We start from the raw sequence: 98121 nt of genomic DNA, 5'->3' as shown, positions 1-98121 counted from the left end.
TCTAGACCTATTTCTGTGAATCGAGCTAGTTTGACGAGAATAGATCTAGTTTCTAGATCTATTTCCGCTGGCGGAGCGCCCATGAGCTCAGTTCGCGGGTTACGCGCATGCGATAGGTCTAGTTTCTAGACCTATTCCGCTAAATCTAGCTAGTTTGACGAGAATAGATCTAGTTTCTAGATCTATTTCCGCTAGCGGAGCACCTTTCTGCCCAATTCTCGGGGGCATGCAATAAAAAAAAGCTGTCTCAAAAGGTTAGATAACCTTTTGAGACAGCCCCTCCGCTATTTACTGCAACGCTTCTTCGCTATCCGCCCAAGAATGCAGAGGCCGCCAATTCAGCACATCCTGCGCCAAATGGTTGCTGACCGCTGCAGCGCGGCCTTCGAAGACCGTGCGGCGATCCGTAACCTCCGGGTAAAAATGATTCAGCAACCGCTCCGTCTCCCAATCGCTCAGCGTATCGCTGCTCGTAATGTTGAGGCAGATTGCCCCGCGATCCTCAACCTGAAGCGACGCGATGCATGCGCTGACGGCATCCCTTATATCGATATAGCTCCACAAAATATGCTTAAAAACCTCCGGCTTATGAACAGCGAGATGCTTATAATCCTCAGGCTTCGTAATCATCGAGAAGCGGAGTGAAATAACCTGCATGCCGTTTCTTCGATCGAACATCGCTGCCGTCAGCTCGTTAACGATTTTCGATAGGCCGTAGCACTCCTGCGGCTGCTGCGGATGATCCTCGTCAAGCGGCAAATAGTCCGGCGCGAACGGAGTAGGCGCCCATGCGAAGCCATAGGACGATTCGCTCGAGCCCATCACGACCTTCCGAATGCCGAGAATGGAGGCCGCTTCCAAAATATGATAGCCCGCTGCTGTATTGTTAGCGAAAATATAAGGATAGGTATGCCCAAGCGGAGCAGGAATAGCCGCCAAATGGACGATCGCATCCGCACCGTGAAGCGCAGACACGACCTGCCCGAAATCGTTCAAATCCACTTTAATTTGTTTGCAGCGAAGCTCACTGGATCTCTGAGCATCTAAGGAAACGACTTCATAGCCTTGCTTCTGAAGCTCCTTAACAAGCTGCGACCCCAGCTTGCCGCTCCCGCCGGTGACAGCGATCGTTTTCATGATGAGTTGCACCTCCGATATTTCATTTTTTATGGACGCACAAGCGTTCCGTCCGCTTTGCGGTCCAGATGATAAGGATTATGATAGGCAGACCGATTCCAATCCTCGCCAACGAGCAATTGCGCCTTCAATTCATCAAGCTCGATTCCGAGGCCTGGCTTATTCGAGGGGTAAAGATAGCCGCCTTTTCTAACGATATGTCCCTCAAAAGCATCCAGCTCCTCCGCCCGAAAATGATTGATCTCCTGGATGCCAAAATTCCAAATCGCCATATCCAAATGCACGGCTGCCGCCTGATTGACCGGATCATTCTCCCCGCCCTCCTGCCAGGCGGTCCGTACGCCAAAGGCTTCGCATAACGCCGCGATTTTGCGGCATGCGCTTATGCCGCCAGCCTTGGATACGCGAACGCGAATGAAATCGATCAGCCGCTCCTTCACGAGCTCCGTCCACTCCTGCGGATTGACGAACAGCTCGCCGACCGCTTGAGGCGTCGCGCTCTGCTGGCGCAGCTGGCGGTACCAGCCGATCTGCTCGGGTGCCAGCGCATCCTCAAGAAAAAACAAACCGTATGGCTCCACTCGCTTAGCGAGCTGTATTGCGTTAATCGGCGAGAGATGCTCATGCACATCATGCGTGAACTGGATGCCCATGCCAAACGCTACCCGCAGCTGCTCGAACATGCTCGGAATCGCATTCAAGTACGCCTGCTCGTCAAACACGGGACCCTTCGTCCATGCTCGCTCGGGCAGATTAGCTTTGTCGCCGTTAATGAAGCCGCCCCCGCCATATCCGCCCATTTGGACGCGAATGACCGTATAGCCTTCTTCCATGTACCGCTGCACGTCCTCCTTCAATTCCTCGATATCCGATCCGCCCGCATGTCCGTAGCAAGGGACAGCCGCCCGGCTTGCCCCGCCCAGCAATTGATAGATCGGCAAGCCCGCTTCCTTGCCTTTAATATCCCATAATGCCATATCGATGCCGCCAATCGCGGTATGCAAAATCGCTCCATTCCTCCAGTAGCCGCTCATATACATCGTCTGCCAAAGATCCTCTATATTCGCGGCATCCTTGCCGATCAGCAGCGGCGCGAGCAATTGCTCAATCACCTGCACGACGGCCTCCGGATTATAGATATCCGAGGCGGAGCCGATACCATATAAACCGTCTTGGTCTGTCTGAACCTTCACGATCGTCCATGTGCCGTTTTTTCGCGTGCGAATGCAGCTAATCCCCGTAATTTTCGCCATGCTCTCACCATCCCTTTTTTTGATCAAGTTTAGTGTAAGCTAGTCGCAGCCTGTTCCAAATGAGGCATCTTTAAACTTTCTGTCCTATTATTGGCCTATTTCTCGTTAATGCCGCAGCATGCGGAAGTTCGCATCGGAAAATAGCAAAAAGGCCTCTGCTGCATGCTGCAAGAGAAGCCGTGCCCTATGCCGTCGTTCGATACGGATATCCGGAATTATCGCATATTTAGAAATCCTGTATTCTCAATCACCGCATCCACTTGAAGCTCCAGCTTAAGTTCGGGATAATATTGCGTCCGCCAATTTTTCAGCTTTGCTCTTGGTATTTTATTTCGGAAATATTGGCCCGTTCCCAAAATATCCGCTCCACTCGCCTTAAGCTTCGCAAACATCTGTTCGAACCGCTGCGTCAGCATGCCTTCAAGCTCCTGCTTGATCGTCTCGCTTGTAGGATTTCCATTCGTCTCCAAAATAACGACCTTTAATTTGATTTTGCTTTTCAAAATCGGCTTATCGTTACTCATCAAGCTTTTATTCGTCATCGAATTGCTGACGATTAGCACGCTAGCATGGCTGCTGACTTCAATTTTCCCTTGCGTGCTTTCGCCACTGAAGGCGTTGAACAATAACGTATCATCCGAGCTGATTTGCGCGACCATTTTCCCATTTTTGATTACCGCTGAGCCCACATGCTGAACGACAGTGCTTGTCCCTGACCGAATAATCGGAACCGCTACATCACGTGTGTAGGAATGAATGCTTCGGTATACCTCCCACACCCGAGTTAGCGCAATTTGTGGATTCCAACCTGCATTTTTCTCGAAAAAATCATAGAGCGCTGTCCCTTCAGGCTCCATTTTTTTCTTCGCAATGGCAAAAAATTGAGCCATGTCTTCATCGCATATCGCGATAAGCGACTTGGAAGATACGTCCCGCCCTCTCATAAAATCTGCTATGATGTCATCCATGCCCTCCTGCGCGTATTTCTTATCCACCAGAATCACCTTCACGTGAAGCAAATCCACATGATCCTCCAGATTCGCACTGATTTTATCCACGGCATGATTAATCGTTTTCCCTGATCCGGATACAATTTTAATTTTTGTCGTATTCCTGCTTGGTTCAGGAATTTGCAGATAGATGTAGTATTCGTTATTTTTTTTCGTTATGCCCATTACAACCGGCAAAACCCGGTGGTTGATATCTCGATTATCCCAGCATCCGCTTAGGGAGAGAGCGAGGCTGATGGCGATTAGCGATTTAAACACTCTCATCTTTATACATCCTTCTGGAACGAAGCCCTATAAATAAAATGGAGAAAGGAATCGCAAATAATACAAAAAATCGGAAAATCGTATTCCACATCACAACCGCCTGGATGACCTCCCAATTAGAAATCAGCAAGCAGCAACCATAAATGATTCCAGCTACTGCAATGACAAAATAATTTAGTTTTACTTTCGGCACGGCACGGTTTAAAATTCGGCTGGCTTCCCATAGCAGCAACGAAATAAACAACATCGTGAATGTAATGAGGCTCAGCAGCAAAAATATCGTCACCCTGTCAAACATCAACCAATTAATATGGATGGTACTGACAAGCATAACGAAAGGAAATTTAAAGGTAGAGGCGGTAGCCTGTCCGAAAGTTAGAAGGGGCAAATAGACAGACAGAAAGAAAATCGGAACGAGTGCCGCCAAAGTAACCATCATTTTTTTGCGGCTAAAGGAAAAAAACGGCTGTACGAAGCCAAGAAATAGAAAGTTTCCGGCAAATGCTGAAAAGCTGTTAAGATAAGCCGGCTTTGTCATAAACGAAAAATTGTTAGGAAATAACGGAAACAAGTAACGAAAGTCTACATTCTGAAACGATATGATAGTCGTGAACAGGATTAACGGAAGAAATAAAAGGGCAAGCAGAAGCCCCGTTCGAAAAATGGCATTCACCCCATTTAGGGTGATATAAGTCGAGATGACAAGAAGGAGACCCATAATCGCCCAAGCTGGCGTATTTGCCAAGAAAACGAGGGTAATGATTTCGGCAAAAGCGCGTACCGTGATGATGTTAACCAAGATCAAAAAAAGCACTAGCGGCAATAAAAAAAGGATGGCTGCCCACTTGCCGACACCCAAGTAAATACTGATAATATCCTGTTTTGGGAAATAGCTCAGACCCTTCATATACGCCCATACGACAATCATATTAATGGCGACCCCTAATGCAATCGCAACCCAATGTCCCTCTGTTGTGCTTGCAATAATATCAACGGGGTAGAAAAAAAACATAAATCCCAGTTGAGTCAAACCGTACATGAATACGACATGATAAGATTTATCCATTTTCCAATTCACCCTTTTTCATACTAAAATTCAAATATGAAATGCCAAACGTAGTGAGACTGGCGAGGTACGTGCTTAGTAAGACCAACCCGCCCAGCAATCCGAGAACCCCGTAGATGGCGCTCAAAATGACAATGACATATTTAAACAGACGGATCGAAAGCGAATTTTGAAAGCCTACCACGGTAGAATTCGCTATCGTTGTAGCCGCAAGCACGATAATGAGCAGATTGCTTACCAATCTAGCCGTCACCACTGCCTGTCCCAAAATAATGCCTCCTACCATCGTGATCGTTGGACCAATACTCTTCGGAAGCCTTGTGCTGGCCTCAATAATCAATTCCAATACGACCAGCATTAATATAATTTCAACGATCGCCGGATATGGCACGCCTTCGCGGCTCTGAGCAATATTAAGTGCAAGCTCTATTCGTAACACCTCAGGGTTCACCGCTACGAGAGCGACATATATACCCGGTGCAAGCAGCGTTATCAATACGCCGATCACTCGCAAAAGGCGGATGACTATCGTTAATGGAATCGGAAAATTCCGATCGTTTTCAAGCGAAAACATATCCCAAAGCAGATTTGGGAGCACAAGCGCAAACGGCAGCCGGTCAATAAATAACACGACTCTTCCCTTTTTTAATGCGCTTGCTACCTCTTGCGGCAATTCGGTCGTATTGAATCTAGGGATGGCGGACCATGAGGAAAAACCCAACGTTTTCGCCATGTTTTGCATATTATTGATTTCTCTATGCAGGTTCTTCTCGATTTCGCTCGTAACATTGTTCACCAGCTCAGGGTCAACGTTCAGGTTATCGTAAATAAGTGAAATCTTTTTATGCTGATCGTTGCCCGCCAAATAAGATTTCACCCGAACGTGCTTGGACATCATCTGCTTTCTGACCATTCCGATGTTCGTATCGATATCCTCGATGAACGAGCTTATCGGTCCTTGGAGCACGTTCTCATTCGTAGGAGATTCGATTGAACGGTTCAGTACGACCGGAAACGGTTCTACAATGACGCATCTTTGTTCACTTTCGAAATAGATGATGAATTTGCCACCGACGAATAAGGCATAGGCTTCGTTTGCATCCATTTCTTTTATGTCGCCGAGCAATGACATCATATCCGCTACGGATTGGGGCGCAGGATCAGCGTTGTCCATATTTTTTCGAAGCGCTATTTTTGTGCTCACCAAATCAATTAGCGAAGTGAAACCCATCATAACGACGGGCACCCCGCAAATTTCATCCGGTTGTATGAGGAAATCGTCATTTCCGCCAAGCTTCTCCTTCACTTCCTGTAAAAAAGAATCCATATGCCGCTTCTCCTTATGTACAATTATTCCATCTTACGATTGTCCCCTCCTCATAGCTTTATATACAACAAAAGGAGTGTCCTCTTCATAAGGACACTCCTTTTTTGCTTATCCAATGCTTGTGTATGGATTGAATAACAGTCGGCATTATTTCTTTTACTAAACGCCACTATGGCCTGCCATTCGCACATGATCCCCCAATCACACGCTACAGTGTAGTTTCTGCAACGTTTCTGCAACGTAATCCCCGGTTTGGTTGCCGTTCCATTGCTACGTTGCAGTTTATGCAATAGAATCCCATACTTCCACCCCATTTACCACTTTTAAGGCTGTTTCTGCTGCAATTCTGCATGGTAGCTTCACCGTATGGTTGTCATGTCAGGTTTCTGCTGCAGTTTCTACACTGTAGCTAATTTCTCTTGAGGGAGTTGGGTTATAAAAAAGCGCAATCCACCAACCGCACGCAGACTTCCACTCCACGCACAAGCAAAAACAGCATCAGCCTTAAGCGTTTTCCATCAGGCGGTGCCGTTTAGCTTTTGGCTAACCGGTCTACGACAAACTGCCCGAATTTTTCAACCGAGTCAAAGATACGCTCCGGCTGGATCCGGTAATGCTTATCCTGTACGACCGACATCCACTGCGCCGCGAATGTGCTTACGCCGGCCTCTTGTCCTGCCTGCATATCGTCATTGCTGTCGCCGACAAAAATAGTGTGCTCCCGAGACCAGCCAAGCGTACTCAAAATTTGTTCAATCCCTTCCGCAGAAGGCTTGCGCTTCTCGACATCGTCGCCGGTCACGATTTTATCGAAATCTATCTCCCAGCCCAGTTTGTCCAAAGAAATATGTAACGTTTTCCGTGATTTCCCTGTAAATAGCGCTAGTCCAAAGCCCTCTAGCTTCAGTGTGCGAAGCAGCTCTGCAATCGCAGCGTTTCGCTCCACCAGCTCCTCGTGATGCTGCTCATAATCGGCGAGAAACTCGCTAATAGCCGTTTCAACCTGTTCACGATTCGCCAAATGCCGATCAATAATCTGCAGCTCCGTCGGCCCCGCCATCCCATAAATATCCTCAATCGACACCTTCCGGTTGTCATGTCTTTGGAACACGCCAGCACAAGCCTGGTACATGACCGGCCAAGTATCGGCAAGCGTCCCGTCAAAGTCAAAAATAATGTGCTTAATCTCCTGCATAAGAATAGCTCCTCTCCCAATGCTTATCTCTTCTCATTATAAGCCAAAAAGGCGTTCCATTCACTTTAATCAACAGCAACAGCGATTTATTGATGGCTGGTCGGATGATTAACGGTTAACGGTATTTCATTATTGAACAGCCGAGCAATATCTCCGGCAAGCCGCAAATAAAAATCGGAGGAAACGGCGACGCCGTCGGCATCCAAGGTGAGGAAATATTGATTGTTTGGAATCATCGAGCTATTTTCGGCCGCTTTGGCAATTGCCGTCGCCTCGTCATACTCGTCAAACATCGCGATGTAGCCCGTATTTACGCCGATGCTCTTCAAATTGTACGCCTGTCGCCACATAAAATCGCCATGAAGCCGCGGAATTTCGTTAACAGGGCCGTTTTTCATGTTTTTCCAAGCAAAGCCCGGCCAGATAACCGGCTGATAGACGATGCCATTTTGCTGGGTAAATGAATAATCAGGCTCCCATTGATTGGTCTTGTAATGGTCGGCCCCCGAAAGCTGGCTGAACCGTCCAACGAACCATGGAGACAGCATATCAAGCGATTTGTATACATCCAGGAAGCCCGGCTTCGAATCGTTATCACCATTCCGCCAGTGGGTAGGCACTCCGCCGATGACGTAATAGCCTTGGTTTTTGAACCAAGCAATTAAGTCCGCGGATTCTGCTGCCGTTCCCGGCCGGTCGGTAAAGCCGATTCCCCAAATGCAAATGACAAGCTTGCCGTCCTGCTTGGCGTAAGCTGCCGAGGAGGTCAAATTCATCGTGCCAACGACATTGTTCGTAAAATCATTTTTGACCGCATTGACCCATTGGCTCGGATCCAGTCCCGTAATATCGTACATGACATAAAATTTACGGTTGTATGCTTCAGCGGCATTTTTCACCTTAACGGCTACACTGTCGCGGTTTTGATTCCAGCTATTCGGAGCATAGTTTGCATCCGCCCCAAACCTTTGTAGCGCCGCGCCGCTGATGTTGTATGTCTGCATCCATTCGAAATGCTTGTTGACCGTTTCCTGATCATAGGAGGAGAAAAGCTTCGCTGGCTGGCCATTGCCCAAATTGCCCAGATTCGTCTGGTAAAGCTTCGAATACTCCCGCAAATCCGGATACATCTCGAAATTCACATTCGAATTCGGCGTAAGGTTGTCGTTGTTTTTTGACCAATGCGTCCAATTGTTAAGCGGTGAGCCGTCGCCGCCTGCGGTGAACCAGCCTTGATAACCGGCAAATATTTTGCCGACTACATCGCCGCCAAGCGAAGCGGCAGAGAACTTATACCACTGCACATTAAATAGATTTCCGGCTCCGCCAGTAAATTTCAAATACAGATTATGCACCCCGCTTATCGTTGATATGGCACAGCTTTTCGTAGTCCAAGATTGCCAGCCGCCCGTGCTCGTTACTGCGCATGTACCGGCTAACGTGCCGCTCGCGCTGCCAAGCCTTATTTCGATATTGCCGCCGCTCGTTTGACTCGCAACGCGCAGCGCGACCGAGGAAGCGCCGCTTCCGAAATTCACGTTATTGAAAGCGATATAATCTCCGTTATCCACGAAAGCAACATTTTGCCCGCCTTCGCTTGATGCTTCCAGCTGAGTGCCGAATTGGCTCGTAAAGCTTGAAGCAGCGGTTTGTACGAAAGCCGAAAAGGCGCTTGGCGCCGCTGTAGGCTGCGGCGTCGGTGCTACAGTTGGTGTAGGCGATGGTATCGTTGACGGTCCATATACCTCCAGCTCAGATAACTGACCGCCGCTAGCGCCCGTATTTGCTGTGATGCCGATTTTAATGTAACGCGTGCTCGTGCTGGCAAAATGTATCGTGACCGCATTTGTGCCCTCGCTAAAAGCGTAGGCTGCTGATGCAGCGAGCGTAGTATAGGATGCGTCATCGCTGCTTTTCTCTACGGACAGGATTTGCGAACGAGCGCCCCATGTCGCCGGAAGCTTAAGTACAACTTGATCGACTGTCTGGCTGCTGCCGAGATCCACTCTGACCCAGCTCGGATAGCTGTTTGCCGCCCCCTCCCAATAGGTGCTTTGATTGCCATCGGTTACGTTTGAAGCGTTGTAGCTCTGCTTGTGACTGCTTTCTGTTACGCTCTTGTTTAACGCGAGATTCGTGGCTGCGGAAACTTTGGGTGAAGAAAATGATAGCTGCGTAGAGATAAGCACAAAAACAAGAAAAGCGATTAAGTAAGCTTGTTTCCTTCCTTTTACCATCATAGCTGCCTCCTCATTTAATCGGATGATAGAGAAAATTAGGCATGTCATTTCATTGGTCCATCCTACCACCTCCCTCTTTCTTGTTTGTTTGCAAAAAAAAGAGCCTGGTCCCGGGGGACCAGGCTCGCGGTTTAAGGCTGCTGGTTATCGATGCGATACAGGAGAACTGCCGCTTCCGCACGCGTCAGGCTGCCCTGCGGCTTCAGCTTGCCGCTGTCGCCTTGGAGGAGCTTTGCTTCTACTAGTGCAATCAAGCTATTGCGCGCATAAGCCGAAATTTGTCCATGATCGGCAAAGCCTTCAAGCGCTGCATCAGTTCCCGCTTTAAGCTCTGCTTTCACCAAACGAAGTGCGCGATCAATCAATACGGCTGCTTCTTCTCTTGTAATCGTCGATTCCGGGAGGAACTGATTACTGCCCGCTCCGGTTGCAATGCCAAGCGCTTTGGCGATGCCGACAGACTCGTAATAATAGCTGCCTACAAGTACATCGCTAAAGTTTCCGTCTAATGAAGCATGCAATCCAAGACTCTCAACGAGAAGCTTCAGAAAATCAGCACGCTTAATTGAGGCGCCCGGACGGAACGCAGCATCCGAAGTACCGCGAATGACACCTTTGGCGGCCAATACTTCAATCGCCTGTTTCGCCCAAGGAACGCTGTTCAAATCGCCGAATGATTTTTGCACATGCGCTACCGCATATTGACTGAAATGTGTCGTCCGGAACACCATTTGGCTGCTTGCTTCATTAAATTTACCGTTCGTGACAGGAACCACTTGCCCATTCGCGTCGATATACCAGACCGTTAACCGTTCAATATCTGCGGCTTCTCCTGCTGCCGGCGTATACGGAAGCGCTACAGTTACCTGCGACCCGTTATTTTGCCATGAAACGATGCGTCCTTCCGATTGAACGTACAAATCTACTGCCGGTCGATTGCCGATCTGCTCCTTCAATTGTTCGCTCCAGCCGCTTCTGTCTGCCGGGCTAATGTGGAAGATAATCGTCGAGCCCAAGCTCTTCAAATCAGGAGCGAGCATATCGCTTGAAAGCGTAATCGTCCCGACAGGCGTAACAAGCTCTATCGTTTTATCCACATTCGCCTGTGTTACATAGCTAGTTGGGAGCTCAACCGCATAGCCGTTCGATCCGTTTGCTGCGGTTAGCTTGATCGAAGCTTTCTTCACGCCGTCTTGATCTGCTTTCGCTTGATCGAACGCCTTATCCAACAGCTCCTTATTGATTGAAGCCTTCGCTATTTTCGTAGCGGCATCAAGCACCGGAGCGCTGTCCAGTTGGACGGAGCCATCCGCTCTGAGCGTAACGCTCGGCGTGTTGGAGTTTCCTGAATTCGAATTTCCAGGATTCGGATTCGGGTCTGGATCTGGCCCCGGATTCGGCTGCTCAGTAAGCTTAGCCAATCTTGCCGCTAGGCCCGTTTTCACCGAACCGGCAGGCAGCAGGCTTACGAAATTCGCTGCTGCGTCGATCCGCGTCACATCTTTATGCCGTTCCGCCTCGGTAACTGCAGTCTCAGCCGACTGCTTAAGCAGATCAGCATAATCGGTGCTTAGCAAATGCAAATCTCCAAATTGAGTCGCATCCTTGCTTGTACCGACGCCCTGGTTATACTCGATAAAGCCGGAGCGACCCGCTCCATCGTTCTCGTTCACAAGCAGCGTGAGTCCGATAACATCCGCTGGATTAAACGCGAGATGGCTTCCATGCAGCTCGGAGAATGGAATGGCAAGCTCATATTTCGTTTGCTTTGTGTCCTCGTCGCGGGTAATATTTGCAGTTACATGGCTTAGCGCTCCTGCAGCGACACCAGTCGGCGCTCGCCACCTCCATTTGGACACCGATCCTTGGCTGTTCAAAGCAAAGCCAAGCTCATTGACGTTCTCGCTGGCCGAGCCGTCTTTTCTCGATAAATCGATGCCGAGCTGTAGGCTGTCGCCCTGCCAAATGTCGCCGTTCGTCCAAGTCTGGTGATGCGTATTATCTTGTACATTTACGGTTACATACAGCTGCTCATCATCCCATTGCACATTTGAAATCGCGCTTAGATCGCTCGGACCGCCCCAGCTCCCGCCAACGCTGGAATAATGGCCTTCGCTCGCTATTTCAATAAACGGCTTCATCCCGGATTCCGAATCGATGCGCGCAGCGAATGATTGCGCAAGCTTAACCGAGGTCATGTACGTATAACCGTTTTCTAACGTCACTTTGTACTTAAGTGCATCGCTTGCAAGGAACGGGAGCTGGATATCCAAGCTTTCGCCCAGTCCGATATTCTCAAAGCGAATCGGAGCAAGAAGGTTTTTATAGGCTTCAGGCTCCATGACTTCCATTTTCCCGTTTATCGGGTCCGATTCCGTTACATTCGTCAGCGTCAGCTTCATCTGCGTATCCGACGGCTCGCCCTCCTCGAAGCTGCCTTTGGCAAGCTCAAGTGAAACAGGCACCAAATTGGTTCCCGAAACCTTCGTTACTGCCTCGTTCGTGAGCTGCATGCCGCCATTGAATAGATTGTTAGTTACGATCAGCTTTTCAATATCCGGTCCTGCATAAATATGATTCGTACGCGGCTGCTGGAAGTAGGAATTGTACAGCGTAATGTTGCCGCCTACCGCATTGATGCCGCGCTCGCCTACTTTGGTGAAGTTGCCTTGTTGAATGCGCACGTCGCCTCCGAAAATATCAAAGGAGCGTGTCGTATCTCCCCACATCGAAGTATTAAAAAACGTTGCTTTCGATGCAAACTGCTCGCTTACGAGCACATACACCTTATCCGAGGAGCTCATTGACACCAGCTCAGTATTAATGAACGATAAGCCGGCAGGGCCTGCGCTGTCGAGCACTGCTCCCTTTTTGCTGCCATCTGTGCCATGTCCGATAATGACCGCTTCAGGCCCCTTGCCGTTTTGCTCCTCAAAATGGATGCCGTATTTGGAGCCGTAAACGAACGTATTGAAGATCGTCTCGTTTTTCACGTCGCCGATGCGGAACGCATCCAGGTTTTCCTTCTGATAGGTCCACACCTTATCAAAGTCCTCGCCTGTAGCCGGGTGATTCGGGTAATTATTTCTGCCGTAGTAATGCGGATTGAACTGCACGTTCCGCATAAAGCCGCCGTCCGCGCCGCCGCCGAGGAAGATCCCTTCCATGAGCGGTGAGCCCGCCACGTAATCGATGTAATGTCCGCTCGTGTTATGCGTTCCGAAGTCAACGCCCTTATATGGATTGATCAGTGTCGTATCGATCAAATAAACGCCGCTTCCCTTGCCTTGAACCGTCCATGCATAAGGCTTCACGACATTCCAGCTCTGTTCGTCGTAATATACCGACAAGCCTCTAATGCCGGCATCCGCCTCAAGCGAAATGAACGGTGTGCCGTCCGGGTCATTCTCGCCGTAGTTCGTAAAAATGACCGTACCGTTGCCGATCGTATGATGCGGAACATCCCATGAGCCGCGCAGCTCGACGCCGCTTGGTATCGTAAGCGCCTGCTCCACAAGATAAGCGCCGGCTGGCAAATATACGGTGCCTCCTCCTGCTGCTGCCGCATCGTTTAGCGCTTGCTGAATAATGGCGGAAGCCTCTACCTGTCCGTTGTTATCTGCCGAATAAGGCGCTTCTGCTACATTAAACAACTGACTGGTCGCTGGCTTAGGCAGTGTCACCATGTCCACATCCGTTACGACAGGAAGCTGCTCCAGCGCGTATCTGGCATCCTGATGCACGTTCAGCTCCGCCGAGCTGCTTTGATCATCGATCTGAAGCACGCCTTGATAGCCGGAATTGATGGCATTTACGCTTGCAGCGTTATTTTCGAGCAAAATATGATGATCTTCCTTGGCAAAGGTCGATTGTCCCAAAATAATCGAGCCGCTGCTCGCAGCGATCGCATAACCGCCGGCCTGCTCGTTCCAGTTATCGAAGCTGCTGTTCTCGAAGGAGAGCACGCCGCTTCCTTCATTGACCACGGCATGATGCGGATTGCCGCCAATCGCTACTTTATTAAATTGCACAATCGAACGGAAGCCCTGCGTTGCATAGACCGCTTTTGGCTCCGCGCCTACATCCGCCTTAAAGCTGCTGTCGGAAATCAGTAAGCCAAAATCATTGACGCCTTCGATCTTCAGCGCCACGTTGCAATTTTCAATGATCATTTTATAAAGCTGGGCATTGGCCGTTTCAAGGCTGCCCGTTCTTGTCGTAATCCGCATTCCCGTCTTAAAGCCGGAAATATGAATATCCGACATGTACTCCCAGTCCGAGCGGCCCATCACGATTCCCTCGGCATGCGTCGTCATGTAATCGAATAAAGCCGATTGCTGTGGCGCGCCGGCTAGACCGGAGCCAGCCCAATACGCCGGCGACAAATGGATTTGCTCCAATCTGCCGATGTCAGTCGTGAAATCAAGGAAGATGCCTGTTTTCAATACCGTTCCATAAAGATTGTCTACATAGTGGAGCTCGTTCCACACAGGACCAATCTTAATTCCGTTATAAACGTTGACTAGCGTTACATTCTTTATCGTCGCACTATCTCCTGAGAGCTGCTCCAGAGTCCAAGGATATGCGACCGGCGAGCTTAACGATTGCTCTGGATACCAGATGGACAGATTCGTCACGCCGCTCACAGGCGCCATCTGAATAAAGCTTGCTTCATTCTCATCGCCCTTGCCGGCATAAACCGCAAGAATCGTCCCTTTTGTCTCGCCGTTCACCGTCTCGGGATTTGCCCAGTCGCCTCGCAGCGTCACGCCTGTCGGTATGATGAGATGGCTCGTTAGCTTGTAGGTACCGACTGGCGCGAAGACGACTCCGCCGCCATTGTTGCCCGCCGCAGCAAGCGCATCTTGGAACGCCTGCGTATCGTCAGCTATGCCGTCGCCCACAGCGCCAAAATCCGTGACGCTCATATCCGCAATGACAACATCGGTCGTAGGATAAACGGTATCGTACACTTTTGTCTCCGAGGATACGATGCGCTGCGGCAGCTTTTTCACTGTAACCGAAGCGACATGAAGCTCAGGATTAGTGCCTAATGCTCCCGGACCAGTCACATGCAGCCTGAAGTCGCCATTGTTGTTCCGATTGGCAAATTTCGCGTCGCCGAGCTTGAACGTATGCGTCTTCCATGTATTTGTATTTCTATAGCTAAACTCAGGAGCATCCTTGAACTCCGCGGACCGGGCATCATATTGAAGCTTCATGCTGCCGCTGCCGCTATCGAAATATTCAACAGTGACATAGACATCCTGATCTGCGTTATCGAACAAATAATCATCGTCTACATCGAAATAAAAGTACAAAATATTAGCGCCATGATCGGTGCTGCTAATGGACTGGTTCGTTTTCCAATAGCTTTTGCCGGCGACTGTTCCGGTTTGCAAATGGACGGCACTTCCATCCCCTGGCTTCGCCGTTATTCCGCTCGGCACAGGCGTCTCGCCGAGCGCGATGCTAACCTGCTCATTTCCCACCACTTTTGGCGTCTTCTTGACCGTCACCTTAGCCAGCTTCAAATCCGCGTTTGCCTCCGCACTCGCGCCATTGCCCTCAATGCCTAACCGAAAATCGGCGCCATTTGTGCTGTTTCCGAATTTGGCATCGCTCAGCAAATACGTATACGACTTCCATTGCTGCGAATGGCCATATTCGAATAATGGGGCATCCTTGAAGGCAGCGGTGGCGGCATCATACTGCAGCACGAGCTTTCCGCTTCCCTCGTCAAAATAATCGACCGTCACTTCAACGTTATAATCGGTATTATTATTTAAATAGCTGTCATCCACGTTCATATAAAAATAATAAGTTCCGCTTGCTTTGTCCGTCTGCCAGTAAGTGCTGCCAGCGACTGTACCGGTATGGAGCCCATCCGGATTGTCTCCTGCTCTCGCGGTTATGCCATTTGCAATCGGCTCGGCTCCAAGTGTAATGTCCACACTCTCTGAAGCCGCCGCCGCATAGGCAGGCGTCAAGCCAAATGCCGAAATAAATAGAAGCAGGACGAGCATTTGCGCTGTTCTTATCCTTGCCTTCAACCACATTCTGTTCGTGATCACAATCATACCTCCAGTACTTTTTTAGTTGCTATTTTTAGGCTGAAAATAAGCCCGCTTACCGAGTTTAGGAAATGTATTCGCTTTCATTGCATTTAAAAAGAGAAGCCTCCCTTATTTAAACATCAGGTCGGCTTCTCAAGTGGTGTGTGTATTATTTTTTGGCTGCAAGGAATTCATCGATTTGTCTTTGCGTTTCAGCGATGATGACATCAAGGCCGTTTTTCTTTTGAGTGGCGATATAGTCCGCTACCGCTTTCTCCACATCTTTTACGACGCCAAACTCAATCGGTCTATTCAGCTCATCGCTTGCGGTATCGCGTTTAGCAATTTCGTTTTTCATGTTGTCCTCCGCGATGAACAAGCCGTCAATCGGAGAGTTTACATTGTTAGGCTTGCTTGCGAATTCAGCTTCCTTCAACCAGAAGTCTTTTCCGTATGTCATCGTCGGACGCATGAATTGCGGCTTCCAGAATGCCCATTGGCCGCCCCACTCCATGTAGTTGCTCGTCGTCGTTTCCATGCCTTCCGGATATTCGGCCGTTTCCCCGTTCAATACATAGGTTTTCCCTTCGATTCCGTATTGCACAAGGTCATACAGCGTTTTGTCGGTTTCCATCATGTCGAGGAAACGAAGGACGCGCTCCGGGTTTTTGGAGTTGCGGTTGATCGCAACGACGTTGGCAAGAGCGGTACGGTTAACGAAACGCTTATCCGGGTAAAGCTCGGCAGATTCCATCTTAAACGAAGGATCGGAGAAGCCTGGGTTTGCGCTTACCCATTCATGCGACGTTACAGTAAACAGCTTTTTGCCGTTTCTCCACTCAGCCGCTTCATCCGATTTATCGATCATGGCGTCTCTGTTGATGAGATTATCGTCATACCAGACCTTTGCGAGCTTTGCCGCTTCGAGATAGAAAGGCTGCTGCTCCACCGCTTGTACCGTAATTTTATCGTCGCTCAAATAGAAGCCGAGACCGTGGAAGTTAAGGTCTACCCACTCATCGCGAATCATAATAAGCGAAACGGGCGGCGTACGGGAAATTCTTTCGTTTGGATACGCTTTTTTGAGCTCGCGCAGCAATCTGTCGACATCCTCAATCGTCTTGATGGAGCCCGCAGGGATATCAAGGCCAGCTTTCTCAACAAGGTCGGAGCGCCAGCCGGTAAACTTGCGTTCGTTCATTTTCATCGTCCAAGGAAGCCCTACAATGTTGCCGTTCACCGTTGCAGCTGCAAGCGTTCCCTGCTCTTCGTATTTCTTGTGCAGATTCGGCGCGTACTCCGGCAGCAAATCGTTCAGCGCCATATAGGAGCCCTTCGCGGCCATTTGCTTGTACGACAGCCAATCGCCGTCGAAGTTCATATCCCAGTTATCGCCGGAAGCGGCCATAACGAGCATTTTTTCTTTAAAATCGCCAAACGGAATAAAGTTGATATCGAACTTCACGTTAAGCCCTTTAGCCTTCACGTATTCGCTGACCTTGGACCAAACCTCGTCCGTAGCCGCCTTCTTATCCCCGCCAAAATAAAACTTGAGCGTGACCTCGTCCTCCTGCTTCTCCCCGGGCGCATTGGAAGGCGCATTTGTCGTCCCATTGCTTGGGGCATTTCCGTTGTTTGAGCTGCAAGCTGCCAAAATAACGCTATACAGCATAATGGCGGCAATAAGCAGCGGCAGTTTTGTTTTTCTTTTTTTCATCTGAACCTCTCCCCTTAGCATGTGATTTATATACTACACGGCTGAAGCCGACATAGTCATCCTTTTACGGCGCCAACCATCAAACCTTTTACGAAAAATCGTTGAACGAATGGGTACAAGAAAATGATTGGGCCGATCGTAACGACGGTCAGCGCCATCTTGATCGATTCCGAAGGAATCTGCGCCGATATGCGCTGCATGGCTGACGCGTTGCTGGAGCTCTTCAAAAATTCCACATTGGATATGAGCGTTCGCAGCAGCAGCTGGAGCGGTTGAAGCTCCTGTTTATCGACGAACATGAGGCCAAGAAACCAGTCATTCCAGTAGCTTAACGCTACGAACAAACCTACCGTGGCAAGCACGGGCAACGAAAGCGGCGCAATGAGGCGGTAAAAGATTTTGAAATCGCCTGCGCCGTCCATTTTCGCCGATTCATTCATGTCCTCGGGTATGGATAACATAAAGTTTCGGATGAGGAACATATTGAAGGCATTAGCCAGCATCGGTAAAATAAGCGCCCAAAGTGTGTCCTTTAGGTCCAAATATCTGACGCAAATGATGTACCAAGGCACGAGTCCGCCATTGAACAGCATCGTAATAATAACGTAGACAGACAAAATATTCCGGTATTTAAACGACCGTCTCGCCATGACGTATGCGCCCATGCTTGTTACGAACAGGGAAAGGACCGTACCTGCGATTGTAACGAACAGGCTGACGCCATAAGCATCAATGATGCGGTTGGAGCCGAGAAACAGGATGCGATAGGAGTCAAAGGTAATGCTTTTGGGCCATAGCGTGTATCCATAATCCATAATGTCCTTCTCCGAGCTCAGCGAGCCCGAAATAACCATAATGAACGGAAACAGGCAGGACAAGCTGAACAGGGAGATGGCTACAATGATGATAAACTGTGAGATCGAGAACTTTTTTGCAAGCATATGAATGATCCTCCCTTGATGTAAAATGACATGATTAGAAAATCGCCGAATCCTTGTCTATTTTGCGAGCTGCATAATTGCTGCCGATAATGAGCACGAATGCAATGATCGATTGCAGGAAGCCCGCGGCGGACGCCATGCCGATATCCCCCGATTTGCGCAGGCTGCGATAAACGAACGTATCGATAACGTCTGTCGTCGGAAACAAAAGTGAAGCATCTCCAACCATCGCGTAGAACATCCCAAAATCCGCATTCATAATTCTTCCTACCGCCAGCAGCGTTAAAATGATGATCGTTGGCCTCAGCATCGGTATGCTGATGAACCGGATTTGCTGCCACCTTGTGGCGCCGTCGATCGAAGCCGCTTCGTAATACGAATTATCAATAGACGTGAGAGCCGCCAAATAAATGATCGTTCCATAGCCCGTAACCTTCCAGCGTACCGCGATGGTTAATATAAGCGGCCATAAGCCTGCCTCGCTATAAAAATCGATCGGCTGCATGCCAAATGACTCTAGTACTCGATTGATCGCACCGCTCTCAAAATTCATCAGATTGTATGCGAATACGCCAACGACAATCCATGAGATAAAGAAAGGCAAAAACGTAAGCGACTGCGTAACCCTCTTAAAATATTTGTTCCTAATCTCATTAAGTAGCAAGGCAAAGCCAACCTCGAACAAAAGCCCTACTATAATGAACAGCGCATTCAGCAGGATCGTGTTTCGAATAGCCCGGTATGCGGTGGAGGACGAGAACAAATACTCGAAGTTGTTCAGCAGCGGGTCCATCCAATCGCTCCCAAAGATACCTTTGGCGAAGTCAAAGTCCTTGAAGGCAATGACTAACCCTGCGAGCGGCAAGTAGTTAAAGAGAAAAAGGAGCGTCGCTACGGGCAGGAACATGAGCAGCAACGTGCGATTTCTAAGCAATTCCCGAATGACTCCATTTGATTTCATATCGATTTCCCTTCCCCATGTGTGATACTTTTATTCTAAAGGAGCCTATCTGGGCTTACTATGAGCCATTCTTATACTTTGTGGTTTAGGTTTATCCTCCTCGATGCTGGCTTGTCCTTGCAGGGGAATAAGAGGCTGGCTCGCAGGTCAACTAGCCTGTGCGCAGCCCCTGCGATAGAGCGGTGCCTCGATTTGCATGTGGTGGCGCGGAATGCGCTGGGCAATAAGTCTAGTTTCTAGACTTATTTCTGTGAATGAGGCTGGTTTGGGGAGAATAGATCTAGTTTCTAGATCTATTTTTTTGGAAGTGGGTGCTGCGATCGCTATATTGAGGGGCTAGAGCCGCAATAAGTCTAGTTTCTAGACTTATTTCTGCATATGAGGCTGGTTTGGGGAGAATAGATCTAGTTTCTAGCTCTATTTTCTGGAAATGGGTGCTGCGATCGCTATATTGAGGGGCTAGAGCCGCAATAAGTCTAGTTTCTAGACTTATTTCTGCGTATGTGGCTGGTTTGGGGAGAATAGATCTAGTTTCTAGATCTATTCCTAATAGCATAATGACCAGAACAAATCGTTGGTTAGTGGAGGTGGGCGGTACTTTCAATGTTCTAAGCATAATTCGGTTTGCAGCATGCTCCTCCTAAAAGGAACGAATGATAGCCGTTACCTCTTGCTGCAAAATAATAGGCCGTCATCAAGGTCGATCAACCTTGCTAGACAGCCTATCCGACTTATAAGATTATCGCTTCCATTTCTTCCGCAATTCCATCGTCTTTTTGTTCCATGCTTCCGTCTCCGGAATAATCCGGTTGATGTCATCACCTTGGAAGACGATATCATTGATGACGTTGATCCAATTATATTCTGAGAAGCCGGGGATTGTAGCGCCTGGCAGCACGAGTCCGTTATCCTTGGTCATCTTGACCGCCTCTATGTTTTTCCCCTGCCACAAGGGAACCTGATCGATATATTCCGTCAGCTCCGGCTCAATGACGGAAGCGTTGGCGCCCTTCTCGATCTTCCACTTTTGCGCCTCCGTCTCGAATTGGAAGCTAATCCATTTGTAAGCCTCCTCCTTATGCTTCGAGCCGCTTAGCAGCGCGAGCGGCCCATAAATATGGAAGGAGAATTGGTTGACCTTGCCTCTAGGAAAAGGAAGGATATCCCATTCAAACTTCGCTTCCTTCTGCAGCCTCGGAAGCAGCCAGTCCCCGCCGATTTCAAATGCGGTTTTGCCGTTGATGAACTGTCTTACCACATCGCCTTGCTCTGCAGCTTTATCCCAAGACAGCATGGAGCCGTCCTTCGTGACGAACTCCGACAGCCATCGCACGTCCTCCATCACAGCTGGCGTACTTAACAGGCTTTGCGTCAATCGCTCATTTAAATAAGCTAGATTCGGAGCATGTCCATCAGCTGCCGCTTTCATCGGGAGCAGGCGCATTACGAAGTCGCTGCTCGTAGTCAGGCCGTATTCCCCTGCCGCAGGGTCCGTCACACGCCTTGCGATTTCACGAAAATCATCGAAGCTCCAATTATTCGGCGGCATATCTACGCCATGCTTGGCAAGCAAATCCTTGTTTACGACTATCCACATCGGTACGTCAACGAACGGCACCGCAAGCCTGCGGCCATTATAAGCCATCGTATCGAAGTATCCGTCAGGCAGCACCTTTTCTTGAAAGGATGCATCGGCATTCATATACGGCTTCAAATTTTCGAGCAAGCCGCTTTGCTCGAAGCGGAGCAGGTCACCGACGACCCACGTCAGGTCGGCGGGCGTTCCGGCTGCTTCAAGCTCTATTATTTTGGCCATAATGCCGTCATCACCGCCTACAATTGGGATAGGCTCAATCGTAATCCAAGGATATCTCGCATTAAATTTGTCATAAAGCTCTTGGTAGGTTTCATCAGCCCATGTGAGCAGCTTCAGCGTGACGGGAGCTTTGGGCGGCTCCAGCCCTTTGTTCGCTTTGCGAATTTCCTTTGCCGCATCTCCGCCACCCATGCCATTAAACGAGCAAGCAGTAAAAACGAGCATAAACATCAGGAGTATACTTATAACAAATGTGTTTGTACGTTTGTTTTTCAAGGTTATGCCTCCTTAGATACTCACGCTTCACCCATTCCCGATCGAATCCATATCCTGGCCTTCCTTCAGAATAGGATGCCTTAACGTAATCTTCGTGCCGATAGCTGGCCCTGTTGCAATATGAAGCTTGTATGCGTCGCCAAAATAAAGCTTAAGCCTATCGTTCACATTGCGAAGCCCTACTCCTCTGCGCGTATGGGAGAACTGGACGCTTGGCTCCTCCTCCTTCTCCAGCTGCTCCAGAACCGAAGCCGGAATGCCTTTGCCATTATCCGCGATATCGATTACGAGATCGTCGCCTTCTCTTCTTGCCGTTATCATGATTTTGCCTTTCTCGAAGTTGTCCCGCACGCTGTGCTGGATCGCGTTTTCCACAAGCGGCTGCAGCAGAAGCCGTAAAAACGGCAAATCCATCGTCGCTTCCTCGCATGCATACAAGATGCGGACAACCTTCCCCATCCTCGCTTGTTCAATTAACACATAAGCTTTGACCTGCTCGATCTCGCGGCGCAGCGTCGTAATCTCTTTGCCTTGATTCAAACTGAGCCTCAGCAGGTTGCCTAGTGCCGACACCATCTCGCTAATATCGCTGCGGCCATGATTTTCCGCCTTCCACCTGATCGACTCCAACGTATTGTATAAAAAATGCGGATTTATCTGATGGCTAAGCACTTGAAACTCGAGCGCCTTTTTGTTCCTCTCCGAGCGTGCCGCTTCCTTAATCAACCCTTCTATTCGCTGAACCAGGCTGCCGACTCCTCTATAAAGCCATCCAACCTCATCCTTTCGTGACGACCAAGGCAGCAAATAATGCAGGTTGTCCGCTTCCAGTCTTCTCATGATTCGAACCAGATGAGCGATGGGCTGCGTGTAATAAGCGGTAATATAAAAGACGACGCTAATACAGCAAACAAGATATACGATCAGAAAGATAACGAGCATGCGGTTAATCTCATCAATCGTCCCCGTCAGCTCGTGAAGGGGAGTCAGGCTTACGATTGTCCATGGATGGTTAGCCATCCTTATATAGGTAGCCAAATAGGTTTCCCCTTCAATCGCAATCGATTTGGAGCCTTCATCGCCGGTGTTCATATATGAGATGAATGATGCTGACGGAAACGGCTTCCCGGTCCATTCATTAACCGAGGAATCGTAATGTACGATCCCTTTCTCATTTATAAGCAGCAGCTTCTGATCCTTTAGTTGGTCGGATGGCGAGAAATAGCGCTTCAAATAATCCTCAGACAGATCCGTAGCGATGATTCCTCTCAGTTTTTGGTCGTACAGTCCCGAAAAACGTTTGACATAAGAGAGCAGCGGCTTTGCATATTTGCCTTGCTGCGGCATGGTCAAATACCAGGTCGGGCTAACCGTAGCCTTAGAGCGCTGGAACCAATACTGATCGCCTATGCGCACCGATTCATCAATCGTCCTCATGTATGAAGGGTAATCCGTCGGTACAATCGGATAAACCTTAACCCGGAAAGCATCAATGGCTGGAGTCGCATGATAAAGCACCGTCAGCAGATTGACTGTAAACGCTTCTTCTTCGGCTTGATCCCGTGGTTCTTTTTCAAGCAAATCCTGAAGCGCTTTATTGCCGATCACTTCATTCACCTGTTCGTTTAATTTATTGAGATAAATTTCGAAGTTTTTTCTCGCCTGGAGAAGATAGCTCATGGACATCGTCGTATTCGTATTGGAAATGCCCTCAATCGATTTGATATGCGCGTAATACGCAAACAGCAGAAACGGAACGATTATGATCATAAAAAAAATGAGAATCATCCGATTGCGGAAGGATGAGGCCAACCGAAAGGAGACTTTATTCATCTGCATGTACCTTCCTTCCACTATGCTGCCTCCTGTTCGAAGGTAGACTTGTCCTCGATTTTATACGCATTACCGTTCATGCTGCAAGATGCAATTTCCTCTCTCTTAGGAGCATCTTTATGCCTGCTCGCTCTTTCGCCCCAAAGCGATAATAATTCCCCTTAAAGTTTGTGATTCCCTCATTGTGACCGAGCCGCGGATTCATTAGACTATACCCGTAATACCTAACCTTTCAAGGAAAAGAGGAACAAGAATGACTGCATCGAAAAGGGTGGTACATGTCATTTCCCACACCCATTGGGATAGAGAATGGTACATGCCTTACGAGGCCCATCATGTGAAGCTTATTGAAACGATGGACACGCTGCTGGATACGTTCGAGGCCGATCCTGATTTCCGCAGCTTTTATTTGGATGGGCAAACGATTATTTTGGACGATTATTTGCAGGTATACCCGGAGAAGCGCGATCAAATCCAAAAGCTTTGCGATGAGGGCAAGCTGTCTCTAGGCCCTTGGTATATTTTGCAGGACGAATTTCTGACGAGCAGCGAGGCTAACGTTAGAAACTTGCAAATCGGGCATCGGGATGCGGCAAAATTTGGACCGATCTCGAAGCTTGGCTATTTTCCCGATTCATTTGGCAATATGGGCCAAGCCGCGCAGCTTCTGAGACAAGCGGGCATTGACACCGCCGTCTTCGGAAGGGGGGTCAAGGCAACCGGCTTTAACAACCGGGTAGAGGATTCCTCCGGCCTTGAATCACCCTTCTCCGAGCTGATCTGGCAGGCGCCGGACGGCTCAAGCGTTCTCGGCATCCTCTTCGCCAACTGGTACAACAACGGCATGGAAATTCCCGTTGATCCGCAGAAAGCGAAGCCTTACTGGGAGCATCGGCTGGCGCGAGCGATGCATTATGCCTCAACCTCTCAGCTTCTGCTCATGAACGGCTGCGATCATCAGCCCATTCAGACGAATCTCTCCGAAGCGCTTCGCGTTGCCAGGGAGCTCTTCCCGGATTTCGAGTTCGTCCACTCTAGCTTTGACGACTATATCAAGGCCGTTCAGTCAGAGCAGCCACCAAGCTTAAGCCTGACGCGCGGCGAGCTTCGCGGCCAGCAGACGGATGGCTGGTATTCCTTAGTCAATACCGCTTCCGCACGCGTCTATATCAAGCAGCTGAATCAGCGGAATCAGACGCTGCTGGAGAAAGTAGCTGAGCCGATCTCTGCCATCGCGCATCAGCTAGGCAAGCCTTACCCTCACGGGCTTTTTCAATATGCTTGGAAAACGTTAATGCAAAACCATCCGCATGACAGCATTTGCGGCTGCAGCGTCGACGAGGTCTATCATGAGATGCAAACACGGTTTGCCAAAAGCATGGAGGTTGGCAAAGCGCTAACGAACGAAAGCGCCAAATTCATAAGCACAAAAATGAATACGAGCCATTTTGCAGCATTTGGCGAGTCAGCAGCGCCTTTTGTTGTCTTTAATACTAGCGGCTACGAGGGGTCTTCTGTCCTAACCGTTGAAATTGAATGGTCTCACCGCTTCTTCGATCAAAGCGAAAATCCGGTTGCGGTAGCCGAGCTCGTTAAGGAGCGAACGCATGCCGACGGATATTTGGTTAACGCGGACGGAGATAGAATCGCTTTCACCGTTCAAGATTTGGGCGTGCGCTTCGGCTATGAATTGCCAAACGATAAATTCCGGCAGCCCTATATGGCACGTGCGCTCAGCATAACCTTCGAGACGGGAACGCTGCCTTCCATGGGCTATAGCTCCTTCGCATGGATTCCGAGCAAAAATGAAAGCAAGCCCGCAAACGATACACGCGAGTCCCTATTGGCTGGCAAGGCGACGCTCGAAAATCGCCATCTCAGACTGACGGTAGAGGAAGACGGAAGCTATGTTGTTTATGACAAGCATAGCAGGCAGCTTTTTCTTGACCTCGGCCATTACGAGAACGTCGGCGATATCGGCAACGAATATATTTTCAAGCAGCCAGCCGGCGACCTGCCGATTACGACAAAGGGGAGCAAAGCCGAAATTCGGGTTGTTGAGGATACGCCCTACCGGGCAGCTATCGAAATCGTACATTGTCTATCTATACCAGCACGGGCGGACGACCTGCTCGCGGAAGAAGTCCGGACGATGGTCGAGTTCCGGCAGCGGAAGGCCGGCAGATCCGATTTGCTTGCTCCGCTGGTCATCGTGACCCGCGTCAGCCTTGAGCGAGAAGGCAAAGGCGTGCATGTTCATGCGCGTATTGAAAATCAGTCCATGGATCACAGGCTTCGCGTATTGCTCCCATCGGATATTCTTGCAACGACACATTTTGCCGACTCGATCTTTGAGGTTGCCGAGCGCCAAAACGTACCGTCCAAGGAATGGGAAAATCCGAGCAACTGCCAGCATATGCAAGCCTTTATCGACGTTCACGCCGATCAAAGAGGCTTAACCGTTGCAGGCAAAGGCTTAAATGAGTACGAGGTGCTCCAAGACGGAAGAAACACGATCGCGTTAACGCTGCTTCGCGCAGTCGGCGAGCTTGGCGACTGGGGCGTATTCCATACGCCGGACGCGCAGTGCCTTGGCGCTAATGAAGCCGAATGGATGATCATCCCTTATGGCGACGAAGCGGACCGCTTTCATGCTTACCGAGAAGCGTACCGGTTCCCCATTCCGCTGACTGCGATCGGTACGGGCTTGCATGATGGCGAGCTCGCAGCTGCCCATGATTTTCTCAAGTGGAACGGCGATCAGCTTGCCTTCTCCAGCTTGAAGATCAACGAGGCAAGAGGCGACAGCATGGCCCGGTGGTACAATATGGCTGGATCAGAAACGAGATTGGCTGTTCAGCCAAATGCAGCTTCCCACGCCTATGTTAGCACCATTATGGAAGACGCAGGCTCCGAGCTGATCAACGATACGGTTCAAGTAGAAGGCTATAAAATTGTAACCATTGGCTTACCCGCAGCATCGGAATAAGCGTTTCATATTACAGGCTTCAACGTTTGACGCAAAAGAGGCAGCTTCATAAGGTCATGCCATTTCCCCTTAGAGTCTGCCTCTTGCTGTCAACTTGAACGCCGCTGCTCCTATTTGTATGCTCCCGCAAGGATTATTCGTCCGCGATGCCTCTTTGCCGCCTATATTCCTTTGGCGTGCAGCCCACTTGTTTTTTGAATAGCTTGGAGAAATGAACCGGGTCCTTATAACCAACCTGATATGAAATTTGGTACACCTTGTACTGAATGTCTCCCAGCATTTCCTTCGCCTTCTCAATGCGTATTTCCGTCAAATATTCCAAAAAGGTTTTCCGCTTCTCTTTCTTGAACAGCTTGCTCAGCCACACGGGCGTCACATGAACGGCCATCGCGACGCTTTGCAGCGTCAGGCTCTCGGCATAATCGCGGTGCAATATTTTCTCCGCCTCACATACAATTTGGCTTGGCGTTGCGGATAGCTTGCGAAAGTCGGAAGCTATCGCTTGCAGAAATATTTCCGTCTGCACACGCAGCGACTGCAGCGTATCGTATTGCTCCAGCTGCTCCCATACCGCTATCGGATTGCTGCCCCAATTTTTATTCGGGATGCCGGCTGCAGCCGCTCTTCGAAATACTTCAAACAGCCATTCGAATATTTTCTGCTGGATATCCCGCAATTGACTCAGCCGCCAAGCTTGAACCATCTCCACAAATCGATCCATCGCCGCCGTTATCTCATCATCTGATCCATACTTAACGAGGTCCAGCACCTCCTCGGGCTCGCCAAGCGACAGGTCTCCACCATCGCCTTCATAATAAAGCCCCTGCTCCGTAAATAATCGATTGCCGCCATAAACCGCCTTCTGCTCCAATACATTTATCGCTTCCGCATACATGTCATGGAGATGCTCAAACGTGCAAGGTGTCGTTCGCATGCCTGCGCTCGCCTTCACCTTCACGAAATCATTGATTCGCTGCAAGCATAGCTGTGCCATGCCCCGGCTAAGCTCCGCATGCTCTGGGCGCGAGCAGCTTAATAGGACGACCCAGCGGTTGCTGCTGTCTGTGCAAAGCGCGAAGGGGTACGGGTATTCCTCCTCCAGTGTTTGATTTACGACATTTCCGATTCCAAACAGCACCAGCTCCTTCTCCTTGGCGTGGCGATTCTCAATTGCTTTCAGATCATCAGCCTCAACGACTACAAGCGTCAATTGCTGGCTCGCGATCCATTCCAAATGGAGCGTCTGCAGGCGATGGCGTCTCCTCGCTTCTCGGTAGGGACCGTATTCCTGCTCCACCATCTCTCTGAGCAGCTCCTCGCGCATTTTCGGTATCGCGAACTTCACCTGATTAATCAGCTGCTGTTCATTATGCAGATCCATTCTTTTCTTATGGATATGGTCCATCGTTTTGCCAACGATTTGGTCCAGCTCCTCCAAATTGATCGGCTTGAGAATATAGTCCAGTACACCGATTTGCATCGCCTGCTTGACCAGCTCAAAATCATCATAGCCGCTGACAACAATCGCCTCCGGCTTATAATCCTCCACAGCACGCAAGGAACGGAGAAATTCAAGACCGGACATCCGGTTCATTTTAATATCGGTAACGATTAGATCTGGCCGTTTATCCAGCGCGAGCATCAAGGCTGTATCCCCATCATCGGCGACCAGCACTTCCTCGATGCCAAAAGCTTCCCAAGGAAAGCGGTTACGCAAACCTTCGCGGATTTCGAATTCATCGTCCACAATTAGCGCACGCAGCATCCTCTCACCTTACCCCTCTTGCATTTTCATTAACCTTGCTCATCTAGCTGTTGCTTACCTCCATACTACCTGACTGTATTTTGGATTGCACGGGGGTAAAAGCAAACTTTATGGGGTTGTTTTAAATAAATGGGCATAAAAGAAAACCACCCTGCGATGGTTAGTCGGAGGGTGGTTAAGAAATCAAACATGGAATAGATCTGAAACGCAGTAAAATCCAGCAGGCAATGCATATCCGCTATTCATTCAGCAATACATCAATAACCTTCTTCGCTTCTAATGCAGATACGGATTCCTTATCTTGCCATGCGTATGTTATTAGTGCTTTCCATAACGCCCAGCCTCTTGCCCTGCTTTCCGTTTCGGTGTCAAGGCCCGTAGATTGAAGAAACGCTCCCCTGCTCTTGTCATCAAAAAATGTCCATGCCATGGTTAATTCGGCTGCAGGATCGCCAACAGCCATTATGCCAAAGTCTATAACGGCTGATAACTTGCCGTTCTTTACAAGAAGATTTCCTGGAGCAATGTCACCATGAATCCAAACAGGCTTTTTTGTCCATTCCGATGCTATTGCTTGATGCCATATTTTTAGACACTTTTCTGTATCTGCTAAACCACCCAGCGTTTCAAGGGCTGATAAAGTCTGATCGTTGTACACTGTCAGAGGGCAACCTCTAAAATAGTTATGCTCACCACCTGCAGGACCGTCCTTTGCGTCGATACTTTGAAGCTCCTTCATAAACATAGAAAGCTCAACGGCAAATTCATTCATATCTGAGATATTGTCATGCCTTAAGGTTTCTCCCTCAATCCAGCTATTAACGGACCAGAAAAACGGGTAGTCTTCGTCCGGCTTTCCTTTTGCTAAAGGAACAGGAATAGGCAGCGAAAGATGAGGTTTGAGCTTTGGCAGCCAGTAAGCTTCTTTCTCAGCCTGCGGAGCGTGACCTTCGTCTCTTGGCAGCCTCACGCTCATCTCATCGCCTAAATGAAAGGTAAAGTTGTCATAACCGCCTTTTTCAACAGGCTTGACCGGTAAGTCTGCCCATTGAGGAAATTGCTTTTTAATTAATCTACGTACTAAATCGGCATTTATTATATACATTTATTTTCCTCGCTTTTGAAATTGATGGGAACCGTTCAGCTATAAAGCAGGCTTACCTCTATTTATTTCCTTGATCATCCATTGGGCAAATGAAACAAACTCCAGTTCTCCCGCCTTCTCATCGTTCGTTTGTCCATTGCACATCTGCCGCAAGCGTTCAAAAAGGTCGTGAATTGTTGTTTGAATATTTACAATGGTCTTTTCTTCGTAAGCTTCAGCCTCGCGCTTTAGCAGCTTCGATACGACATTATTCCGCAAATCGCCGCTCAGCTCTCTTTTGACGACAACAAGAAGGTCGACGTCACTCGTCTCCGGGTTGAAGCAGTGCATGGCTAATGATCCATGTAAGTATACGCCTACCAAATGATCATCTAGCTGCTTCGCAAACAAAGCAACAACCCGCTCCAAAAATGCTTTAATATTCATTCGCGATCACCTACCACTCCGTTCCACAAAATCTTCTCTAACCTGAATTCTTCAATTATGCAGCCTATTTGCATTCAGAATGAATTTAAAGCAATATCAATAAACATTAAGTCTATTTCTTTTTAAGATATGAAAAGATCAAGATCCAAAGAATGCAGCCAAGTAGAATTTGGACGCCTTACAAATTGCAGTTTTACCTATTCAATATGGGGGAAAAGGCAGCCTGTCTTGGCTGCCTTTTCCAGACAAATATAACTGTGTAAACTACTCCTTGCCAGACTGGGGTTTATTCCAAGCCTCTTCATTCAGTTCGTTGTTAATGCCCACACCGGCCAATGAACCCAACGAAGCGGCTATAATCGCTTGATGAAGCTGCGATGCTGCATCACCGGCACTATAGATGCCCGGAACGTTCGTTTTCCCGAAATGATCGACGATGACAGTCCCCGTTTCTGTGATCTCGCAGCCTATTTGTTGCGGCAGGTCTGATCCGGTAACTAGCTTTGGCCTGAAAAATAGGCCATTGCATGAGATCTTTGTACTGTCCTCCAGAACGACATCCTGCACCATGCCCTCGTTAGATTCTATCGAAAAGATCGGTGAGTCAAATATAGAAACGTTATGCTGATTCAGTTCCTCACGCTGTGCGTCCGTCAATTCATCAGGTCCATTGGTACAGATTGTTAAATGATTCGTCCATCCAGAAATCATTTTGGCCATGTGCAGTGCATCTGCTCCCTTGACTATTAGGACAAGCGGCTGCTCTCTTAATTCCCAGCCATCACAATACGGGCAAATAAAGGCGCTTTTACCATATACATCTGCCAGTCCCTTAATATCCAACGGAAGGTCCTTCATTCCTATTGCAAAAAGCACCTTCTTGCTTCGATAGCTCTTTCCTTGTGAAGTCGTAATTTGAAAATCACCATCGGTTCCCGTAATCGATACGGCAGTATCCTCCTCAAAATAAACGGATGGATATGAACTAATTTCTTCCTTCGCAATTCGCCTAAATTCACTTGGACTTATATGATCTCTAGTAAGAAAGCCGTGAGTATGGCGAGTAACCCCATTTCGTGGACGCCCTTCATCAATAACTACCACATTTTTTCTTGCCCTGCCTAACACTAGAGCAGCATTTAAGCCTGCTGGCCCTCCTCCGATAATAGCACAATCGTGAGTCATCTTCATTCTCCCTTTCACATTTCAATTTATATTAGAGATATAATAGACTCATTATATCTTTAATAACTCTAAAAAAAGGACGGATCATTACTCCGTCTTGAATAATACTGCCAAATCCGCTATTTTTTTGTCTTCCAAAAACTGCTCCATCTGACGTTCAGCATCTATAACAACCTGCTGAATAAGACATTCGCTTCCGTGATTCAGGCTGCATTCGAACAAGGAAGCAGTCCCTTCGATCGCACGAATGACATCAAGAAAGGAGACATCTTCCTGCGTCCGTTTAAGACGGTATCCACCATTTGCGCCTGGCGAGGATTGAATCAATCCGGCCTTGACAAGCTTGGTCATCATCTTGGACAGATAGGTCTGCGAAACGCCAAGCTTCTCAGCAAGCAATTGTATGCCAACAGGCTTATCAGGCGCCGCCGTTACCAGATAGAGCATCGCATGAAGCGCATAATCGGTCGCCTGGGAATATTTCATTCAGCACCTCCATTAACGACTTTATGAATCCATAATAACTGCAATCGATCTTAAAGGCAAGTTTTTTTGGCATCACCATATCATTATCCTTGACCCTTGCTCACAAACCTAACTTCCGTCCGCCTGCTCAGCAGCTCAGTGATCCCCCTAGCGATGATTTGAACTCCTTCCTCTATGAGAGCCTCTTCCACCTGAGAAATACTGAGACGTATCACGTTATCCTTGGAAAATTCGGGGATATACATGCGCTCTGCATGGTCTACCCATACACGTTGCTGCTTCAGATAATCAGCCAGCTGCTTAGCCTTAAGCGGCAAAGGCAATTCAATAGTGGAATAGAACCCGGATAACGAACCCGAGTAGGTGACAGCTGCAGGCAGCCACGTTTTGTAAGCTTGCTGTAATAAGACGGCCTTCTTGCTATAAAGCTGCCTCATACGATCGATATGCGCTTTGAACATTCCACTCTGGAGGTATATCTCAAGCGCTCCTTGCGTAAGCATCGGCGTATGCACGTCCGCAGCAAACTTGGCTCGTAGAAAAGCTTCCCGCAACTCGTCAGGGAGCACCGCTAGACCGAGTCGGAGGCCGGGAAGCATAACTTTCGAGAAGCTTTTCACATAGATCACTCTACCAGAAGGATCGTAAACAAACATCGGATCGGCCTTTGCGTTTGAGTCGAGGTCGCCCATATAGTCGTCTTCCAAGATGTACACATCATATTGCTGCGCCAGTTCGACGATCCTTCTCCTCTCCTCATTCGTATGGCTGTAACCGGTCGGGTTGTGAAATCGGGAGACCATGTAGAACAGCTTGATGTCATGATGCTTGAACAGCTCTTCCAATTGCTTTAGGTCAATACCCTTTTTCCCTACTTCAATTCCATATGCCTCCCTTCCATGTTGTCGAATGGATTCAATAAACCCGGCATGTGTGGGTTGTTCGAGACATATATTACGCTTGCCATTGGGAAAAGGCAGAGATACAAGCAAATGCAGAGCTTGCTGCGAGCCGGATACCACATAGATTCGGTCGGGTACGGTGAACACCTGTAACCCTTGCAAATGCCTGGCCAGCTGGACTCGCAACGAATATAGTCCTTGAACATCCGAATACGTGAACATCTCTTCTTTGTATCGTTCAATGGCCTGATTGATACAGTGCTGAAAGTCGCGATAGGGCATAGCCTGTCGATCAGGTCCGGCTGAGAGAAAATCAATGTCCACCTGCGTTTCCTCTAATTTTTCCCGTCCTCGGTATCCCTCAATGACATAATAACCGCTTTGCGGCACGGAATAGATGATATGCCTCTTCTCTAATTCGACATAAGCCTTAATCACCGTGTTCTTGCTGCAAGCGAAGTCTTGGGATAAATTTCGGATTGAAGGCAGTTTGTTCCCCGGCTTCAATAAGCCTCGCTCAATGCGCTGCATCATCTCATCCACAATCTCTTCATATAGCATCCTAGTTACCCCCTTTCACTCCGAACTGTAAGGGTACAGTTCATGAATAACACCATTTTGAAATCATACAAATACCCGTATACTCAACAGGACGAAGCCCATTTCGTCGGAGTCTATTTGGACCATTATGCTGATGTTGGAGGAGGAATACAAGATGAAAAAAGTCGCAGTTATCGTTTTGCTGTTTTTTGCCCTGCTTCTAACAAGTGCAGACCCCCTTAGCAGTATCGTGAGCTCGGCTGACGCTAATTCCAGTGACAAAGCACTTCATGTAGAGGAACTATTCCATGGTGTTTCTGGCACTACCGTAATCAAAAACCTGAAGACGAATAAGATCTACACCTACAACCTTAAGAGGAGCAATCAACGCTTCACGCCTGAGTCCTCTTTCAAAGTAGCGAATGCATTAATTGGCTTAGAAGAGCATGCCCTTGAGGATGAGTACGAAGTAAAACGCTGGGATGGGGTCGTCCGGGAGTTTGACGTCTGGAATCGGGATCATACGCTAGGTTCTGCCATGAGGCATTCCGCCATCTGGTATTACCAAGCGCTAGCTCGGGATATCGGTCTCGTACGGATGCAGGCCAACCTGAGTCGGATCCAATATGGCAATCAAGACATTAGCGGCGGGATTGATAAGTTCTGGTTGAACAGCAGCTTAACCATCTCCGCACAAGAGCAAGCCCAATTCATGGAGAAGCTTGTAGAAGAATCTCTACCGTTCCAAGAGCAAACTATGAAAACAGTCAAACGACTTATGATCGATAACGAACAGGACGACTACACGATTCATGGAAAAACGGGTACGAGGTTGTCCGATCTAGGACTCGGCTGGTATGTGGGTTATGTGGAAACCGATAAGGTTGCATGGGTATTTGCCACGAACGTGGACGGCAGCGGCACCGCCGCCAAAACCATTACACTCGAATGTCTGGAGCAATTAAACATTTTATGAGTTCTTTCTTTCAAGTCATATATACTCGATTACAGAAATGGATGGAAGAATCCAGGCATGAGCGCGAACAAAAAAACAAAAAAAAAGGAATCCAGAGTACTAACATCTGGATTCCGCTTTCATTACATTTTCAATCCTTGTCTTCTGTTCTACTCTTATGATTGAGGCGGCCATACGATTGTCCCGCGGCGGTCGATAAATCCACTCACATAGTAGGGGGATTCTGAACTGGGCAAATAAACCTCCGCCAGATCACCGGAGAAGGAATTGGCCCATTCGAACTGTGACTTGATAACGAAGGTGCCAGACTTATTGATATATCCATAGGTTTGCCCTCTGCTTGCAGGAGCCAAACCGCCCGAGAACGTTCCTCCAGCCGTAAGATTTTGAATGGTCTTCTCGCCCTTCTTGTTGATGTAGAAAGATACCCCATTGCGTTCGACGAATGCCAGACCTTCCGAGAAAGGCTGCGCCATAGTTAACTCAGGAGGCAGAATGTATTTACCCGTCTTGTCGATGTATCCGTATTTGCCGTTCAGCATCACAGCGGCCGCTCCATCGGAGAATAGATACACATAGTCGAATCCGGGAGAGATGACGAACTTGCCGGAAGGATCGATAAATCCGTATTTTCCACCTACTGTCAGGCTGGCAGCCGCCAACCCTTCGGAGAAATCGGAAGTTTTGCTGAAACGATACGGTATGACCAGCTCGCCCTTCGTATTGATATAACCGGAAGCTTTCCCCTGATTGACTCGCGCCAAGCCTTCGGAAAAATTATAAGCTGTGTTGTAGATCGGCTGAATGACAACCTTCCCTTTACTGTCGATATATCCGAACCTTGTCACGGTGGTGCTGTCGGCTGCCTGAACTTTTGCCATATACAACGCTAACCCATCATACAGAACCCCACAGTTCCTCTGCGTACACACGAGCTGCTGTTCTCCCATGAAGCTGAAGTAAATCTGCTTCTTGACAACGCGGTCTTCCTCTTGGACCGAGCCTCTAGGCTGGAAAGAATATCCGAGGCTATCGTAGATCGGCTCGATCACCATCTCGCCTTTGCTGTTAATGAATCCGTATTTGCCCTTGTCCTCGATAGGATACAGATTAACATTCTCCATCACCTCTACAGCCGCCTCTGCGGCTAACGCTACCTTCACCTGGCCTTGCCCCAACCTGGCAAGTACGAACACCATTACCGCCAATCCGGCGATTGCAGCGATCTTTTTAAGCAACAAGCTCACGCTCCCTCACTAGTTGTATCCATTATTTAGTATAGACGACAGCTCAACCTGTTTTGTTGTGAGACCTTTATACTTGATCTACATCGAATGTTTCAAAGAAAAAAACAGAGTAAGGCAGGAACAAAAAAAGCCCTTCCCATTAGCAGAACTAATGAGTAAGGGCTTCGCGTCAAAACAATCGTAATATCGGCTCGTAAACGCCATGCAGCAGGAGATAAAAGGCGGCTCCAAGCGCTGACCCAATATACGCTCCGTTCAAACGAATACGCTGCAGATCGGTCTCGACCTTGCTCTCAATGAAGTACACCAGCTTCTGCTCCGTAAAGCTATCCAGCGTCTTGCGCACGATGACACCGATAATCGCATGCTCCGTATCGATCATTTTATGAACGAATTTTTGGGCATATTGCTCCAGCCAGCTCTTCGTTTCCTCACTCGCCTTAAACCAGTCCCAATAAGATTTAATAAACTGATTAATCAAATCCTTTATGTCGGTATGATTAACGGAATGCTTCTCTAACACAACAAGCTGCATGCCCTGACCCTTCATCAACAGCTGTCTCACATTGCCAAGCAAGGCTTCAATCGAAGGCAGAAAAGAAATTTTCTCGATGACCTCGTCTCTCCACTCGTTGACAGCAGCAGAAACGTCCTCGCGATTTTGCAAATGGTCAGCCAGCTGATACACCATGTCTTCAATCAAAACGCGAAGCTCATGCTGCGGATTTCGCAAGTCATCGATTAATCGCTGCAAATCGTCATATAACACATTAGTCGCATCGTCGAGGTTAAGCGCATTGGTTGATTCCGCGATTTCGACAGCCATTTTTTTGAGCCACTTGGAAAAAATGCTTCCTTGGTTAACGAATTTCTCCTTCTCCTTGCCAAGCAGCTCCCGGATAACGAGCTTTGTCTGCTCATCGGCAGCCTTCACAGCCGCAAACTCAACGACATAATTGAGCCAGCTTTGAAAATTGCCCTGATCCATCACCCACTTCAGCGCCTTGCCTGCATAAGGTGACATATTAACGTTGCTTAAGCTTTTGCGAGCTTTCTCATCCAAAACGACGGATAGCCCTTTAAGATCCAGCTTAGCCAGAAGCCCCGACACGAGCCGCCAGCCCTGCTCCGCGAGCATGCCGCCTGGACGGCGGTCTACCCATGCAATCGCGATCTCAACAAGAGAGATCTGGCTCACTTTATCCTTTAGCAAATCTTTGCTGAGCAATTGCTGCTCGACCATATTCGCGACGCCTTCAATCAGCTTATCGCGATTTCTCGGAATTATTGCCGTATGCGGAATCCACTTCCAACCAAATGGATGGCGAAATAGAACCGTTACCGCAAACAAATCGGCCAATGCTCCGACAAGACCTGCTTCAGTCGTGTAAAGCAGCATTCGGGTCCACCAATTGTCCGGAAACACATACAAGCAGCAAGCAGCAAGGACGAATAAGACGGCTAACAAAATTAAGCTGCGATTTGCTTTTTTTCTCATTGCCATTATGCTTGCCCTCCGATCCAAAAGGTTGCTAGATGCAGCACTACGCCAATAAGCGCTCCAACTCCCATGCCGTTAATCCGAATGTATTGCAAATCGCGTCCCGCTTTCTCTTTTACCAGCTCGATAAGCTCCTCTTCAGAGAAGCTGTTCAGCTTGTCGGTCACCATCCTGCCGATGTACGAATGCTTCTGCTCCATCCACTTGAGCACGGTTGTCTTGACGTATTGATCAATGCGGGTGAGCAGCTCCTTGTTGCCCTCCAACGTCTTAATGCCTTCATGCAGCTTCTCCTTAATCCATGGATAACGCGCAAGCTGCCCCTCCGCATTCGCTGCTGCGGCACTGCGAATGGACTCCAGTCCTCGCTGTATGTAAACATCAAGCTTGATCGCTTCCTTCACAGATGAGAGAAGGGCCGCCTTGCCCGCTTCAATTCGGCTGCGCAGCTGCTCATCTGTACGAAGCCTAGCAACAAATTGGGCTATAAAAGCTTTAAGCTTCTGGCGCTGCGGGTGGTCCTCGGAATGGAATTTCTCCAGAAACGACACCAGCCACTGCTGCAGCTTGCCGCTAATATTCGCCGATTCCAAGCCTGCTGAAACATCAATCAGCTTCCTGCGGAATTGATCCCCTTCATAAGAGCGAATCGCAGAATCTACGATTTGGCTGACGACGGCTTCAAAAGGCGCCGACTTCACGATTTTTATAAGCTCTGGAATAATAAATTCGATTATACGGTCATCGTATCCATTTCGAATCGTCCAATCGCCGGCATCAGCCGCGATATCCGCTACTGGAATCGAATCGGCATGCTCGAACAAGAAGGTTTGCACCATTTTGGCCAGCTCCTGCAAATCAATCGTCGTAATGACATCGTCTGCCACCTGCTGCAAAATATCGTTGATGCCCTCTTCGCCGCCATGCTGCTTCAAATAAGTGACCAGTACATCCGCGATGTTGTACTCGTCCAGCCTCTCCTTAATGTTCGGAATGGTCAGCAATTCATTTTGCACCATCTTCACAAGCTCGCCAATTAACCGTTCCCGGTTGCGAGAAATGATGTTGGTGCCCATCCATGACGGCCACTTGATCCTCAAAGGATTGCCGAACAAGGCGCTTACCGCAAAGGAATCAGCGAGTCCGCCGATCGTTGCAGCGCTAAAGAGAGAGAATAAAAGTCCCCCCATAAACGTATCGTGAAAGGGAAAAGCAGCAAATATTCCGATAGCGGAGAAGAGCAGCGCTAAATCCGCTTTTTTCTTAATGCTGAATTTGTTCATAAACAAGCTCCATTCCTGATGATCGTTACGTGAGTAATTATCCCATATCTATGTGGTATGAAACAATGGAGCTTTCAAAACAACGAATTCGACCTCTGTACGCCATCATCTTTTGTGCTTCTAGACACTTGCCATATGCCTAAAAAAACAAAAGCGCCGCCTGCGACATGCGTCCATGAGAACGGCTCGTGCAGCACTGCATAAGAGAGCAGCAGCGTGCTTACGGGAATGCAGCTCGTATAAACGGCTGCCGTTGCAGCGGACACCTTGGAGACGCCGCGAAACCATAAAATATAAGCAATTGCTGTTACGAAAATGCCATAGTATAGCAGAAGCCCGATGTCCTCTAAGCTTAGCTGGCCAAAATCATAGGTTAATGCCTCGGCAAAGGAAAAAGGCAAAAACATCAAAAACGAAAATAAAGTCACGTAAGTCGTGCCGAGCAAGGAGGATACGTTGCTTGTTGTCATTTTGCGCAGGATGGTAAGCATCGCTTCCCCGCTTACGGCGCCTAATAGGAGTAAAAGTCCAATGTATAACCCTTGCGGCTGTATCTCGGAGGATGGCAGCAGCCAGCCGGGCACCTGCATGCTCAATATGCCTAGCAGCGAGCACAAGATGCCTATTTTGAGACGTATCGTTAACAGCTCCTTCAAGAATATAACCGAAAGAAATGCTACGATTGCCGGAGTTAAGCTGGTCACGATGCCGGCTTCCGCAGCATGCGCTGTTCGCAAGCCATACAGCATAAGCACGCGGAACATGAACATGCCAAGAAACGCTTGCAATAAGAGAACAAATAAATCCTTTCTCCCCACTAGAATCGGACCGCCGCTTTTTAGCAATAAGATAGGAATCAACAGCAGCAAGGCAACCGAGAGGCTTATCGTCTGAGACAGAAAGACGGGCATCTGCATCGTTGTTATTTTGCCGACCACAACGGAGCTTCCGACGAGAATAGATGCAATGGCAAGCTCGAAATAAGCAAATATACGAGAATGATTCAAATTCAACAACCCCTCTTCTTTTGGTTCCTATATACTGTAGCAAAGGGGAATTGGTTTGTTGTAGTGCCATTACACAGCCTATTTGAGAGTACCGCTTTATGAGGAGGACTGGACCATTTGTGGTTTTCTATTGATAAGCACGCTAGTGTGCCCATGTTTCGTCAAGTGTTCGATGCCCTTCAAGGTGCTGTTCTTGCCGGTCAGCTGCATGCTGGCAGCAAGCTTCCCTCTACTCGGGAGCTGGCAGAGCAGCTTAATGTCTCGCGCAATGTGATCCTGGAGGCTTACGAGCTGCTGCTGGCCGAGGGGTATATTACAGGCCGCTCGGGTTCGGGCACTTTTGTAGCGGAGGGCGCTTGCCTTGCTGGCTACACGTCGGCAGCGCCTGATGGAGAACCTCCTGCTGCGCCCGCAGCGTTGAAATCATCGGAGCTGGCTGGCATTTCGTTTCGCACCGGTTTACCGGCTCTGGATCTATTCCCGATGAAGCAATGGGGCTCCATTTTGCAAAGCGTGTGCATGAATTCCTCTAGCTCTGAGCTTGCCTATGGCGATCCTTCTGGAAATTACGAGCTGCGAAGCTTGTTGGCCAAGCATTTGAGGAGAATAAGAGGGGTGATCAGCAAGCCGGAGCATATCGTCATTACGAGCGGAGCCGTGCAAGCGCTGCAGCTGATCGTTAGGCTGCTGCTCCAATCAGGGGATACTGTTTTTGCGGAGGAACCTTCCAATGAGGATTTAAAAAACATTTTGACCTCCACCGGCGCGAAGCTGCATGAAATACCGGTTGATGATTGGGGTCTTCAATCGCAAAAGCTGCCGGTAGGCATGTCTCCAACATGTATTTATGCGACCCCTTCCCATCAATTTCCGCTAGGGGGCATTTTACCGATTCAAAGGCGGATTGAATTAGTGGAGTACGCCCGCCGCTGCGGCAGCTACATTCTTGAAGACGACTATGACAGCGAATTCCGATATGACGGAGCGCCCCTCCATTCGTTGCAAAGCCTATGCCCGGAGCAGGTCATCTACATCGGTACGTTCAGCAAAATCATGTTTCCCTCGCTGCGGATCGGCTATATGATCGTTCCCGAGTCGTTAGTAGAGCCGTGCAGACAGCTTAAGAAGCTGTCTGATTACCAAACGCCGAGCATCGAGCAGCTTGCCTTGATCCGTTTTATGACGAAGGGATACTTAAACGCCCATATTTTAAAAATGAAAAAGCTATACAAAAAGAGGCGCGAGCATCTGGTTGTCGCCTTGAACGATCAGCTCAGCGTCGAATTTCGGGTTATGGGCAAAGCGGCAGGCTTGCATCTTGTAGTGGAGTTTGTTTACCCGCTGCCGGACGATTTTGGCAATCGACTAAAGGAAGAAGAGGTATATGCAGTTATATTGCCTTACAACAGGCTGCTGCTCGGCTATGGCCACTTGGATGAACAACAGATCGATGAGGGGGTTCGCAGAATTGGGAGAGCATTAAGGGGTTAAGCCAAAACCAGCCCATCCAACTTGGTTGGTGACGGCTGGTTTCTGCTTGGTGAAATTTGATCGGTTAGTTCACGAGCTATGGATGGCAGCGACCGTCTCTAGCACATATTCGGCTCCCGCCTCTGCCATCCAAGTAAGGAGTCCTTGTTCGCTGCTCATGTTCTGCACTTCACTGCCGTTATTTGTGACTACTATCGGACAGCTCGTTTGTACGGAGCAGAGATGAGCAGCACTCGCGCGAATCCGAGCCTCTATCAGCTTCCCAGCCGACCAGCGCATATCCACCTCAAAGCCGCCTCTTGCGCGCAAGCCCGTTACTTCGCCATCTGCCCATGCCGCAGGCAATGCCGGCAGCAAGTGGATGCTTCCTGCATGACATTGAAGCAGCATTTCCGTTATGCCTGCCGTCCCGCCGAAATTGCCGTCGATTTGGAAAGGGGGATGATTGTCGAACAGGTTCGGAAGCGTTGAGTGGCCTAGCAGCGCTTGCACATTTTCATAAGCTTTCTCGCCGTCCTCCAGCCTTGCCCAGAAGTTGATGATCCAAGCCCGGCTCCAGCCGGTATGGCCGCCGCCGCTTGCCAGCCTGCGATCAAGCGTTACTCTGGCAGCAGCCGCCCATTCCGGCGTACCTCTAACCGTAAAGCGCCTGCCTGGATGTAGGGCGAACAAATGGGAGATATGGCGATGTCCCGGCTCCGCTTCCTCGTAATCGTCCATCCACTCCTGAATTTGCCCGTATTTGCCGATAGCAGGCTCCGGCAAGCGTGCTCGCATTTGCTCCCAATGCTGCTGCTCCGATGGCTCGATGCCAAGAACTTTCGCTGCTTCGGCGCATGCCGTGAACAATTCATATAAAATTTGGCTGTCCATGGAAGCTCCGATGCAAAGCGTCCCCGATTCTCCGCTTGGAAGCATATACGTATTTTCCGGTGATACGGATGGATTGGCAACGAGCAAGCCTTCCTCCGTCTCTCTTAAGAAATCGACGAAAAATTGCGCCGACTCCTTCAAGGTCGGATAGATCCGTTCAAGAAACGCTGCATCAAGCCCGTATTCATAATGCTCCCATAAGTGCAAGCAAAGCCATGCAGCCCCCATCGTCCAATAGGAAGCCGGCAAATAGATGTCCTGCGGAGCCGTATCGCCCCAAATGTCGGTATTATGGTGGGCAACGAAGCCTCCGCAATCGTACATCGCTTGGGCCGTTACTCTGCCAGGCTCGCGCATCCTCTCCAGCAGATCGAACAACGGCTCATGGCATTCTGCCAGATTGCCCGCCTCAGCCGGCCAATAATTCATTTGCGTATTAATATTGATCGTATATTTACTGTCCCAAGGCGGCAGCATTTGCTCGTTCCAAATACCTTGCAAATTGGCAGGCAGCGAGCCTGGCCGGCTGCTCGAGATGAGCAGGTAACGGCCATACTGATAGTATAGCGCCGTCAATCCCGCATCCGGCCGGCCCGATTGAACCCGCTTAAGACGCTCATCGGTTGGCATAGAGGCAGCGCTTGTAGCGCCATCATCGGATAGGCGAAGCTTCACCCGCTCCGATAATGCGGTAAAATCCTGAATATGGCGAGCCTTGAGCGTCTCATAACCAGCTGCCGCTGCATTGACAATTGTACCCACCACATAGGACTCCGGATCGTCATGCCGGAACGACGTAGCAGCTGTTAGCAGCAGCGTTACGCTATCTGCTCCCTCTACTACGAGATGCTCGCCGATAATCGACAACGAGCCGCCTGCCGCTACAGCGCGCAATGCCATCCGGAAATCCGAGCCGCCTGAACCCCCGCATACGCCGCACATGACAATCGTGCTTCCGTCAGCCTTCACTAATTCGTCGTAATAACGATTTCGCCCACGCAGCAGGCGGGCTGTGAAGCTGATGCTGCCCGGCTTATCCGCAGTCAAATGTGTCACAAGCGCCTCATCGGGAAAGCTCGCAAACGTTTCACGACGATAGGACGTCTCTCCTTGACTAAAAGCGACCGTTGCAATGCCGCTGTACAAATCCAGCTCTCTCGTATATGCCTTCACATCGCCCTCGTTCGCATAGCGAAAGTTCAGCTGCAAATCGCCAAGCGGCATATAATGGCGCTGCGTTTCTGGAACGCCGGAGAGAGCCATCGCCGACAAGGAATGTGCTTCGCGCAGACGCCCTTCCTTTAGAAGGCTGCGAATGTTATCGAGTTGAAGCAGCGCATCTGGATTGTTGCGGTCACGCGGCCCGCCATACCATACGCTATCTTCATTCAGCGCCATTCTCTCGCGGTGCGTGTCTCCAAATACCATGCCGCCCAGCTTTCCGTTGCCAACCGGCAGCGCCTCCTCCCATACTGTGGCCGCCTGCTTGTACCATAATCGATTTTCCGTTTGCTGAGTCATCTTTTATTCTCCTTTTTATAGCCGAATCTATTATTTGCTGAAGCAATCCATTACTATATTAATAATCCTTCTTTAAAAAACAGCGGATGGCGGTGCTTAGCAGGTGATCAGAACAAGCGAACAACAAGCGTTATCCGATTTGCTGCAATCGCTGCAGCTGCAGTTGCTCATCGCGCATAAAACGCAGGTACAGCTTCATTGGGGAGAAAATAACTCCTTTCCTGCGTACAACAAGCTGTATTTCATTTGCGAGGGTGAGGGCTGGATTCGAATCGGCGATGTTGATTATTATCCGAAGCCCGGTCAACTTTTTCTGACGCCCGCACATGCGAAAGTATCCTTTTCAACCTTAAATGATCGTCCTTACTTAAAATATTGGTGCCATTTCAGCATTCTGGCGGGCCCCCTCGACCTGTTTCAGTGGATTGGCGTCCCTCTTTGCATCAACATCGAAGACATAGACAACATGACTCATTTGTTTCAAGAGCTGATCGCTTGGCACGAGCAGACGACTATTGTTGCCAGGCTCCGCGAGAAAGCGGTGCTGCTTGAAATCGTTAGCCGCTTCCTTGAGTCGGTTCCGCTTCGAGTGCTTCAGCACCGAACAGAGGAAATGAACCGTTTGCGAGTCATTGCGCAATATGTGGACAGCCGCCTTCACACGAGCATCAGCGTCGATCAAATGGCGGAAGCCGTCCATCTCCATCCCAACTATTTTAGCTCCTATTTCAAAAAGCATTTTGGCGTTCCGCCGCTTAAATACGTCAGCCGCAAACGAACCGATCGCGCCAAGCAGCTTTTAACGACGACTTCGCTAAGCATTAAAGAAATCGCCGATCAAACCGGCTTCAAGGAAACGAATCATTTCACGAAATTTTTCCGTAAGGAGGCGAGCCTATCCCCAACTGAATATCGTGCTGCCTATAATCATCAGCATCCGCTAACCTCATTATAAAAGCGCCTTCATAAACAAACGATGGAAGAATCTAAGATAGAAGGGTAAAAAACTAAGGAGTGTCCCATTAGAGGATAGTCTAGCTGCGCTGCTGCCGCGGAAATAGATCAAGCCCACCTTTACACGCCGCTCCTGCGAAAATAGATCTAGAAAATAGATCTATTTCCGCCAAACCAGCTAACTTCGCAGGAATACGTCTAAAAAGTAGACTTATTCCAGCTCGCAGCCCGCCACTTGCCCTTCTACGCGCTACACCTGCGATAATAGATCTAGAAAATAGATCTATTCTCGCCAAACTAGCTAATATCGCCGGAATACGTCTAGAAAGTAGACTTATTCCAGCTCATAGCCCGCCAATTGCCCTTCTACGCGCCGCTCCTGAGAAAATAGATCTAGAAAATAGATCTATTCCCGCCAAACTAGCTAATGTCGCAGGAATACGTCTAGAAAGTAGACTTATTCCAGCTCGCAGCCCGCGCCATGACCACAACAAAAAAATAGGACGGAGCAGATAACATCCTGCTCCGTCCTATTCTATAAATCCTATTTATTAAACGAAGAAATCATCGTCCAATCTTCATCCGTCAGCTGGTTGATCTGCCACAGGGCAACCCCGCGCAGCCCCAGCTCCTTCGCCAAACGCATTTTGGCTTGAATGCTCTGCGCGTTCTCGTACCACATCAGGTGCGAGCCTCTTGTATCCGTAAAAGTCACCTTATTCAAAAAATAAGGCAGCTGCATGACTGATGTTGTCCCCGGTTCCGCAATTCGGCTTTCGACTGCGGCAATGGCTGGCGACCGGAAAAACTCTACTTTGCCATCCGCGCCAGTAGTCCATTGGTTTGCCTGCTTCGATATGCCAAGCAGCAGCTTGTCCGCCGGAATATACTTAAGCGCATCCCGCGCAGCGTCGCCTACCAGCGTAAGCGGAGCAGACGGCAGTCCGCTTTCTTCATGCGTAAATTCATAAGCCATCAGGACGACCCGGTCGGCAAGCTCGCCGATCTGCTTGTAATCATAGCCCGCGTAATAATAGGATGGCGGCACGACAACCGTCAGCTCAGCTTCACCAAGCTCCGCCTTGATCGCGCGTAGCAGCTCATTGAGCGGCTCTTTATAGGATGCCGGCACAAGGCCCTCAAAGTCAATCGCTACACGCTCAAATCCGTACGAAGCATTGGCGACGGCCTCCCCGACAGAAACAGCGAATGCTTGGCGAGCTTCAGCATCCATCACAAAATCGCCAAGCTTTTGAAATGTTGTATTTGCAAAAATCATTAGCGTTTTTGTGGATTGGCTGTTCTCTGCCGCAGTTATGGCCTGCTGCCAATCGGCCGGCGGCGTCAGGGCTACCGATGCCTTGCCAGCTCCTTGATAGTCCAGCTTCGCCCAATCGAAGATGATTTCATCCGCGGAAGCGAAACGCTCATGCTTCTTGTAAGGTCCAGAGGCCGCATAAAATGCGGATATGTCAAGCTCGCGGCCGTCATTTCGGAAGCCGATCATCCGATCGATAATCGACGCTGCCTCGCGGCGAGTTAACGACTTTTTCGGAAGGAACAAGCCTTTATCGTCGCCTTTCATAATAGCGTCGGAGTATGTTCTCAGCACATAAGGAGCGAGCTTTTGATCAATTTTCTCCACATCGCCAAAGGCAGCTTGCTCGCGTGCCGGAAGCCAGTCCACTTCGAGCCACTGCTTTTTCTCCTCCGCGGTTTTGCCCTGCAGCAAAGCGAAGGCGGTTAATGCCGCAACTTCCTCACGCTTGATGCTTTGGCTTGGATTAAATTTGCCGTCTTTGACAAGCAAATCCAGCCATCCTGCGTCATAAGCAAGCTTAATGGATCCGTACGACCAGCGATCCTTCGCCACGTCCGAGAGTGCAGACGTCTTCTCTTTCTCGATTACTGGATTAACCGATTCTACCAGCAGCTTAACGAATGCCTCTCTTGTAAGCTCCGCACTTGGCCGGTAAGTACCGTCCTCATAGCCGGATACGACGCCAAGAGCGACTAAACGGTAAATGGATTCTGCTGCCCAATCCTTCTCCGGCACATCGCGATATAGTTTCAATTGCGCATCATAAGCAAACGCCTGCAACGACGTTCCGATCATGAACAGCATAAGGATTCCAATAAGCATCGTCGTTTTTCCCCTAAACTTCAATACATCCCTCTCCCTTTTAGAGTAAAGCTATTACTCTATCAATTTTGTCGATAGAATCATATACCATTTCCCATCAAAAGTCCAATTAGACCAGCTTATGGAACCTATCGAAAAAAGCCACACGCTCGGAACGCTATCGCTCCAATCGAATGGCTTTTCAGATCATTTCTCACAATTTCATTTGCAAGCGGATCAAATTCGTCAAATGACTTCCCGCTCATCGTTGGACGGCAGGGAAGGATGCGGAGCATGCGGCTCCAGCTGGTACCAGAATGCCGTTGAAGCAATATCGCTTTGCTGCGGCAAATACCTTCCTCCCGAACGCCAGCCGAGATCCTGAATCGTCACTTTCAAGTCGCTATGGAACCGGATCGGGTCCATAATATGCCAGCGGTACATCCCGAACCGCTGCTGGCTGCGATACAAGCCATCCGGCTTAATAAGCTGGTGCATGCCCAGATACGCGGTCGAATAAGTGGCGTATTTCCCATGCGGCTGCTCCCAGTTCCAAGCCCCGCCAAAATAATCCTCCGTGCCTGTTCCGCATATCGTAGGAAACTCCTTGTCCCCGTCCATGAAAAACTTGATTTCGCCCTCGCCCCACCAGCCAGTATTGTTAACCTGCCAAGCCAAATAAGTTCCCACATAATGTCCTTTTCCGGTTACGCCATCCAGTATCGTATGTACTTCGCCGTACGGCACGGGATTGGATCTTCGCCACTGGGCATGGAAATATGCCATGTCGTCAGGCACATCTGTTAACGTGTAATCGACCTGGTAATAGAGCACGGCCTTATCGGTCGCTTTGTTCTCGACGGTTATTTTGGCGTGCTTCCGAAACGGCATCAGCCAGTAGCTGTTCATCCCGCCTGCCGGATTAACGGCTACTGGCTGAGAATTCACATCGCTTCGCTCCTGCCAGCCGTTGCAGAAGAAGTCTCCGATCGGAACCTCTACCGAAGGCAGCTCCTCATCGTCCCAATACATACGGAGAATCATGTTTCTCCAATTCGTTGGAGCGCATGTCAGCCATATATGTTGTATCGCACCCGGACCGTCTATATCCGCCATTGTATACGTTGCTCCTGCCGCGATTTCCACCGAAGGAGACACCTTCCAGCCAATCCCTAGATCGCGCGCGCAATTCGCGCCGGTACCTTCCGTTGCCATCCCGCCCTTGCCTTTTTCACCGTTAACATTTTCTGCGCTTATCGAGCGAGTCTGTGCGTCAGAAATTCTAGCCAAGCTGCCTATTCCCATATCTAGCCCGTTGAATCGACTCATAACCGAATGCTCCCTTCCTTATAAAAACAGCAATACAAGCGATGATATGCGTCATCGTTTGATGATTGTACAGCGCTATCATATAATAAAAGATGTTATTTGCTATCCAAGCTCTTTAGTTCTTGTTTCCGTTTACATTGCTTATGTTATCACAGTTTTTTTAGAACTTCTTTATTTCAGCTTGTTATTATTTGTCCAATCCTGCTAATTTGACGGGATAGAATGGAAACGTTCTCCAAATCAAAAAAAGCATTCATGACCAAGCTATTTACGACCATCGCCGAGAAGGTCGGCTACGGCAGCGTCCTCGCGTTCAGCAAAGCCTTCAAGCAAATCGAAGCGATGTCGCCGCGCAAATTCATTCTAACCTTCACGGGCCTAAACGACCTCTAATATCCGTACATCAAAAACAAACAAAAAAGCCCCCCGTTAAGCTGCCATTGAGCTGTTTTTCGTAACATCGACACCGTCAAAAAGTGACTTTCTTACGGGTCACAGCTCGCCACACGCAGCAAAACGCGGGCTTCTTTTACTCCAATCGATTAATCGCTTCGGCTGCTTCGAGCAGCATGACACCGCTAAGCTGGACGCTTAGCTGAACAGGCAGCACGGGAGGGCTCTCCCACGACGGGCCGCATAAGCCGCTTTCCTTCTCCAGTCCATGCTCCAACAAAATTGCAGCATTTGCCCGGATAACCTCCCGCACATCGTTCATTTCCGGCGCAGTCCGCAGCAGCTCGACCAAATACCTTACCAAAATTCCTTTGAAGAGCCCCGTATCGTCGATGCCCTCATCTGGCAAAACAAGATTTTCCGGCCTGCATAATCTCGCGATGCATGCTTGCGATGTTCGTCTCGCCTCATCCAGAAACTGCTGATTTCCGGTACAGCGATACAGCTCAACGCCTGCGCCGATGTATACCCCTTGGCAGTAGGTAAATGCCCAGTCATAATCGATCTGCATATCGCCTAATCGGTTCATGCCATCCCATACGAAGCCGGTTTCAGGATCAACCAGATTTTCTTTGTTCCATTTATATATTTTCAAAGCCCATTCCAAATCCGCTTCGTCTCCAAAGCATTGATACAGCCTTGCGGCGAGTATGGCAGCAGGCGCATTGGCCGGCGTATTTTTATAATCCAATTGCCCTTTGTTCCATCCCATTCCGCCGCCCAAATTGTCGCTCCAAGCCGTCTGAATATCCGCCCACAACGCTAGGGCACTGTGCTTGTACGCTTCATTTCCAACGGCTTGGTAGGCTCTAAGCAAAGCCAAAGCGAGCCATTCCATATCATCATAATAATGGTGCAAAAACGTTCCGCCGTTGCTCCTTCGTATCCCATCGTAAATCGCATCAATTCGATCCCGATACCGGCTGTCGCCCGTGCGGGTCAGCCCGTCTACAAATACGTCGATCACATGTGCCTGCCACCAGTAATAATAGTTTTCGCCAGGCCGGTTTGCCTCCTGCGGATACCATTGATTCATAATGGAAGCAGTCTCGTTCCAGTAATTCCCAATCAGAGCATCCTGTGCAAAATCAGTCCAATTCCTATCGCTCATCCGCGCCGCTCCGCCATTCTCTCCAGCAGCATCACGCCGCTTAGCTGCACGCTTAGCGTAACGAGCTCGCCTGGCTTTTCTGTCCAATTTTGATTAAACAATGCTTTATCGTCCGCTTTGCCGCTTTGCCAAAGCTGTTCCGCATTCGCCTGCAGCAGCTGCCAAGCGCGGTTATTGCCGCCAGCTTCCTTCGCCAGCTCCGCCGCATAACGAATGAGAATGCCTTTGAACAAACCGCCGTCCCCCGTCTCCTCATCCGGCAATATGCCCGTTACAGGATCTGTCAGCTCCGAGATCGCTGCCTCGAAGGAACGCTCAGCATCGTCCAAATACGCCTGCTCGCCGCTCACTCGAAATAGCTCGACGGCTGCGCCGATAAATACGCCCTGGCAATACGTAAACTTCCATTCTTTATCGATGGCGCCGTCGCCGTTGCGGTTCATGCCGTCCCACACGAAGCCGGTATCCGGGTCAACGAGATGATCCTTTTGCCACTTATAAATTTTGAGCGCCCATTCCAAATCATTTTCATCCTTGAACGCTTGATACAATCGCGCTGCCAAAATAGCAGCCGGCGCATTAGCTGGCGTGTTTTTATAATCCAGCTGCGTTTTCTGCCATGCGATGCCGCCGCCCATATGGTCATTCCAGCCGGTTTTAATATCGTCCCACAATTCTAAAACCGCTTCCTTGTATTTCTGTTCACCGGTTGCCTCATAAGCGCGCAGCCAAGCGAGCGCCATCCATTCCATATCATCGTATAAATGGTTAGGCAGAAAACCGCCGTTTCTCTCCCGTATCCCTTCAAGGAAAATGGGCAGCTTTTCGGAATAACGCGTATCGCCTGTTCGAACCAAGCCATCTACCAGCACGTCAACCGCATGCGCCATCCACCAATAATGAAAAATCGTATTGCATTTGCCGCCTGGGCAAGGCGTCTCAATGTTGTACATGCGTATCGCATCATTCCAAAAATAATGCTCCAGCGCTGCTTGAGCCTCATCAGCCCGCTTCTCCCATACGCCAACCGCCATTTTGTTCATCTGTCTTCTCCCCTTATGTCATTATTCTTTCTTAGCTTCCAGCTCCACATATGCCAGCTCCAACCGTTAACCTTTGATTCCGCTAAAGGCTATGCCTTGAACAAAGTAACGCTGCAGCAGCAGGAACAAAATGAGAATCGGCAATATAGCGACCAAGGCACCTGCCATCATAGGTCCAAAATCCGTTTGAAAGTTGTAGGAGAAAGCTTGCAAACCCATTTGAACCGTCGCCTTTGTCGGATCATTTAACACGATCATCGGCCACAGAAAGCTGTTCCAGCCCGCTTGAAACGTAAATATCCCCAGCGTAGCGAGCGCGGGCTTTGTGAGCGGCAAATAGATGCGCCAGAAAATCATAAATTCGCCGCAGCCCTCGATCCGTGCCATCTCCAGCATATCGGTAGGCAGCGTAAGAAAAAATTGCCGCATAAAGAAGACCGCAAACGTTCCCGAGGCGCCAGGCAAAATAATGCCCCAAAAGGAGTTCATCAGCCCGTGCCCGCCTGCTCCGAGCAGGTCATTTCCGCCTAACAAAGGAAGATGCTGCAGCACATAAACGCTTGGAATCATCGTGACGATTCCCGGAATCATCATCGCCGCGAGCAATACCCGGAAGAGCGGCTGGCTCAGCTTAAATTTGAGCTTGGCGAAGGCATAGCCCGCTAAAGATCCCAAAAAGAGATTGAATAATACCCCTGAAGCCGCAAGCACAAACGAATTCCAGAAATACAAGCCAAAAGGCACTGTCGTGAACGCTTTTTTGTAATGCTCAAACGTAATGTCCGTAGGCAGCCATTTGATCGGCATCGCAAAAATTTGCTCATCCGGTTTAATGGAGGTCAGCACGCTCCAATAAAAGGGCAAAAACATAACGATCGCGATCAAGGCGCATACGACATAATAGAACGTTTTCTTCAATCCCTTTGTTAAGGGGGTATTTCCGATCGTTTCCATTTTTGTCCCCCCTATATCACAGACTCTTCCGCTTTAGTAATCCTCATATTAATGACGGAGAAAATGAGAATGGCTACTGCCAGAACAAACGCCTGCGCTGACGCATAACCCATTTGCAGCTGATTAAAGCCCTGCTGGTAGATCAGATATACCGGTGTTTTGGTCACATTGGCCGGCCCGCCTTGAGTAAGCACAAACGCTTGATCAAATAACTGAAGCGCCCCGATAATCGATAAGGTGCTGACGAGGAAGGTCGTTGGCCTAAGCTGCGGCCACGTTATAAACCGGAAACAATCAATCTTGGTCGCCCCGTCGAGTTTTGCCGATTCATATAAGTAGTCGGGAACACCCTGCAAACCGGCAAGATAGATGATCATATTGGAGCCGACTGACTGCCAGAGCGTCACCATGATGATCGAGAGCATTGCCGTCTCGGTTTGGGCTACCCAAGCAGGTCCGGTTATGCCGACATACGAGAGCAATCCATTAACGAGTCCAAACTCTGGATGTAGCAGCCAAATCCATACGGTAGCAGCTGCCACGGATGAAGTCAGCGTCGGCAAATAATTCAACGTCCGGAATAGCTTAATGCCGCGCCATGCCCGGTTCATCAGAATGCCAAGCGCGAGCGAAATAATAATGTTGAACGGAACAAATACGACCGCATAAAGGAATACATTTTTGAACGTAACCCATAATAATTCATCATCCAGCAGCCGGCGGTAATTTTCGAAGCCAACCCAATCCTTCCGGCTTAGCACATCATAGTTGGTGAAGCTCAAATATAGCGCCATAAACACAGGAATTACGGTAAAAACAAGAAACAACAGCATGGTTGGCGCAATGAACGCGTATGCCGTTCTTGCCTGATGACGATCCAGCTTTCTAACGGAAGCCATAGAAACTCCCCCTCCATGGAGAAAGGGAGGCTTGCCTCCCTTTCTTTTGTTTTACCCTTTATTTTACCTCGCTATTGTCCTTCAGCAGCTTATCGCCCTGCTCTTGCGATTTCTTAAGCGTATCTTCAATGCTCTGCTTGTTTTGCTGGAATAGCTGCAGATTCGGAATTAGAGCATCTCCCTCCATCACCGAATAGCCAGGATGGTTAGGACGTACCTTCGCGAACTCAAGCGTCTCCATAAACGGCTGCCAGAGCGGATCATCCTTGAAAAACGGATCTTCGAGCGCCGGCTTGTAGCCCGGAATGTTCAAGCTCGTTTTTGCCCAGAGCAGCGCATTGTCTTTGTTTGCAAGCCACCATTTAATGAACGTCCAGGACTCCTCTTTATGCTTCGCGCCTTCTGGAATAACTAAGCCAAAACCGCCCATGACGCTTCCTTTGTCGCCATTTGGTCCTGCCGGCGGCGGCACAATGCCAAACTCCAAATCTTTACCGTATTTTTTATAAGTGCTGAGCATCCATGGACCTGTATACTGCATCGCAAGCTTGCCGGTTACGAACGCGTCCTGCCCTTCGCCTAACCCTTGCTCAAAGCCGACTTTATACACTTTATCTTGATTGAGCAGTTGATCCCAATATTGCAAAACCTGCTTGCCCTGCTCGTTGTTAAAATTGGTTTTGCCGTCCTCCGTAATCATTTGCCCGCCTGCTTGCTGCACATACATGTTGAACAATCCCACATCGCCAAGCGAGAAGCCTGCAACCTCCAGCTTATTGCCATTCCACTTCGTTAGCTTGGCTGCGGCTGCGGCAAGCTCATCCCATGTTTTCGGCGGCTCAAGGCCCGCTTCCGCAAGAAGCTTCTTATTATAGAAGAGAGCGCGCGCATCAACCGTAAGCGGCAGTCCGTACAGCTTATCGTTAAGAGAAAGCTCCTTTAACGACTCCTCATAATAATCATCACGCGAAATGCCATCGCGCTCTAAATATTCATCGATCGGATGAAGCACGTTTTTAGGCGCGTAAAGGGACGTTCTCCAGCGATCCCAGAACAGAATGTCCGGTGAACCGCCTGAGGTAGCAGCCGTTAGGAACTTGGTGATCATATCCTGCTGCAGCACGTATTTCACGCGGATTTTATCTTGCGATTTATTAAAGGCATCAACCATCGTCTCAAACTGTATTTGCCCTTCGCCGCCCCAATCGCCCCAGAAGGTCAGCTCAACCGCCTTACTGTTTTTTGCATTTCCGTCTTCCGCTTTCGTATTACCGTTCGACTCTTTCTGGTTCGCGTTGCCCGAGCACCCCGCGATAAGCGATGCTACGAGCAGCATTGCTGTCAACGTCATTAGCCATTGCTTCAATCTCATTGCCATGCCTCCCTTTTTTATGTTGTTCGATAAATAGTAACCGCTTACATGAGATTAGTATATTAGCATAAAATGTATATGTCAACTCAAATATATTTCGACATTTTTCCATGCTAATATATCATTTAAAGCTGTATATTCTCTTCTATTACCGCCGTCTTTGAACGTATATTTGCGCGCTTTGCCTAGCAATTGGAACAAAAAAAGAACGCCCAAAATCATTTATCCAATGATTTTGAACGTTCTTTTGGGACAGCTGCTCCATCATTTGCTCGCTTTATCTGTTGAGTCTCCAATTATCAGATCCGCTTCAAGCATAATTTTGTTCGGTACCGACTGACCTTTCAAAATTTGCAGCACATGGCCTACGGCGAGGCGCCCCATTTCCTCTTCATTTTGACGAATATGAGTAAATGCGTATCCGCCGCCAAGTCTAGTAGGCGGACTATCGAAGCAAATGATCGATATATCCTGCGGGATGCGCAGGCCCAGCCTTTCCACAGCCGATTTGGCAAGCAGCGCAATGTTATATTCAATAGCGAACAATGCGGTAATACCCGGATGGTCCTTCAAATGCTCCATTAGCCTTCCGATATCCCGTTCAATGTTTTCATCGCTAAATGAATTCGGCAGCGTTGAAGTAAGATCGCTTACCCACAGCTCTCTCTCTACCGCGATGCCATGCTCGGCATGCGCTTGAATGAATCCTTCAATCCGCTCCTCAACAGCGGTCGTATCCATTGGCGGCGGCGACAGGAAGGAAATATGGCGATGACCTAGCTCGAACAAATAGGAAGTCGCTTTTCTTGCGGCAGCGGCATTATCCGAGCTGATCGAGGCGGCGGATACTCCCTTCAAATGCCTGTCTATCAATACGAGAGGGAAACGGCTAATGACCAGCTTCAATATTTCCTCGTTAAAATACTCCCCTTGAGCCGGGAAAATGATTAAACCGTCTACCCCAAGTTGAAGCAGCTTCTGAATGGATTGCTCTTCATTGGCCGGTACGCCAAATGATCTGCGGAGCACGAGGAAGCAATCATGTTCCCTTGACGCTTCCTCCATGCCATAGATTAATCCCGTTCCGTAGCTATTTCCAAAATCGGTAATGACAAGCCCTATCGTAGTCATTTCCGTAGCAAAAGAAGACGCCGGTGACTCAGAGGGAGCAGCATCGGATCCAAAATCCGTAACTGGATCGGCTACAAACGATCCTCTTCCGGGCTTTCGCACAATTAGACGCTCATTCGTAAGCAGCTCAAGCGCTTTTTTGCTTGTAATCCTGCTCACCTTATACGCTTCGGCCAGCTCCTTCTCGGAAGGGATTCGTTCACCGATGCCATACATCTTCGTTAATATTTGATTTTTTACCGCTTCAAATATTTTTTCGTACATCGGTTTAGACGAAGTATCATTCATATTGAGCCCCTCTTCCATTCAATCAAATCAACATGTCTCTAATAATATATCATGATATATCATTCGATTATCTTTTGCAATGAATTTTCATGCGGAATATACAAATAAAGCCAATCAGCTGCTGCCGATTGACCCCTCTAGCACTATCCTATTCCAAATGCTTCTTTGTATCCTGTCGGTAATCGATCGGAAGCTTGCCAAACCTTTTTTTGAACATATCGCTAAAATGGCGCGCATTGTTATAGCCGACCTTCTCGGCTATCTCATACACCATTAAGTCAGTAAGGCTCAGCATATCGGTCGCATGCTTCATCCGCACTTCCGTTACATAGGTTTTAAAATTTTGCTTGGTATGCTTCTTGAAGAAGCTGCTGAAATAATAGGGATTCATAAAAGCCATGCTCGCCATCGACTCAAGCGTAATTTCTTCGTCATAATGCTCATCGATGTACTGCTTGATTTTTGCCAGCACGATTTTATCTTTATTGCCCGAATCGCTATCCATCTCTTTGTAAGTTTTCTCGAACACGCCAATAATTTCGCCGCTCATCTGATTAAAAGTCTCGAAGGAGTTCAGCTTCTGCTGAAGCTCTCGCTTGTCTAACGCGCGTTCTGACAATCGAACGCCTGATTTGGACAGCTCTTGGATAATAAATGAAACCGAAGAAAAACAGGTGGATACGGCTAGGGAACGATTGCCATACGTTTCTTTTTTTATCGTATCGAGCCATAGCGTTAGGGCAGCCTGCACTTCAGGCCACGCTTTAGCTGTCATTCCGCGTATGACATCCCATTGCAAATCATACAGCTCTTTGTCTATGGCATACGGTTTCCCTTTCGGAACAAGGCTGAGCAGGCGATTTAGACCTACAAAATATTTCATTTCCATCGCATGCTCCGCTTCACGGTAAGCCTCTTCCAGCTTCATCAGCCCGCTCACTGGACGGCTAAGCGCAACCGATACCTTCAGCTTCAAAAAGGTTTCCATTTTCTTTTGCGTATCCTCAGCTAGTATGCGCGGCTCTGCGTCCCTATCGTGACTAACCACGATCACATGCTGGATCCCTTTCATAAAGGCATAACCGATGCCTGTATCGATAAAACTCTCCTGCAGCACATTCCCGATCGCAAATTCAATCAGCTTCTTTTCCTTATCTGTCCAGCGGTCCGACTCTTCCTTCAGCCGCTCCACTTCAACAATTAAGACCGTATAGAAAGGCCCTGGAAGCTGTGCGTCCGTTTCTTGGAACGATTTTGTTTTGGGCGATAAATTGCCGTCGGTTAACTGGATTAAAGCATCCTGCATCTCTTCATGCCGGCTTTTGCGCTCCAGCAGCTTCAGCTTGCCTTTTCGCTTCTGCTCTTCATTGTGCTCCATAATCATTGAAATGGCTTTGTCCAGCACGCTCTCCAGCTGTTGCTTGACGACTGGCTTCACTAAATAATCGATCGCTCCAAAAGCAACCGCGTCTCTCGCATAGGAGAATTCCTGATACGCGCTAATAAAAATAACATTCACCGGCAAGCCTCTTTGCTTGATCTCTTTAATCATGTCGATGCCTGTTCGATGAGGCATGCAGATATCGCTAATGACAAGATCGGGTGCCAGCTCTTCAATTAGCTGCGTCAGCTCATTGCCGTCATAGGCTTGCCCTACGATTTCCATGCCGAACGATTCCCAATCGATCAGCTTCCGCAATCCTTTTATAATGATCGGTTCATCATCTGCCAGAATGAGTCTTATCATGCGGCAATTCCTCCTTCACCGGAAATAGCATCAGCACCGAAGTGCCCACATGCTTGCGACTGCTGATCGACACCCCGTAGCCTTCTCCGCAAACCGATTTGATTCGCTCATGCACATTTTTCACGCCGACATTTTTGGAGGGAGCAGCAGCATTTTCCAAATTCGCATTCAACCGGTCAAGCTCCTCTTTATCCATGCCTATGCCGTCATCGTAAACCGTCACCGCAAGCTTATCCTCCCAAAGCTCAATCGATACTTGAACCGTCCCCTTTCCTTTAAGCCGGAGCCCGTGCTGGATAGCATTCTCGACAATCGGTTGCAAGGAAAGCTTTAAAATTAGCGAGGCCATATTTACATCCTCTGAGATACTGCATCTAAGCTCAAATCGATTTTCAAACCTTATTTGAATAATGTAAAAATAGTCCTTGAGGTGCTCCAGCTCCTGCTGTACCGTCACCCAATCCTCGCCATAATCGATTACATATTTTAATTGATTCGAGAGCGAAAGGATCATATCCGCTACTTCATCCGCATCGCTGTGGACCGCATTCATACGGATAACCTCAAGCGTATTGTATAAATAATGAGGCCTGATTTGGCTTTTAAGCGCATTCAGCTCCGTTTGCTTTTGCTTGATCTCGGCAACGTATGCCTCGTTAATAAAAGCTTGAAGCCGGTCCACCATCCGGTTGAAGCCATGCGCCAGTCTTCCCATCTCGTCATTGCTTTTCACTTCGACCTGTATTTCCAAATTGCCCGATTCTACCTTAGCCATCTGTTTAATGAGTGAGCGAATTGGCCTAGCCAGTCGCCTAGAAAACCAGGTTCCCATAATGATGAGCACAAGCGAGCAAATTCCAATTGCAAAGTAAACAGCAGTGCTGGTCGTTCCGAGCTGCTTGTAGATTTCCTCGTTCTCGAATTTCACCAGCAATTGTCCCTTAATAAACGGGATTTCTTCGCTCAGTATAAGCTTGCTGTTATCACTCTCCGAGGATAGGGGCACTTGGATGGACGCCAGCTCCTTATTGCTAAAATAAGGCCGCTCTTTGTCATCCAGCACATACAGCTCGTCCTTGACACCCAAATTAAGCTCTCGCAAAAATTGGTCCGCTATTTTGGCATCGACATCAAAGTACAACGTTCCTACGATTTTGGGCTCCCGTGTCAGCGTGCCTGAAGTATCGATTAAGTTCCTGCCGATCGTAATGACCTTATCCTTGGAATTAAAAATATAATAATCCTCATGCGTCGGATAAATCATCAAATCGGTGGGCTGATCTTTCATCGTGCTCGCCCATTCTTTTACGGGCAGCTTTTCCGGTATTAATACCTTATTTTCCTTCGTTTGATAATACAGCTTGCCGTCCTTCGTCCTTACGAAATAAGCGCTTGTAATATAGCGGTCGCTGTACATGATCATTTTGAGAAAAGCATCGATCGGCACGGAATTGATCTGTTCCAATTCATTCACATTGCGAGTCTGGTTGTCCGCGAAGCTATCAAGCACGCCTTCATAGCGCCCCGTGTACATCAGCATTGAAATTTCGTTATAGTTGTTGAACGCAGAATTCAGGTTATAGCTAATATAGAGAACCATTTGGCGCAGATTATCGTTCGTATAACGCTCAACATGCCCCGTAAAGGTTTGCACGGAAAAATAACTGAGCGCGAACAGCGGAATAAGGCCAACTAATATAAACGCAGCCGAAAATTTGACAAACACGCTATTCCATCTTTGGCGCCATGATTTCATCAATAAGCTCCTCCTAAACAAAGCTGCTCCTGTTGTCTCATCATAACATGAAATAGCCCTTGCCCGGATGCAACAAGGCAAGCAACGAACATAGCCGGAAGCACCTCTGGAGGAGCTTCCGGCTGTACGATTAGTACGCGGTGTAATCGATCATGCTTACCCTTTGATTGCGCCTGAGGAGACGCCTTTGACGAAATATTTTTGCAAGGAAAGGAAGGCAATCAATACCGGGATAAGCGACATCGTCGTTCCCGCAAAAATCATATCCCAGCGTGAAGAGAATTCGCCGACATAATAGAACAGCTCGACGATCATCGTCTTGGCTTGGCCTGCTGGAAGCACCATCATAGGCATCAGGAAGTCGTTCCAAATGCCAAGTCCCTGAAGCACCACCATACTTGCGGTAACTGGCCCAAGGAGAGGGAATACTATTTTCCAAAAGATCCCCGTTCTTGAACAGCCGTCTATTTCCGCCGACTCCTCGATCTCCCGCGGAATCCCTTTCAGAAAGCTTGTGTAGAGCAGCACCCCGAAGCCGACGGAACCGGAAATATACACTAGGATGGGACCCGTAAGCGTACCGAACAATCCGATCATTTTCAACTGCTTAAACAATGGAATCATGTACACCTGGAACGGAATCATCATCCCGAAGAGAAAATACGTAAACACGCTGTTTGTCCATTTGTTATTTGTCCGCTCGATTGCGTAAGCAGCCATTGGAATGACTAGCACCATGACAGCAATCGAGCATACGGTCAGAATCGTGCTGTTTAGCATCGCTTCGGGATATTTGGTCTCCGTCAGCAAATATTTAAAGCTCTCTAAGTAAAGCTCCTTCGGAAAAGCGATGGCGTTCCGCATAATTTCGGCATTGCTCTTAAAGGCGGACATGATGTTGAAATAGATCGGGAATGCAAAGACAATAGCAATAACTAGAGTCACAACGAATGTAACAATATCGATCAGCTTGATATCTTTTTTCATCTTACATTTGCACCTCTCTTTTGCGAAGCACTTTCATTTGAATGAGGGAGATGGCCAAGGTCAGGATGAAAAGTACGATGGCTAGCGCCGTGCCAAAGCCCTGTCTCAATTCGCCAAAGCCGACCTTGTAGATGATATAAGTCAATGTTTCCGTAGCAAAGCCCGGGCCGCCGTCGGTCATAACCGCAATCTGGTCGAATATTTTGAGTGAGCCGATCATGGACAGCATTACGCATACAGTGGTAGCGCCAGCAAGCAGCGGGAATGTAATGTGTCGGAATTGCTGAAGGCGATTAGCCCCGTCAATGCTGGCAGCTTCATTTAATTCCTGTGGAATGCCTTGAAGCCCTGCCAGATAAATAACCATATAATAACCGGCTGCCTTCCATACGGTGGAGAGAATAATCGAGATTAGCGCATAATCCGGATTGCCCAACCAGTCTGTTTTCAGGAAACCGAGACCTGTCATTTCTAGTAATTGATTCAAGACGCCAAAGTTATAATTTAAGATGATCATCCAAATAAAGCCCATAATAATGCCGGACATTAATACCGGAAAATAAAAGATACTGCGGAAAAAGTTACGGAGCCAGCGAACCTGATCGACCAATATCGCAAGCGCTAGCGCTACGATATTTTCTAATACAACCAATGAAACGGCAAAGATCAGCGTGTTTTTTAATGCATTGTGCACCCGGGGGCTCTTTACGATCTCAATGAAGTTGTCGAATCCGATATACCGAACTTTATCGCTTACCCCGTCCCAGGATGTAAAGCTGAGATAAACGCTGCTAAGCGTAGGTATAATAACGAAAGCCGTATAGATAACAAGCGTCGGCAGTAAAAACCAAATCGCATAATTCGTCCATTTCTTTTTCTTTGACCTCGCAATCATGGCTCTCTCCTACTTCCTAAAAAGGTTTGATAAAAAGAGAACCTCCGCGTTGGCAGAGGCTGCTCTTTTAATGTCATCAGGTGTAAAAAAGCTGCTTACTGCTGGTTCGCTTTCACATTGTTGTCATACTCCGTGTCGGCTTGTTTCATGTAATCGGTCACATCGCCGTTTTTCAGTACCAACTCTTGAAGCAGCTTGTAGAACCAGTTGCGGAATTGCGGCGGAATCGCATTTTCACCGTACCAGTTATTAATCGCGAGCGATTTCGTTACGGTATCATCACTCATTAATCGAAGCACTTCCTTCATTTGCTCGCCTGTTTCGTAAGATACCTCTGTAGCTGTTGAAGGAATGCCATTTACTGTGGCTAAATATGGACCATATTGCGCAGGATCAAAGAAGAATTTAATAAACGCTTTCATTGCTTCTACTTTGTCAGCATCCTTTGCTGCTTTTGCCGACAATGACCATCCTGCTAGACCCGGCAGACCTAATACTACCGTTTTCCCTTCACGGTTAGGGATCGCATAGAAGCCAAATTCAAAGTTCGGATCTGCTTCCGCAATTTGACCGAACATCCAAGGACCGGAGAAAAGCTGTGCTGCTTTGCCTGACACTAGAATGGAAGCCGTTTGATTGTCTGCTGTGCTGAGCCAGCCTTTATCGACATATTTGCTGAACAAATCCTTATAATCCGTCATCGCCTGCACCATTGGCGCATCTGTGAAGCTAGCTGTTTTAGCCGTGCGCTTTGAGTTCCAATCCGGGTCCTTCGCATACACTTCGTTCATGATGAAGAAATTCGTCCAGAAGCCCATGTGGAATATATCTTTGCCGCCAACTACGATTGGTGAAATGCCGGTAGCAGCCAATTTCTCTTGAATAGCTAAAAATTCGTCGTACGTTTTCGGCAATTCCGTAATGCCAGCGTCTGCATAAGCCTTCTTGCTGTAGATGATGCCTTGAGGCGTACCGCCGGATATTGGTGCATTATAGATTTTATCGTTGTATTTCGGAAGCGTTTTGAACAAGCTGTGAAGATCCTCCGGCAGCTCAACGATTTTGCCTGCATCAGCAAACACCTTCGTATCGCGCATCTCCACCAGATCAGGGAATTGGCCTACCGCGTCCTTGGTCTTTAGCCAATCCAAGTAAGCGGCGGATGTCGTTTCGCTATAATTAACGATTTTAATGTTCGGATTTTTTGCGGTGAATGCCTCAATGCTTGCTTCAATCGCTTTTTTCGTAGAAGGGTCGCCCGTTGCATATGCAATCGTAAAGCTGACTTCCTTCGGAGCATCTGTCGCCGTACCGGTGTTTTCCGAGCTGTTGCCTGGCGCTGTATTATTGCCGTTGTTAGCATTGTTACCGCCGCAAGCCGTAAGTACCAAGGATAAAGCCATAAGGATCGAAGCGAATTTCAGTAATGGTTTTTTAGCCATTTACTTGGACCTCCCTTTAGTATCTGCGTGTTTAGAGGAACTTCATGTTAGATGTGCGCATCATCTTGTTCCATTCCGTTTCCTTAATCTAAGACTATCATCAAAATATGTCACGTTAAATGAAGTTTTTTAAGCCGGATATGATGATTATTTAAGAAGTTACCAAAGGTATAGATCATTTCCCTTCAGCTTAAAAACAGCTTCCATGAAGTAATAATCGCCGTAAATAATCGGGGTATGACGATTGTTATTATGGTAGGCAGCCGAGCCGTTAATTAAAAGGCAATCGGAATTAGTTGTCCAGTCGCTGCGCGATTCATCCAATGTTTTTAGCAGCTTCACCGCTGCATTTATAAACACTTCTTTTTCATGCTGGCCTACTGCCTTAGCGATTTCGATGAGCCCGCATGCTGCAATGGCCGCGGCTGTCGAATCTTCATACGCAGGCTCTTTGGGCTGTCTAAAATCAATGGGTATAATCCCGCTTTCAGGGATATTCGCCATAAAATAATGTGCGATCCGCTTCGCCGTATTCAAATAATCTTCTTTCCCAGTATGGATATAGCTCATCATAAAGCCGTACAGCGCCCAGGTTTGACCTCTTGTCCAAGACGAGCCTTCCTCATAGCCCTGACCGCCATGCGTTCTCACCACGCCGCCATTGAACGGATCAAATTCAACGATGTGGTTAACGGAGCCATCCGCCCTCACAAACGCCGTCATGGCGGTATCCGCATGCCTCATCGCCATTTGCTTGAACCTCGGATCGCCCGATTCCTCCGATGCCCAGTAGAGAAGGGGAATATTAAACATACAATCGACGATAGCCCAGCCCCTGGTGTCCTGCTCGCCTAAGTCATTCCACGCACGAATAAACCCGCCAGCCAGATTAAAGCGGCCTGCCAGCAGATTAGCTGCATGCATGGCTCTTTTTCGCGATTCCATATTGCCCGTTACTTTATAATTGGCTACGCTTGTAGGAAGCCACATAAATCCTACATCATGATGCAGCCCGTAATAGTGATGGAAGCATTCATCCAGCATAACCTCTGAGATATTGGCTATCTCTTTATACTTTTCATTGCCGGTTTCATGGTGCATCAGCCACATCATACCGCCCCAGAAGCCATTGGTCCACCAATTGATGCCATCGGTTTCGGTGCCTGTCGGGTTGTCCACCGCACGGTTGTCATGTTCCCCGTTAATTGTCGTGTACGGAATTTTATTTCTGGACTTTTCGCTCACCCAATCCATCTTCGTTGTCAATTTGCCAATGACATCGTTTAACCATAATTGATCGTTAGCCTGTAGCATGTGTATATTCCTACTCTCTCTTTCGCGTATTTTTTACTGCTTTCTGCTGGCCTTCATAATGTAGTCGAATACGAGAAATAATCAAAATCAGCATGCCTTTTCGTACCGTTTATATCCTGCGCGCATAAGCCGATCATAGCGCCGGTGAAGCCAAGCTTGCCGCCGTATTCATCTGACAGCGCACCCATATCAAGATCCCCGCCAACCGCCTGCCACTGCTCACCGTCAGGGGATGCATAGAACTGGAGAGACCGCTCCGCCACGACTGCACGCAAATAATAGGTGGTCCAATCTTCTACCTGTTGCTCGCTGGCTCTGTCTTCCTGGTACTTCCCGCTCTGCGAGCGCACAACACCAAGCTTGCGTCCGCTCTCTCCGTCACGCGTAACTCTTAAATAATAATAATCCAGCTCGTCGTAGTAGAAGATGAGTCCTGCCATTTGCATAAAATGGTCCGGATCGTAATCCATCCTGGTCTCCACGGTACAATGAAAATGCTGGAGCCTGCGTGCAACCATGCTCTGGCGATGCCACGAATGCAGCGATTCACAGCCGCGAAGGCGCAGGTATCCAGGTCGCTCGCTAAGGCTAAGCCATGATTCTTCCGCCGGTACTCGAAGCGTTTGATATTGAAATCCTAAGGAGGCTCCATCAAAATCATCCTTTATTGGCTGCTCAGGGAATGGCTGCGGTGCCAGATTTGGCGCAGGCACTTGAAGCGCCGGAAGCCTGCCCTCATGCGCTAGCCTCAGCCAGCCGTCCTCCATCCAAATGCAGCGCTGAATCGACGTTTCTCTTCCCAGCGGATTTAGATTCGTTCCAGCAAATGGACGACTGCAAATATGCGTCATATACCACTCGCCTGTTTGTGTCTCTACGAGCATGCCATGACCCGCATTTTGCAGCGGGTAATCGGGTGTGCCGCTCGTCGTCAATATCGGATAGTTCGGGTCCGTCTCATAGGGGCCCTCCAAATGGCGCGAGCGAGCGAGCGTTGCAGCGTGATTGATCCCTGTTCCGCCTTCTGCGACAAGCAAATAATAATAGCCGTTACGTTTAAACAGCTGGGGACCTTCCGTTACGCCAATGTCCGTGCCTTCGTATATTTTACGGACCGGACCAACTAGCCGCTGCTCTTTGTAATCATATTGCTGAAGCATGATGCCGCCGAATCTGGAATGGTTATCCCGGAAATCCCACTGCATATTAAGGAGCCATTTTGTCCCGTCTGTATCGTGAAATAAATAAGGATCGAAGCCGCTTCCGTTTAAAAAAATAGGCTCTGACCAAGGCCCGTTCATGTTGTCTGCTGTGACCAAATAATTGTACAAATCCTTGTAAACGCCCTTACGGCCCTTAACATCCGTGAACAATAAATAATAAAGGCCATTGTCGTAAGAAAGTGCCGGTGCCCAAATGCCGCCAGAGCTTGGATTGCCGCGCAAATCCAGCTGTGAAGTCCGCGTCAACGCATGGGGCAGCAGCTCCCAGTTCGTCAAATCTTTGGAATGATAGAGCTGCACGCCAGGAAACCATTCGAAGGTTGACGTTGCAATATAATAATCCTCGCCGACGCGAAGAAAAGAAGCATCCGGATTAAATCCAGGCAATATCGGATTATTTATCAACAAGTGATGTTCCTCCTTCATGTATTTTCAAAAAATCACTAGGGCAGCTCTATCGTATCACTTCTATAATCGAGCCAAGTGTAGGTTTCTTTAGAACAAAGTGCGCTTTTTTAATCACTTTGATTCCTAATGCCATTGGCACACCATGCAATCGGCGCGGCAGGTTTGGGAATTACGCTGCACTTTGTGCACTGTAATCCAGACTTTAACCCCTTTTCCTTTGCTACATTGCATTTTGTACAACAGAATCGCCGAGCTCCATTTCGCATTCCACTATCGAGGCTATTCTGTTGTACTTTCTGCAGCGTAGCTGCTGATTTGAGTTATCATGTCAGGTTTTTGTTGTACTTTGTGCAATGGGACACAGAAGCTGAAAACAAAAAGGACCTCATTCTCAGAGGTCCTCTTCGTGTATATATTCAATGCGTTATCCGCTTATTGCTGACTGCTGTTAGGGGCTTGGTTTTCGGATTGGCTGCCGCCTTTGCTTTGGTTGCCCGATTGTCCGCCGCCTGGAGCTTGGTTGTTGCCGCCGCCTAGGCTGCCATTGCCACCATGGTTGTGATTTCCGCCTTGGCCGCCGCCAATTCCCCCGCCTTTGCCTTGGTTCTCACCTTGGCCGCCGCCAATTCCGCGACCTTTGCCTTGGTTCTCGCCTTGGCCGCCGCCAATTCCGCCGCCTTTGCCTTGGTTCTCGCCTTGGCCGCCGCCAATTCCGCCGCCTTTGCCTTGGTTCTCGCCTGCGCCGCCGCCGATTCCGCCGCCTTTGCCTTGGTTCTCGCCTTGGCCGCCGCCAATTCCGCCGCCTTTGCCTTGGTTCTCGCCTTGGCCGCCACCAATTCCGCGACCTTTGCCTTGGTTCTCGCCTGCGCCGCCGCCGATTCCGCCGCCTTTGCCTTGGTTCTCGCCTGCGCCGCCACCAGCTCCTCCGCCTGCGCTACCACCAGCTCCTCCGCCTGCACCACCACCAGCTCCTCCGCCTGCGCCGCCACCAGCTCCTCCGCCTGCGCCGCCACCAGCACCGCCGCCTGCGCCGCCACCAGCTCCTCCGCCTGCGCCGCCACCAGCTCCTCCGCCTGCGCCGCCACCAGCTCCTCCGCCTGCGCCGCCACCAGCTCCACCTACGCCGCCAGCTCCATTGCCCTTACCGATTGATCTTGCCTTCATTTTCGACTTCGCTTTACTGCGAGCCTTCATCGAAGACTTCATTTCTGAATAGGAGTAGGTAATTGATTTTAGTGTTTTAACATCCACTGAGCCCGTCGCTTTCAGCCCATGCTTTTTCTGAAAATACTTTACGCCGCGTACAGTAGATGCACCATAATAGCCATCGATGGGGCCAGAGTAGCTGCCTAGTGATTTCAGCATGCCTTGGATAACATAAACATCCGGGCCCTTTGCATTTTTGCCAATGGCTTGCCCTGTATGAGGCATGCTGAACATCAATGTAACGGCTAGCAATACTGCACCTATGTATCTTGCTGCAAGCCTCACTGCCCTATTTCTTTTTTCGCTTGATGCCATTTTTTCGTTTTGTTGCATACAAAATACACCATCCTTTTCAAATCATTATTAACGCACCACCTTACTATCCCCATCTTTTTATTTTCATACCACATTTATTAAACAACAAAAAAACGGATCGCCTATTGCGCTCCGCTGCTCTTAAACCGTCCTATTGGAAAATAATTATGCCAAACCGCCTAGCTTATACGATATTTGTGATGCAGCCGCTTTTACATTTTGAATCACAATCGGAATTTCCTTCTCATTAAGCCTTTGAATAGGTCCTGCTGCAGATAAGCTTGCGACGATACGCTGCTGGGGATCAAATATCGGAGCCGCAATCGCAAAAGCATCCGTATCGACTTCTCCTAAAGTAAAGCTATAGCCTGCTTTCCTTATGCTCTGCAGCTCCTGCAATAGCGTAGGCTTGCTGGCATCTTCCGCAAAATGCTTGCACATCTCTTCAATGATTTTGTCATTTTCAAAAGCGAGCAGCGTTTTTCCTGATGCGCCCGAGTTAAGCGGCAGCACTCGGCCATTTTCGATAGAGAGCCTGATGAGCCTTTTGCTCGTCACATTTTCAATGCAAATCGCCTTGGAGCCCGAACGCACGAATAGCACCGTCGTTTCGTTCGTGAGAGCGGTAAGCTCCTCCATCACCGGCCTAGCAATCGTAAGAAGCTCCTTCTCAATTTGCTGGGACAAGCTTCTTGCCAAATCAAATATCCGCAGCCCTAAGCCGATTTGGCCTCTGCCCTTGCGCTCAACGAAGCCGTTCTTAATAAGCGTTTGAATAAATCGATATGCCGTGCTGTCCGGGATGCCTACCTTCTCAGCAATCTCGCTCACTGTAAGCGTAGCACCCGACTCAGCGAGAACAAACAATATATCGATAGCACGTCCTAAGGTCTGAGTCCCATTCATCGTTACACCTCGAAATATAAGCAATAATAGTTACATGTATGAGATACAGTATATCATACCCGCAGTTCACCGCGTGCTCTACGCATAGTAGTTTTTTCGAGCCTAAGAAGAAATGTATTCGTAGATAGTGCCAGCAGCGAACCGAGCAGCGTCCCCCATACCATTTTCGGAACAGAATTTTGATATAAGCCTTCGAATAAAATGCCTCCTAATCCGCCGGCATTGATCCAGGCCGCAATCGTAGCTATGCCAATAACGGAAGCCGAAGCGATCCGAACCCCGCCAATTATGACCGGCAGCGCAAGCGGCGGCTCGATCTTGACGAACATCCTCCAAGCGCCAAAGCCCATGCCTTTGGAAGCACACCGAGGAAAGCATTGACCATCTGTTTTCTCTCCTCCCTTCCAATTGAATTATCATATAATAAAAATGAATTAACATTATTTTTTATGTCAAACGAAATTAGTTACTCCTGTCGTTTGCAAGCCGAATAAGTGTGTTCAGCAGAACGTTTGCGCCCGCTTCGCAATCATCCGGGCTGCTCCACTCAAGCGGATGATGGCTGATCCCGTCTCGGGAACGTATAAGAATAAGGCCGATATCTGTCAGCTCATTCATGGCCACCGCATCATGGCCCGCGCCGCAAACCATATAAGTGTCAGTCAAACCCACACTTGCGCAGCTGCTCGCAATGGCTTCCACGATGCGCTTCGAAGCTTGCACAGGCTGTGCACCGTCAATCGCACGAATGGATGTGGTTAAACCTCTCGCTTCAGCTGAGCGTTCAAGCGCAGCCGTAATCGCAAGCTCCATTTGCCGTAGCGGTTCTGATGCTTCATGCCGCATATCTATCGTAAAGACGACCTCGCCTGGAATGACGTTAATGGCTCCCGGGGCAAGATTCAGTGTACCTATCGTTGCGACTCCTCCCTGCTGGATCGCAATTTGCTCAATCGCGAGCAGCGCAGCAGCTGCTGCGGCCAGCGGGTCCTGCCGCAGCTTCATGGGCGTCGTGCCTGCATGGTCAGCTCGTCCGCGAATACTCACCTCAAGCCAGCAGTGACCGTAAATAGCCGACGCTATACCTACAGCTTCACCAAGCTCCTCCAGCACGCGGCCTTGTTCAATATGCAGCTCAACATACGCTTTGACTGCATCCCGGCTGCGCCTGGCACGGGCTGCTTGATGCGGATTCAGATCAGCGTATTTCATCGCTTCTCGAAGCGTGGTGCCGGCAGAATCGGCCAGCTCCAGCCAATTCCTCTTCCACGCGCCTGCCATCGCCCGGCTGCCCAGATAGCCTGCGCCAAAGCGAACCCCCTCTTCGTCTGTAAAGCAAATGACCTCTAAAGGGCTATCATGTTTTATGCCTTGCTCCTTGATGGTTCGAAGCGCCTCAATGCCGCCAAGCACGCCCAGCGCGCCGTCGAATAAGCCAGCATGAATGACAGTGTCAATGTGTGAGCCCGTCGCAATCGCGCCTTCTCCTTGCCGCTCGCCCTCCAGCCGTCCGATAAGGTTGCCTGCTTCGTCTTGTCTGACGGCGAGTCCCGCATCCTCCATCAATCGAATAATAAATTGTCTCGCGATTAATTCCTCATTGCTGAGCGAGAGCCGCGTAACTCCGCCGTTTGGGTCTGTGCCGATCCTGCCGAGCTCCTGAATCGAATCCCACAGCCGTCCGCCGTTGATGTGCGCGCTGCCTGTCTTATCCATATTGCCACCCGCTTAAGTCTGCAGGATCAGCCAACAGCAAAGCCGCGGCCAAAGCCTGCGTACCTGCCGCAACATCCTTATAATCGGTCCATTCCTCCGGGCAATGGCTTCGGCCGCCCTTGCTCGGAACGAAGATCATCCCAATCGGCGCAATAGCAGCGAGCTGATTGGCATCATGTCCCGCTCCGCTTGCCAAAGTGATCGCCGGCGCAGCTGATGCGCACGCTTGAAGCATGAGCTTCAGTACTTGTTCCTTGACGATGACCGAATCTGATTTTGACAACGGCTCAAGCGTCAAGCGCAGTCCTCGCCTGTATGCAATCTCAGATGCCTCCGCTGCAAAGGCGGCATACAACGCGTCCGATATCGATCGGTCAAGCGAACGAATTTCAAGGTCAAATCGAACAAGCCCCGGCACGACATTTGAAGCGTTGGGCTCATTGGTCACTTTGCCGATCGTCCCTACCGCTTCCTTCGCATTGCTCAGGCAATGCCGTTCAAAGGCTAACCCGATTTCGCAGAAGCCAGCAAGCGCATCGCTGCGAAGCGTCATTGGCGTCGTACCCGCGTGATTTGGCGCACCGATTATCGTGACGCGGTAACGTTGAATGCCTGCAATGCCAAGCACCGCCCCAAGGCGATGCCCCGATTGCTCTAGGAAGGGACCTTGCTCGATATGCAGCTCCAGATAAAGCGCAACATCTCCTGGCTTTCTCGCCAGCAAGGCCAGCTGATCCACATCACCGCCCTGCCGGTTAATCGCATCGCCAAGCTTTAGTCCGCTGTCATCTTGAAGCTCCAGCATCGCTTCCGGCAAATTGCCGACCATCCCTCGGCTGCCTACGGTTGAGATGCCGAACTCACTTGGCTCCTCTGCAGTGAAGTCTACGATTTGAAGCGTGTGGCGTAGCCGCCTGCCTGATTCTTGGAGCAGGCGCGCGATTTCGATGCCGGCAAGCACGCCGATCGTCCCGTCAAAGCGTCCGCCGCCCGTAACGGTATCGGTATGGGAACCAATCATAATAGGGGGCAGCGTGAGGTCGCTTCCTGGCAAGGTTCCGATCAGGTTGGATGCTGCGTCAATAGAGACCGCAAGCCCCGCTTCCAGCATGAGCTCGGAAAGCCATCGTCTTCCGTCATCATAATGCGAAGTAAACGGGCGGCGCGTCCAGCCCGGTTTAGTTATGTCGCGATACGAAGATAGCTGTTCAATACTAGCCTGCAAGCGAGCTGCGCTCGGTACCAGTTGGTGTATACTGCTCTCCATCCTTCACCTCTCCTTTCGTAGCAATGGCTTAAACGGCATGCTCCGCTCTTACAAATTTCCCATGACCCGCATCGCCAATAACAGCTCCTTCTTCATATACAACCGTTCCACTAACGATGGTATGCGACACTTTTCCTTGCAGCTCCATGCCGTTATAAGCGCTCCAGCCTGCGCTGGAATGCAGCTCGCGCTCATCCAGCGTCCAAGAAACGGATGGATCGATAATGACAAGGTCAGCGTCAAAGCCCTCCGATAACCTTCCTTTGCGATGGCCAAGACCAAAGACGTCAGCAGGCCTTTGGCATAGCAGCCTAACCAAGTCCGTCAGCGCCAGCTTGCCCTTGGCAACCCCTTCGCTATATATAATAGGAAGCAGATGCTCAACTCCAGGCGCGCCGGAAGCATTAGCGAAAATATCAGCATCCGCTTTACGTCCAATTAGCCACGGCGCGTGATCGGATGTAATCATATCGATTGCCCCTTTTTTCGCTAAATCCCACAAGCCGTCTTTATCCTGCTTCGTGCGCAGCGGCGGATTGATTTTACCCTTCGCCTTCAGACGGGGCATGTCATCCTCGCTTAGCGTCAAATAATGCGTGCAAGTTTCAGCGGTGATCTTGGCACCAAGCGAGCGGAAATAGTCAGCCAGCTGAAAAATTCGCGGATAGGTGCAATGGTATAAATGCAGTTTAACGCCTGTTTCATAAGCAAGCTCCATCGCCGTCAAAGCGGCCACCGATTCGCTTACCTTCGGCCTGCTCCAGCCATGCGCGCGGGGATCGCTTCCCTTTGAGCGGTATTTGTCGATATACCTACGCACAATTTCATCGTTTTCCGCATGTACGCCTACCGGACAGCCTGTTTCAGCAATGACTGCAAACGAGTCTAGCAGCTGGCCGTCATCAATACGCGGAAACCGGAAGGAGTCGGTATTGAACATCGACACTTTGAATCCGCAGGCACCCGCTTGCGCTAGCTGGCGGATATGCTCATAGCCTTCTTCCTTATGGATCGTAACGAGCATCGCCATATCAACAATGGATTGCTGCTCAAGCTGCGCCTTTTTTTGCTCGAACGCCTCCAGCGTACAGATCATTCCCGTCGCATCGTAAGGCATTTCAATAATCGTCGTTACGCCGCTCGCAGCTGCAGACTTGCTGGCCGTATGGAACCCCTCATCCAATGAGCTGTAGCAATGGACGTGAGCGTCGACTGCGCCTGGCAGCACGAAGCTGCCTTCGGCGTGAACGACTTTTGAGGCTATACGATCGGCATACTCTATCTTGCCTATGGTGACAATTCGGCCGTCCTTGATTCCAACAGCCGAGTCATAGCTTACGCCCTCGGGAAGCACGATGTTTCCGATTACGACAAGATCATAGCACTTGCTCATCAAGCGCTCCTCCTTCTATTCGAATCCCTCTGCGAATGAGCTCATACACAGCGCCAATGTCAGGAGTGAGCGGCCGATCCGCTGTCAAAGCAGGGACAATGCTGCGAATTTGCGCATAAACAGCAGCCGAGCCTCGTCCTAATTCAGCTTGGGATCCGCGTAAATCTATCGCTTGGGCAGCGTGCAGCGCTTCTATCCCGATGATGTAGGTTAAACGGTCGATAATATCCGCCGTCTTGCGTATGACGAGCGGCGTATTGTTTGCATGATCCTCCATATCGCCCGATAGCGAGAAATAATCGACTGAAACCGGATTAGCCAGCAAGCGGATTTCCGCATCAAGCGACGTATAGGTTTTTTGAATCGTTCCAAATGCGATGGTCTCCGAATTCGGTGCAAGAAACCGTCCAAGACCAGTGAAGGAGGGCGTACCGAGCTTAAGGGAGCGGTAGCATGATATTTTCGACAAATGGCTTAATGCGATGCCGACCATCTCAAACGCTATCGTCCATGTGGTCACGTCGAAGTTAGAGGAAGGAACGACTCTTCTTTCCTCAATAAGGACACATGGATTATCATCAGAGCTGTTCAATTGAATCTTCAGCAGCTTCAAAGCATGCGCAAGCGCATCTCGGGCCGCGCCATGCACTTGGCAAGCGCTGCGAAAGCTAAGCGGATCTTGAATTTTATCGCTTTGATCCATGCGCTCGAGCGCTCCGCCGCGCAAGCAGCTTCGGACATTAGCCGCGCTTTCTGCGCTCCCCTCGAATGGCCTTACTGCGAACAAAGCCTCATCAAATGGACTAGTGCAGCCTTGCAGCGCTTCGAGCGACAAAGCAAAGACGGCATCGGCTGTCTCCAGCAACCTTAAAGCCGCTGCAGCTGTTAAAGCTCCGGTTCCTGCGGACAACGCATTGGAGCTTACTATCGCTAGCCCATCCTTTGGCCCTAGCTTCACCGGAACGATTCCCGCTGCCTGCAAAGCTGTCTTAGCAGCTACAACTTGACCTTCGTATGTGACACTACCTTCGCCGATAATAGCTAAGCCGATATGGGACAACACCGTAATATCACCAGCGCCTATTGAACCGCGGAGCGGCAAAATCGGATGAATGCTCGCATTCAGCAAATCCCGATACATGAGCACAATCGCCGGTTGTACGCCCGTGCAGCCCATTAGCAGCGTATTCAGACGGGCGACAAGCACCGCCCTCACCTGCTGTTCGGAGGCAGCAGGCTCTACAGCGGCGGTATGCGAATAGATGAGATTCCGGTTAAAGGCTTCATACATCTCGGCTGTAATTTCGCGATCCTTGTTCTGCCCTACACCGCGGTTAAGCCCGTAGATCGGAACGCCTTCAGCGGCAAGCTCATGAATCAATCGATGCGCTTCCTCTACCCGCTTCATGGCCCCCTCCGATAGCTCCACCCGATAACCGTCAACCGCTATTTGCTCGAGCTCGCGAATTGAGAGCGAATGCCCATCGAGCGTAACTATTCGTTCGTTCGGTATTTGCCGCCTACCAAAACCTGCATCCTCTATTTTGTCATTCATGAAAGACACCCTCTTAGTCGTAATCAATTAGGAATTTATGAATTACAAAATGCCCTTTAAGCCATCCGCCGCCTCCTGCTGCGAATACGCTCCCCCTCTTACTGCCGCTCTTACATCCTCTATCGTTAATTCCCGCAAGCCGAATTCCCCTCTCGTTTCGTTTCGATTCTGCGAATTCCTTTTTTGCTTACTTCATCCAATGATTCCTCATAGCCAGCGTCGGCATATCGCAAAACGCCAAGCCCCGTGTCATTGTCGAGCGTCGTCTTCAGTCTGAGCTCCGCATCGGCCGTGCCATCCGCAACGAGCGTTACGCCTGCGCTTGTCATATAGCCGCTGTAGCCGCCGCCGCCCGAATGAATCGCGACAAGATCGGCCATGGAAGAACAGTTAATCATCGCATTCAGCAGCGGCCAATCGGATATAGCATCGCTGCCGTCCTTCATGTTCTCGGTCATAATATTCGGATGCGTCATCGCGCCTGCATCCAGATGGTCGCGCGAGAAGGCAATGGGTCCGCTTAGCTCGCCCGCCTGCACCATCGCGTTAACCGCTAATGCCAGCTTCGTTCGGTCTCCGTGGCCGAACCAGCCGATTCGTGCAGGCAGTCCTTCGACTGGAACGTACTCATTCGCGAGGCGAATCCAGTTCACGACCACCTCATTGTCGCTAAAATGCTCCAATATATATTGATCTATCTTTCGAATATCGTTGGCATCGCCGCTCAGCGCGACCCATCGGAACGGTCCAATCGCCCGTGCGAACAGCGGCCTGAGGAAGGCTTCCGTAAACACAGCGATATCGAATGCATCCTTCACTCCGGATTGCTGCGCTTGCGAGCGAATATTGTTGCCATTGTCAAAAACGACCGCACCTCTGCGCTGGAACTCCAGCATCGCTTCCACTTCCGCAGCAATAGACGCGCCTGCGTCCGATTGAAGCTTATCGGGCGCCGTCTTGCGCAGCTCAGCAGCCTTCTCCAAACTATAGCCAGCCGGTATATAGCCGTACATCAGGTCATGCGCCGAGGTTTGGTCGGTCACGACATCCGGCTGGATGCCTCTGCGGATTAATTCCGGATAAATGTCGGCTGCGTTTCCAAGCAGGCCTACGGATAAGCTCTCTTTCGACCTGCAAGCTTCCCCAATCCATTCAAGCGCCTCATCCAAGCTTGCCGTTTTCCTCTGCAAATAACCGATTTCGATCCGTTTATCGATTCTAGCCTCGGACACTTCCACGCATAAAATGGCCGCGCCAGCCATCGTTCCGGCAAGCGGCTGCGCTCCGCCCATTCCGCCGAGGCCCGCTGTTAAGATGAATTTCCCAGCAAGACTGCCGTCAAAACGCATTCTAGCGATCGATTGAAAAATCTCATAAGTCCCCTGTATAACCCCTTGGGAGCCGATATATTGCCATGCGGCTGCTGTCAATCCGCCCCAAATAATCAAGCCTTGCTCCTGATATTTATAAAAATTTTCGCTTGTTGCCCATTTGCCCACCATATTGCAATTCGCCATGACAACAATCGGCGCGTATTTATGCGTGCGCATGATGCCAATCGGCTTCCCTGATTGAATAACAAGCGTCTCTTCCTCCTCCAGCGATTTGAGCGTGCTGACTATGGCATGATAGGAATCCCAATTGCGGGCCGCTTTCCCAAGCGCAGCATATACGGTCAGCTCCTGCTGATTCTCGCCGTTTTCGAGAACATTCTCGAGCATGCGCAGCAGCGCTTCCTGCCTCCAGCCCTTGCACCGAAGCTCGCCGCCTCTTGCAGCTAAAATTTTATCCATATTCCACCCAACACTCCTTTTTATCATTATTCAATAATTGGTTTCTATTAATCAATAAAATATCAAATGAACACCTGATAGTCAATGTTTTTTGTCGCTAAAATGTTACTTTAAGTAACGCACTAGGAATAGACTGCTTTATTAGTGTACATGCCGCATTCTAATTTTTCAAAATCATTTTGACCAACTCCCCTTACGCTTGATGGTTTCTATATAAATAGCTGTTTAGGTGATAGGCTGAAAGTTTGCTGAATGGCCGTGCAAACAGGTGCATCTTTTGTTCAAAACGACGATAATAGAGGGGTATACCGTGAAAGGGGAATTGGACATGACATCCTTTAAGGGGATTAAAATATTGCTGGTGGATGACGAACCGAACATCGTGCAGTTTCTGGAGCTTGGGCTTGTGAATGAAGGGTTTGACATTCGAGTTGCTTACGATGGAGAAGCCGCGTTGATGGAGGCTGCCGCTTTCAAGCCTCATGTCGTTATCTTAGACATCATGATGCCAGGGATGAACGGTTTTGAGGTTTGTCAGGCGCTTCGCGCTGCTGGCGACAATATCGCCGTCATCATGCTGACGGCTAAGGATGAGGTCGAGGATCGCGTCAAAGGCTTGACGCTTGGCGCAGACGATTATCTCGTTAAGCCGTTCAGCTTCAGCGAGCTGCTCGCGCGCATCGGCGCAAGGCTTCGCAACCAGTTTCCCAATCTGCTTGGCGAAGCCGTTTATGGGCCGTTTCGTCTGGATGAAAGGCGCAAGGAGCTTATTTACTTGGAGCAGGTGCTTGAGCTGTCGCCTACCGAATACGAGCTGCTGCGGTTCATCCTTTTGAACAATGGCGTCGTGCTTAGCAAATCGCTTATTTTGGACAAGGTATGGGGCTATCAATTCGGCGGGGAAGAGAACATTGTTGAGGTGTATATTCGCTCGCTCCGCGATAAATTGAACGACAAGGAGCATCGGCTCATTCGAACGCTTCGGGGCGCAGGCTATCGGATGGACTTGCCATGAACAGGCTGAGAACAAACTCAATTGCCCGGCTGCTTGCTCCCGGTTCGCTCCGGTATCAGCTTTTAAATCGTTCCTTGCTTATATTGGCTGCCTTGCTGTTGCTTATCGGCGTCCTCCAATATGTCATCATGAAGGACTTTGTTTTCAAAAACAAAGCTGAATCCTTAAACGCTCAAGTCATGTCAATGCCGATGGATTGGTTTATGGATGAAGCAACTCTTAATGAAGGAATGGACGGCAAGCGTTCTGAACAAGGCAATGCTACTATCGATAATGCCCCTTCCGATCGGCCGTCAAGAAACCACCGGGACTCGCCGATGTTTTATCAGCCCGGCTTATCCATTGTACTGATCGGCCAAGACGGCACGATTACCGATGTGTCGAAGGATACAACCGCCAGCGCGCCGCTCCTGTCCGAGAAACAATATGGGCAAATATCAAATCAGCTTCAGGCTCGTAAGCAGGTTGACTACCAAATCGTCGACAATGCGCAAGGAAAGGAGCAGCTTGTCGTCTTTCGCCTTGCTGGTCCTCCGGGCAGAGCTGCAGGCATCATTCAAGTAAGCACGGAAACGGATTCGCTAAAGCAGCTGCTCATGACCCAGCTCGCCATATTCACGGGATTGTCAGCTCTTGCGCTTGCCGCTGGGCTCGCGCTCTATTTGCCGCTGCTTCGACGAACGCTTAGGCCCTTGTCCCATGTCGTGCTCGCCGTCCAGCATACCGATGCGGGCAGCTTGACGAAGCGCATACCTGCAAGCCATGGACAGGAGGAAATTGACCGCTTGTCGGAAGCGTTCAACGGCATGCTTGAGCGATTGGACATCTCCTTCGAGTCCGAGCGGAAAACAACGGAAAAAATGCGCCGATTCATTGCCGACGCCTCGCATGAGCTTCGGACGCCGCTTACGTCCATTCACGGATTTCTAGAGGTGCTGCTGCGCGGGGCCGCGTCCAATCCGGACCAGCTCCATCGCGCGCTAACCAGCATGCAGCTCGAATCAAGGCGCATCAATAAGCTTGTCGAGGACCTGCTTGCGCTTGCGAAGCTCGATCAAGACCCGCAGCTTCAGCTTGCCGATACGCGGCTGGATGAGCTGCTGCGGGAGATGGAGCCGCAATTGCAATTGATTGCCGGCAGCCGTAAAGTTGAGCTAGCTCCGCTGCCGCGTGTGAGCGGCCGCTTCCATGCCGATAAGCTCAAGCAGGTGGTGCTCAATTTATTTCTTAACGCGGTGCAGCATACCGATTCGGAATCGGGCACGATCAGCATCTCGCTTGCGCAGCATAACAACCAAGCCGAATTAACCGTTGCCGATAATGGCATTGGCATTCAAGCTGAGCATTTGCCGCATTTATTTGAACGATTTTATCGCAGCGAGTCTTCCAGAACGCGCAAAAATGGCGGAGCCGGGCTTGGCCTCTCCATTACCCAATCAATCGTCGATGCCCATCAGGGAATCATTGAAGTAACGAGTCATCCTAACGAAGGGACAACCTTTCGAATTGTGCTTCCGACCGACCTGTGACTGTAAGCTCGCAATTAGAAGTCTAAAATATTCGACAGTACAATATTTTTCCGCTAAACGGCAACTATGTAATATCCGTTATGAACTTTTCCATCGATGCATCGGCTTGAAAATGACGTTTTAACTCGGTAGCCGAAGCGAAATTTTTGCTGCCTCTGCCGGGTAGCTTACTCTTGCTGCCTACGCAAAAACACCTCAAGGTTGTCTCCATATCTTACGACACGGTTGCATTCTCTTGAAGGTGTTTTGTTTTGTCTCACGTTATGGTGTCAGTCCCTCCCATTGAGGGAGGATGAACGCCTGCTATTTTTTTGTTATTTCATTAATGTGCTCCCGTTTGCACAAGCTCCGCCGAGGCAGCTCTCCCCTTGAGCGCAAGCGAGAGAACCGTTATTCCCCAGCACACGGCGGAAATCAGCAGCATATTCACGACATAGGAGGATACCGAACCTCCGCTTCCGTAGATTAACTTCATATAACCTTGGATCGCGTTCGGAGCAGGCAGAAAATGCCCAAGCTGACGGTAAAAGCCGGTGAGCATAATCGCCGGTATAATGTTGCCGGCTGTAAGCAATTGCAGCGGCACTAAGGCGACGTTAAACAAAGGTCCGGCTTGTCCGAATAAGGAAAAAGCCATTTGCGTAACGCAAATGCAGGTTAAGTAAACGAGCATATGATAAGCCCACATGGCTAGAAACGAGCTATGAACATCTACAAACAGCATCGCCGCTCCGGTAATGAGCAGAGGGAAAATAACAATAATAAGCAAATATAGCTTCTGTCTCGCAAAAAATATTTCCCATTTGCTGAATTCGCGCTGCAGCTTCAAGGATGATAAATTCATTTGGATGTTCATCGTCATGACAGCAATGTACGTAATAAACCCTAGTATCATCGGAAGCATTGAGGTCGAGAAGTTGGCAACCGTATTGGTCTTGACGATTTCCGCCTGCACTGGCAGCTCAGATAAGCCGGTTAGTCTACCGCTCACCTCGCGTGTTATTTGCTCGGCAACTGACTCCATAATGCCCTTTGCAACATCTGAATTCGCTTGATTCACATAATACGTAATCGCCCCGCTCCCAGTGTTTTGTACATGCTCCGCAAGCGTTGCAGGAATGCTAATGACCATTTGAAGATCGCCTTCGTTCATTCTCTTCTGTGCTTCCTCAAGCGTTGCAATCCGTTCAGCATGGAAAGGGACGTTCTCAGCAATTTGATCTGCAATAGCCGCTCCTGCTGAATCTTCCGCCACAAAAGCGACATGCAGTTGGTCCACATGCTCGGTGGCTCCGTTATAACCCGTCATCCAAAAAACAACGAATAAGAGAGGCACAACTAATCCAAATATCAACCCCACCGTAGTAGTCGGCGCCTTCATAAAACTTTTAAATACATTCAATTCAAACAACTCCCAGCTCATATTTATACTGTCATATGATATAGTTGCATATGCATGTATATAACAAAAAATTATTTTGATAGATTACTGTACAATTTATTGATTACTCTCACAAACACTTCGATGTCCTTATCCGAAATACCCTCGGATGCCATTGTATGAATAGCCTCTACATGGGTAATAAGCAGCTCGGCCAGCTCTTTTCCTTTTGGCGTCAAATAGAGCAAAAAAGCTCTACGGTCACTTGGATCGTCTTTGCGAAGAATAAGCTCCTTCCGTTCCAGCTTGTCCAGCACCTTGCCGATGCTCGTCTGATCTCGAACGATCAGCTCAGACAATTGCTTTTGCGATATCCCATCCTTTAGGCATAAACGATTCAGCACCCCGTATTGTTCAGGCGTAACATCGTAAGGGAGCAGTACACGGTTGAGCACTTTTTTATTCGCAATGCTAGTCCGCGTCAGCAGAAAACCGATCGAACGCTGATTTATATCGAAACCCACCGCAATCTCCTCCTGCCTTGAAAATACATGCAAATGCTATTATCCATTTCGTTATTATATGGCATTGCGTCAAAAAAAAGCAAGACGAGCTTTAGTGCTCCAGCACAAACTCGTCCAGCTTTTGACCTTCCACATCGTACGCCTGATAGGTTAACGAATCCCCGCTGACCGAAATGCCCGCGAACATTTGCTTCCCATTTTGAAAATGGACCTTGTGATAGAACTGGTCCTTCTTCTTCTCGTTAAATTTCTGTCCTGACGTATTCGTCACGACATAGACCGTTCCCTCACGATTTTGAACCGCAGCCTCGCCGTCGCCGACAATTTGTCCGTCGCGCAGCGGATAGGACCTTGAATATTCATGATTGTGGCCCTGCAGCACCAAATCAACCTTAAATTCATCGAACAGCTTCGTCCAATCCTTCACTTTCTTATACGTATTGCCGCCGTAGGGACCTTGATGCAGCGCGACGATTTTCCAAGGCTTATTCGTGCTCTCGAGATCGCTGCTCAGCCACTTTGTCTGCTCCTTGATGTTCGATTCGGAATTTAAAAAGACAAAATGGACGGGACCGTAATCAAAGGAGTAATTTGTGCCTGGGAGTGATCCTTCTGTGCCATTGTCAGGCAAATGAAAATGGGATACGAAACGTCCAGCTTGTCCATCCACCTCGTCATGATTGCCGGTAACCGGCATAAAGGGAATCTGCGTTACCCACTTGCTTGCTTTTGCGAATAAATAAGTCCACGCCTGCTCATCCTCCGGCTCCTCGGTCAAATCTCCGTTATGAACGAGGAATGCTGCGCTCGGAAATGTCGCAAACGCCTTGTCCAACGTATTTCCCCACAGCTCAAAATCCTGCTCCGTCACGCCTTGCGAATCCGTCACGTTAATGAAGCTGAACGAATCGAGCTCCTTAGGCTCCGTCTCAAATACGGCGGCATCGCTCCAGCCCTTCGTTTCTCCGCTTCCCACCCGGTAGCGATAGGCCGTTCCCGGCTCAAGTCCGGCCGCCTCAGCTTTATGGACGGCTTGCTCGCTTCCGCCGCCTGTATCAATCGTTGAAGTCTTGCCTGTAAAGGTCATTACCCGCTCGTCATTCCAGTCCATAGAGGCATCCTCCTTCATTAACTGAACGACCGAAGCGGCCTGCCGATTCGAGCTATGCCAAGTAAAAGCGCGGCTGGTCATCGGATCGCCCCTGAGCGTAGTGACGATGGCAGCCGGCTTTTGCGATCTTTCGACCTTCAGCCACTCCGCTGCGGCTGCGCCTGCAAGAAGCAGCGCGCAGCATACGAGCACGACCAGCAAATCCTTGCGTATTTTCAAGGCCTGTCCCCTCCTTCATCTTTGCATGATGCTCAATCTATCTTATCAAAAACCTCGCAACCGGCGCATTCAGCAATCTTTCAGCCAGCCTTAAGTTAAGAATAAGTAAAGGCCCCTACAATAACATTTGTAAGCAACAAGGGGCGCTGAACAAGAAAAGAGGTGTGAAATGAACAAAAATTTAACGTATCGCAACGAGCTGAAATTTTTCATTAATTATCATCAATCCTTCATTAATACGCCAGCGGCTGAAGGATCTGATGGAGCAAGACAAGCATGTCGGGCCGACTGGCGAATATCATATCCGAAGCTTGTACTTTGATGACATCAACAACAAGGCGCTGCACGAGAAGCTGGGCGGTGTGCGGGACCGGGTCAAGTATCGCATCCGAATTTATAACGGTCAAGACAACATCATTCATTTTGAGAAAAAAATTAAATTCAAAGACTATATCGCCAAGGTGAAGGAACCACTTACCAGGGATATGTACGATAGGCTGATGGCTGGCGACTATGATGTGCTGAAAGAACCGAACAAGCCGCTTTTGAACGAAATTCATGACGAAATGAGCCATCATCTGCTGAGGCCGAAGGTCATCGTCGATTATGTCCGCGAGCCGTACGTATGCGATAACGGCAATGTGCGGATCACGTTTGACAAGGAGCTGCGCACCGGACTGCACGCCGTCGATATTTTTGACAAAAGCGTAGAGCCGATTCGTGCCCTTGATAATGACCTGATCATACTGGAGGTCAAGTACGATGCCTACATGCCGGCTTATATCAAAATCGCCTTGCAGCTAGAAGGCTTGAACCGGCAATCGGCTTCAAAATACGTCATTTGCCGCAAACATTTGAAATTCAACATTTGGGAGGATTATTAAAATGGAAACAACGACAACTGCAGCGGCAGAGACTGGGGCTACGACCAATTTTGCCGATCTATTAAAAAATTCAGTGATGGAAAACGTTGCTTCAGACATCAGCCTTTCAAAAATATTGATTACGCTAGGCGTCGCATTTCTGCTTGGCTTCTTCATTTACTTGCTCTACAAACGAATCTTTAGCGGCGTGCTTTATTCGAAAAGCTTTAACGTATCGCTCATTGGCATGACCATGATTACGGCTGTCGTCATTATCGCGATTAATTCCAATCTCGTACTCTCGCTAGGTATGGTCGGCGCGCTATCCATCGTACGTTTCAGAACGCCAATTAAAGATCCAACCGACCTGATCTTCCTATTCTGGGCCGCGGTTGCTGGTATCGTTACAGGCGCGGGCTTCTTCACTCTAGCGGTAATCGGCTCTGTCGTCGTCGGTCTCATTCTCTTCTTCTTCGTCAAGGGCGGATCTGTCGAGACGCCTTACCTGCTAGTCGTCAACTGCGATAGCGATGCAACCGAGCAGCTCATTCATAAACAAGTCGGAACGCTTGTGAAGCGTTATAACGTAAAGCAAAAAACAGTCACGCAAGACAATATAGAAATGACGCTTGAAGTTCGTCTGCGCGACGAAACCGGACGTTTCGTTAACCAATTGACGGAGCTGGCTGGCGTTCGCAATGCGGTGCTTATTAGCTATAGCGGGGATTATGTGTCCTAATCGGGAGGTGCTTAAATGAAAGCGAAAGCTCATGTTTTTTTAATATGCTTTTGCTCCATTCTCCTGATTATCGGATTGACGGGATGTGCCGTCGGCGGCACGTCCTTCAGCCTCACCAGCTCGGGCAAAACGGCGAGTGCCAGTGATAAATCAGCGGATGAGCAAACGCTCGATGAAACGGTTTTTCCGAAGGATAAGGTCGTTGATGTTAACATTACGATTGATGAAGCCGAGTTCCAAAGCCTGCTGGATAATGCCAGCGCTGAGGAATACAAGGAAGCGACCGTTGAATATAACGGGCAAACCTTCGAAAATGTCGGCATACGCGCAAAAGGCAATCTTAGTCTGAGAAGCGTCGTCAATATGGCCGATTCTGACAGATACAGCTTCAAAATATCGTTTGATGAGTATGTCAATCAGACGCTAGAAGGAATAACTAAAATCAACTTGAACAATAATTACAGTGATGCTTCGTATATGAGAGAATTTCTTGCCTACGAGCTCGCAGAGGATATGGGACTTCCTACACCAAAATATTCGTACGTAAATGTGTATGTTAACGATGAGCTATGGGGCTTTTATTTAGCTGTCGAGCAAATCGGGGATTCTTATCTGGAGCGGAATTTTGACAATGCCTACGGGGCGCTATACAAAGCGAACGGCGGTACGGGAAGCGAGCTTAACTGGCTGAAAACAATCGAATCCTACACAGGGCTCGATCTGAAATCCGAAAAATCAAATGACGATATTTTGCTCGATATGCTCGATGAGCTGAACAATGGAACAGACATTGAGAGTGTGCTGAACGTCGATGAAGCTTTAGGGTTTATCGCTTTAAACGTGCTTACAAGCAACATGGACAGCTACTTAGGGCAAAATAAGCATAATTATTATCTGTATGAGGATGATGGCCTTTTTAACGTACTCCCATGGGATTATAATATGGCCTTCGGAGGCTTAGGCGGATCTGGCATTTTAATCGATGAGCCGACTACCGGCAATTTGGCAGAACGTCCTTTAGTCGCCAAACTGCTAGCGGTCGATGAATATAAAGAAACCTATCATGAAATTGTTGCAAAAGCGATTGAGGGCTACTTGTCTATGGACGTATTAGCAGCAAAGGTGCAGGAAATCCGTGACCTGATTTCACCCTATGTGAAAGCTGATCCATCTTCCTTCTATACCTATGACGAATATGAGAGCGGAATCGCCACGGTGCTCTCGCTAAATACAACACAAACGACCAGCATCGCCCAGCAGAATGCCGGACAAAACGATGCCGCTGGCCAAAACGCCGCTGCTCCAAACGGCCAAGCGCAGCAGGGCGGATTTGGCGGCGGCCAACCGCCAGATGGTCAAGGGGGCGGCATGGGCGATAGGTTCGGCGGCGGTATGGGCGGCGGAGGGTTCGCCGGACCGGGCGGCGCGGGAGCGCAAGCCGTCCAGACACAAGGCAGCCCTAAGGAAGCCGCTACTGTCGGAATTACGCTTATTATTCTGCTACTTTCCTGCGCATTCATCGTTTTCTATAAGCGAAAACGACTGTAGCATCCACGAAAGAAAAGAGGATCGCTTCTTCGCCGTAAGGCGGATTAGCGATCCTCTTCGTTTTGCCTCATCCTAATCGATTAATTCGGTGAAATCATTCTGAGCAGTATATGAACCTTCGGGATCTGATAGCCGCCGATCTCTTGTACATTAAGTACCATAAGTCCATTGACAACCGACAGGTAAGAAGCAATCATTTCCTCGAGATCGCCAGCGATAATCTGGCCAGCCGCCTGTCCCTCTTGGAACAATGGCAGCAATTGATTAACGGCTGCCTTCATCGAATAGTCTTCGATAAGCTGCTTTACCTTTTCTGGCACACCCTCTGACGTTCTCGCCTGATGAATCAGCATAAAATAATCCGTGCCGCTTTCATCAAGCATATCATGGGTTAATGACTTAATCTTGTCGATCGGCGAGCCCGGATAATCGTACACATTCCGCATCGCATCTTGCGCTGCGATCATGGCATGTTCGACAAGCGTGATGAAAAGCTCTTCTTTTGACTTAAAGTAATGGTAAAGCAAGCCATGGCTAATGCCAGCTTCTGCTGCGATCATGCTCATCTTCGTACCATTAATGCCTCTCCGGGAAAAAACCTTCAAGGCTGCGCCCGCAATCTGCTCCTTACGTTCATCACGAATATGATGAAGCTGTTCATCGTTTAAAGGCGCCAATTCATCCTTCACTCCTTACTGAGGTATAATCTTATCCAGCACTTCCTCAAGCGGCAAACCATGCTCTTCCAAAAGCTCTGCGAGCAGCTTCCGCCCTTCGTCTGAAGCATGAAGCACCGTGCTGACCATATCCAAATTATACAGCTCCCGCAGCGGAACCGATAGCGTATTCACTGCCCAGTACATGCCGAAGAGCTGATAATTTTGATTCCCTGTTCCCTCTTTGAGCACTAGATCCATGAACCGCCGGCCAAATGCAATCCCTTTAAGCGGCTCGGAGGCAGCCTCATATTCAACACCCTCCCACTCCAATACAGCTGAGCAATTCAACCACCAAGTAGGCGTGATGACCGCATCTTGCATCTTCCTGAGCAGCCTTTGCTCGAAATGAGCCTCAGGGTTAATCAAATGCTCTTGCAGATGGGCGTCCAGTAAATCCGCCTCGATCGCCGCAACCGTCATTCCTTGGCCGAAGATGGGATCATAGATACAATAGGCATCGCCTATCACTAACAATCCAGAAGGCCATTTCTCCATTTGCTCATAATGACGACGATACAGCTCATTGACGTGAAAACCGCGCAGCGGCGTAATCGGTTCAAGCTCTTGCAAAATCTCTCCAATTAGTGGAGATGGAAGCGCAGCAACCGCCTCGTCGAATTGTTCTGCCATCGTTGGCGGATATTGTCCGCCGGGACGATATAGCACGATTTCAGCCACTTCATTCTCAATAAAGGAAAAGACGCCTGTAAACGTCCCGTTTGACGGTTGACCCATGATGTTAATAACATCCCATTCCTCGGACAAATGAGCCATATGGGCAGGCAACTTGTACCGCCTTGTGCTATAGCCAATAGATGCTTTCATGATGTCAGCAGCAGGCACCTCGTAGCCTAGCTCCTCCAGCCATTGCGTCAGCTTGGAAGCTCGGCCGCTTGCATCCACTACGAGATCAGCAAGCCATTTCTTCCCGCTTCCGGCGGCTTCTCCGCGATCCCGGACCTCAACGCCAATAACGGCAGCCTGATCCGTAGTTGTAATAAGCCTAAGCACATCATGCTTTGGCATAAACCTCACATTCGAAATTGCTTTTACACGTCTGTGTATGACCCACTCGAGAGCCGCCCGGCTAAATTTGATATCATCTCTATCGTAAGGCCCGGCTACCGTTCCATATTGCGTCATGATATGAGCAGTCTTATTCAGGGAAGAGGGAGATCCAAGCTTTCTTAAATCCTCCTCATAGCCGGGAAAAAGCTGTTCTGTGATCATCTTACCACGCGCCGTGAAGCGATGGGGATGAAAACCGTGCGGTACGCCTACGCGATCCACGGGAAGATCGGGAAATTCATCCTTGTCGATGATGAGCACATCCTCGAAATATTGCGAAAGCACTCTTGCCGTCATCAAGCCGGCTATGCTTCCTCCGATTACAATTGCTTTTTCCCTTTTTGGAATTCTGCTCATGTTTATCGCTCCTTTGATTTTCGATTGATTCATTCAGTCAATAACTAGCCAAACGAAACCATTTCAATGAAGACGGCAAGGATCAGTACAAAGATTAGTTCATAGAATATAGAATGAATAGTGCATAGAATCGTGCAACAATATAAATGATAGTTTTAGATTGACTCATTCAGTCAACAATAGAATAAGGTATTTTTTTCTAGCTGTCAACTGACGTACAAGCCGTCTTTACAAAAAAAAAAGAGCCCTTCCTCGGTCAATGTGATCATTGATTAGGATAGCTAGCTCTTTTTCAGATTAACATTGTTTTAAGCTTGATGCAGCTACGCCAAGCTAATAACGGATGATCCGGCAAGCTCAGCAATAAGCTCAAGCGACGGCATCGAAGGAATCGCTCCCTTGCCTGTCGCGGTAAGCGCGCCCATCGCGTTAGCGAATGCGAGCAAGGCGCTAAGCTGCTCCTGCGTCCACTCGCTTTGGCCCACCGCTTGCCGAGTAAGGAGTCCATAAAGAATGCCGGCTAGGAAAGCATCCCCTGCGCCTGTCGTATCCTGTACCTCCACGCTATAGCCAGCATGAGCCGCCGTGACCTCGCCTGCACGGCAGTAGCTGCCGCTCGCACCTAGCGTGACAAGCAGCATAGACAGTGAAGCGAACTGCTCGCATAGCAGCTTGGTGCCCGCTTCAAGCTCGCTCGTTCCTGTTAAGAATAGCAGCTCTTCCTCAGACAGCTTCACTATATCTGCGTACTTCAGCCCCTCCAATATGCGCTCCTTCGCCAGCGCTTCATTGTCCCATAATGACAATCGCAGATTCGGGTCGTAAGAGATCAGTAAGCCTTGACTTCTCGCATAAGAGGCTGTCTCAATCGTCGCGGTCCGCGAAGGCTCATGCGTCATCGAGATGGAGCCGTAATGGAAAATTTTCGCTGCATCGATCTGCTCACGGTTAACGTCCTCTGTGCGCAGCATATGGTCGGCGCCCGGATCGCGATAGAACGAGAAGGAACGGTCGCCGCTAGCGTCCAAATGGACAAAAGCGAGAGTTGTATTCGCCTCAGCCGAGTACTTTATACCATCCACTCGAATGCCGCTTTGCGCCAGCACGCCGCTCAAATAATGGCCAAATGCATCATCGCCTACCGCACCGATAAAAGCGGTGCTGCAGCCAAGCTTCGCTAGAGCTGCCAATACATTAGCAGGCGCTCCGCCCGGATTGCGCTCAAACAGCGGCTGCCCCTGCTCAGAAACGCCATTTGGCGTGAAATCGATCAGCAGCTCGCCCAGCGCAACAACGTCTATACCGCCCTCAACCTTTGCTTTCGTTACCAAATCGAGCTCAACTCCCAAACATCCAACGTTTCGATTATCGCCGTTCCTTGCAGGGCGAAGAAGACAATACCCACGTTAGCCGGATCGGGATAAAGCCGATTCGTAATCGCAACACGGCCCTCGCCTGCAAATAATTCAACCGAGGAACGATCGATAAACAGCCTTAGCAGCAAGCGTCCGTCCTCCGAGGGCGCAAGCGGCGCTTCGCTGACTCCGCCATCGCCTGCGCCCCCAAGATTACGATCCATATAGAGCTTTTGCTCAGCCAGCGCATATCGGATCTCCGTATACGAGGATCCGTCATCGGAGCAGCGAATCCGCAAGCCAACCTCTGACGCATCAGCCTGACTCAAATCAAACACGATATCGAGTTCGAGTGAATCACCTTGAACATGATCTACAGCAGTAAAACCGCTGCCTGCTAGAGTGATACTCGCTGCGGACACATGCGCTCCGCGCAGCGAAGCAAGCTCCGGCACAGGATGGCTCCGCACCGTTCCGTCCGCTGCCATTGTCAGCTCGCGCGGCAGCGTCATCGCTCCCAGCCATCCATGCGCCTGCTCCGGCATCGCAGCGCCCCAGATGTTCATCCATGCGATCATAATTCTTCTGCCTTGATCATCAATAAGCGTTTGAGGCGCATAGAAATCAAAGCCGTAGTCGATTTGCTCCATATGCTGCTTTTCAAAGCGGCAGCTTTCATAATCAAATTTTCCCGACAAATATAAGTTTTTGATTGGCGCAATATTCATTGGCGAGATGAGCAGCACATGCCGATCGCCTTCTCCAAGCGGAAACAGATCCGGGCATTCCCACATATCGCCCATCGTTCCGTCGCTCTCTGCCGCAGCGCCACGATATTCCCAGTAAAGCAAATCGCTCGACGTATAAATGATTCCTTTGCCCAAGCCGTCCTTGCCGTAACCGACTACCATATACCACAGGTCTTCATGCTTCCAAACTTTCGGATCACGGAAGCCGAAGCGTTTCTCGTCCGGCGAGTCCGCGATAACGGGATTGGCAGCATGCTTTTCGAACGTTATGCCATCCACGCTAGTCGCCAGGCATTGAGCCTCCTCCGGCTTTTTGCCATCGACATGCCCGGTAAAAATCAAGGCTAATACCCCATTATGGTCAACGGCGCTGCCTGACCAACAGCCCTGTCCGCCATTCCCCCCCTTGTCATAATCCTCGGATGGCGCAAGCGCAACCGGGAGATGCTCCCAATGCACAAGATCGCGGCTTTTTGCATGCCCCCAATGCATCGGTCCTTGCTTAGCCTGATAAGGATCATGCTGATAAAATAAATGATAATCTCCCTGCCAATAAATGAGCCCGTTCGGATCATTCATCCAGCCTGCTGGCGGCATCATATGGTAGTTGAGACGGAACGTCGTGTCCAGCGTCCCCCTATTTTCCTTCAGCGCTTCGTCGGCTTGTGCGATGAGAGCCTGATGCCTACCGCTTTTGCTTGTCGCATTTTCCAAAATCATCACCTATCCTTCCTTGTCATTTCATTTCTTCCAAACGGATTCCAGCTTATAAACGTCAACAGATCGGAAGAAGGCAGCTCCACCGCATGCGAACAGCTCCAGACCATCACTGCCTGGCGACGGATAAATCAAGGTCGTAAAGCTCGTTTCTCCGTTGTCGACGAACAGCTCAACGACCGATTCATCCACAAAAGCATGCAGCTTGATCGTTTTATCCGCTGCGCGGCAAGAAGCCTCAAACCGCTTGCCAAAATGAAACGGATTGCCCTCACGATTGATGAAATCGCTCCTGCCCGACGCCATCCGGTCTACGAATACCGTTTCCTTGGCAGGCTCATAGCCAATAACAGTTGACTCACTCCCCGTCTCCGAACAAAGCAAGCGCAGGCCAAATGAATCGGCATCCTCCCACTCGATAGTCGCGATCAGCTCGTAAGAGCTGCCTTGAAAATCAAGCTTAACCGTCTGATCCGCCGCCTCCACTGATGCAAACCGAAGCGAATCCGCTCTCAGCCTTTTAAGCTCGTCGATCGGCTGCTGGCAAAGTTTTATGAAACCGTCTGCTGAAGTCTTTAGTCCAAGCGAGCGCGGTATCGACATGCCGCCCTTCCAAGGCTCGGTCGGTCCGGCGAACGGGTACTTCCAATTGGATGTCCAGCCCAGCCAAATGCAGCGGCCGTCCTGCTGCGGAATGCCCGAATAGGTGACCGCCGCATAAAAATCTTGACCGTAATCGGTCCAGCTGATCTGCTCGCCTGTCGCATCATCGTTCACGAAGCGCCTTCCGTCAAACTCGCCGATAAAATATTGCGCGGTCGAGCCGTCCGTTTCCGCGTTATCGCCAATGCTGACGTGAAGCACCCATTTCTGGCGCTCGGAATCGCCATCTACCGGAAGCCGGAACAGATCCGGGCATTCCCAAACGGCTGCCTGAGAGCCTTGCCCTGCGCCGAACTCGCTTTCAAATTGCCATGCTGTCAAATTGCTGGACGAATAAAAATAAACCTTTTTATTTACGGAAACTACCATGATCCATTTGCCGCTAGGCTCATGCCAAAGCACCTTTGGATCGCGGAAATCGCGAATGCCCGGATTCGGAATGACCGGATTGCCGGCATGCTTCGTCCAGCTGCTTCCGCTGTCTCGGCTGTAAGCTAGGCTTTGTGATTGCAAGCCATCCTTGTAGTGGGTGAAGATCGCCACGAGTCCCGCTTCGCCGCCGAACAGCCCGCTCGAATCCTGCGTATCCACAACGCAGCATCCCGACCAAATGTCGCCCAGCTCATCGGATACGAGCGCTAGCGGCAGATGCTCCCAATGAATAAGGTCGCGGCTAATCGCATGTCCCCATCTTCCGGTAAACTGATAAAACTGATGGTATACGCCTTCGAAAAACACCATGCCGTTCGGATCGCTCATCGGCCCTTTGGGCGGCGTCAGATGATACTGCGGCCGGAACGGCTCCTTGTACAAATCGTTCATGCTCTTCCCTCCGGTTACCGTTTAATCTGTGGGAACGGATAATACAAGCTTCGATAGCGTAGTTTTTCCGCCCCTTGAATACCAGCCCCAAGCTTGCCCTGGCATTTTGTATATTCTAGTTGTAAGCGCGGAATCTCCGATATAGAAGACCGCCACATCATTTTCGATAATAATGGTGAATGGATAGTCAACGTCTGGCTTGAAGGCAATGGGTACCTGCACGTCGGGCTGGGTCGTAGGAAGCGTATCCCCGTTAGCCGCATCATAGCGAATACGTGCTTTAGCAGGCTCGATCTGAATGCCGTAAGCTTTCTCCGGCTCCTCGCCTACGCCAACCACTAAGCCGCTATAGGCAACCTTTTCATCGAATCGAATTGTTCCGGTAATCTTCGCCGTTTGCGGCATTTGCTCGAAAATCATGCCGCTGGTGCCAGCCGCACCGTCAAGCACCCACGTTTCACCGTTCTCGGCTGCGCTGCCCAGCGTGCGTGTCGCTTTCAGCTCAGTTGGCTTAGACAATAAGCGGTCAATCTCATCCGGCACCTTCACGCCCAGCGCGCCGTCCTTGCCAATCACCATTTGGTGAGCGACCATATTGCCGGCCCAATCCCATTTCATATAATCCTTTTCCAGCTGGCGCGTAGGCACCCAGCCGAACAGAAACCTCCGCTCGCCTAGCGCGCCTGTTTTGGCCGCATAGAACGCTCTTCCGTCAAAAACATCCTTTTCCGGCTTTACCCAAGGCCCGTCAAGCGAATCGCTGACACGGTAATGCGTAGACTTTTCGTCGCTGAACTCAGAGAAAACGAGAACCCATTTGCCGTTCATCTGGAAGACGTCCGGACATTCGAGCATAAAAAATGACGACGAGGCCTCGACCGAAAGCGGCTCTCGAACATCCCAATTGCTCAAATCCTTGGAAGCGAATACCGCGATGACGCCGCCTGTGCCTTCCTTTCTTGCGCTAAGCAGCATCCAATATTCGCCCTTCTCTTCATTGAATAGAACAAACGGATCTCGGAAGTCGTCTTTCTCATAACCGGCAGGCGCGTAAAAGGTATCCTTCTCCACCTTCGTCCAGCTCTTCAAATCTTTGCTAACCGCGTGCATAACCGCTTCCTTCGGCTTGCCCTCCTGCGGAAACTTCCAATTGTGGCCGGTATAATACGCATGGTACATATCGCCCGATTGGATGACGCTGCCCGTGCCAAGCGCCAAATCCTGCTCATGCTCTTCTCCAAAAGGGATCGATTCTCCTGCATAGGAATAGTCGGTCAAATTTGCTGTTGAAGCAAGGTGCCAAGGGTGAAAGCCGGGAGCGCCGTCCCGCCAATCCTGCAAATAGAACAAATGAATCTGGCCGTTATCGGAAAATGGCATGACATCGCCTACCCAGCCCTCAGGCGGCTTCCAGAACAACCGATCCTCGGCTTGCTTCGCGTCGTCTGCCGGTTTAGCCGTTGCAGCCGGCTCGGAGGAAACCGTTGCGCTAGGCGCCGCTGCCTCTTGCTCATTGCCGCTGCAAGAGCTAACCAAAGCAGCAGCAAGGCCAACCGCGGCAACTATAAGCGTCTTCCACTTTTTGTTCCAAATATCATTTCCCTCCCATCTGCGCGCTCATAACTATACCCGCCGCCATGCGTGCATGACGGCGGATCGATTCGCGTTTTATTTATTGGGTCAGCGTAATTTTAATGCCTTCCTCCAGCATTGCTTTGGCAGTAGCCGCGAATGTTCCAACCGGCGTGCCGTCCTTGATGCCTGTCAAAGCAGCCGTGTTCGCATCCCAATACTTCTCGACGCCAATCGGCGTAAATAGGATTTTGCCGCCAAGCGCATTCATTTGATCAACCTTCTCTTGGCCAAATTGCTTCACATTGTTTTCGGTTGCTACCTTAAGCTCGTTCTCGGACATCATTTTGATGAAAACGGCTGCGCCCTGCGGGTTTTTCGATACCGTCGGGATCGACCAGCCGGACATGCCGCCAGGACCAACGTCTTTAGCGCCCTTCGGACCTGTCGGTACGGGAACAAAATCAAGCTCGTAGTCGCTTTTGAATACCGTGAAGCCGCCGAACCCATATTCAGCCGTCATCGCCAGCTTGCCGTTTTTGAACTCTGCATTAAAGTAGTCGCCTTCCTTGTCCTTGTCGATATATTTGTCCTTCAGAAGCGCATCCTGCGTAAACTGCATCGCTTCTTTCATGTTGTCCGACTCATAATTGGAAGAGATCGAGCCGTCCTCGTTGTAGGAGAGCGATGTCACCCCGTTCGATGCAACCATAAGCGCGTAGCCCGCATCCCACCAGCCGAAGCCGAATTGGTCGTTTTTGCCGTCGCCGTCCGTATCCTGCGTAAGCTCAAGCGCCGTCGTGCGGAACGTATCCCATGTCCAGTTGCCTTCGCTGTACAGCTCGCCCGGCGTTTTGACGCCATTGTTATCGAACAGCGTTTTATTGTAGTAGATTACGATTGGAGCTGCGCCTACGCCCGCCGCGTAAGGCTTGCCGCCGAACGTGAACGCTTTGGTAACGGAAGTATTCCAGAACGGATCAGCCATATCCATGTACGGGTCAAGCGGCTGAACGATTTTTTTGAGCGGATAGACAGGGAAGTTTTGATCGTTCGCCTGCGCGACGTCTACTTGGTCGCCTGCATTGACCATCGAAATCAGCGTCGATTTTTGGTCGCCCCAAGGCACCGCAATGACGTTTACTTTACCCCCGTAAGCTTGCTCGAACTGTGCGACCGTTTCCCATACTGCGTCATAGGCAGCCGGGTTTGCCGCTTTGTTCTCTTCATATTGCTCTTTGGAGGTATGGTATAAAATCGTAATATCGCCGCTTTCGAGCTTAGGCGCTTCAGCCTTTGCCTCTTCCGTTGCTTCCGGCGTGCCGCCATTGTTCGTCGCTGCGCCTTCATTTGTTTTCGTATTGCCGCCATTATTGCCGGAGCAGCCGACCATTACCGTAACGAACATCATCATTGCAGCGATCATGATCGCAAGCGACTTCCTATTTTTGGCCATTGTAAAATGCCTCCCCTTATTTGCTTCCAATTGGTTGTTTCCCTTTTTTTATTTCGTTGACACCCTTATTCAGCTTGCAGCCACCTTGAGTCTAAACGCCAAATGCCGGGCCTCGCCTCCCTTCATGCACGTAGTCGCGTTATTTAATCGCAACATGCTCGATGCTGTCCGTGAAATACCGCTGCGTAACCAAATACAAAATGAACAGCGGCAGGATGGCGAGCAAAGCGCCTGCTTGAATGCGGGTGACGACGACAAGCGGATCGCTGATCGTCTGCACATTAACGACAGCCTGCAAATCGACGCGCAGCGACGATAAAGCAATCGCAAAGTTTTTCTTCAAATTGCCAAGCAGCAGGTTCGACATGTAGAACTCGTTCCAGTGCCATACGAAGGAGAAGAGAAACACGGTAATGATGGCGTTTTTCGCATTCGGAAGCATAACGGTAAAGAACGTTTTGAACGGTCCGCAGCCATCCATATACGCGGCATCCTCAAGCTCGTTCGGCATGCCCTTGAAAAATTGCCGGAAGATGAAGATGTAAAGCCCGGAGCGAAGCCCCATGCCTAGCATCGACGGCAGGAAAAAGGCGGAGTAGCTGCCGACGAGACTGATTGAATCCGGCCCGCCCGTCACGAGCTGGGTCAGCTTCATAATGCCGAACGCATCAAAATACTTCATGTCCGCATACAGCGGCAAAATAATCGTCTGCACCGGCACGACCAGCGTCAAGATGACGAGCGTGAACAAAAGCCCAGAGAAACGGAAATGAAATCGCGCGAAGCCGTATGCGACGAAGGCGCAGGATAGTACGTCTAGAAGCCCGCAGCCAATGCCAATGATCATGCTGTTCTGAAGCGCGCCCCAAAAGTCCATGACTCGCAGCGCGTCGGTAAAGTTGCTTAATGTAAAGGTCTTGGGCACCCAGATGACGCTTGGATCCATCGCCTCCGCGGGACGGCGGAGCGCCATGCTGAGCATGTATAACAGCGGATAGAGCAGTTGATAAGCCAGTGCCGCCAGCAGAGCGAACCTTGCGATGGAGGCAAGCGTCTTCCTTGCCCTATTCAGCTGCTTTTTCGGAATGATTGCATTCAAGTTCGAGTTCCCCGCTTTCCGTTTAATCCTGCATGTAGACGATGCGTTTCTTGAGCAGCATATAGACAGCGCCAAGGAACACGGCGATCACCAGGCAATACAGCCAGGCCAGCGCGCTGCTGTAGCCGAACCGCACCTGCGAGAATGCCGTATTGTAGATCATCAGGATGACGCTGTTTCCATAATCGGTGAACGTATCGATAATCGTGTAAATAATGTTGAGCATCATCATCGGCGTCAGCATCGGCAGCGTTATTTTCCAAAACTGCTCCCACGGCCTTGCCCCCTCAATCGACGACGCCTCGTACAAATAGCCCGGAATGGCATGCAAGCCTGCTAGGAACAGTAGTACCTGCACACCGGAGCGCCACGTTAAATCAAATATGCGAGCGATCACATTGTTAAAAATTTCGATGAGCTGCGAGCCAAGCCCAAGCTCCTGCAAAATACCGTTAATGCCGGCACCCGCGAACAAATACACGCTTCCTGCCCCGCCGCGCATCCCCTCGGAGAACACATCCTCCTTCAAAATTTGCATGAGCACGCCCGAGGCGATAATGACGGGAAGAAACGATACCGCCCGCATGAACCCTCTGCCTCGGAACTTGTTTTTTAGGAGCACGGCTACGAAAATGCTGTACACCAAGATGAGCGGAACGCCATACAGCATGTTCACAAAGGAATTGGTCGCTTCACGGATGAAGGCCGGGTCCTTGAACAAGGCGTACTCAAAATTGTCCCAGCCGATGAAGGCGCCGCGCAGCCCCTCAGGCGTCATCTCCATATTTTGAAACGAATAAAGGAGCGAAGTGAACAGCGGCTTCGCAAAAAACAATAGAAAGCCGAGCACCCAGGGTAGAACGAACAGAAAGCCGTAAAGCTCTTTTTTCTTTGTGTATGGCAAAGCTCGTAATTGTCTAATCATGCGTTCACCCCCTATCGGATGAGATAGCTAAGCGCCGGAATCGTATCAGCGCCAACGACAGCTTTCTCATGGTTGTAATTGACGATTGCCGTTTTGCCGCTTGCAAAAGTGGTGCGGAATACGCCGTCCTGCAGCTTCTCGTGATTCGTAATTGCCTGGCCTGCCAGCTCGCCAAGCGCTTCGTTCAACTGATTGTATTGCTCCGTCATATCCTCATATAGCAGATTTAAATCAACGCTATATAGCGAATCGTATTCCGTGCCTATCAATCGCGCGGAATCGTTTGCGATAAACTTAAAGGCAGGGAACGTGCCGGTCTCAATCAGCTTCAGCATATAGCGCTGCGGCATGCTCGATAGATTGATAGGCTCGCTGTAAGCAGGCAGCAATCCACTCACCGCAATGCTGTAGAACGGAATCTCCTCATCCTCCGAGTCGAAGCCGCTTGCGAACAGCGGTACGTCCGACAAGCTTTGCGCATAAGGGAACGTATACGCATTCGGCTGATCGAACAGCAAGCCGTCAAGATGGCTTTGCGCCGTCTCAAGGCTGCTTTCCCACGTGTTTCCCGTCACGTTCTTCGGCTGGCTGTCGCGCCGGAAGTCCGAATAGATGACCGAGCCGACGCTTTGCAGCGAAGCATGCTTCAGGCCGCCTTTCGCCGCAGCCGAGGCAAACCGATCAAGCGCCTCATTTACCGATGCTGGCTTCATCAGATACCAATGCTTCAATTCCTTGTTTTTCGTTTGATCGCTTAATCGGTAATCATACTTCAGCACGGGAGCGCGGCTGATGCCTTTGGCAGCATCCCAAAACTTGCTGAAGCCGTTGCCGCCTTCATATAATTTGACGGGATCAACAGCCGGGTAAAAAGCGATCCCCTTCGAATCCAGTTCTTTTGCCAGTGCCTTGAAGCCCTTGTTTCCACCAAGCTTTCCTTCTGCATCAAGCGACACCGGTACTTCATCCTTCGCACCGCCCGCTGCCCATCCCTCAAGCCGAATGGATAGATTCGCTATTCCGTCCTTTTGCAAACGATCAGCTGCATGAGCTGCGTCCTTGAAGGAGGTCAGCACCTCGACCGTGTTGTACGGAATGCCTAGAAACGTCCCCTTCTTCTTCACGCCGCCGACGAAGTCGACGAGCAGAGGAAGCTGCTTCTTGCCTGCTGCCGCTTGCGAAGCTACCGGCTTGACGCCAAGCTCCGTTTGCAAGTAGCTGCGGTACTTGCCAGCCATTCCCGCGTAATCGGCATCCTCGCCGTTAAGAAAGTAATACTTGACCTCGTAATCTGTTTCGCCCGTCATCGACTGCGAGGAACGGGTCACCTGCTTCTCGTTCAAGGTTCCTTCCAGCAGCAGATTCGTTTCGAATTCGAGCAGATTCAAATAGCTGAACACATTGTTGTACGTATTGTTTTTGCCGCTCACCTCGGCCGTAATGCCTGCTTGGTAAGCCCCTTTATGAATGACCGCGATAAAGGCCGAGTCATCCTTCTTCATGCCGAACACCGGCAGCCTGATCGCTTCCTTCGTATCCGTTTTGCTTGGATAATCCAGCGACTGGTCGCCGCCGTAAACTCTCTCGTTATAGCTTTTGTAGCCGCTTTTGCCATTGTTGAAATGGATTAAAGCGCCGCTGCCATCGGGCACGAACAGATAACCCTCGTTCTCGCTGCCCGCTGCCCCAAAAAACGGCAGCAGGCTAATATTGACCAGCTTGTATTTTTGCTGCTGCTTAATGCCTTCGGTTACGATTGTCGCCGACAAGGCATCGCCGCTTAGCGCATACCGGACGGGCACGGTAAAGCCTGCTTTCTGAAAGGCATAGGTGACTTCAATCCCGTTCGGAACCGTTTTCCATTCCGGCTGTATTTCCTTCACGCTTCCTGTGAAGCTGTTAAGCTGAAACGGCTTATTTTGGTCATCCACGTAATCGAGCAGCAGCTGCGCCGACAGATCCATTTTTTTGGCCCCCTTGGCCACCTTATCTGCTTCTCGATCGTCTGGATTACTCGTCCAAATCGCTCCTGTCGTTGTATCCGTCACAATGATCTCGGCCGTGGAAGGCGTATAATCGAGCGTAAGCCTGCCGGAATCCGCTGCGCGAACGACGTCGCCGCTTTGCGCTGACTTAGCCGCCTGCACTTGCCCTGCCGCAAAACTCAGCTCTAGTCCTCCCGCAGCAGACATTACAAGCAGCATTGCCGCCAAAAATGCCGTCCCTATTCGTAATTTCATGCTGCCTACTCCTTTCTGATCCGCGTTCTGCCTCATAAGCGGAACAGCATTTCGTTGTATACCGTATAGATGAACACATATACCTGCTGGAACAGCGTATAGAACAGCATGGTCAGGAAGATGACAACGCCCATCGCCGCGACCGTCAGGGCAACCGATTGAAGCGTCTTAACCGCCCCGTAATCATGAATGGTGAGCAGGCCGATAAACATCAGCACCGCGCTCCATACCATCGCCACTGACGTTAAATAGCCAAGAAACATACCCTCTTCTTGCACAAGCACCTTGCTGAGAAGCGTCGATACGACAACCGCTGCCACATAAGGAATGATGGCGTATGCGCTGACGATTGCAATTTGCCTTGCTTTGCCTTCACCATCCATCCATGTCGCCACAGCCCAGTTGCCGGCTACCCATAGCCCATACAGAGCTACGGTTTTTGCTGCGATCAGCCATACGTTTAAAGCGCTCAGATCGACAAGGTTAAACGTATAGCCCGTGCTTTGCCGCTTGAAGATCGAGGCGATAAAAAAAACGAGAACAATAATGCCCGAGGCTAGCAGAGAGCCCTTGCCCTCCTCCTTGACGGAATAAAAGCTGTCAAAGGGATGCAGCAGCGAGCTCAGCGGATTGAGTCTCTTCGAGGAAACAGCCGCAGCCATCATCGGTTAACCTCCCTTCGTCTCTTGCTCCTAGTACTTTTAAGCACTTTATAGCCGTAATAACAAACGATCGCGCCTATAAAAATCGTCATGATGATCGGCAGGTTCTCGCGTACGGCCGTCATCCGAATTTGCCCGAACGTATCCGAATAGCCCGATCGGTCCGTCCCTTGCCGGTAATAGGAGAGGGCAGCATCATAGTTCCCTTCCTTCTCAAGCGCCTTGGCAATCCCCACATAAGCGATGCTGTTATTGGCATTTCGCTTGGCAACTGACTGCCAGATCACCGCCGCTTCCTCGTATAGCCCCTGGTTGTATAGAACAGTCGCTTTACGAACTAGCGAGCCATATTCCGATAGCGCGAACCTCGTCACATTGCGCTTTGCCGTATCGAGCACAAGCACCTCGCCCTTCCAATATGCCACCGCAGAGGGTTGCAGGAAGGTTCCCTTCTGATTGCCGAGCGAGCCGAATACCGCAATCGGATTGCCTTCCGAATCGTATTCGAATACACGTCCTCTCGTGCGGTCCAGCCCGGCAATGAAGCCGTCCTCGTCTACGCTTAGGTCGACGAACGACGTATCCTGCTTCACTCCCTGCTTGAAGGAAAACTCCTTGTCGCCAAAATCGCTGCCGCTTTGGCCCATCAGAACGTTGTTGCCAAGCGGGTTCAGCTTCTTTATTTCTTCCCGCGAATTTTTGGATATGATCGTCGTCGTATAGACGAAATTGTCATAGCCGATATCGAGGTTCGAATATTCGATAGGCAGCAGCTTCATCATCGCCGAGCGCTGCTCCTTCGACAGCAGGTTTTTCCAAA

At 49.6% G+C, this 98121-nt stretch carries 71 protein-coding genes and 1 pseudogene (1 of these 72 running past the window's edge); 10 read left to right on the top strand and 62 right to left on the bottom strand.

Features of this window, described 5'->3' with window-relative positions; translation table 11 throughout:
• Positions 1-288 precede the first annotated feature (288 nt).
• The 13 genes from HI950_RS22655 to HI950_RS22595 form a co-directional block, all read right to left on the bottom strand.
• On the bottom strand, positions 289-1137 hold the full coding sequence (locus tag HI950_RS22655) for an NAD-dependent epimerase/dehydratase family protein (RefSeq protein ID WP_169082593.1): 849 nt from the start codon (positions 1135-1137) through the stop codon (positions 289-291).
• Positions 1138-1166: 29 nt separating this feature from the next.
• Positions 1167-2390, bottom strand: coding sequence for an enolase C-terminal domain-like protein (locus HI950_RS22650; protein ID WP_169082594.1), 1224 nt, complete (start codon positions 2388-2390; stop codon positions 1167-1169).
• 215 nt (positions 2391-2605) lie between these two features.
• Entirely contained in the window at positions 2606-3664 is a 1059-nt protein-coding gene (locus HI950_RS22645; protein ID WP_169082595.1) for a Ger(x)C family spore germination protein, read from the bottom strand.
• Positions 3651-4730, bottom strand: coding sequence for a GerAB/ArcD/ProY family transporter (locus HI950_RS22640; RefSeq protein ID WP_169082596.1), 1080 nt, complete (start codon positions 4728-4730; stop codon positions 3651-3653). Before HI950_RS22640 ends, HI950_RS22645 begins: the two co-directional genes overlap by 14 nt.
• Positions 4723-6057 (bottom strand): spore germination protein, encoded by a 1335-nt coding sequence (locus tag HI950_RS22635; RefSeq protein WP_169082597.1) that lies wholly within the window; start codon positions 6055-6057, stop codon positions 4723-4725. The genes HI950_RS22640 and HI950_RS22635 overlap by 8 nt, the downstream gene beginning before the upstream one ends.
• A 532-nt stretch (positions 6058-6589) precedes the next feature.
• Positions 6590-7252 carry an HAD family hydrolase gene (locus HI950_RS22630; RefSeq protein ID WP_169082598.1) on the bottom strand — a complete coding sequence of 221 codons (663 nt, stop codon included), beginning with the start codon at positions 7250-7252 and terminating at the stop codon, positions 6590-6592.
• A gap of 86 nt (positions 7253-7338) precedes the next feature.
• Entirely contained in the window at positions 7339-9492 is a 2154-nt protein-coding gene (locus HI950_RS22625; protein ID WP_187768148.1) for a carbohydrate-binding protein, read from the bottom strand.
• Positions 9493-9623: 131 nt separating this feature from the next.
• Entirely contained in the window at positions 9624-15566 is a 5943-nt protein-coding gene (locus HI950_RS22620) for a glycosyl hydrolase family 28-related protein (protein ID WP_169082600.1), read from the bottom strand.
• Between the two features lie 151 nt (positions 15567-15717).
• Complete coding sequence (locus HI950_RS22615) at positions 15718-17265, bottom strand: extracellular solute-binding protein (RefSeq protein ID WP_169082601.1); 1548 nt, start codon at positions 17263-17265, stop codon at positions 15718-15720.
• Positions 17266-17321: 56 nt separating this feature from the next.
• The gene (locus HI950_RS22610; RefSeq protein WP_169082602.1) at positions 17322-18206 is read right to left on the bottom strand and encodes a carbohydrate ABC transporter permease; all 885 of its coding nucleotides are present in this window, start codon (positions 18204-18206) and stop codon (positions 17322-17324) included.
• A 34-nt stretch (positions 18207-18240) separates the two neighbouring features.
• A complete protein-coding gene (locus HI950_RS22605; RefSeq protein WP_169082603.1) occupies positions 18241-19167 on the bottom strand; it encodes an ABC transporter permease in 927 nt (308 codons plus the stop codon).
• Between the two features lie 739 nt (positions 19168-19906).
• Positions 19907-21259, bottom strand: coding sequence for an ABC transporter substrate-binding protein (locus HI950_RS22600; RefSeq protein ID WP_169082604.1), 1353 nt, complete (start codon positions 21257-21259; stop codon positions 19907-19909).
• 27 nt (positions 21260-21286) lie between these two features.
• On the bottom strand, positions 21287-23113 hold the full coding sequence (locus tag HI950_RS22595; protein ID WP_317618428.1) for a sensor histidine kinase: 1827 nt from the start codon (positions 23111-23113) through the stop codon (positions 21287-21289).
• A gap of 232 nt (positions 23114-23345) precedes the next feature.
• Between HI950_RS22595 and HI950_RS22590 the strand changes: the two genes are divergently transcribed.
• Positions 23346-26081 carry an alpha-mannosidase gene (locus HI950_RS22590; RefSeq protein ID WP_169082605.1) on the top strand — a complete coding sequence of 912 codons (2736 nt, stop codon included), beginning with the start codon at positions 23346-23348 and terminating at the stop codon, positions 26079-26081.
• A 133-nt stretch (positions 26082-26214) separates the two neighbouring features.
• Here HI950_RS22590 and HI950_RS22585 read toward each other — a convergent pair whose 3' ends face one another.
• The 6 genes from HI950_RS22585 to HI950_RS22560 form a co-directional block, all read right to left on the bottom strand.
• Positions 26215-27846, bottom strand: a complete 1632-nt coding sequence (locus HI950_RS22585; protein ID WP_169082606.1) for a response regulator transcription factor — start codon at positions 27844-27846, stop codon at positions 26215-26217.
• Positions 27847-28084: 238 nt separating this feature from the next.
• On the bottom strand, positions 28085-28951 hold the full coding sequence (locus HI950_RS22580; RefSeq protein WP_169082607.1) for an aminoglycoside phosphotransferase family protein: 867 nt from the start codon (positions 28949-28951) through the stop codon (positions 28085-28087).
• Positions 28952-28990: 39 nt separating this feature from the next.
• On the bottom strand, positions 28991-29377 hold the full coding sequence (locus HI950_RS22575) for a nucleotidyltransferase domain-containing protein (protein ID WP_169082608.1): 387 nt from the start codon (positions 29375-29377) through the stop codon (positions 28991-28993).
• 264 nt (positions 29378-29641) lie between these two features.
• Positions 29642-30568: an NAD(P)/FAD-dependent oxidoreductase gene (locus tag HI950_RS22570; RefSeq protein ID WP_169082609.1), complete on the bottom strand. Its 927-nt coding sequence runs from the start codon at positions 30566-30568 to the stop codon at positions 29642-29644.
• 81 nt (positions 30569-30649) lie between these two features.
• Positions 30650-31048: an RrF2 family transcriptional regulator gene (locus tag HI950_RS22565; protein WP_169082610.1), complete on the bottom strand. Its 399-nt coding sequence runs from the start codon at positions 31046-31048 to the stop codon at positions 30650-30652.
• A gap of 83 nt (positions 31049-31131) precedes the next feature.
• Positions 31132-32511, bottom strand: coding sequence for an aminotransferase-like domain-containing protein (locus HI950_RS22560; RefSeq protein ID WP_169082611.1), 1380 nt, complete (start codon positions 32509-32511; stop codon positions 31132-31134).
• A 154-nt stretch (positions 32512-32665) separates the two neighbouring features.
• Here HI950_RS22560 and blaOXA point away from each other — a divergent pair, with 154 nt between their 5' ends.
• Complete coding sequence (gene blaOXA / locus HI950_RS22555) at positions 32666-33466, top strand: class D beta-lactamase (protein WP_169082612.1); 801 nt, start codon at positions 32666-32668, stop codon at positions 33464-33466.
• A gap of 155 nt (positions 33467-33621) precedes the next feature.
• On the opposite strand, the gene HI950_RS22550 is transcribed toward blaOXA, so the two are convergent.
• The 4 genes from HI950_RS22550 to HI950_RS22535 all read right to left on the bottom strand — a co-directional run bounded on the left by HI950_RS22550 (position 33622) and on the right by HI950_RS22535 (position 38504).
• Positions 33622-34707, bottom strand: a complete 1086-nt coding sequence (locus tag HI950_RS22550; RefSeq protein ID WP_187768147.1) for a WG repeat-containing protein — start codon at positions 34705-34707, stop codon at positions 33622-33624.
• 175 nt (positions 34708-34882) lie between these two features.
• Positions 34883-36217, bottom strand: coding sequence for a DUF445 domain-containing protein (locus HI950_RS22545; RefSeq protein WP_169082614.1), 1335 nt, complete (start codon positions 36215-36217; stop codon positions 34883-34885).
• Positions 36217-37497, bottom strand: coding sequence for a DUF445 domain-containing protein (locus HI950_RS22540; RefSeq protein ID WP_169082615.1), 1281 nt, complete (start codon positions 37495-37497; stop codon positions 36217-36219). The genes HI950_RS22545 and HI950_RS22540 overlap by 1 nt, the downstream gene beginning before the upstream one ends.
• Before the next feature lie 74 nt (positions 37498-37571).
• Complete coding sequence (locus HI950_RS22535; RefSeq protein WP_169082616.1) at positions 37572-38504, bottom strand: DMT family transporter; 933 nt, start codon at positions 38502-38504, stop codon at positions 37572-37574.
• Positions 38505-38621: 117 nt separating this feature from the next.
• On the opposite strand from HI950_RS22535, the gene pdxR reads away from it, so the two are divergent.
• Positions 38622-39995, top strand: a complete 1374-nt coding sequence (gene pdxR, locus HI950_RS22530) for a MocR-like pyridoxine biosynthesis transcription factor PdxR (protein ID WP_169082617.1) — start codon at positions 38622-38624, stop codon at positions 39993-39995.
• A 69-nt stretch (positions 39996-40064) separates the two neighbouring features.
• Here the strand turns inward: pdxR and HI950_RS22525 are convergent, their stop codons facing one another.
• Positions 40065-42389 carry a glycoside hydrolase family 95 protein gene (locus tag HI950_RS22525; RefSeq protein ID WP_169082618.1) on the bottom strand — a complete coding sequence of 775 codons (2325 nt, stop codon included), beginning with the start codon at positions 42387-42389 and terminating at the stop codon, positions 40065-40067.
• A 103-nt stretch (positions 42390-42492) separates the two neighbouring features.
• On the opposite strand from HI950_RS22525, the gene HI950_RS22520 reads away from it, so the two are divergent.
• A complete protein-coding gene (locus HI950_RS22520) occupies positions 42493-43344 on the top strand; it encodes a helix-turn-helix domain-containing protein (RefSeq protein ID WP_169082619.1) in 852 nt (283 codons plus the stop codon).
• Between the two features lie 543 nt (positions 43345-43887).
• Here HI950_RS22520 and HI950_RS22515 read toward each other — a convergent pair.
• Together HI950_RS22515 and HI950_RS22510 are read right to left on the bottom strand one after the other, a co-directional pair.
• Positions 43888-45486: an S-layer homology domain-containing protein gene (locus HI950_RS22515; protein WP_169082620.1), complete on the bottom strand. Its 1599-nt coding sequence runs from the start codon at positions 45484-45486 to the stop codon at positions 43888-43890.
• 225 nt (positions 45487-45711) lie between these two features.
• Positions 45712-46794, bottom strand: a complete 1083-nt coding sequence (locus HI950_RS22510) for a glycoside hydrolase family 172 protein (RefSeq protein ID WP_169082621.1) — start codon at positions 46792-46794, stop codon at positions 45712-45714.
• 222 nt (positions 46795-47016) lie between these two features.
• Between HI950_RS22510 and HI950_RS22505 the strand changes: the two genes are divergently transcribed.
• Positions 47017-47187 (top strand): helix-turn-helix transcriptional regulator, encoded by a 171-nt coding sequence (locus HI950_RS22505; protein ID WP_187768146.1) that lies wholly within the window; start codon positions 47017-47019, stop codon positions 47185-47187.
• Positions 47188-47323: 136 nt separating this feature from the next.
• On the opposite strand, the gene HI950_RS36020 is transcribed toward HI950_RS22505, so the two are convergent.
• The 21 genes from HI950_RS36020 to HI950_RS22405 form a co-directional block, all read right to left on the bottom strand.
• Positions 47324-48358, bottom strand: coding sequence for a glycoside hydrolase family 76 protein (locus tag HI950_RS36020; protein ID WP_223285436.1), 1035 nt, complete (start codon positions 48356-48358; stop codon positions 47324-47326).
• Positions 48355-49401 (bottom strand): glycoside hydrolase family 76 protein, encoded by a 1047-nt coding sequence (locus tag HI950_RS36015; protein ID WP_223285435.1) that lies wholly within the window; start codon positions 49399-49401, stop codon positions 48355-48357. The genes HI950_RS36020 and HI950_RS36015 overlap by 4 nt, the downstream gene beginning before the upstream one ends.
• A 66-nt stretch (positions 49402-49467) precedes the next feature.
• On the bottom strand, positions 49468-50355 hold the full coding sequence (locus tag HI950_RS22495; protein WP_169082623.1) for a carbohydrate ABC transporter permease: 888 nt from the start codon (positions 50353-50355) through the stop codon (positions 49468-49470).
• An 11-nt stretch (positions 50356-50366) separates the two neighbouring features.
• Entirely contained in the window at positions 50367-51254 is an 888-nt protein-coding gene (locus HI950_RS22490; protein ID WP_169082624.1) for a carbohydrate ABC transporter permease, read from the bottom strand.
• A 58-nt stretch (positions 51255-51312) separates the two neighbouring features.
• Complete coding sequence (locus tag HI950_RS22485; protein ID WP_223285447.1) at positions 51313-52620, bottom strand: ABC transporter substrate-binding protein; 1308 nt, start codon at positions 52618-52620, stop codon at positions 51313-51315.
• Positions 52621-52890: 270 nt separating this feature from the next.
• Positions 52891-54045, bottom strand: coding sequence for a GntR family transcriptional regulator (locus HI950_RS22480; protein ID WP_169082626.1), 1155 nt, complete (start codon positions 54043-54045; stop codon positions 52891-52893).
• Between the two features lie 148 nt (positions 54046-54193).
• Positions 54194-55792: a response regulator gene (locus tag HI950_RS22475; protein ID WP_169082627.1), complete on the bottom strand. Its 1599-nt coding sequence runs from the start codon at positions 55790-55792 to the stop codon at positions 54194-54196.
• Positions 55767-57548, bottom strand: a complete 1782-nt coding sequence (locus tag HI950_RS22470; protein WP_169082628.1) for a sensor histidine kinase — start codon at positions 57546-57548, stop codon at positions 55767-55769. Before HI950_RS22470 ends, HI950_RS22475 begins: the two co-directional genes overlap by 26 nt.
• A gap of 156 nt (positions 57549-57704) precedes the next feature.
• Positions 57705-58535 (bottom strand): carbohydrate ABC transporter permease, encoded by an 831-nt coding sequence (locus HI950_RS22465; RefSeq protein WP_169082629.1) that lies wholly within the window; start codon positions 58533-58535, stop codon positions 57705-57707.
• Between the two features lies 1 nt (position 58536).
• Positions 58537-59430: a carbohydrate ABC transporter permease gene (locus HI950_RS22460; protein ID WP_169082630.1), complete on the bottom strand. Its 894-nt coding sequence runs from the start codon at positions 59428-59430 to the stop codon at positions 58537-58539.
• 95 nt (positions 59431-59525) lie between these two features.
• The gene (locus HI950_RS22455) at positions 59526-60872 is read right to left on the bottom strand and encodes an ABC transporter substrate-binding protein (RefSeq protein WP_169082631.1); all 1347 of its coding nucleotides are present in this window, start codon (positions 60870-60872) and stop codon (positions 59526-59528) included.
• 159 nt (positions 60873-61031) lie between these two features.
• Entirely contained in the window at positions 61032-62186 is a 1155-nt protein-coding gene (locus HI950_RS22450) for an AGE family epimerase/isomerase (RefSeq protein WP_169082632.1), read from the bottom strand.
• Between the two features lie 53 nt (positions 62187-62239).
• Entirely contained in the window at positions 62240-63835 is a 1596-nt protein-coding gene (locus HI950_RS22445; RefSeq protein WP_169082633.1) for a glycoside hydrolase family 43 protein, read from the bottom strand.
• Between the two features lie 414 nt (positions 63836-64249).
• Positions 64250-65356 carry a peptidoglycan-binding domain-containing protein gene (locus HI950_RS22440; protein WP_169082634.1) on the bottom strand — a complete coding sequence of 369 codons (1107 nt, stop codon included), beginning with the start codon at positions 65354-65356 and terminating at the stop codon, positions 64250-64252.
• 147 nt (positions 65357-65503) lie between these two features.
• The gene (locus tag HI950_RS22435) at positions 65504-66244 is read right to left on the bottom strand and encodes an IclR family transcriptional regulator (RefSeq protein WP_169082635.1); all 741 of its coding nucleotides are present in this window, start codon (positions 66242-66244) and stop codon (positions 65504-65506) included.
• A 53-nt stretch (positions 66245-66297) separates the two neighbouring features.
• Positions 66298-66594, bottom strand: coding sequence for an ABC transporter permease subunit (locus HI950_RS22430; protein WP_169082636.1), 297 nt, complete (start codon positions 66592-66594; stop codon positions 66298-66300).
• A gap of 112 nt (positions 66595-66706) precedes the next feature.
• The gene (locus HI950_RS22425) at positions 66707-67960 is read right to left on the bottom strand and encodes a Zn-dependent hydrolase (RefSeq protein WP_169082637.1); all 1254 of its coding nucleotides are present in this window, start codon (positions 67958-67960) and stop codon (positions 66707-66709) included.
• Positions 67953-69227 (bottom strand): N-carbamyl-l-glutamate amidohydrolase ErtE, encoded by a 1275-nt coding sequence (locus HI950_RS22420; RefSeq protein WP_169082638.1) that lies wholly within the window; start codon positions 69225-69227, stop codon positions 67953-67955. Before HI950_RS22420 ends, HI950_RS22425 begins: the two co-directional genes overlap by 8 nt.
• A gap of 28 nt (positions 69228-69255) precedes the next feature.
• Positions 69256-70620, bottom strand: coding sequence for a dihydroorotase (locus HI950_RS22415; RefSeq protein ID WP_169082639.1), 1365 nt, complete (start codon positions 70618-70620; stop codon positions 69256-69258).
• Complete coding sequence (locus HI950_RS22410; RefSeq protein WP_169082640.1) at positions 70604-72175, bottom strand: HAL/PAL/TAL family ammonia-lyase; 1572 nt, start codon at positions 72173-72175, stop codon at positions 70604-70606. Before HI950_RS22410 ends, HI950_RS22415 begins: the two co-directional genes overlap by 17 nt.
• Before the next feature lie 125 nt (positions 72176-72300).
• Positions 72301-73968, bottom strand: coding sequence for a thiourocanate hydratase (locus HI950_RS22405; RefSeq protein ID WP_169082641.1), 1668 nt, complete (start codon positions 73966-73968; stop codon positions 72301-72303).
• Positions 73969-74296: 328 nt separating this feature from the next.
• Between HI950_RS22405 and HI950_RS22400 the strand changes: the two genes are divergently transcribed.
• Together HI950_RS22400 and HI950_RS22395 are read left to right on the top strand one after the other, a co-directional pair.
• Entirely contained in the window at positions 74297-74983 is a 687-nt protein-coding gene (locus tag HI950_RS22400; RefSeq protein ID WP_169082642.1) for a response regulator transcription factor, read from the top strand.
• On the top strand, positions 74980-76512 hold the full coding sequence (locus tag HI950_RS22395; protein WP_169082643.1) for a sensor histidine kinase: 1533 nt from the start codon (positions 74980-74982) through the stop codon (positions 76510-76512). The genes HI950_RS22400 and HI950_RS22395 overlap by 4 nt, the downstream gene beginning before the upstream one ends.
• Positions 76513-76834: 322 nt before the next feature.
• Here the strand turns inward: HI950_RS22395 and HI950_RS22390 are convergent, their stop codons facing one another.
• The 3 genes from HI950_RS22390 to HI950_RS22380 all read right to left on the bottom strand — a co-directional run bounded on the left by HI950_RS22390 (position 76835) and on the right by HI950_RS22380 (position 79747).
• Positions 76835-77914 (bottom strand): YhgE/Pip domain-containing protein, encoded by a 1080-nt coding sequence (locus HI950_RS22390; RefSeq protein ID WP_223285434.1) that lies wholly within the window; start codon positions 77912-77914, stop codon positions 76835-76837.
• Between the two features lie 71 nt (positions 77915-77985).
• On the bottom strand, positions 77986-78417 hold the full coding sequence (locus HI950_RS22385; protein WP_169082644.1) for a MarR family winged helix-turn-helix transcriptional regulator: 432 nt from the start codon (positions 78415-78417) through the stop codon (positions 77986-77988).
• Between the two features lie 91 nt (positions 78418-78508).
• Positions 78509-79747: a purple acid phosphatase family protein gene (locus HI950_RS22380; protein WP_169082645.1), complete on the bottom strand. Its 1239-nt coding sequence runs from the start codon at positions 79745-79747 to the stop codon at positions 78509-78511.
• Positions 79748-79916: 169 nt separating this feature from the next.
• Between HI950_RS22380 and HI950_RS22375 the strand changes: the two are divergent.
• The 3 genes and pseudogenes from HI950_RS22375 to HI950_RS22365 all read left to right on the top strand — a co-directional run bounded on the left by HI950_RS22375 (position 79917) and on the right by HI950_RS22365 (position 82897).
• Positions 79917-80631, top strand: a pseudogene (locus HI950_RS22375) (polyphosphate polymerase domain-containing protein).
• Between the two features lies 1 nt (position 80632).
• A complete protein-coding gene (locus HI950_RS22370) occupies positions 80633-81349 on the top strand; it encodes a DUF4956 domain-containing protein (protein ID WP_169082646.1) in 717 nt (238 codons plus the stop codon).
• Positions 81350-81364: 15 nt separating this feature from the next.
• Entirely contained in the window at positions 81365-82897 is a 1533-nt protein-coding gene (locus HI950_RS22365) for a CotH kinase family protein (RefSeq protein ID WP_169082647.1), read from the top strand.
• 80 nt (positions 82898-82977) lie between these two features.
• Here HI950_RS22365 and HI950_RS22360 read toward each other — a convergent pair whose 3' ends face one another.
• From HI950_RS22360 to HI950_RS22305, 12 genes are all read right to left on the bottom strand, one after another.
• Positions 82978-83574 (bottom strand): TetR/AcrR family transcriptional regulator, encoded by a 597-nt coding sequence (locus tag HI950_RS22360; RefSeq protein WP_169082648.1) that lies wholly within the window; start codon positions 83572-83574, stop codon positions 82978-82980.
• Positions 83575-83589: 15 nt separating this feature from the next.
• Positions 83590-85041 (bottom strand): FAD-dependent oxidoreductase, encoded by a 1452-nt coding sequence (locus HI950_RS22355; protein ID WP_169082649.1) that lies wholly within the window; start codon positions 85039-85041, stop codon positions 83590-83592.
• A 323-nt stretch (positions 85042-85364) separates the two neighbouring features.
• The gene (locus tag HI950_RS22350) at positions 85365-86372 is read right to left on the bottom strand and encodes a PfkB family carbohydrate kinase (RefSeq protein ID WP_191297006.1); all 1008 of its coding nucleotides are present in this window, start codon (positions 86370-86372) and stop codon (positions 85365-85367) included.
• Positions 86366-87865, bottom strand: a complete 1500-nt coding sequence (locus HI950_RS22345; protein WP_169082650.1) for a glycoside hydrolase family 32 protein — start codon at positions 87863-87865, stop codon at positions 86366-86368. The genes HI950_RS22350 and HI950_RS22345 overlap by 7 nt, the downstream gene beginning before the upstream one ends.
• Before the next feature lie 21 nt (positions 87866-87886).
• Complete coding sequence (locus HI950_RS22340; RefSeq protein ID WP_169082651.1) at positions 87887-89347, bottom strand: glycoside hydrolase family 32 protein; 1461 nt, start codon at positions 89345-89347, stop codon at positions 87887-87889.
• Positions 89348-89368: 21 nt separating this feature from the next.
• Positions 89369-90883, bottom strand: a complete 1515-nt coding sequence (locus tag HI950_RS22335; RefSeq protein ID WP_169082652.1) for a glycoside hydrolase family 32 protein — start codon at positions 90881-90883, stop codon at positions 89369-89371.
• A 136-nt stretch (positions 90884-91019) separates the two neighbouring features.
• Positions 91020-92375, bottom strand: coding sequence for an ABC transporter substrate-binding protein (locus tag HI950_RS22330; RefSeq protein ID WP_169082653.1), 1356 nt, complete (start codon positions 92373-92375; stop codon positions 91020-91022).
• A 139-nt stretch (positions 92376-92514) separates the two neighbouring features.
• Complete coding sequence (locus HI950_RS22325; protein ID WP_169082654.1) at positions 92515-93474, bottom strand: carbohydrate ABC transporter permease; 960 nt, start codon at positions 93472-93474, stop codon at positions 92515-92517.
• Positions 93475-93496: 22 nt separating this feature from the next.
• Positions 93497-94399 (bottom strand): carbohydrate ABC transporter permease, encoded by a 903-nt coding sequence (locus HI950_RS22320; protein ID WP_169082655.1) that lies wholly within the window; start codon positions 94397-94399, stop codon positions 93497-93499.
• Positions 94400-94410: 11 nt separating this feature from the next.
• Entirely contained in the window at positions 94411-96639 is a 2229-nt protein-coding gene (locus HI950_RS22315; protein WP_169082656.1) for a DUF5696 domain-containing protein, read from the bottom strand.
• Positions 96640-96671: 32 nt separating this feature from the next.
• Positions 96672-97304 (bottom strand): YIP1 family protein, encoded by a 633-nt coding sequence (locus HI950_RS22310; protein ID WP_169082657.1) that lies wholly within the window; start codon positions 97302-97304, stop codon positions 96672-96674.
• Positions 97301-98121, bottom strand: the 3' portion of a protein-coding gene (locus tag HI950_RS22305) for a hypothetical protein (protein ID WP_169082658.1). It continues 646 nt past the right edge of the window; 821 of the gene's 1467 nt are visible here — the last part of the coding sequence; its start codon lies off the right edge, out of view; the stop codon is at positions 97301-97303. Before HI950_RS22305 ends, HI950_RS22310 begins: the two co-directional genes overlap by 4 nt.

The organism is Paenibacillus sp. PL91 (assembly GCF_012935325.2).
In the GTDB taxonomy this organism is placed as follows: Bacteria; Bacillota; Bacilli; order Paenibacillales; family Paenibacillaceae; genus Pristimantibacillus.
The sequence above is the reverse complement of the archived record's forward strand: the minus strand, read 5'-3'. Positions and strand labels throughout refer to the sequence as shown.

Excerpts from the sequence above, each read along its gene's own strand:
- HI950_RS22560 (WP_169082611.1), bottom strand. The coding sequence starts at position 32,511 with ATGCTATATGAAGAGATTGTGGATGAGATGATGCAGCGCATTGAGCGA.
- HI950_RS36015 (WP_223285435.1), bottom strand. The coding sequence starts at position 49,401 with ATGAACAAAATGGCGGTTGGCGTATGGGAGAAGCGGGCTGATGAGGCT.
- HI950_RS22585 (WP_169082606.1), bottom strand. The coding sequence starts at position 27,846 with ATGCTGCGTGCGCTAATTGTGGACGATGAATTCGAAATCCGCGAAGGT.
- HI950_RS22460 (WP_169082630.1), bottom strand. The coding sequence starts at position 59,430 with ATGATTGCGAGGTCAAAGAAAAAGAAATGGACGAATTATGCGATTTGG.
- HI950_RS22505 (WP_187768146.1), top strand. The coding sequence starts at position 47,017 with ATGGAAACGTTCTCCAAATCAAAAAAAGCATTCATGACCAAGCTATTT.
- HI950_RS22440 (WP_169082634.1), bottom strand. The coding sequence starts at position 65,356 with ATGCAACAAAACGAAAAAATGGCATCAAGCGAAAAAAGAAATAGGGCA.
- HI950_RS22645 (WP_169082595.1), bottom strand. The coding sequence starts at position 3,664 with ATGAGAGTGTTTAAATCGCTAATCGCCATCAGCCTCGCTCTCTCCCTA.
- HI950_RS22495 (WP_169082623.1), bottom strand. The coding sequence starts at position 50,355 with ATGGAAACGATCGGAAATACCCCCTTAACAAAGGGATTGAAGAAAACG.
- HI950_RS22410 (WP_169082640.1), bottom strand. The coding sequence starts at position 72,175 with ATGAATGACAAAATAGAGGATGCAGGTTTTGGTAGGCGGCAAATACCG.
- HI950_RS22455 (WP_169082631.1), bottom strand. The coding sequence starts at position 60,872 with ATGGCTAAAAAACCATTACTGAAATTCGCTTCGATCCTTATGGCTTTA.
- HI950_RS22635 (WP_169082597.1), bottom strand. The coding sequence starts at position 6,057 with ATGGATTCTTTTTTACAGGAAGTGAAGGAGAAGCTTGGCGGAAATGAC.
- HI950_RS22570 (WP_169082609.1), bottom strand. The coding sequence starts at position 30,568 with ATGAAGATGACTCACGATTGTGCTATTATCGGAGGAGGGCCAGCAGGC.
- HI950_RS22435 (WP_169082635.1), bottom strand. The coding sequence starts at position 66,244 with ATGAATGGGACTCAGACCTTAGGACGTGCTATCGATATATTGTTTGTT.
- HI950_RS22430 (WP_169082636.1), bottom strand. The coding sequence starts at position 66,594 with ATGGGCTTTGGCGCTTGGAGGATGTTCGTCAAGATCGAGCCGCCGCTT.
- HI950_RS22320 (WP_169082655.1), bottom strand. The coding sequence starts at position 94,399 with ATGATTAGACAATTACGAGCTTTGCCATACACAAAGAAAAAAGAGCTT.
- HI950_RS22340 (WP_169082651.1), bottom strand. The coding sequence starts at position 89,347 with ATGAACGATTTGTACAAGGAGCCGTTCCGGCCGCAGTATCATCTGACG.
- HI950_RS22345 (WP_169082650.1), bottom strand. The coding sequence starts at position 87,865 with ATGATTTTGGAAAATGCGACAAGCAAAAGCGGTAGGCATCAGGCTCTC.
- HI950_RS22655 (WP_169082593.1), bottom strand. The coding sequence starts at position 1,137 with ATGAAAACGATCGCTGTCACCGGCGGGAGCGGCAAGCTGGGGTCGCAG.
- HI950_RS22575 (WP_169082608.1), bottom strand. The coding sequence starts at position 29,377 with ATGAATATTAAAGCATTTTTGGAGCGGGTTGTTGCTTTGTTTGCGAAG.
- HI950_RS22365 (WP_169082647.1), top strand. The coding sequence starts at position 81,365 with ATGAAAGCGAAAGCTCATGTTTTTTTAATATGCTTTTGCTCCATTCTC.
- HI950_RS22475 (WP_169082627.1), bottom strand. The coding sequence starts at position 55,792 with ATGATAAGACTCATTCTGGCAGATGATGAACCGATCATTATAAAAGGA.
- HI950_RS22445 (WP_169082633.1), bottom strand. The coding sequence starts at position 63,835 with ATGAAGGAGGAACATCACTTGTTGATAAATAATCCGATATTGCCTGGA.
- HI950_RS22425 (WP_169082637.1), bottom strand. The coding sequence starts at position 67,960 with ATGGATAAGACAGGCAGCGCGCACATCAACGGCGGACGGCTGTGGGAT.
- HI950_RS22580 (WP_169082607.1), bottom strand. The coding sequence starts at position 28,951 with ATGTATATAATAAATGCCGATTTAGTACGTAGATTAATTAAAAAGCAA.
- HI950_RS22610 (WP_169082602.1), bottom strand. The coding sequence starts at position 18,206 with ATGCTTGCAAAAAAGTTCTCGATCTCACAGTTTATCATCATTGTAGCC.
- HI950_RS22450 (WP_169082632.1), bottom strand. The coding sequence starts at position 62,186 with ATGCTACAGGCTAACGATCAATTATGGTTAAACGATGTCATTGGCAAA.
- HI950_RS22525 (WP_169082618.1), bottom strand. The coding sequence starts at position 42,389 with ATGACTCAGCAAACGGAAAATCGATTATGGTACAAGCAGGCGGCCACA.
- HI950_RS22330 (WP_169082653.1), bottom strand. The coding sequence starts at position 92,375 with ATGGCCAAAAATAGGAAGTCGCTTGCGATCATGATCGCTGCAATGATG.
- HI950_RS22310 (WP_169082657.1), bottom strand. The coding sequence starts at position 97,304 with ATGATGGCTGCGGCTGTTTCCTCGAAGAGACTCAATCCGCTGAGCTCG.
- HI950_RS22590 (WP_169082605.1), top strand. The coding sequence starts at position 23,346 with ATGACTGCATCGAAAAGGGTGGTACATGTCATTTCCCACACCCATTGG.
- HI950_RS22395 (WP_169082643.1), top strand. The coding sequence starts at position 74,980 with ATGAACAGGCTGAGAACAAACTCAATTGCCCGGCTGCTTGCTCCCGGT.
- HI950_RS22515 (WP_169082620.1), bottom strand. The coding sequence starts at position 45,486 with ATGCTTATTGGAATCCTTATGCTGTTCATGATCGGAACGTCGTTGCAG.
- HI950_RS22625 (WP_187768148.1), bottom strand. The coding sequence starts at position 9,492 with ATGATGGTAAAAGGAAGGAAACAAGCTTACTTAATCGCTTTTCTTGTT.
- HI950_RS22405 (WP_169082641.1), bottom strand. The coding sequence starts at position 73,968 with ATGGATAAAATTTTAGCTGCAAGAGGCGGCGAGCTTCGGTGCAAGGGC.
- HI950_RS22415 (WP_169082639.1), bottom strand. The coding sequence starts at position 70,620 with ATGAGCAAGTGCTATGATCTTGTCGTAATCGGAAACATCGTGCTTCCC.
- HI950_RS22545 (WP_169082614.1), bottom strand. The coding sequence starts at position 36,217 with ATGGCAATGAGAAAAAAAGCAAATCGCAGCTTAATTTTGTTAGCCGTC.
- HI950_RS22355 (WP_169082649.1), bottom strand. The coding sequence starts at position 85,041 with ATGAGCAGAATTCCAAAAAGGGAAAAAGCAATTGTAATCGGAGGAAGC.
- HI950_RS22420 (WP_169082638.1), bottom strand. The coding sequence starts at position 69,227 with ATGGAGAGCAGTATACACCAACTGGTACCGAGCGCAGCTCGCTTGCAG.
- HI950_RS22565 (WP_169082610.1), bottom strand. The coding sequence starts at position 31,048 with ATGAAATATTCCCAGGCGACCGATTATGCGCTTCATGCGATGCTCTAT.
- blaOXA (WP_169082612.1), top strand. The coding sequence starts at position 32,666 with ATGAAAAAAGTCGCAGTTATCGTTTTGCTGTTTTTTGCCCTGCTTCTA.
- HI950_RS22465 (WP_169082629.1), bottom strand. The coding sequence starts at position 58,535 with ATGAAAAAAGATATCAAGCTGATCGATATTGTTACATTCGTTGTGACT.
- HI950_RS22470 (WP_169082628.1), bottom strand. The coding sequence starts at position 57,548 with ATGAAATCATGGCGCCAAAGATGGAATAGCGTGTTTGTCAAATTTTCG.
- HI950_RS22605 (WP_169082603.1), bottom strand. The coding sequence starts at position 19,167 with ATGAAATCAAATGGAGTCATTCGGGAATTGCTTAGAAATCGCACGTTG.
- HI950_RS22630 (WP_169082598.1), bottom strand. The coding sequence starts at position 7,252 with ATGCAGGAGATTAAGCACATTATTTTTGACTTTGACGGGACGCTTGCC.
- HI950_RS22510 (WP_169082621.1), bottom strand. The coding sequence starts at position 46,794 with ATGAGTCGATTCAACGGGCTAGATATGGGAATAGGCAGCTTGGCTAGA.
- HI950_RS22640 (WP_169082596.1), bottom strand. The coding sequence starts at position 4,730 with ATGGATAAATCTTATCATGTCGTATTCATGTACGGTTTGACTCAACTG.
- HI950_RS22490 (WP_169082624.1), bottom strand. The coding sequence starts at position 51,254 with ATGGCTTCCGTTAGAAAGCTGGATCGTCATCAGGCAAGAACGGCATAC.
- HI950_RS22540 (WP_169082615.1), bottom strand. The coding sequence starts at position 37,497 with ATGAACAAATTCAGCATTAAGAAAAAAGCGGATTTAGCGCTGCTCTTC.
- HI950_RS22370 (WP_169082646.1), top strand. The coding sequence starts at position 80,633 with ATGGAAACAACGACAACTGCAGCGGCAGAGACTGGGGCTACGACCAAT.
- HI950_RS22400 (WP_169082642.1), top strand. The coding sequence starts at position 74,297 with ATGACATCCTTTAAGGGGATTAAAATATTGCTGGTGGATGACGAACCG.
- HI950_RS22480 (WP_169082626.1), bottom strand. The coding sequence starts at position 54,045 with ATGAATGATACTTCGTCTAAACCGATGTACGAAAAAATATTTGAAGCG.
- HI950_RS36020 (WP_223285436.1), bottom strand. The coding sequence starts at position 48,358 with ATGAGCGATAGGAATTGGACTGATTTTGCACAGGATGCTCTGATTGGG.
- HI950_RS22650 (WP_169082594.1), bottom strand. The coding sequence starts at position 2,390 with ATGGCGAAAATTACGGGGATTAGCTGCATTCGCACGCGAAAAAACGGC.
- HI950_RS22615 (WP_169082601.1), bottom strand. The coding sequence starts at position 17,265 with ATGAAAAAAAGAAAAACAAAACTGCCGCTGCTTATTGCCGCCATTATG.
- HI950_RS22315 (WP_169082656.1), bottom strand. The coding sequence starts at position 96,639 with ATGAAATTACGAATAGGGACGGCATTTTTGGCGGCAATGCTGCTTGTA.